Source organism: Thalassotalea ponticola, assembly GCF_041379045.1.
Classification (GTDB): domain Bacteria; phylum Pseudomonadota; class Gammaproteobacteria; order Enterobacterales; family Alteromonadaceae; genus Thalassotalea_A; species Thalassotalea_A ponticola.
In genome coordinates, this window is record NZ_CP166871.1 from 692057 (window position 1) to 807399 (window position 115343).

The 115343-nt window shown below is 45.1% G+C and carries 87 protein-coding genes and 3 rRNA genes (1 of these 90 cut by a window edge); 43 read left to right on the top strand and 47 right to left on the bottom strand.

Going from position 1 to position 115343, the window contains the following annotated elements:
- The 3 genes in view from ACAY30_RS03030 to pepA are tightly spaced (at most 23 nt apart) and all read right to left on the bottom strand, a layout consistent with a single transcriptional unit that may run on beyond the window.
- Window positions 1-1878 carry the 5' portion of a valine--tRNA ligase gene (locus ACAY30_RS03030; RefSeq protein ID WP_290252253.1) on the bottom strand. Its footprint begins 978 nt before the window's first position, so 1878 of the gene's 2856 nt are visible here — the first part of the coding sequence; its start codon is at window positions 1876-1878; the stop codon falls past the left edge of the window.
- Window positions 1879-1901: 23 nt separating this feature from the next.
- Window positions 1902-2324: a DNA polymerase III subunit chi gene (locus ACAY30_RS03035; protein ID WP_290252254.1), complete on the bottom strand. Its 423-nt coding sequence runs from the start codon at window positions 2322-2324 to the stop codon at window positions 1902-1904.
- Window position 2325: 1 nt separating this feature from the next.
- The gene (gene pepA, locus ACAY30_RS03040) at window positions 2326-3831 is read right to left on the bottom strand and encodes a leucyl aminopeptidase (RefSeq protein WP_290252255.1); all 1506 of its coding nucleotides are present in this window, start codon (window positions 3829-3831) and stop codon (window positions 2326-2328) included.
- A 264-nt stretch (window positions 3832-4095) separates the two neighbouring features.
- Between pepA and lptF the strand changes: the two genes are divergently transcribed.
- The 5 genes from lptF to rrf all read left to right on the top strand — a co-directional run bounded on the left by lptF (window position 4096) and on the right by rrf (window position 12426).
- Window positions 4096-5205: an LPS export ABC transporter permease LptF gene (gene lptF, locus ACAY30_RS03045; protein WP_290252256.1), complete on the top strand. Its 1110-nt coding sequence runs from the start codon at window positions 4096-4098 to the stop codon at window positions 5203-5205.
- Entirely contained in the window at window positions 5205-6269 is a 1065-nt protein-coding gene (gene lptG, locus ACAY30_RS03050) for an LPS export ABC transporter permease LptG (protein ID WP_290252257.1), read from the top strand. The genes lptF and lptG overlap by 1 nt, the downstream gene beginning before the upstream one ends.
- A gap of 788 nt (window positions 6270-7057) precedes the next feature.
- Window positions 7058-8597, top strand: a 16S ribosomal RNA gene (locus ACAY30_RS03055).
- Window positions 8598-9165: 568 nt separating this feature from the next.
- Window positions 9166-12050, top strand: a 23S ribosomal RNA gene (locus tag ACAY30_RS03060).
- A gap of 261 nt (window positions 12051-12311) precedes the next feature.
- Window positions 12312-12426, top strand: a 5S ribosomal RNA gene (gene rrf / locus ACAY30_RS03065).
- Together the 16S, 23S and 5S rRNA genes form the textbook arrangement of a ribosomal RNA operon.
- 452 nt (window positions 12427-12878) lie before the next feature.
- On the opposite strand, the gene ACAY30_RS03070 is transcribed toward rrf, so the two are convergent.
- From ACAY30_RS03070 to ACAY30_RS03080, 3 genes are all read right to left on the bottom strand, one after another.
- Window positions 12879-13814, bottom strand: coding sequence for a mechanosensitive ion channel family protein (locus tag ACAY30_RS03070; RefSeq protein ID WP_290250907.1), 936 nt, complete (start codon window positions 13812-13814; stop codon window positions 12879-12881).
- Between the two features lie 9 nt (window positions 13815-13823).
- A complete protein-coding gene (locus ACAY30_RS03075) occupies window positions 13824-16352 on the bottom strand; it encodes an ATP-binding protein (protein WP_290250906.1) in 2529 nt (842 codons plus the stop codon).
- Between the two features lie 381 nt (window positions 16353-16733).
- Window positions 16734-17720, bottom strand: a complete 987-nt coding sequence (locus ACAY30_RS03080) for a class 1 fructose-bisphosphatase (protein WP_290250905.1) — start codon at window positions 17718-17720, stop codon at window positions 16734-16736.
- Between the two features lie 202 nt (window positions 17721-17922).
- On the opposite strand from ACAY30_RS03080, the gene ACAY30_RS03085 reads away from it, so the two are divergent.
- From ACAY30_RS03085 to ACAY30_RS03100, 4 genes are all read left to right on the top strand, one after another.
- The gene (locus ACAY30_RS03085) at window positions 17923-20349 is read left to right on the top strand and encodes a zinc-dependent metalloprotease (protein ID WP_290250904.1); all 2427 of its coding nucleotides are present in this window, start codon (window positions 17923-17925) and stop codon (window positions 20347-20349) included.
- Window position 20350: 1 nt separating this feature from the next.
- Complete coding sequence (gene mpl, locus ACAY30_RS03090; protein ID WP_290250903.1) at window positions 20351-21724, top strand: UDP-N-acetylmuramate:L-alanyl-gamma-D-glutamyl-meso-diaminopimelate ligase; 1374 nt, start codon at window positions 20351-20353, stop codon at window positions 21722-21724.
- Window positions 21725-21727: 3 nt separating this feature from the next.
- On the top strand, window positions 21728-22339 hold the full coding sequence (locus tag ACAY30_RS03095) for a flavin prenyltransferase UbiX (protein WP_290250902.1): 612 nt from the start codon (window positions 21728-21730) through the stop codon (window positions 22337-22339).
- 191 nt (window positions 22340-22530) lie between these two features.
- Window positions 22531-25737, top strand: coding sequence for an amidohydrolase family protein (locus ACAY30_RS03100; RefSeq protein ID WP_371190069.1), 3207 nt, complete (start codon window positions 22531-22533; stop codon window positions 25735-25737).
- A gap of 165 nt (window positions 25738-25902) precedes the next feature.
- On the opposite strand, the gene ACAY30_RS03105 is transcribed toward ACAY30_RS03100, so the two are convergent.
- Window positions 25903-26121 carry an EF-hand domain-containing protein gene (locus ACAY30_RS03105; RefSeq protein WP_290250901.1) on the bottom strand — a complete coding sequence of 73 codons (219 nt, stop codon included), beginning with the start codon at window positions 26119-26121 and terminating at the stop codon, window positions 25903-25905.
- 337 nt (window positions 26122-26458) lie between these two features.
- Between ACAY30_RS03105 and ACAY30_RS03110 the strand changes: the two genes are divergently transcribed.
- Entirely contained in the window at window positions 26459-28645 is a 2187-nt protein-coding gene (locus tag ACAY30_RS03110) for a diguanylate cyclase domain-containing protein (protein ID WP_290250900.1), read from the top strand.
- A gap of 127 nt (window positions 28646-28772) precedes the next feature.
- On the opposite strand, the gene ACAY30_RS03115 is transcribed toward ACAY30_RS03110, so the two are convergent.
- From ACAY30_RS03115 to ACAY30_RS03125, 3 genes are all read right to left on the bottom strand, one after another.
- Window positions 28773-30275 carry a CoA-acylating methylmalonate-semialdehyde dehydrogenase gene (locus tag ACAY30_RS03115; protein ID WP_290250899.1) on the bottom strand — a complete coding sequence of 501 codons (1503 nt, stop codon included), beginning with the start codon at window positions 30273-30275 and terminating at the stop codon, window positions 28773-28775.
- A 373-nt stretch (window positions 30276-30648) separates the two neighbouring features.
- Window positions 30649-32274 (bottom strand): S8 family serine peptidase, encoded by a 1626-nt coding sequence (locus ACAY30_RS03120; protein WP_290250898.1) that lies wholly within the window; start codon window positions 32272-32274, stop codon window positions 30649-30651.
- A gap of 306 nt (window positions 32275-32580) precedes the next feature.
- Entirely contained in the window at window positions 32581-33417 is an 837-nt protein-coding gene (locus tag ACAY30_RS03125) for a mechanosensitive ion channel family protein (RefSeq protein WP_290250897.1), read from the bottom strand.
- 313 nt (window positions 33418-33730) lie between these two features.
- On the opposite strand from ACAY30_RS03125, the gene ACAY30_RS03130 reads away from it, so the two are divergent.
- A complete protein-coding gene (locus tag ACAY30_RS03130; protein WP_290250896.1) occupies window positions 33731-36313 on the top strand; it encodes a TonB-dependent siderophore receptor in 2583 nt (860 codons plus the stop codon).
- 165 nt (window positions 36314-36478) lie between these two features.
- Here the strand turns inward: ACAY30_RS03130 and ACAY30_RS03135 are convergent, their stop codons facing one another.
- From ACAY30_RS03135 to ACAY30_RS03150, 4 genes are all read right to left on the bottom strand, one after another.
- Window positions 36479-36805: an antibiotic biosynthesis monooxygenase gene (locus tag ACAY30_RS03135; protein ID WP_290250895.1), complete on the bottom strand. Its 327-nt coding sequence runs from the start codon at window positions 36803-36805 to the stop codon at window positions 36479-36481.
- A 55-nt stretch (window positions 36806-36860) separates the two neighbouring features.
- Complete coding sequence (locus tag ACAY30_RS03140) at window positions 36861-37367, bottom strand: GNAT family N-acetyltransferase (protein ID WP_290250894.1); 507 nt, start codon at window positions 37365-37367, stop codon at window positions 36861-36863.
- 253 nt (window positions 37368-37620) lie between these two features.
- Window positions 37621-38931, bottom strand: coding sequence for an amidohydrolase (locus tag ACAY30_RS03145; protein ID WP_290250893.1), 1311 nt, complete (start codon window positions 38929-38931; stop codon window positions 37621-37623).
- 87 nt (window positions 38932-39018) lie between these two features.
- Window positions 39019-39210, bottom strand: coding sequence for a PA3496 family putative envelope integrity protein (locus ACAY30_RS03150; protein ID WP_290250892.1), 192 nt, complete (start codon window positions 39208-39210; stop codon window positions 39019-39021).
- Between the two features lie 355 nt (window positions 39211-39565).
- On the opposite strand from ACAY30_RS03150, the gene ACAY30_RS03155 reads away from it, so the two are divergent.
- Entirely contained in the window at window positions 39566-40330 is a 765-nt protein-coding gene (locus ACAY30_RS03155) for an SDR family oxidoreductase (RefSeq protein ID WP_290250891.1), read from the top strand.
- Window positions 40331-40505: 175 nt separating this feature from the next.
- On the opposite strand, the gene ACAY30_RS03160 is transcribed toward ACAY30_RS03155, so the two are convergent.
- Window positions 40506-40838 (bottom strand): DUF3718 domain-containing protein, encoded by a 333-nt coding sequence (locus ACAY30_RS03160; RefSeq protein ID WP_290250890.1) that lies wholly within the window; start codon window positions 40836-40838, stop codon window positions 40506-40508.
- 521 nt (window positions 40839-41359) lie between these two features.
- Here ACAY30_RS03160 and ACAY30_RS03165 point away from each other — a divergent pair.
- From ACAY30_RS03165 to ung, 7 genes are all read left to right on the top strand, one after another.
- Window positions 41360-41689, top strand: coding sequence for a YebG family protein (locus ACAY30_RS03165; protein ID WP_290250889.1), 330 nt, complete (start codon window positions 41360-41362; stop codon window positions 41687-41689).
- A gap of 32 nt (window positions 41690-41721) precedes the next feature.
- On the top strand, window positions 41722-42423 hold the full coding sequence (locus ACAY30_RS03170) for a M48 family metallopeptidase (protein ID WP_290250888.1): 702 nt from the start codon (window positions 41722-41724) through the stop codon (window positions 42421-42423).
- A gap of 103 nt (window positions 42424-42526) precedes the next feature.
- Window positions 42527-42661, top strand: a complete 135-nt coding sequence (locus ACAY30_RS03175; RefSeq protein ID WP_290250887.1) for a hypothetical protein — start codon at window positions 42527-42529, stop codon at window positions 42659-42661.
- Window positions 42662-42780: 119 nt separating this feature from the next.
- The gene (gene thrA, locus ACAY30_RS03180) at window positions 42781-45252 is read left to right on the top strand and encodes a bifunctional aspartate kinase/homoserine dehydrogenase I (protein WP_290250886.1); all 2472 of its coding nucleotides are present in this window, start codon (window positions 42781-42783) and stop codon (window positions 45250-45252) included.
- A complete protein-coding gene (thrB, locus tag ACAY30_RS03185) occupies window positions 45252-46199 on the top strand; it encodes a homoserine kinase (protein ID WP_290250885.1) in 948 nt (315 codons plus the stop codon). Before thrA ends, thrB begins: the two co-directional genes overlap by 1 nt.
- 9 nt (window positions 46200-46208) lie before the next feature.
- Window positions 46209-47498, top strand: coding sequence for a threonine synthase (gene thrC, locus ACAY30_RS03190; protein WP_290250884.1), 1290 nt, complete (start codon window positions 46209-46211; stop codon window positions 47496-47498).
- 10 nt (window positions 47499-47508) lie between these two features.
- On the top strand, window positions 47509-48207 hold the full coding sequence (gene ung, locus ACAY30_RS03195; protein WP_290250883.1) for a uracil-DNA glycosylase: 699 nt from the start codon (window positions 47509-47511) through the stop codon (window positions 48205-48207).
- Between the two features lie 15 nt (window positions 48208-48222).
- Here the strand turns inward: ung and ACAY30_RS03200 are convergent, their stop codons facing one another.
- A complete protein-coding gene (locus tag ACAY30_RS03200; protein WP_290250882.1) occupies window positions 48223-48804 on the bottom strand; it encodes a GNAT family N-acetyltransferase in 582 nt (193 codons plus the stop codon).
- Window positions 48805-48906: 102 nt separating this feature from the next.
- On the opposite strand from ACAY30_RS03200, the gene ACAY30_RS03205 reads away from it, so the two are divergent.
- The 3 genes from ACAY30_RS03205 to ACAY30_RS03215 all read left to right on the top strand — a co-directional run bounded on the left by ACAY30_RS03205 (window position 48907) and on the right by ACAY30_RS03215 (window position 50943).
- A complete protein-coding gene (locus ACAY30_RS03205) occupies window positions 48907-50247 on the top strand; it encodes an FAD-binding oxidoreductase (protein ID WP_290250881.1) in 1341 nt (446 codons plus the stop codon).
- 230 nt (window positions 50248-50477) lie between these two features.
- Complete coding sequence (locus tag ACAY30_RS03210) at window positions 50478-50696, top strand: DUF2375 family protein (RefSeq protein ID WP_290250880.1); 219 nt, start codon at window positions 50478-50480, stop codon at window positions 50694-50696.
- Between the two features lie 40 nt (window positions 50697-50736).
- Window positions 50737-50943, top strand: coding sequence for a TIGR02922 family protein (locus tag ACAY30_RS03215; RefSeq protein ID WP_290250879.1), 207 nt, complete (start codon window positions 50737-50739; stop codon window positions 50941-50943).
- Between the two features lie 269 nt (window positions 50944-51212).
- On the opposite strand, the gene ACAY30_RS03220 is transcribed toward ACAY30_RS03215, so the two are convergent.
- Together ACAY30_RS03220 and ACAY30_RS03225 are read right to left on the bottom strand one after the other, a co-directional pair.
- A complete protein-coding gene (locus ACAY30_RS03220) occupies window positions 51213-52157 on the bottom strand; it encodes a D-2-hydroxyacid dehydrogenase (RefSeq protein WP_290250878.1) in 945 nt (314 codons plus the stop codon).
- 4 nt (window positions 52158-52161) lie between these two features.
- Window positions 52162-53367 (bottom strand): NnrS family protein, encoded by a 1206-nt coding sequence (locus ACAY30_RS03225; RefSeq protein ID WP_290250877.1) that lies wholly within the window; start codon window positions 53365-53367, stop codon window positions 52162-52164.
- Window positions 53368-53544: 177 nt separating this feature from the next.
- Here ACAY30_RS03225 and ACAY30_RS03230 point away from each other — a divergent pair, with 177 nt between their 5' ends.
- The gene (locus tag ACAY30_RS03230; protein WP_290250876.1) at window positions 53545-54000 is read left to right on the top strand and encodes a hypothetical protein; all 456 of its coding nucleotides are present in this window, start codon (window positions 53545-53547) and stop codon (window positions 53998-54000) included.
- A gap of 109 nt (window positions 54001-54109) precedes the next feature.
- On the opposite strand, the gene ACAY30_RS03235 is transcribed toward ACAY30_RS03230, so the two are convergent.
- Complete coding sequence (locus tag ACAY30_RS03235; protein ID WP_290250875.1) at window positions 54110-54922, bottom strand: DUF2884 family protein; 813 nt, start codon at window positions 54920-54922, stop codon at window positions 54110-54112.
- A gap of 183 nt (window positions 54923-55105) precedes the next feature.
- Entirely contained in the window at window positions 55106-56392 is a 1287-nt protein-coding gene (locus ACAY30_RS03240) for a CinA family nicotinamide mononucleotide deamidase-related protein (protein WP_290250874.1), read from the bottom strand.
- A 90-nt stretch (window positions 56393-56482) separates the two neighbouring features.
- On the opposite strand from ACAY30_RS03240, the gene ACAY30_RS03245 reads away from it, so the two are divergent.
- A complete protein-coding gene (locus ACAY30_RS03245) occupies window positions 56483-57235 on the top strand; it encodes a DUF4097 family beta strand repeat-containing protein (RefSeq protein ID WP_290250873.1) in 753 nt (250 codons plus the stop codon).
- Between the two features lie 106 nt (window positions 57236-57341).
- Here the strand turns inward: ACAY30_RS03245 and putA are convergent, their stop codons facing one another.
- The gene (gene putA / locus ACAY30_RS03250) at window positions 57342-61136 is read right to left on the bottom strand and encodes a bifunctional proline dehydrogenase/L-glutamate gamma-semialdehyde dehydrogenase PutA (protein ID WP_290250872.1); all 3795 of its coding nucleotides are present in this window, start codon (window positions 61134-61136) and stop codon (window positions 57342-57344) included.
- Between the two features lie 733 nt (window positions 61137-61869).
- Here putA and ACAY30_RS03255 point away from each other — a divergent pair.
- Window positions 61870-62154 carry an Lpp/OprI family alanine-zipper lipoprotein gene (locus tag ACAY30_RS03255; RefSeq protein ID WP_290250871.1) on the top strand — a complete coding sequence of 95 codons (285 nt, stop codon included), beginning with the start codon at window positions 61870-61872 and terminating at the stop codon, window positions 62152-62154.
- 120 nt (window positions 62155-62274) lie between these two features.
- Here ACAY30_RS03255 and ACAY30_RS03260 read toward each other — a convergent pair whose 3' ends face one another.
- The gene (locus ACAY30_RS03260) at window positions 62275-63189 is read right to left on the bottom strand and encodes a L,D-transpeptidase family protein (RefSeq protein ID WP_290250870.1); all 915 of its coding nucleotides are present in this window, start codon (window positions 63187-63189) and stop codon (window positions 62275-62277) included.
- 180 nt (window positions 63190-63369) lie between these two features.
- Here ACAY30_RS03260 and ACAY30_RS03265 point away from each other — a divergent pair, with 180 nt between their 5' ends.
- Complete coding sequence (locus tag ACAY30_RS03265; protein WP_290250868.1) at window positions 63370-64137, top strand: class II aldolase/adducin family protein; 768 nt, start codon at window positions 63370-63372, stop codon at window positions 64135-64137.
- Window positions 64138-64169: 32 nt separating this feature from the next.
- The gene (locus tag ACAY30_RS03270) at window positions 64170-65348 is read left to right on the top strand and encodes a mandelate racemase/muconate lactonizing enzyme family protein (protein WP_290250867.1); all 1179 of its coding nucleotides are present in this window, start codon (window positions 64170-64172) and stop codon (window positions 65346-65348) included.
- Between the two features lie 127 nt (window positions 65349-65475).
- On the opposite strand, the gene ACAY30_RS03275 is transcribed toward ACAY30_RS03270, so the two are convergent.
- The 5 genes from ACAY30_RS03275 to ACAY30_RS03295 all read right to left on the bottom strand — a co-directional run bounded on the left by ACAY30_RS03275 (window position 65476) and on the right by ACAY30_RS03295 (window position 71221).
- Window positions 65476-66321 carry an amidohydrolase gene (locus tag ACAY30_RS03275; RefSeq protein ID WP_290250866.1) on the bottom strand — a complete coding sequence of 282 codons (846 nt, stop codon included), beginning with the start codon at window positions 66319-66321 and terminating at the stop codon, window positions 65476-65478.
- 13 nt (window positions 66322-66334) lie between these two features.
- The gene (locus ACAY30_RS03280) at window positions 66335-67078 is read right to left on the bottom strand and encodes an SDR family NAD(P)-dependent oxidoreductase (RefSeq protein WP_290250865.1); all 744 of its coding nucleotides are present in this window, start codon (window positions 67076-67078) and stop codon (window positions 66335-66337) included.
- A 91-nt stretch (window positions 67079-67169) separates the two neighbouring features.
- Complete coding sequence (locus ACAY30_RS03285; protein WP_290250864.1) at window positions 67170-67940, bottom strand: NRDE family protein; 771 nt, start codon at window positions 67938-67940, stop codon at window positions 67170-67172.
- A gap of 5 nt (window positions 67941-67945) precedes the next feature.
- Complete coding sequence (locus tag ACAY30_RS03290; protein ID WP_290250863.1) at window positions 67946-69190, bottom strand: threonine/serine exporter ThrE family protein; 1245 nt, start codon at window positions 69188-69190, stop codon at window positions 67946-67948.
- A gap of 204 nt (window positions 69191-69394) precedes the next feature.
- Window positions 69395-71221: a DUF885 domain-containing protein gene (locus ACAY30_RS03295; RefSeq protein WP_290250862.1), complete on the bottom strand. Its 1827-nt coding sequence runs from the start codon at window positions 71219-71221 to the stop codon at window positions 69395-69397.
- 123 nt (window positions 71222-71344) lie between these two features.
- Here ACAY30_RS03295 and ACAY30_RS03300 point away from each other — a divergent pair, with 123 nt between their 5' ends.
- Window positions 71345-71767: a DUF3010 family protein gene (locus ACAY30_RS03300; protein ID WP_290250861.1), complete on the top strand. Its 423-nt coding sequence runs from the start codon at window positions 71345-71347 to the stop codon at window positions 71765-71767.
- A gap of 117 nt (window positions 71768-71884) precedes the next feature.
- On the opposite strand, the gene ACAY30_RS03305 is transcribed toward ACAY30_RS03300, so the two are convergent.
- Both ACAY30_RS03305 and ACAY30_RS03310 read right to left on the bottom strand, forming a co-directional pair.
- A complete protein-coding gene (locus ACAY30_RS03305; RefSeq protein WP_290250860.1) occupies window positions 71885-73228 on the bottom strand; it encodes a hypothetical protein in 1344 nt (447 codons plus the stop codon).
- A 293-nt stretch (window positions 73229-73521) separates the two neighbouring features.
- Window positions 73522-75375 carry a DUF885 family protein gene (locus ACAY30_RS03310; protein ID WP_290250859.1) on the bottom strand — a complete coding sequence of 618 codons (1854 nt, stop codon included), beginning with the start codon at window positions 75373-75375 and terminating at the stop codon, window positions 73522-73524.
- A gap of 252 nt (window positions 75376-75627) precedes the next feature.
- Here ACAY30_RS03310 and ACAY30_RS03315 point away from each other — a divergent pair, with 252 nt between their 5' ends.
- The 3 genes from ACAY30_RS03315 to ACAY30_RS03325 all read left to right on the top strand — a co-directional run bounded on the left by ACAY30_RS03315 (window position 75628) and on the right by ACAY30_RS03325 (window position 79466).
- A complete protein-coding gene (locus tag ACAY30_RS03315; protein WP_371190075.1) occupies window positions 75628-76659 on the top strand; it encodes a Fe(3+) ABC transporter substrate-binding protein in 1032 nt (343 codons plus the stop codon).
- Between the two features lie 67 nt (window positions 76660-76726).
- On the top strand, window positions 76727-78355 hold the full coding sequence (locus ACAY30_RS03320) for an iron ABC transporter permease (RefSeq protein ID WP_290250858.1): 1629 nt from the start codon (window positions 76727-76729) through the stop codon (window positions 78353-78355).
- A gap of 31 nt (window positions 78356-78386) precedes the next feature.
- Window positions 78387-79466, top strand: a complete 1080-nt coding sequence (locus ACAY30_RS03325; protein ID WP_290250857.1) for an ABC transporter ATP-binding protein — start codon at window positions 78387-78389, stop codon at window positions 79464-79466.
- A 20-nt stretch (window positions 79467-79486) separates the two neighbouring features.
- Here the strand turns inward: ACAY30_RS03325 and ACAY30_RS03330 are convergent, their stop codons facing one another.
- Entirely contained in the window at window positions 79487-80281 is a 795-nt protein-coding gene (locus ACAY30_RS03330; RefSeq protein WP_290250919.1) for a DUF2797 domain-containing protein, read from the bottom strand.
- Between the two features lie 70 nt (window positions 80282-80351).
- Window positions 80352-80771: an alternative ribosome rescue aminoacyl-tRNA hydrolase ArfB gene (gene arfB / locus ACAY30_RS03335; RefSeq protein WP_290250856.1), complete on the bottom strand. Its 420-nt coding sequence runs from the start codon at window positions 80769-80771 to the stop codon at window positions 80352-80354.
- Window positions 80772-80884: 113 nt separating this feature from the next.
- Here arfB and ACAY30_RS03340 point away from each other — a divergent pair, with 113 nt between their 5' ends.
- Both ACAY30_RS03340 and ACAY30_RS03345 read left to right on the top strand, forming a co-directional pair.
- Window positions 80885-81199, top strand: a complete 315-nt coding sequence (locus ACAY30_RS03340; RefSeq protein WP_290250855.1) for a GIY-YIG nuclease family protein — start codon at window positions 80885-80887, stop codon at window positions 81197-81199.
- A gap of 243 nt (window positions 81200-81442) precedes the next feature.
- A complete protein-coding gene (locus ACAY30_RS03345; protein ID WP_290250854.1) occupies window positions 81443-82159 on the top strand; it encodes a DUF3581 family protein in 717 nt (238 codons plus the stop codon).
- 194 nt (window positions 82160-82353) lie between these two features.
- On the opposite strand, the gene ACAY30_RS03350 is transcribed toward ACAY30_RS03345, so the two are convergent.
- On the bottom strand, window positions 82354-82608 hold the full coding sequence (locus ACAY30_RS03350) for a PGPGW domain-containing protein (RefSeq protein ID WP_290250853.1): 255 nt from the start codon (window positions 82606-82608) through the stop codon (window positions 82354-82356).
- A gap of 207 nt (window positions 82609-82815) precedes the next feature.
- Window positions 82816-83112: a hypothetical protein gene (locus ACAY30_RS03355; protein WP_290250852.1), complete on the bottom strand. Its 297-nt coding sequence runs from the start codon at window positions 83110-83112 to the stop codon at window positions 82816-82818.
- 352 nt (window positions 83113-83464) lie between these two features.
- On the opposite strand from ACAY30_RS03355, the gene ACAY30_RS03360 reads away from it, so the two are divergent.
- Together ACAY30_RS03360 and ACAY30_RS03365 are read left to right on the top strand one after the other, a co-directional pair.
- Complete coding sequence (locus ACAY30_RS03360) at window positions 83465-84385, top strand: DNA ligase (protein WP_290250851.1); 921 nt, start codon at window positions 83465-83467, stop codon at window positions 84383-84385.
- A 91-nt stretch (window positions 84386-84476) separates the two neighbouring features.
- Window positions 84477-85079, top strand: a complete 603-nt coding sequence (locus ACAY30_RS03365; protein WP_290250850.1) for a LysE family translocator — start codon at window positions 84477-84479, stop codon at window positions 85077-85079.
- Between the two features lie 4 nt (window positions 85080-85083).
- On the opposite strand, the gene ACAY30_RS03370 is transcribed toward ACAY30_RS03365, so the two are convergent.
- The 8 genes from ACAY30_RS03370 to ACAY30_RS03405 all read right to left on the bottom strand — a co-directional run bounded on the left by ACAY30_RS03370 (window position 85084) and on the right by ACAY30_RS03405 (window position 96133).
- Window positions 85084-85977 (bottom strand): class I SAM-dependent methyltransferase, encoded by an 894-nt coding sequence (locus ACAY30_RS03370; protein WP_290250849.1) that lies wholly within the window; start codon window positions 85975-85977, stop codon window positions 85084-85086.
- A gap of 231 nt (window positions 85978-86208) precedes the next feature.
- Window positions 86209-87633: a sodium-dependent transporter gene (locus tag ACAY30_RS03375; RefSeq protein ID WP_290250848.1), complete on the bottom strand. Its 1425-nt coding sequence runs from the start codon at window positions 87631-87633 to the stop codon at window positions 86209-86211.
- Window positions 87634-87823: 190 nt separating this feature from the next.
- Window positions 87824-92839, bottom strand: a complete 5016-nt coding sequence (locus ACAY30_RS03380; protein ID WP_290250847.1) for a S8 family serine peptidase — start codon at window positions 92837-92839, stop codon at window positions 87824-87826.
- Between the two features lie 513 nt (window positions 92840-93352).
- Window positions 93353-93889 carry a DUF3833 domain-containing protein gene (locus ACAY30_RS03385; RefSeq protein WP_290250846.1) on the bottom strand — a complete coding sequence of 179 codons (537 nt, stop codon included), beginning with the start codon at window positions 93887-93889 and terminating at the stop codon, window positions 93353-93355.
- A 28-nt stretch (window positions 93890-93917) separates the two neighbouring features.
- On the bottom strand, window positions 93918-94418 hold the full coding sequence (locus ACAY30_RS03390; RefSeq protein ID WP_290250845.1) for a hypothetical protein: 501 nt from the start codon (window positions 94416-94418) through the stop codon (window positions 93918-93920).
- Window positions 94391-94888: a DUF2878 domain-containing protein gene (locus ACAY30_RS03395; protein ID WP_290250844.1), complete on the bottom strand. Its 498-nt coding sequence runs from the start codon at window positions 94886-94888 to the stop codon at window positions 94391-94393. Before ACAY30_RS03395 ends, ACAY30_RS03390 begins: the two co-directional genes overlap by 28 nt.
- Window positions 94889-95187: 299 nt before the next feature.
- Window positions 95188-95805, bottom strand: a complete 618-nt coding sequence (locus ACAY30_RS03400; protein ID WP_290250843.1) for a lytic transglycosylase domain-containing protein — start codon at window positions 95803-95805, stop codon at window positions 95188-95190.
- Window positions 95806-95944: 139 nt separating this feature from the next.
- Window positions 95945-96133, bottom strand: a complete 189-nt coding sequence (locus ACAY30_RS03405) for a DUF2496 domain-containing protein (RefSeq protein WP_290250842.1) — start codon at window positions 96131-96133, stop codon at window positions 95945-95947.
- A gap of 420 nt (window positions 96134-96553) precedes the next feature.
- On the opposite strand from ACAY30_RS03405, the gene ACAY30_RS03410 reads away from it, so the two are divergent.
- Window positions 96554-96727: a XapX domain-containing protein gene (locus ACAY30_RS03410; protein ID WP_290250841.1), complete on the top strand. Its 174-nt coding sequence runs from the start codon at window positions 96554-96556 to the stop codon at window positions 96725-96727.
- A gap of 84 nt (window positions 96728-96811) precedes the next feature.
- Here the strand turns inward: ACAY30_RS03410 and ACAY30_RS03415 are convergent, their stop codons facing one another.
- The gene (locus ACAY30_RS03415; RefSeq protein ID WP_290250840.1) at window positions 96812-98767 is read right to left on the bottom strand and encodes a DNA topoisomerase III; all 1956 of its coding nucleotides are present in this window, start codon (window positions 98765-98767) and stop codon (window positions 96812-96814) included.
- 283 nt (window positions 98768-99050) lie between these two features.
- Complete coding sequence (locus ACAY30_RS03420) at window positions 99051-99599, bottom strand: YkvA family protein (protein ID WP_290250839.1); 549 nt, start codon at window positions 99597-99599, stop codon at window positions 99051-99053.
- A gap of 352 nt (window positions 99600-99951) precedes the next feature.
- On the opposite strand from ACAY30_RS03420, the gene ACAY30_RS03425 reads away from it, so the two are divergent.
- On the top strand, window positions 99952-100446 hold the full coding sequence (locus ACAY30_RS03425; protein WP_290250838.1) for a MarR family winged helix-turn-helix transcriptional regulator: 495 nt from the start codon (window positions 99952-99954) through the stop codon (window positions 100444-100446).
- Between the two features lie 47 nt (window positions 100447-100493).
- Here ACAY30_RS03425 and ACAY30_RS03430 read toward each other — a convergent pair whose 3' ends face one another.
- Both ACAY30_RS03430 and ACAY30_RS03435 read right to left on the bottom strand, forming a co-directional pair.
- Window positions 100494-102446 (bottom strand): BCCT family transporter, encoded by a 1953-nt coding sequence (locus ACAY30_RS03430; RefSeq protein ID WP_290250837.1) that lies wholly within the window; start codon window positions 102444-102446, stop codon window positions 100494-100496.
- Between the two features lie 539 nt (window positions 102447-102985).
- Entirely contained in the window at window positions 102986-103855 is an 870-nt protein-coding gene (locus ACAY30_RS03435; RefSeq protein ID WP_290250836.1) for a DUF2306 domain-containing protein, read from the bottom strand.
- A gap of 213 nt (window positions 103856-104068) precedes the next feature.
- Between ACAY30_RS03435 and ACAY30_RS03440 the strand changes: the two genes are divergently transcribed.
- Window positions 104069-105133 (top strand): helix-turn-helix domain-containing protein, encoded by a 1065-nt coding sequence (locus ACAY30_RS03440; RefSeq protein ID WP_371190079.1) that lies wholly within the window; start codon window positions 104069-104071, stop codon window positions 105131-105133.
- A 206-nt stretch (window positions 105134-105339) separates the two neighbouring features.
- Here ACAY30_RS03440 and ACAY30_RS03445 read toward each other — a convergent pair whose 3' ends face one another.
- Entirely contained in the window at window positions 105340-106140 is an 801-nt protein-coding gene (locus tag ACAY30_RS03445) for a DUF5694 domain-containing protein (RefSeq protein ID WP_290250834.1), read from the bottom strand.
- A gap of 463 nt (window positions 106141-106603) precedes the next feature.
- Between ACAY30_RS03445 and ACAY30_RS03450 the strand changes: the two genes are divergently transcribed.
- Window positions 106604-107572, top strand: coding sequence for a hypothetical protein (locus ACAY30_RS03450; RefSeq protein WP_290250833.1), 969 nt, complete (start codon window positions 106604-106606; stop codon window positions 107570-107572).
- Between the two features lie 119 nt (window positions 107573-107691).
- Window positions 107692-108993 (top strand): NTP/NDP exchange transporter, encoded by a 1302-nt coding sequence (locus ACAY30_RS03455; protein ID WP_290250832.1) that lies wholly within the window; start codon window positions 107692-107694, stop codon window positions 108991-108993.
- On the opposite strand, the gene ACAY30_RS03460 is transcribed toward ACAY30_RS03455, so the two are convergent.
- The gene (locus ACAY30_RS03460; RefSeq protein WP_290250831.1) at window positions 108959-110788 is read right to left on the bottom strand and encodes a metallophosphoesterase; all 1830 of its coding nucleotides are present in this window, start codon (window positions 110786-110788) and stop codon (window positions 108959-108961) included. The two genes, ACAY30_RS03455 and ACAY30_RS03460, sit on opposite strands and share 35 nt — an antisense overlap.
- A 405-nt stretch (window positions 110789-111193) precedes the next feature.
- On the opposite strand from ACAY30_RS03460, the gene ACAY30_RS03465 reads away from it, so the two are divergent.
- Genes ACAY30_RS03465 through ACAY30_RS03475 form a run of 3 tightly spaced genes read left to right on the top strand, consistent with a single transcriptional unit; the run spans window position 111194 to window position 115064 of the window.
- Window positions 111194-112237: an amidohydrolase family protein gene (locus ACAY30_RS03465; protein ID WP_290250830.1), complete on the top strand. Its 1044-nt coding sequence runs from the start codon at window positions 111194-111196 to the stop codon at window positions 112235-112237.
- 19 nt (window positions 112238-112256) lie between these two features.
- Window positions 112257-113555 carry an OprD family outer membrane porin gene (locus ACAY30_RS03470; RefSeq protein WP_290250829.1) on the top strand — a complete coding sequence of 433 codons (1299 nt, stop codon included), beginning with the start codon at window positions 112257-112259 and terminating at the stop codon, window positions 113553-113555.
- 12 nt (window positions 113556-113567) lie between these two features.
- Entirely contained in the window at window positions 113568-115064 is a 1497-nt protein-coding gene (locus ACAY30_RS03475; protein WP_290250828.1) for a hypothetical protein, read from the top strand.
- Window positions 115065-115343: the final 279 nt, after the last annotated feature.

Here is a 115343-nt window from a genome sequence, read left to right on the forward strand (position 1 = left end):
GATATCACGACCCGTAGACGCAACGGCGGCAAGGGTAAAGCGCAGCGCATCGGTACCGTGCGCTTCAATACCATCGGGGAATTCCTTCTTGGTCAGCTTAGTAATTTTCTCTTTAAGCTGAGGTTGCATCATATTGCCAGTGCGCTTTTCCAGTAGATCGTCAAGGCTGATCCCGTCGATCATATCGAGTGGGTCGATAACATTACCTTTTGATTTACTCATTTTGTCGCCGTTCTCGTCGCGTATAAGACCGGTAACATAAACCTTTTTAAATGGCACTTGCGGTTTGCCATCTTCGTCTTTTACGAAGTGCATGGTCATCATGATCATGCGCGCAACCCAGAAGAAGATAATATCAAAACCGGTAACGAGGACATCGGTCGAGTGGAATTGCTTCAATGCATCCGTATTATCTGGCCAACCTAAGGTAGAGAAGGTCCAAAGTGCTGATGAGAACCAAGTATCCAATACGTCATCGTCTTGGCTTAGGGTAACGTCATCGGCTAAGTTATATTGGCTGCGAACGTCTTCTTCGCTGCGGCCGACGTAGACTTTACCTTGCGCGTCATACCACGCAGGGATGCGGTGACCCCACCAAAGCTGGCGTGAAATACACCAATCTTGAATGTCGCGCATCCAAGCAAAGTACATATTTTCATATTGCTTAGGTACAAATTCAATGTCGCCGTTTTCAACCGCTTCAATAGCTGGTTTGGCTAAAACGTCTGTGCGCACGTACCACTGATCAGTTAAGAATGGCTCGATAACGACACCACTTCGATCGCCGTAAGGCACAGTCAAGTCATGGTCTTTTACTGCATCGAGTAAACCGAGGTTGTCAAAGTCGGCAACAATTTGCTTTCTCGCGGCAAAGCGCTCTAAACCAGCGTATTGTTCAGGTAGGGCGCAATCGTAAACATCCGACTCTTCGCCATTGACATCAAATACTTCGGCTACTGCTAGAATATTGGCATCGACATCAAAAATATTGATCATCGGTAAGTTGTGACGCTTACCAACTTCGTTATCGTTAAAGTCGTGTGCCGGCGTGATTTTGACACAGCCGGTACCCTTTTCCATATCGGCGTGTTCATCGCCAACAATTGGAATAAGACGATTAACTATAGGCAATAAGATGTGCTTACCGATAAGATCTTTATAGCGCTCATCTTCTGGGTTTACTGCCACACCAGTATCACCGAGCATGGTTTCAGGACGTGTCGTTGCTACCACAATGTAGTCTTTACCATCGGCTGTTTTCACGCCATCGGCAAGTGGGTAGCGGAAGTGCCACATGTGGCCTTTTTTGTCTTTATTCTCAACTTCTAGATCGGAAATTGCCGTGTGCAATTTCGGATCCCAGTTAACCAAGCGCTTACCACGATAGATCAAATCTTCTTGATATAGACGAACAAATACTTCTTGTACCGCATTGCTCATCCCCTCATCCATGGTGAAGCGTTCACGCGACCAGTCAATCGAGTTGCCCAGACGGCGCATTTGTTGGCCAATGGTACCACCTGAATGTGCTTTCCAGTCCCAAATCTTTTCAATGAATGCGTCTCGACCGTAATCGTGACGAGTTTTGTTTTCTTCGCCAGCAATCTTACGCTCTACAACCATTTGCGTGGCAATACCCGCGTGATCGGTACCTGATTGCCATAAGGTGTTTTTACCTTGCATGCGCTGATAACGGATCAAGCTATCCATGATCGTTTGTTGAAAGGCGTGACCCATGTGTAGGCTACCGGTGACGTTGGGGGGCGGAATGGCTATGCAGTAGCCGTCGCCTTTACCTGATGGTGCGAAATAACCTTTCTCTTCCCAAGCGTTGTATAGCGCCTGTTCTATAGCCGATGGATTAAATGTTTTTTCCATGATTTTCTACAATGATTTATTTGTTACGCTGACTCGGTTACTAATTGGCAACCGCCGTGTTGATAACTGCGATAGCGCAGGCGAGCTTGCTGCTTCAATTCTTCGTCAGCAGGGACAAAGTCTAAAATATGAGTGAACTGGGCCGCAAAAGCCGGAACTTCTTTGGCTAAGTTCACCAGTACGTGTCTTTGATTTGTTGGCGCTTGCCAGCTGATTTCAACTGGCGAACCCGTCTCATAACCCTCGCCGAGGAGGTTGTGAGGGATAAAACTTTCGCTATCAAAAGACCATAACAGCTCGTCAATTTTGTGTGCATCACTCTGCGAATCGCAAAATACGAATACTCGTTTGTTTTGTCGATACAGGTTGGCGACCTTGTCGCACGCAAGGCGCAGGTGATCTTGGGCGCCGTCTTTGATTACGCTAAAGATTACCTGGGTGCTCATATTATTCGCCTTGCTCTTGTCCGCTGCGGTTTAATAAAAACTGAGTTAACATGCTAACCGGTCGACCAGTTGAACCTTTTTTCGGGCCACTGCGCCACGCTGTACCTGCAATATCAAGGTGCGCCCAGTGATATTTTTTGGTAAATCTCGCGAGGAAACAAGCCGCTGTAATGGTACCTGCCGCTCGACCACCTAAGTTGGTGAAATCGGCAAATGGGCTGTCGAGCTGGTCCTGATACTCATCCCACAATGGTAAACGCCATGCGCGATCACCACTTTGGTCCGACGCATTGAGCAACTCGTGCGCCAGTGGGTTATGCGAGCTCAATAAACCGGTAGCGTGTGCGCCTAAGGCAATAACACAAGCACCAGTTAAGGTAGCAACATCAATAACCGTTTCAGGTTCGAAGCGCTCAACGTAAGTTAAGGCGTCACACAACACCAAGCGACCTTCAGCATCGGTATTTAACACTTCTACGGTTTGCCCTGACATCGTAGTCAAGATATCCCCTGGACGGTACGCATTGCTGCTTGGCATATTTTCACAACCAGCCAACACACCGATGACATTTAGAGGTAAGTTAAGTTCAGCAAGCGCGTGCATGGTGCCTAACACACCAGCGGCGCCACCCATATCGTATTTCATTTCATCCATTGCTTCGCCTGGCTTGATTGAAATACCACCTGAGTCAAAGGTTAACCCCTTGCCTACCAGTACAATTGGTTTACTGTCGTCACCGGCACCGCGATAGTGAATAAGCGTCATTAAGGATTCGTTGGCGCTACCGCGTCCTACTGCTAAGTAAGAGCCCATACCTAGTTCTTCCATTTGCTTTTCATCAACCACGTCAATACTGATATTGTCGTTATTGGTAGCCAATTGCTTGGCTTGCTCGGCTAGATAGGCTGGATTACAGATATTTGGTGTCATATTAGCGACGTCTTTACAGGCTTTCATACCTGAAGCGATTGCTAGACCATGCGCAACTGCACGCTCGCCAATCGGCAGTTCACGACGCGTTGGTACATTAAAGACGATTTTGCGCAATGGGCGACGAGCTTCTTCCTTTCGCGTTTTTAATTGATTGAAGCTGTAAAGACAATCTTGAGTTGCTTCTACCGCCTGGCGCACTTTCCAATAGGTATCGCGTCCCTTTACGTGTAGCTCAGATAAGAAACACACCGCTTCCATCGACCCTGTTTCGTTAAGGGTATTGATGGTTTTACTGATAATTTGACGGTACTGGCGTTCATCGAGTTCGCGCTCTTTGCCACAACCGACTAGCAATACGCGTTCAGACAGAACGTTGGGAACTTGGTGTAATAACAGCATTTGCCCTGGCTTGCCTTCGAGGTCGCCTCGGCGTAATAAGTTAGAAATATAGCCACCGCTGATTTCATCTAGCTGTTCGGCGACAGCGCTAAGGCGGCGTGGTTCGTATACGCCAACGACAATACAAGCACTGCGTTGCTTTTCTGGGCTGCCACTTTTGACACTGAACTCCATGAACACTCCTATTTTCTACGAAATTTGTTAACTTTTGAGCTGTTTTTTATTTATCAACTTGCTAAAAACAGTGCGATAACGATAGACTAATTAGCATCGTACCGCATATTTAAAGCTATCCTTTAGCTAAGTAATTATAGCTAGCTATTTCGCTATTTTACGAATTTTAGATAACAGCCAAAAGTAAATGATTTATGAAAATACGTAGTTTACTTAAAAATTGTGTGGTTGTCAGAAAAAAACAAAGTTTTTTAGGTTAATTTTGTGATTATTTTTCGCTATTTATTAAATGAAGTTGGTCGCACTCAGTTAGGGGTGTTTTTCGTCTTGATGACCATATTTATCAGTCAAAAATTTGTGCGGATATTAGGCGATGCGTCTGACGGTGATTTCCCAGCCCAAATGGTTATCACGTTTATGGGATTAACGATTCCACACTTGATGGGTGTCATGTTGCCACTGAGCTTATTCTTAGCCATTTTAATTGCTTACGGACGTATCTATGCTGAAAATGAAATGACAGTATTGCACGCGTGTGGGGTGAGTGAGTGGTACGTGGTTCGGGTTACCTTGTTACTCGCTATTGTGGTCAGTTTGATTACCGGCTTGTTTACTCTTTATTTATCACCGCTGGCGCAAGAAAAAGAATATCAAGTCAAAGAACAGCTGGCAAAGGACATTGGTTTGACCGCACTTGTTGCTGGGCGATTTCAAAAAACCAGTAATGAGGAAGCGGTGGTGTTTATTCAAAATATCGGCGACAACAAAGAGTTACAGGATATCTTTGTCGCTCAACTACCGAAAGATGAGACGGGTAAACAAGACATCGTCAACGTAATTTACGCTAAAAGCGGCAAGGTTATCGAAGCAGAAAGTGGCGAGCAAACGCTGATCATGAACGATGGGAACCGTTACCAAAAAAACAATGTAACCACCGAATTTGAAACCATGGAATTCGCAGGTTATCAAATGAAAATACAAGATAAAAAAGTTGAAGAGCGGTTGCGAAAACTAAGTGCAATACCGACCAAAGATTTACTTACCCGCAATGACAGCTCTGCTCGCACTGAACTTCAATGGCGGTTGTCATTTCCCATTAGCGTGTTAATTTTGACCTTAATTGCGGTACCGTTAAGCGTGGTCAATCCGCGCCAAGGTAAGTTTGCAAAAATGTTTCCAGCGTTGTTATTGTTCCTGGTTTACTATCTGTTGCTGACCAGTGCTCGTTCGGCCATGGATGACGGTGTTATCGCTCCTTCGGTTGGCCTGTGGCCTATTCACATTACTGCATTATTCGTTGGCTGGATGCTGTTATTGCGCAGTAGAAGCAGTGGCAAAAAATTAAAAGCGCGCTTGAAAAGAGGAAATAGCTAATGCGTATTCTCGACTTGTATATCGGTCGTGTTATCGCCATGACTACGTTTTTGACGCTGTCGGTGCTGGTGAGCATTAGTGGTATTATTAAATTTGTTGAACAAATGAGAGCCGTTGGGCGTGGTAACTATGACCTGCTGGACGCTGCTCTCTTTGCGTTTTATTCGATTCCTCGAGATATCGAAATATTTTTTCCAATGGCTGCCTTAGTTGGCGGACTTATCGGTCTTGGTATGATGGCCAGTAACTCTGAATTGGTCGTTATGCAGGCTGCGGGGTTGTCTAAGTTAGATATCATAAAATCAGTAATGAAAACCGCTGTTGTTCTTATTCTACTCAGTATGGCAATAGGTGAGTTTTTAGCCCCCAAAGGCGAAGCAACAGCGCGAGAGCTTCGCGCTCAAGAAATATCTGAAGGCAGTCTGATATCGGCTAAAAATGGCGTTTGGGCAAAAGACAGTGAGCTGATAGTGCACATCAGCGAAGTGGCGGATGTTAGCACGCTAAAGGGTATTAGCTTATATACATTTGGCGATGACCACAAAATGCAACGTTGGTTAAGCGCCGAGTCTGCGACCTGGCAAGGTGACAACTGGTTGCTGCTCGATGTTGAAATATCACAGTTATCTGAACAAGCTATTAGCACCAATCGCATTGACTCCTACGCGTGGCAGTCGAGTTTAACGCCAGATAAACTTGGCGTGGTAACCGTTAAGCCTGAAGCATTATCTCTGCAAGGGTTACTCAGTTATCTCGATTACTTAGAAGAAAACAAGCAAGACACTAGTCGCTATATGTTGGCGTTTTGGCGAAAACTGATGCAACCCTTTACCGTCGCCGTTATGCTACTGGTCGCCTTGTCATACATATTTGGTCCATTGCGTAGTGTATCCATGGGGGCTCGGATCATGATGGGCATCGGTACCGGGATTGCCTATGATTTTATTAATCGTATGTTTGGTTCAATCAGTCAAACTTTTCAGATGCCGCCATTACTTGGCGCGGTGTTGCCGAGCCTTTTATTTGTCATCATTGCCGTGTATTTCTTAAGACGTAAGGTGTAGGGGCAAAGTTTAAGGTCTAATCGTTGTTTGCTGCGATAGCTGCAAAGCTATCGCTTGTAACTAAGGGCCTTGCTTTGTAAGAGGGGGACTCTTGTCGTAAAAGCACAAGGCCATCTTTGCTCATCTTATCATCACCTGCTGTTGCACATGGTTGTTGCAATACTTAGCTTGTTTTAACTTAGTTAACTGGGAAATTGATATCCACCAATCAAGCTTTAAATATACGGTTAGTGTTAAACAGCTTCGTCAGCGAAAATTGTTAAAATAGGCGATGATTGTTTCATAAATGTGACGCTTTCGTTGTGAATTTGAATAAAACGCTTATTTATCGAATTTTTGCAAAAAAAACAGTTGACCCCATCACAAAAATCCCTAAAATGCGCATCCACTTCAACGGCACAGACCAATGAGGTGTTTTGTTAAGTTAAGTCAGAGAATATCGGGCTTAGCGGTCACCGAAAGATTTGAAAATGTTTTTCAAAAAACTTTCAAAAAGCGGTTGACATCAAAACTCAGATGCGTAAAATGCGCATCTCGCTTCGGGCAAGACCTGCAGCGAAACGAAGAAGATTAGCGAGTGCGTCTAATCTCGCATCGAAACAAAACGTTCATCCATGAACCGTTTCGATGTCGGTACATCCTTGTACTGATCTTTAACAAATAGTTATCATGCAATTTGTGTGAGCATTCATAAGATGTGTAGTTTTACCACTATTCAAAATCTTAATGAGGTTCATGCAAACGACATATGTCAAATGCAACAGAATTCATTGAGTAGATTAAATTTTTAATTGAAGAGTTTGATCATGGCTCAGATTGAACGCTGGCGGCAGGCTTAACACATGCAAGTCGAGCGGAAACGATTCTAGTTTACTAGAAGGCGTCGAGCGGCGGACGGGTGAGTAATGCTTGGGAATATGCCTTAAGGTGGGGGACAACAGTTGGAAACGACTGCTAATACCGCATAATGTCTACGGACCAAAGGAGGGGCTCTTCGGACCTTTCGCCTTTAGATTAGCCCAAGTGAGATTAGCTAGATGGTGGGGTAATGGCCTACCATGGCGACGATCTCTAGCTGGTTTGAGAGGATGATCAGCCACACTGGGACTGAGACACGGCCCAGACTCCTACGGGAGGCAGCAGTGGGGAATATTGCACAATGGGGGAAACCCTGATGCAGCCATGCCGCGTGTGTGAAGAAGGCCTTCGGGTTGTAAAGCACTTTCAGCGAGGAGGAAAGGTTAGTAGTTAATACCTGCTAGCTGTGACGTTACTCGCAGAAGAAGCACCGGCTAACTCCGTGCCAGCAGCCGCGGTAATACGGAGGGTGCGAGCGTTAATCGGAATTACTGGGCGTAAAGCGTGTGTAGGCGGATTGTTAAGCGAGATGTGAAAGCCCAGGGCTCAACCTTGGAACTGCATTTCGAACTGGCTGTCTAGAGTATTGTAGAGGGTGGTGGAATTTCCAGTGTAGCGGTGAAATGCGTAGAGATTGGAAGGAACATCAGTGGCGAAGGCGGCCACCTGGACAAATACTGACGCTGAGACACGAAAGCGTGGGGAGCAAACAGGATTAGATACCCTGGTAGTCCACGCCGTAAACGATGTCAACTAGCTGTCTGTGAATTTGATTCGTGGGTAGCGTAGCTAACGCGCTAAGTTGACCGCCTGGGGAGTACGGCCGCAAGGTTAAAACTCAAATGAATTGACGGGGGCCCGCACAAGCGGTGGAGCATGTGGTTTAATTCGATGCAACGCGAAGAACCTTACCATCCCTTGACATCCAGAGAACTTACTAGAGATAGTTTGGTGCCTTCGGGAACTCTGAGACAGGTGCTGCATGGCTGTCGTCAGCTCGTGTTGTGAAATGTTGGGTTAAGTCCCGCAACGAGCGCAACCCCTATCCTTATTTGCCAGCGCTTTGGGCGGGAACTCTAAGGAGACTGCCGGTGATAAACCGGAGGAAGGTGGGGACGACGTCAAGTCATCATGGCCCTTACGGGATGGGCTACACACGTGCTACAATGGCGGATACAAAGGGCAGCGAGACCGCGAGGTGGAGCGAATCCCATAAAGTCCGTCGTAGTCCGGATTGGAGTCTGCAACTCGACTCCATGAAGTCGGAATCGCTAGTAATCGTGGATCAGAATGCCGCGGTGAATACGTTCCCGGGCCTTGTACACACCGCCCGTCACACCATGGGAGTGGGTTGCAAAAGAAGTAGCTAGTTTAACCTTCGGGAGGACGGTTACCACTTTGTGATTCATGACTGGGGTGAAGTCGTAACAAGGTAACCCTAGGGGAACCTGGGGTTGGATCACCTCCTTACCTTAAGTAAAACACTGTCTTTTGAGTGTTCACACAAATTGCATCGATAACCAATAAAGTGATGCGTCGATGCATCCCGTTATGTTTTAAAACGGGATCTGCTGATGGTATCTGAGAGTTCAAAACTAAATAACAGTATTTAGTTTTGAGTTTTCAACTCACTGCTCTTTAACAATTTGGAAAGCTGATATTAAACCCGGTGTTTATATTGGCAACAACGTGTCGCACGGTGTTGCATAAGATATAAATACCAACGAAGAAGAAATTCTTCATGATTTTTAAAAAATCAATACTCAAGGGTCGAATTAAGTACATCCGTGTACAATTCGACATCCAAACATCCTTGTTTGGAACATTCTTAATGAATGCGTGAAAATGTCAGACATATATTTGAACCCAGTTTTGTCACTGGGTTATCCAAATACGCGATTTCGCGTAGGGATTTGAGGTTTAGACAACGCCGTCGAGTTTATTGTGCCGGGAGTTACCTTTTGGTAATGACCAAACAATTAACGAAGACAAGGCAGTATGAACACCAAAGACCAAGCGAAACTTTTTGGGGTTGTATGGTTAAGTGACTAAGCGTATGTGGTGGATGCCTTGGCAGTTAGAGGCGATGAAGGACGTGTTAATCTGCGATAAGCTGTGTTGAGCCGATAAAAGGCGTTATAGGCACAGATTTCCGAATGGGGAAACCCACCTGTCATAAGGCAGGTATCGTTAAGTGAATACATAGCTTAACGAGGCGAACCGGGAGAACTGAAACATCTAAGTACCCCGAGGAAAAGAAATCAACCGAGATTTCCTTAGTAGCGGCGAGCGAACGGGAATTAGCCCTTAAGCGGTTTGTGAATTAGTGGAATAAGCTGGAAAGCTTGACGATACAGGGTGATAGTCCCGTACACGAAAATGACCTTACCGTGAAATCGAGTAGGACGGAACACGTGAAATTCTGTCTGAATATGGGGGGACCATCCTCCAAGGCTAAATACTCCTAACTGACCGATAGTGAACCAGTACCGTGAGGGAAAGGCGAAAAGAACCCCTGTGAGGGGAGTGAAATAGAACCTGAAACCGCATACGTACAAGCAGTGGAAGCCTTCGGGTGACTGCGTACCTTTTGTATAATGGGTCAGCGACTTATGTTCTGTAGCAAGGTTAACCGATTAGGGGAGCCGTAGCGAAAGCGAGTGTTAACTGCGCGTTTAGTTGCAGGGCATAGACCCGAAACCCGGCGATCTACCCATGGGCAGGTTGAAGGTTGAGTAACATCAACTGGAGGACCGAACACACGTATGTTGAAAAATGCGGTGATGACTTGTGGGTCGGAGTGAAAGGCTAATCAAGCCGGGAGATAGCTGGTTCTCCCCGAAATCTATTTAGGTAGAGCCTCGGACGAACACCACTGGGGGTAGAGCACTGTTAAGGCTAGGGGGTCATCCCGACTTACCAACCCTTTGCAAACTCCGAATACCAGTGAGTGATATCCGGGAGACACACGGCGGGTGCTAACGTCCGTCGTGGAAAGGGAAACAACCCAGACCGCCAGCTAAGGTCCCAAAGTCTATGTTAAGTGGGAAACGATGTGGAAAGGCCCAGACAGCTAGGAGGTTGGCTTAGAAGCAGCCATCCTTTAAAGAAAGCGTAATAGCTCACTAGTCGAGTCGGTCTGCGCGGAAGATGTAACGGGGCTAAACATAGCACCGAAGCTGCGGATTTAATCTTAGGATTAAGTGGTAGGGGAGCGTTCTGTAAGCCGTTGAAGGTGTGTTGTAAAGCATGCTGGAGGTATCAGAAGTGCGAATGCTGACATGAGTAACGATAATGGGGGTGAAAAACCCCCACGCCGAAAGACCAAGGTTTCCTGTCCCATGTTAATCAGGGCAGGGTAAGTCGGCCCCTAAGGCGAGACCGAAAGGTGTAGTCGATGGGAAACAGATTAATATTTCTGTACTTCTTATAATTGCGAAGGAGGGACGGAGCAGGCTAGGCAAGCATGGCGTTGGTTGTCCATGTGAAAGTATGTAGGCTGGAGATTTAGGTAAATCCGGATTTCCTCAAGGCTGAGATACGAGACGAGACTCTACGGAGTTGAAGTTGTTGATGCCATACTTCCAGGAAAAGCTTCTAAGCATCAGATTATAAGGAACCGTACCCCAAACCGACACAGGTGGTTAGGTAGAGAATACTAAGGCGCTTGAGAGAACTCGGGTGAAGGAACTAGGCAAAATAGTACCGTAACTTCGGGAGAAGGTACGCTGGCTCTGGTGATGGGACTTGCTCCCTAAGCTGAGGCCAGTCGAAGTAACCAGGTGGCTGGAACTGTTTATTAAAAACACAGCACTGTGCTAAATCGTAAGATGACGTATACGGTGTGACGCCTGCCCGGTGCCGGAAGGTTAATTGATTGGGTTAGCGCAAGCGAAGCTCATGATCGAAGCCCCGGTAAACGGCGGCCGTAACTATAACGGTCCTAAGGTAGCGAAATTCCTTGTCGGGTAAGTTCCGACCTGCACGAATGGCGTAATCATGGCCACACTGTCTCCACCCGAGACTCAGTGAAATTGAATTTGCGGTTAAGATGCCGTATACCCGCGGCTAGACGGAAAGACCCCGTGAACCTTTACTATAGCTTGACAGTGAACATTGCTCCTACATGTGTAGGATAGGTGGGAGGCTTTGAAGCAGGTACGCCAGTATCTGTGGAGCCATCCTTGAAATACCACCCTTGTATGCGTGATGTTCTAACCTGGTCCCATAATCTGGGATGGGGACACTGTCTGGTGGGTAGTTTGACTGGGGCGGTCTCCTCCCAAAGTGTAACGGAGGAGCACGAAGGTTGGCTAAGTACGGTCGGACATCGTACGGTTAGTGCAATGGCATAAGCCAGCTTAACTGCGAGACAGACACGTCGAGCAGGTACGAAAGTAGGTCATAGTGATCCGGTGGTTCTGTATGGAAGGGCCATCGCTCAACGGATAAAAGGTACTCCGGGGATAACAGGCTGATACCGCCCAAGAGTTCATATCGACGGCGGTGTTTGGCACCTCGATGTCGGCTCATCACATCCTGGGGCTGAAGTCGGTCCCAAGGGTATGGCTGTTCGCCATTTAAAGTGGTACGCGAGCTGGGTTTAGAACGTCGTGAGACAGTTCGGTCCCTATCTGCCGTGGGCGTTTGAGAATTGAAGAGGGCTGCTCCTAGTACGAGAGGACCGGAGTGGACGAACCTCTGGTGTTCCGGTTGTCACGCCAGTGGCATTGCCGGGTAGCTATGTTCGGAACTGATAACCGCTGAAAGCATCTAAGCGGGAAGCAGGCTTTGAGATGAGTTCTCACTGGGACTTTGAGTCCCCTAAAGGGTCGTCGGAGACTACGACGTTGATAGGTCAGGTGTGTAAGCGTTGTGAGACGTTGAGCTAACTGATACTAATTGCCCGTGAGGCTTAACCATACAACACCCAAGAGGTTTTGTAGAGTAAGTCTTGTTGACACCAAAATTACCGGCCTTATAAAAACACGAGTACAAAATGTACACTTAGTTTTTATAGCGTTGTTAATTCTGCTCTCAACATCGACTGAACATGTTTGACAAAGTCGCGCATTATTAAGAATTGAGTAAATATCGCTTTCCAGATTATTAAATACGTGGAGACGTCGCTCCAAGCCATCCATGGCATCGCGACATAAATACATCCATGTATAAAAGTTTTTGTCTGGCGACAATAGCACTTTGGAACCACCTGAACCCATGCCGAACTCAGAAGTGAAACGAAGTAGCGCCGATGGTAGTGTGGGAGTTCCCATGTGAGAGTAGGTCATCGCCAGGCTTCCAATTAAAAGAAAGGCTGCACATTGTGCAGCCTTTTTTGCTTTCTATTGCTGGCTCGATCTACTACGTAGTTCCACGATGTTTTTCCTTCCCTGAAACATCGTCATACCGTCCATTCTTGGACATAACCGCCAGGCTTCCAATTAAAAGAAACCCGTCCTTGTGACGGGTTTTTTACGTTTTACATCCGTGTAAATACTCCTTAATGAAATTAGATAATTAGCACCGTCATCCTCGCGTAGGCGAGGATCTCCTGCCGTAAAAGTGTGCGTTTAACGAAGCCTCTGCGCGCTCAAGGAGGTCCCGGACATCGCTCTGCGATTCCAGGATGACGTTGAGTCGTTTCTAGAAAAGTATCGCCGTCACCGCTCCTGCGCATCCATGCACTCGCGGCATTAGTACATCCGTGTACCTCACCGCTCTAGCAGATCCGTAAACCTATCAACGACGTTAACTACTGGCATTGGCGCGTTCAATGGTATTGGCAATGACAATTTGCGGTGCTTTTATATTGGCTTGTTGAAATGCGTCATTAACGCGTAAGGTAATATCGGTTTCGAGCGCCTTTTCATATTTGGTGTCGAGTACGTAGACTTTTAAGGTCAACTTATAAGCAATGAAATTATTGGTTATCACTTGGCTAACAAGCACGGTAATAGGCTTATTCAGATAAGCGAACTTGCTTAGCGCCGCACATTCTCGAATTGTTTCCTGTGCTTTAGCGAGGTCTTGATCGATAGCAACGTGAAACTGAATTGATATCTGCATGTCAAGCTCACCGTAGTTACCTGATGAGGTCAGTTCATTGAGAAATATGTTATTGGGTATGGTGACGACATTGTCGTCTAGTGTGGTCATTTTCACGGATCGCAGACCTATCGCAGTTATATCGCCATATTCGCCACCGAAGAGCACTCGATCGCCGACTTGAAACGGGCGATCGAACATAATAATAATTCCGGCTACAACAGAGGCAGCTAAATCTTTCATTGCAAAGCCGACAGCGACGGCTAACGTACCACCTAATATAGCCAGTAGCTCTTTACTAAACTCAAAGCTCAGCATGACTGCTGTGGTTATGGCGACGAAATAAATGAGAAATTGAAAAAACACGAGTGCCTTTTGGAGCAGTAGTCGTTTCTCTGCAAAAACTTCACTTAGATCGTTAACAATCGATTTAACAACCTTTAATACCAACCACACTAAAACAAACAGAACTAATGATAACAACAACCCCGCTGGTTTAATGACCTCTGCGAGTGTGGTGATCATCTGTAATTCTTTTGCCGTGTCTTGCTCGGCATAACTGGGCATGGCGAACAACGCTATGAAAACCAGCAGTGCTTGACCAAAGAAAGTTAATAGCTGATATTTTCGACGAATCATGGCGAGCTCCTAACGAGGTAATAGATTTTGACGGGCAAGGTATTTTGATACAGTGCGAAACCACAGCCAACTTATTTGATAACGCCCTTCGACCCGCTCGAGTATCCCTTGTGCAAGAGTGGCCGTTAGAGCACTATTAACGACCAAACCATGTAGTCGTAGATTGTTAACAATGTCATTGGTTTTACAACGACCGAATTGACAAATACTGCGTAGAACCAATAAAGCGTTAATATCGAGCCCCTCGAGTACTTTACTTTCAGGGTATATGGGTAAGCGAGCGATGTATTTGTCGTTGTCGTTGCATATCGATTTTGCCAGTGTACGACACGCGATGGCGGGGTTGCCCTCTGCATAACCCCAAATGATGCGGTATATGCCAAACTTATTGCGCTTATCTATGGCTTCATCTTCAATATCAACTAATTGTCTCGGGATCACTAACGAGTTGTAATCAACGTCAATGTTGAGTTGTTGGCAGCGCAGATCGAGTAATTCAGTGATTTGCTCTTCGCTCCATGCGCGCAGGGCAATGGTTTTGGAATAGAATCCGGTGGCGATACCGAGTGCATTTAGTAATGCCCAACTGCTACTGTCAAAGGTCAGTACCCATAAGCAAAGACCTTTGAGTTCATTGATCCAACCGTACAAACGCCGTATATCTCGTTGGCCACTTATTTCTGGTGTGAGCAGCCGGTGACAATTATCCAATAAAATTAAATCGATTTGCTGTTCTTGCAAAGCGGTTATGATGTCCGCCGTTTTGATTTGCTCTCCAGTTAAACCCAGTTGGTTTTGTACCTGTAAAATTATGTCGTTAAAGTCTTCGCTGCAGTTGATCTGCAGTGAGTTAGGATATTGCTTGGCGAGGGCTTTTAAAAAGTAACTCTTACCGATACCGCGTTCACCTGTAATCGCTATATGAGAGCGCTCATGCTGCGCTAACATTGCCAACACATTATCCAGCGGTGCTTTAATCACGGATTCGACAAAGCCTTGTTCACTGTCGATAAAGGTCTCGTATTGTTGTTCCGTTAAAGGGGATAGCAAGTGACTTTGCTCTTGTAATTGAGCGTTATCGGCAACAAGTTTCTTGTGATAAATTTCTGCGGTAATTCTACGTCCAGATTCAACCTTTGACACGAGTGCTAAAAAGCCGCGTGAGATGGCGTAATAGACAACCAGTATTAAGGCAATGTTAGCCGATATAAATCCGCGAAGACCTGTGCGTTGACTAATCAGGCTAAGGACTGATTCGCTAGCATCGCTTTCTTGATCCATATAGGTAAAGCAATCGTCACGCCACTGCTTGATGAAAAATATGTATACCGGAATCAGTAAAAGTAAGAAGGCTATTTTTAACCAGCTAATAATGGTTCCATGAGGAATAAACAACGCCGTCAGAGCAATGCTGAGTTTGTAGCATCCAAACCACCAAACGGCGAGATTTAACGATAGTGATTGACCGTCGCTCATATTGCGCAGTAAATTTTGCTTGCCTCGTTCAATCAGTGTTTTCAGTAATCGAAATACAAAAACAATGATAAACAGCCAAAAAATTAGCGTAGCAAAAAAGTCGTTAACAACGGGTAACTGCAGAATATCTAAGTTCGACAAAATAAAGCTGAATAGTAAAAACCACTCCAAAGGGGCTCTGATTTGGTCGAAGTACCATATTGCCCGGGCGACTTTTATACGTTTGCTGGTTCTTGGGCGTACCTCTAAAATTTTCTTACGCCACAGCGGGAGACCTGTTTTTGCAAAAGCACGCCAGCGATAAAACAGGTAAATAGCTAACACGATGAGCAGCAAATTTATCGACAGGTCTATGGGCGCCGCTATAAACCGCTGCGGTAATTCTAGTACTCGTTGTACGCTACTTTTTACAATTACTACCAGTTGTGTCGTTAAGTATCGAGCTTCTAATTTCGCTTCTTTAATCGCGATCGGTTTGGTCGATGTCAGTAGTTGTTGATAACTTCGATCCACTAACGTAAATAACGATGAGCGCAATTGATAAAAACCGGCAAGTTCGACAGCAGACTGCAACACATCACTGGTATTGGGGGGATCGTTGCCTAACAGGGTTAAGTCAACTCCAGGAGCCGAGGCTTTGTCGTATAATTGCTGTGTTTTACTGATAATTATCGGCCGAATACGTTTATATAGCGCTTTGTACTCAGCCGTTTGAGGTGAAACCATCGACTCAGCCTGTTTAATACGTTCGAGCTGAGCTTGAAAATAGGGTAAATCGTTGTCCGTTGTTACTGTGTGGGGTGTGTTTGACTGAGCTGAGGCTGTTTGGGCCTGAGTTGGTTGTTGTTTTGCTAACTCATCCTTGAGTACAGCCTTTGCCTCAGTTGCTAAGGTAGATACGTCACCTCTGACATCGTCTAATTTTACTCCGCCATCAGCTAATACGTTGTCGGTATTGGCTTGTTGTGCAATACACGGGGAGTCGGTAGTGACGGCGTTAACCACAACACAAGCTGGCAACGCAGTATCAGCACTCTCATCGGTACTATTTGCGCTTCTCAATGATGACGCATTAACCTGTCCACCCAAACAACTGAGCAATAGGATTGAGCGACAAATTTGACTAAAAAACCTACCTGTATTGATGTCTATAGGCCTATTGTTATTGGTATTTGTCCAGTTCACTGGCGGTTAAATGGCAATGCAAAAAGGGTATCTTTGATTATGGTTGAGAATATTTTTTTTGCATAAAAATCAACGCTATCTACTGCTTGTTTAGGGCGATTTAGCAGTGGCGAAAAGCGGCTGTTTGGACTCGTTGGCAAGCTATAAAAGCGTTAATGAGCGAGGAGGGAAGGCAACAGTCAAGAAAACCGAAAGACGCAAATGAATGTAATATTATTTACGCCTTATCGGTTGTATCAGATTAACCGTTAGCGGGTGTTAGTCGTTGTTGGTTTGTGTATTGTAGTAGCTCAAGCATTTCTCTACTTCGTTTTTCGCACCGAGTATTACTTCAACGCGTTGATGAATACTGGTCGGTTGAATGTCCATGATGCGTCCACTACTGGTAACACTTAATCCACCGGCTTGTTCAACCAGAAAGCTCATTGGATTAGCTTCGTACATTAAGCGTAACTTATTCGGTTTGTTTGGATTTTTGGTATCCGCAGGATACGTAAAGATACCGCCACGCACCAATACGCGATGAACGTCACCAACCATGGCTGCAATCCAACGCATGTTAAAGTTGCGACCACGAGGACCCGAACTACCCGCCACTAAATCGTTAATGTAGTTTTGCATTGGCTGATGCCAAAACCGTTGATTTGACATGTTAATGGCAAACTCTGATGTCTCGGGCTCTATTTGAACATTGCGTTCGGTGAGCATAAAACTGCCATGAGTGCGATCAAGGGTGTAAAAGTGGGTACCGTTTCCCGTCGTCATTGCGAGCATGGTTGACGGTCCATACAGGACATAGCCTGCGCAGACTTGCGCACTGCCGGGTTGCATAAATATATCGGGATCGTTTGGATCGGCATCATCACTCACTTCCATGATTGAAAAAATAGTACCGATGAGCGAGTTGATATCGATATTCGAGCTACCGTCCAATGGATCAAAAGAGACGATGTACTTTCCTTTGGGGTTTCCTGGTACCGAACTGTCTTCTTCTTCCGAAGATATTGCTCGAACAAAGCCCGACTCTAGGGTAATGTCTTTAAATAGTTGGTTGGCGACGACATCAAGGCGTTTTTGAATTTCACCTTGAATGTTTTCATCGAGCGTAGAACCTAAAACACCACCAAGTTGTCCTTGGCCGACACGAAATGATATTTCTTTACACGCCGCAAGAATGGTTTTTATCAGTGAAATCAAGTCTAAGGGGACGCCATCTTGGCGCAGTGCAGGGGCGAGTCGTTGCATAGTTAACCTAATTAATATTCTTTTGTGTTGTAATGTTGGGTGAAAGTTATCAGCTTGGATAACAATGCCTAGATTGTACTAAAGCTGATGCAATATAGCTAAATAAAACTGTGATTTTGTGGTTAATTTAATACCCGCTATCGCCAATGAATATCTGTTTACGGTATATTGTTGCCATAAAAATTATAAACAGGGAAATCTTATGGCTTGTACAAACAATTTGCGCGTTGGTATTTTGTTGCTTACGCTGTTGTTACCGTTTCAGCTTTTTGCATCATTTGCCGATAACAAGTCGTTTGTTGATGGCTTTATGCCATTGTACATCGATCAAACCGATGGCAAAGTCTACGTACAAATTAATGACTTTAACAGTCCGTTTTTATTTCAAAGTAGTTTGCCACACGGCGTAGGCTCGAATGATATTGGCTTAGATCGAGGCCAGTTGGGAACAACTCGTTTGGTTCAGTTTGAGCGAGTCGGAAATAAAGTGTTTTTAAGACAACTAAATACCGACTATCGAGCCGACAGTGCTAACCCATTGGAACGTCAAGCGGTCGAAGAGGCATTTGCATCATCAATTATTTGGGGGTTTAGTTTAGTCGATACCGGTGAAACCGGCAGCGAGACGCGCTATGTAATCGATTACACTGATTTTTTACTCTCTGATATCCACAACCTCGGCGCAACACTGCGAGCAACAGAACAAGGAAACTTTAAAATTGATACCAGTCGTAGTGGCTTGTATCAACCGCGAACCAAAGCTTTTGTTGACAATACCGAGCTTGAAGCGACCATCACGTTTGTTGGTACGGGCACAGGTAAACACCTTAAATCAGTAACGCCCGATGCCAACGCGATCAGTGTCCACATGCATCACTCGCTTATTCGCTTGCCTGATGATCAATATCAAGTACGCGAATTTCACCCGTTTTCAGGCATGTGGTCGTTGGCTTACGCTGACTATGCCAGCGCCATTGATGAGCCATTGGTAAAGCGCATTATTCCGCGCCATCGCTTGGCAAAAAAGGATCCCGAGGCGAAAGTAAGCGAAGCGGTAGAGCCGATTGTCTATTACCTCGATCCTGGAGTTCCAGAGCCCATTCGTTCGGCACTTATTGATGGCGCGCTGTGGTGGAATCAGGCCTTTGAGCAAATAGGTTATAAAAATGCGTTTCAAGTGAAGATGCTACCTGCCGATGCGGATCCTATGGACGTGCGTTACAACGTCATTCAATGGGTTCACCGCGCCACTCGAGGATGGTCTTACGGTGCCTCTGTAGTGGACCCGAGAACCGGTGAAATTATTAAAGGGCATGTCACACTGGGCTCTCTTCGCGTTCGTCAAGATTATTTAATTGCATTGGGCTTAACATCGCCTTTCAGTGAATCAGGTGCCGACACAAGCGCCCAACAGCAAATGGCGCTAGCGCGTATTCGCCAATTATCAGCCCATGAAGTGGGGCACACGTTAGGCATTGCCCATAACTTCTCTGCCAGTGTGAACAATCGCGCATCGGTTATGGATTACCCGCACCCGCTGGTTAAAATTGATCGCTTGGGTAATATTGACCTGAGCGACGCATACGATGACCAAATAGGTATTTGGGATAAGCATGTTATTCACTATGCGTATGGCGACAACAATGATCGCGCTAGTTTACTGAGTATTGTTGCACAAGCTAAAGCGCGGGGACTTAAATACACCTCAGATCCTGACGCAAGGCCGCAAAGTGGCGCCGACGCGCACGGACATTTGTGGGACAATGGCGAAGATCCTGTCGTCGAATTACAGCGAGTTACTCAAATTCGCGACAACGCACTGGCCAAATTGGGTGTTAACAGCATTGCTATGGGGACTCCATACTCTGAGTTAGAAAACGTGTTAGTACCTATTTATAATTTTCACCGTTATCAAGTGGAAGCGACAGTCAAGTTGATCGCCGGTCTTGAGTACAGCTATGCAATAAAGGGAGAAGATCAGGTTCCGTTTCAGCGCATTGCAGGCGCAAAACAGAGCCGGGCTATTGACGCACTTTTGGCTACTCTCAGTGCTTCATTTTTAACTATGCCAGAGCACATTGTCGACTTAATACCACCTAAAGCCTATGGTTACTCGCGCGATAGAGAGAGCTTTGTCAGCAATACTGGGATCGCGTTTGATCCGGTGTCGGCGGCTGAAGCCAGCGCTAAACACACGCTTGCGTTATTGTTAAACCGAGTAAGACTGAGTCGTTTATATCAACAAAACTTAATGGACTCCTCGGTGCCTTCGTTAGGCGAGCTTTTTCAACGGCTATTTGAGGCTACTATTGAACAGTCGGTGGGCTCAGGTTTATCTATTGCCGTGCAACAACGGGTTAATCAGCAAGTTATCGATACGCTGATTGCTCTGTATCACGACAATCGCTTGGTAACCGAAGTAAGAAGTGCCACGTATCTGGCCTTACTCGATGTACAAAGCTGGTTAAAACAACAACTTAAAACAACGCAACGCAGTCATCCTTTGTATGGGCAATATGCGTTAATGCGAAAGCAAATCAACTTCAGCTTACAGTTGGGTAATGCGGTGATCACGCATCAAAGCGCGGATTTACCACCAGGCTCACCAATAGGTATGACAGGGAAATAACATGGCACAACACATTCATATTTTAGGGGTTTGTGGTACCTTTATGGGAGGCATTGCCGCCATCGCCAAACAATTGGGGTTTCGGGTATCTGGATGTGATGCCAACGTATACCCACCGATGAGCGATCAACTACAACAACTTGGCATTGAGCTAAAACAAGGTTACCACATTGAGCACTTAGCTGATGAGCCTGATATGGTGATTATCGGCAATGCAATGTCGCGCGGTAACCCTATGGTAGAATACGTGCTTGAGCGCAATATCGCCTATACATCGGGGCCGCAGTGGCTATTAGACAATGTATTAAAAGATCGCTGGGTACTCGCTGTATCTGGAACGCATGGTAAAACTACGACCAGCTCGATGCTGGCTTGGATTTTAGATTACGCAAAGCTCGCGCCAGGGTTTTTAATTGGCGGTGTACCGCAAAACTTTGGTCAGTCAGCAAGGCTTGGTGATAGCCCGTTTTTTGTTATCGAAGCCGACGAATACGATACGGCGTTTTTTGATAAACGCTCGAAGTTTGTTCACTATCGACCACGCACTTTGGTGATCAACAATGTCGAGTTTGATCACGCCGATATATTCAATAATATTGACGATATCAAGCGCCAATTTCATCACCTTATCCGCATGGTACCCAGTAATGGTTTGATCCTCACTCCTGAAGACGATTGCGCAGTACGCCAAACTCTGGAGATGGGCTGTTGGACCAACACCGAATTTAATCACTGCGCGACAGGTTGGCAAGCGAAAAAATTAGAGCAAGATGGCAGTGATTTTGAAGTCTATTTTAACGGTATCAAGCAAGGGCGGGTGCAGTGGCAACTGATCGGTGATTTCAACATCGATAATGCAACCATGGCCATTGCTGCTGCGCGTCATGCGGGAGTGCCAACTCAGGTTGCCTGTCAGGCATTGCAGTCGTTCGTCAATACCAAGCGCCGGCAAGAGTTGTTAGCCGATATTGACGGTATTCGTGTATACGATGATTTTGCTCATCACCCTACGGCGATCAGGAAAAATTTAGACGCATTTCGGCAAAAAGTGGGAACTGAACGAATTTTAGCCGTGTTAGAACCGCGTTCAAATACGATGAAGTCCGGTGTTCACCGAGATACGCTGGCGGCGAGTTTAGATGCCGCTGACTTAGTGTTTCTCTATCAAGATGAGCAGCTGCAATGGTCTGTTGCCGATCTCGTTAACGAATGTAAGGGAGAGGCGTATTGCCAACACTCGATTGATGATTTGGTCGACGTTGTTAGCCGTCAAGCTCGCGCTTTTGATCACATCGTGGTGATGAGTAATGGTGGCTTTGGTAGTTTTCATAGTAAACTGATTGATAAGCTCAAACTATTAAAGCAAGAGGTATAATACGTGTCGTTTAACAGCACTGTAACTTTAGCTATCACGGGTGCCTCAGGCAGTGCCTATGCCCTGCGGTTATTGCAATGTCTGGTTCAAGCAAACTATCAAGTGTATGTGTTGATCTCGTCGGCAGCGAGAGTGGTTTTAGATACCGAAGTCAATGTAAAGCTACCTGGTAACCCAGAAAATGCGGCAGCCGAATTATCCACTATGTTTAAGGCCAAGCAAGGGCAAATTAAGGTCTTTGGTAAAGAGCAGTGGTTTTCGCCTGTTGCCTCGGGATCGGCTGCGCCAAAGCAAATGGTGGTCTGCCCTTGTTCAACCGGCACGCTAGCGGCCATTAGCCAAGGCATGAGTGATAACTTAATTGAACGAGCTGCCGATGTGGTTATTAAGGAGCGCGGCCAACTTATTTTAGTACCAAGAGAAACGCCGTTCTCGACCATCCACCTGGCGAATATGCATAGTTTGTCGCAAATGGGGGTGACGATTATGCCTGCCGCGCCCGGGTTTTATCATCAACCGACCTGCATTGAAGATTTAATCGATTTTATGGTGGGACGTATTCTTGACCACCTGGGTATTGAGCAAACCATTATGAGCAAGTGGGGTTATCAATAACCACTGCGCGCACCAGAAAACCGGCAATAAGCCGGTTTTTTGTTTTTTATCGCAAAATTAGTTGCGTTGAGCGTAAACCAGGCTGACCTAGCAACTTTTCACCTTTACTCTCTGCCGGCAATGTGGTGTAGTTCACTACAATTTTTCACAGCCAAGCAGTAGTTGCTTGGAGTTTTTATAAGGTTTATTACATGTCATTGTTTAAACTTAATAAAACGCCTAAAGCGGTCGCTTTAGCGTTGGGTTTAATGGTTTCGGCAACACCTGTTTACGGGCAAGCAGAACAACAAGCAAAATCAGCAAGCGAATGGTCGGTGAACGACCCTCAAGGCGATTTCTACGATGTAAAGATTAACGTTGACCAAGGTACTTGGATGAACGTTGATATATCGCCTGACGGCAAAACCTTGGTGTTTGATTTACTCGGGGATATTTACACCATGCCGGTCAGCGGTGGCAAGGCAACCGCATTGACACAAGATATTGCTTGGCAGATGCAACCGACCTTCTCTCCTGATGGCAAATACATTGCTTTTACCTCTGATCAAGGCGGCGGTGACAATATTTGGGTTATGGATGTTGACGGTGCTAATGCGACTCAAATTACCAAAGAAACATTTCGCTTAGTTAATTCGCCTGCATGGAGCCCTGATGGTGATTATTTAGTCGCTCGTAAGCATTTTACTGGGACCCGCTCTCTCGGTGCCGGTGAAGTGTGGATGTACCACAAGTCGGGCGGTACGGGCATGATGTTAACCAAGCGACCAAACCAGCAAAAAGATTTGGGTGAGCCTGCGTTTTCTCCCGATGGCCGTTATGTTTACTTCTCGCAAGATGCAACACCTGGTAAAACTTTCCACTACTCAAAGGACAGTGAAAAGGGAATTTATAAAATTAAGCGCTACGACCGTGAAACCGGTGATATCAAGGTTATTCTCGAAGGTCGTGGTGGCGCGATTCGACCAACGCCTTCACCCGATGGTAAGAAATTGGCATACATTTCACGTGTAGATTTCCAATCGACCTTATTTATTTACGATTTGGAAACTGGCGAGAAAACCAAAGTGTATGGCGAGCTTGATCGCGATATGCAAGAAACGTGGGCGATTCACGGGGTTTACCCAACGATGGCGTGGACACCAGATAACGACGCCATTGTTTTCTGGGCTGGCGGTAAAATTAATAAGTTAGACTTAGCCAGTGGAACAGCCAAGGTCATCGACTTTGAAGTTGACACCACCAAAAAAATGCAAAAAGCGCTGCGCGTGGCACAAAATATTGATCAAAGCAGCATGACGGTAAAAATGCTGCGAGATGTAAAAATCTCACCCGACGGTGACAAAGTCGTATTTGAAGCGCTAGGTCATATTTACACTCGCGATTTACCAAATGGCAAACCAAAGCGCTTAACCAAGCAGAATCACAGCTTTGAACTGAACCCAAGCTTTTCTCGCGACGGTAAAAAAATCGTTTATGCGTCGTGGAATGACCAACAACAAGGTAATATTCACATTGTTTCAAGCCGTGGTGGTAAAGGTAAGAAGCTATTAACAGAAAAGGGCAAATACATAGAGCCGGTATTTTCTCCAGATGGCAAAACCGTTGTCTTTAGAAAAATTAAAGGCGGTTATATTACTTCGCCTGAGTTTGGCTTAAATCCAGGGATTTATAAAGTCAGCAGCAAAGGAGGCGAGGCGACCTTTATCACCGATAACGGAACTCATCCTCAATTTGCTGAGCGCAACGATCGCATCTATTTGATGCGCTACTCGACAATGCCTGAGTTGGCGCGCATCGACCTTGATGGTCACAATGAGCAAACCCTTTACACCGGTAAATATGCAACCGAGTTTAAAGTGGCTCCTAACGGTAAGTACTTAGCCTTTGCTGAACGCTTTAAGGTGTTTGTTACGCCGTTAACTGAACGCGGCGATGTTATTCAAATTGGCCCCGACGCGAAAAATATTCCGGTGCGTAAACTGTCAAGCCGCGCAGGCGAAAGTATTAGCTGGAATGAAAACTCTGATACCTTGTACTGGAGCTTAGGACCAGAGCTGTATCAGGCATCCCTCAAAGGTATGTTTGATATTGGCTATCAGCAAGACGAGCAACAACAGGTAAGCGTTACTGACTTGGGCTTTGAGGTACGTACCGATGCGCCTGAAGGCATGATTGCCTTTGTCGGTGGTAAAGTCGTTACTATGGAAGGCGAACAAGTCATTGACAACGGTGTTGTGCTCACTGATGGCAAACACATCAAAGCGGTAGGGAAGCAAGGCGAGGTTACTATTCCCGATGACGCGATGATTGTTGATGTCAGTGGAAAAACCATTATGCCGGGCCTAATCGACGCTCACGCTCATGGCCCGCAAGGCAGTGACGAGTTAATCCCTCAGCAAAATTGGAAGAACTACGCGACCTTAGCTTTGGGCGTTACCACCATTCACGACCCGTCAAATGACACCACTGAAGTGTTTAGTGCAGCGGAGTTGCAGAAGGCGGGCGATATTGTTGCACCGCGCATCTTTTCAACGGGAACTATTTTATACGGCGCATCAATGCCGGGTTATACTTCACACGTTGACAGTTTAGATGACGCGCGCTTTCATATTGAACGGTTAAAGAAAGTGGGTGCATTTAGCGTCAAGTCGTATAACCAGCCTCGTCGCAACCAACGTCAGCAAGTAATTCAGGCAGCACGTGAAATGGATATGATGGTGGTGCCCGAGGGCGGTTCACTGTTACAGCACAACCTGAGTATGGTTGCCGATGGTCATACGTCGTTAGAGCACTCTATTTCAACCGCTAAAATTTACGATGACATCCGTCAATTCTGGCAACAGTCTGAAACAGCGTATGTGCCAACTCTGGTCGTTGCATACGGCGGAATATCGGGTGAGCACTACTGGTATGACAAAACCCAAGTATGGCAGCATCCGTTGTTGAGTAAATACGTGCCTGATGACGTACTCGCATCGCGTTCAATGCGCCGTACCACAGCACCAGAGCATCACTACAATCACATTAGCGTGGCATCTGTGGCTAAAGAAATGCAAGATTTAGACGTTAAAGTAGCCATTGGCGCACATGGTCAACGCGAAGGCTTAGGTGCTCATTGGGAAATGTGGATGTTTGCTCAAGGGGGGATGTCACCGCTGCAAGCTATTCGCACAGCAACGATTGATTCGGCACGCCACCTAGGATTGGATCAGCACATTGGTTCATTAAAAGCAGGTAAGCTTGCTGATCTTATCGTCGTTGATGGTGATGTTGTTGAAGACATCCGACAATCAGATAAAATCAGCCACGTTATGCTCAATGGTCGTCTGTATGATGCCAACACGATGGATGAAATTGGTCATCGCAACAAAAAGCGCAAGCCGTTTTATTTTGAATAGCGCCGGTGCTTAACTGACAATAAAAAACGGGATCTTAATCGATCCCGTTTTTTCATCTAGCGAAACTGGCCGAGTCGATGCAAATAACAACCACTAGGCAAAGCATTCGGTTATTGGATTCGTTTAAAACTCATTTACTTGATGAAAACCGTTTATCGATCTTACTTAAAGCGCCAAATCGATAATCATTTCGGTTAGCTCTTCTTTGGAAATGGCATTGTCGTGATTGGTATCAAATTTGTGAAATATCGTTTCACACATTTTGATCCCTTTTTCTTGTAACAAGCACTCGATAAGTTCGACAAATTCAGAGCGAGAAATCACCCCGTCTTGGTCCTCGTCAAATACTTCAAATAATTCATCTACCCACTGAGATAACTGCATAGTTAGTCCTTAATAAAAAAAGGCGTCGCTGGATAACGTGACACTGACATGATGATTTACTTTACTATTTACCGACAGTGAATACAAATTGTTACTGGCTAAATGCGTTGCTAGCGCGCTAATTGCCTGTATATTTACCGTTATCAACAGCAGATGAATTACTAGCAGTTAGAGAAAATTATCGTTAACCGTTTGAAATATTGCCAATAAATTCAATTTAATTGCAAATTTATCAGTTGTTTAGGATTTTCAATAAAACATTTTACTGTTAACATTCGGATCACATATTTTTTTATTCTGTTCTGCTAGAAGCAGTATTTACTGAGCCGAGTTGATTTTGCCGTTTTCCAATGTGTTAGCTAACCAATTTAAACCTCTATTGTTTGTTCTGGTACTGTCTGTTTTCGGATTTGTGGTTAATCTCTACCCATTGCCATTGGTCGCCAATATTCACCTGATTATCGGTAATATGGCGTTTGTTATCGTGGCAATGCGCTTGGGTGTTTTTTACAGCTTACTCAGTGCCATTATTGTCGTCAGTGGCCTTTATCTATCGTTTAATCATCCCTTTGTTTATATCAGCTTTTGTCTCGAAGCTGTGTGTCTTGCTTTACTTCGCAAACGCGGTATGTATGTGCTCTATGCCGATATATTATATTGGCTACTCATAGGTATTCCCGTTACAGCGTTACTGCTACATCTTGCTTATGATTCCTCTTGGCAGACAATGTTGTTTACCATTATTAAACAGGGCATCAATGGTCTTTTTTACGCTGGTCTGGCAGGGCTAGTGGTATATTTTTGGCCCAACTTATTTACGCTAACGGGTCGACAACAACCGGTTGTGATTCGCACGCTACACCAAAAGTTAGTTTATGCTGCCGTCTTGTTGATCTCTTTTACAGTTATCATTACATCGATGTTAGTCACCCAAAGCTTGGTCAATCGGCAGCATTCTGAGCTCGAAGAGGATTTAGTTAATAGTAGAAATTATATTGCGCTATCGGCCAACAACCTCCTCAAGAGCCACGCGCTTGCCTTTACCCACGCCGATGCTTATATGCAGACGATTGCCGCTGATGATTGGCAGCAAGCACGAGCATATGCTCAGCGCATGCAAGATAATTACCCATTGTTTTACGATGTGATGTTGGTTAACCAGCAACAACAAACAGTATATGCAACGTCAAATAGTTTAGTGTCGTACACCAGTGACCAGCAGGCTGGAAAACACGCCTTTTCGACGCTGTTTAACAAAGCGCTCAACAGCTTTGAAGTGGTAGTCGAGGTGGTCCCTAATCAGGTCGATAATAACCAACCATTACTGTTGTTTAGCAAAGCGTTTTCGTTTGACCAATCAGCCACCCCTGACGGGGTGTTAATGGCCGCGATTAACTTGCAATCAATAAGCCAAATGTGGACCGAGCACACGAAAAAATCACACAAAGTTTTGTTACTCGATGCTGAAGACCAAGTGCTTTTCAGTAGTGATCAATCTTTGTATCCGTCGCTGACCACGTTTTTTTACCGCCAACAAAAAGATATTACCTTTGACGAGCAAAGCGACATAAAACTGGTGGAACTCTACGAGCAAGGCATCGATGTTAATACCCGTTTTTATTTGACCCACCGCCACTTACAAAACGGCTGGCAAGTGGTTGTTATCCAGCCGTCGCAACAAGTGACTAGCTCAGTGGAACAAGAGTATTTACTCATTCTCAAGCTGTTGTTTGGTACTTTGGTAATTTCCATACTATTTGCCAACATAGTGGCGCGCCAAATTACTAAGCCATTAACATTTATCGGCAAGCAATTAACCCAAACAGAGCAGCGCAAAGACTATCAATTAAACGCTACTGTCCCGTCTACTACAACGGAAATAGTCGACCTTTATCAGCAGTTTAAACACTTTTATTCGCGCAGGTCGGCAACGCTTGAACTGACTCAATCGGAACTCGACGATACCAAAGCACAGCTAACATTAGCGGACGATAAGATCGCTGAGTTAACCCTCACTGATCCGGTGACTAAGATAGCCAATAGAAAAGCCTTTGAAGGGCAATTTTCGGTTGTCCAAAAGTTGACACAGCGCAATCACAATAATTTAGCGTGCGTGTTAATTGAGCTCGACAAAGCAATGTTTGCTTCTACAGCAAGTGAGCAAAGTAGTGCTGAGCAGAGATTGCGCGATATCGCCCATTACATTAGCGATGAGTTTGCCAGAGAAGGCGATCTCACCGCTCGCTTTAGTGAGTTACAATTTGTCGTCGCAATAAGCCACATTAACGAGCACCACCTGGCGCGTAAATTAGATAAACTGGTGAGTAGAATGGTTGAATCTGGCCAGCAAGCAAGTCAATTAACCGATGCCAGTAGCGCCGTCCAAATTGGCGCCGTAATTGCGCCTGCGGCGTACAGCAGTGACGTGACAAGTTGGCTCAAGTTAGCCGATTTGGCGCTGTATAAAGCCAAACAAAGCGCAGGTGACAATGTACATATCGAGAGTATGCTAGGAATCGTTTAACACAAGCCACAGTCGATATAACACAAGAGGTTTGCTAACAAAGAGGGCGACAACCAATGGGTTATCGCCCTCTGTTTATCGTTTGCGCTAACTCGCTAGGCAGCGAGTCAACGTCATGTCGATGCTGTTATTTTAGCGAGATGGTGGTATGTACAGTCTCACCGTCTTGGTGATCTGGCTCAAACCAACGCGCAGTTACCGTTTTCGTCTGTGTCCAAAATTGGGTGACTTGCTTGCCATTTGGTCCTAAATCGCCAAGCTTTGAAGCTCTTGAACCGGTAAATGAGAAGTACGCTACCGGCACTGGGATAGGCACATTAATCCCCACCTGACCGACGTCGATGTCATTTTCAAATTTACGAGCGGCATAGCCTGATGAGGTGAAAAGTGACGTGCCATTACCATTGGGGTTTGCATTGATTAACTCAATCGCTTGTTCAAGCGTATCAACTTCTAGCACACATAACGCAGGTCCAAAAATTTCTTTGGTGTAGATATCCATATCGGTCGTGACGCCAGAAAACAGAGTCGGACCAACGAAGTTACCGCGCTCGTAACCCGGTACGCTGATATTGCGTCCATCCACTAATAAGTTAGCCCCTTGCTCAACCCCAGAGTCGAGTATGCTAATAATGCGTTGTTTCGCTTGCGGCGATACAACAGGGCCTAAATCCGCGTTGCGATTAGTGCCAACGTCAACAATAAGCTTTTTCGCTCGCTCAGCAATTTCTGGTAACCAGTTTCTCGCTTCACCGACCAAAATGGTAACAGGATTGGCCATACAACGCTGGCCAGCAGCACCGAATGCTGAACCTAAGAGGTCATTAATGGCGCGATCTTTATTGGCATCAGGCATGATCACCATATGGTTTTTAGCACCCATCATACACTGTGCGCGTTTGCCGTGTTGACTTGCGTGATTGTATACGTGAGTGCCTACATGTGTTGAACCAATAAATGATACAGCTTTTACATCGTTGTGTTCACACAGCTGGTTAACTACATCAGGGCCACCGTGAACCACGTTCAAGACACCTGCGGGAACGCCGGCTTGTAGCGCGAGCTCGACCATTAACATAGTTGCTGATGGATCTTGTTCTGACGGTTTTAAGATAAAGCTATTACCACAAGCAATCGCCGCAGGGAACATAAAGGCGGGTAGCATCACTGGAAAATTAAACGCGGTGATACCAACGCCAACGCCTAAAGGTTGATTGTGTGTGTACACATCAACCCCTGTTGCCGCATTATTGGCGATATCACCAAGCTGTAGGCGGGTAATAGCACAGGCATTTTCTACCGCTTCTAACGCACGACCGACTTCGCCTTCAGCATCAGGTAGGGTTTTACCGTGTTCTTCAGTGATCAACTCGGCGATTTTTTGCGTGTTTTGTTCTAGTAATTGCTGGAACTTAAACATAATACGCATACGCTGGGTCAAAGAGGTTTTGCGCCAGCTAGCAAATGCTTGCTTGGCGTTAGCGACAGCCAATTCAACTTCGTCTCGTGTTGCCATTGGCACTTTGGCTACGACTTCTTGCGTCGCTGGGTTTAGTACATCTAACCAGTTGGTTGATTTTGAAATAACTTTTTCACCACCGATAATCAGTGGTATTTCGCGAATACTCATAGCTCGCCCCTTGTTGTTAGTTGATTTAGCAATATTGTTATTGTTATAAACATTGCTTGTTTGCGATTAGGGTATGAATATCTGTTAGTGTTAGCAAGCTTTACAAGGTGAATTGACAAGGAATTTACAAAAGTTTAACGGCTGAAAATAGGCTTTTTGTAAACATCAATTGGCACAGAAACCTATTTCTCGCCAGTCTACTACCGGTGAACAAAGTTACAGCCCAGCATCGTGACGCCGCTCATTAGGGGGGATTTGACTGGTTAACATCATCGTCTGTTTTGGCACTATAAACAAAAAATGCGCAGGCAATACGTCGTTATTATCGACGATTGCCTGCGCTGGCGTTTTCAATGACCAAGCTTGCGCGAGGTTATCGACAACGAGGTCCGTTGCCTTTACACGGCTCTGGTTCGGGTTCTGGCTCTGGCTCTGGAGTGGTTCCACAGCCATTCGCGGTTAAGTACGCGTCTGCAGCAACCGCGTCAACAATTCCGTAACCGAAGTACTCATCGTGGCCCGCTGCACCGCCATCAACGGCACTTTGCTTTAAGGCATTGCGTATGTCTGTACCACTACACTCGCTGTGATTAGACCATACCAATGCTGCTACACCCGATACCGCCGGTGTCGCCATCGAGGTACCACTCATAAATCCATAGTCACTGCTATCGATAGATACACTGGCATTGGTGGCGTTTACCAAAGCATCGCGATCCGCTAAGTCGGTACCAACCGCTGGAATAGTCGTACTATTTGGCTCTCCTAACGTGCCGTATAACATACCGGCTTCGTTATTAATGATGATCGCGCCTAAACCGCCAGAATTTTCACAGTTTAACACTTTGTCATGAAAGCTGATATTACCGCGGTCAATGACACAAATCTTACCATTTGCCGCAGAGTCAACTACTTCAGCGGTGCCCATAAAATACGCAGCACCGCTTGCACTACCTGTGTTTTCCATGGCTGATGATGCATAGGCTTGTGAGTCTGCGGTTACATTCGCTGCCGTTGCCGTGCCTGCCGGGTAAGTTGACAAGGTGTCTACCCCGCCAGCGGTTACTTCAACACAGACGCTGTCGTTAAATGATGCGTTTTTACCGCGTCCAGTCGTACAGGAAGGGAATTGAGAGAATGCGGCAATGTTATTATTGGCATCATTGGCACCGATCATCATCACCGATTCATAACCTGCCGGGTATGAACGGACGCTATTACCGTCATTACCCGCCGCCGCCACCACTAAACCGCCATTTGCCGTAAACTCAGCAAAAGCGTTTGATTCCGTGCTGTTGGCTCCACCGCCACCGAGACTCATAGAAACGATATTGGCACCAGCTTGCGCACATAAGTTGGTTGCGTGAGCCAAGTCTGATGAGTATCCCCAACCACTGGCATTGAATACTTTGATGATATGCATATCAACCCCTGGTGCCATACCAACCACACCAATGCCATTGTCTGCTGCACCAACCGTACCGGCAACGTGGGTGCCGTGTGGGCCACCTTGCTCGTCCCAGTTACCGGTACCGATATCATTGTCACCAGTAATTGCGCCCCAGTTAAAATCAGGATTAGAGCGATCGAGACCCGAATCAATAACGCACACCTTCATACCCGCTTGTGTGTTTAGGGTTAGTTGATTGGCTTTTGATTGGTAAACGGCATATGGAGTGATCTGTTGCTGCATCGGATCGCCAAGGTCATCGTTGTACAACGCCATGGGATAACGACGTTGGTCGGCTTCGATAAGTTTGATCTTTGGACTGTTAAGCAATCCTTTTACCGTCGCTAAGTCTTTACCGTTAAACTGGGCGACAACAAAGCCGTTCGAATCGAGTTTTATTTGCCCCCCGTGCTGCGCAGCAAGCGCTTTTACGGTGCCTTTGTTGTGATTATCAACTTGGATAATATATCTGTCATCATCAGCGTGTGCGCTAAAGCTGGTGCTAATGGCAACAGCCAATGATGATATAAGAAAGGATTTTAACGTCATTGCAGAATCTCCTGATTTATTTTTATTGTTCTTGTTTATCAATGTTTTTTCGAACCGCTTTACAGGTGTTCAAAAAGCTGCTGTGCGTTAACATTTTTGTAACAAGAAATTTCAGTGTACAGCAATTGAATAAAAAACCATCAAACTTATTGTTATTATTTCCAGATTTTTTATATCTTTTCGTTCTCTTTGTGGCCGTTATGCTATCCCGTTAAGTATTGATGCTACGTTCTGGCGTGAGTTAAATTTAAAAGTGATTGGCGCCACTGCACTGTGCTGTGCAGCGGCAGAGTAAATTGATTTATTCTACCCAGTGAGTTGTTGATATCTATAATGCATAAAATCCTGAGTGATTCTTTGTTCTAATGCCACCGCTTGTTCCGTAGGGCAAAAGATAATAATAGTGAAAATAAAATTGCCTTGTTCGGTGGTGGTAATGCGGATGTACGGTTCTTCACCGGGTAAGTCAACACCTAGGCGCTTTTCAATAACGGCATTGTATCGCCTTGCAACTTCCATAAAATCTTCACTGTATTCATCCATTCGCGCAAAAATGTACTCTTTGAGTTCAAACGGATTTAATTTGGTATCCGTGTGAATGGAAAAGGTATGGTAAACATAGCGCTTCATAAAATTCATGTTGTTAACAGATTCAGTTAAAAATTGGCTATTGGGAATGGTTACCGTGCGTCCAGTGTAGTTGTAGGTATTTGACGCCATATCAACTTCGTGGATAACCGTCGACATCATATTGTGCTCGGTAACTTCACCCGAGTGATCGCCAACCTGAATCCAATCGCCAATGACAAACGCATTCGAGGTGGCGCGTAAAATTGAACCACTTAAACACAGAATCAGTTCTTTCGATGCGATAACGATAGCAACGGCAACCGCAGCTATCGACAGAGCGAAGGTTTGCAATTCGCCCCACCACAGGCTGATCAGCAACACGGCGATAATAACCGCCTTAATATTTTTGGTGCGCGAAATCCACGTTCTGTGCTTTTGATCGAGAAAGTCATTATCGCGTTTGATGGTGCGTACAATATATTGCGACAGTAACTGCAATAACAACACAATAACCACAGAGACAAAAACTTTGTTGGTGATCAGTGCTGACAGTAATTGGATAACATAGTCCATAGTAAATAACACCTAGATAGAAACTGAAAAAAATTAGAACGTTGCATTAAACAATCAATGACTTAGATGTTTTTAATGCGTGTTTTTCTCGATTGTGCAGTATCCTCAAAAGCCAATCAAAAATCATCATTTATTTTATTTAACAACGCACGTTTACCTGCCTACTAATGTAAGGTTAGTTATTCGCTGTTGCCGATAGTGAATTAATATTGTAAACGGGTTGTAAAACTATTGTTACTTCGATATAAGAGTAAATGCACTATATAAAAATAATATGCATAAATAATAATATAAGTAGTAGTAGGGAGAAACTATGTCTAGAACCTTTAAATTAGGTCACTTGACTTTAGCGGTTGGCTTAGCGCTTGGCAGTCAACACGTTGTCGCCGAAGAAAATACCGCAGCAGCCGATGAAAATATTGAACAAATTGTGGTGGTTGGCTCTCGCGCTGCTCCTCGTTCAATCGCCGATTCGCCAGTACCGGTTGACGTTATCAGCAGTGATGAATTGAGCAAGTCAGGCTCAAGCGATATGCTTGATATGTTACAAAGTACCGTTCCGTCATTCAACGTTCGCGCACAACCTATCTCGGATGCGGCAACGCTGATCCGCCCAGTTAACCTGCGAGGACTGTCCTCGGATTCAACCCTTGTGTTAGTCAATGGTAAACGTCGTCACCGTGCGTCGGTTATTGCCTTCCAAGGTGGTGGCGTTAACGACGGTGCACAAGGTGCGGATATCTCAGTAATTCCATCTGTTGCCTTAAAGCAAGTGGAAGTCTTGCGAGATGGTGCATCAGCTCAATACGGTTCCGATGCCATTGCTGGGGTAATGAACTTTATTTTACGCGATGACCGCGATGGAGGTTCTATCTCGGTTAAGTACGGTGAATACGGCGAAGGTGACGGTGGTGCGACCACGGTTGATGGCTTTATTGGTCTGCCGTTTACCGACGATGGTTTTGCCAACTTCAGTTTCCAATTGAAAAACGTTGATGCCACCAGTCGTTCAGTACAGCGTCCTGACGCTGCCAATTTGATCGCACAGGGCAATACCGCCGTTGCCGATCCGGCACAAGTTTGGGGTAACCCTGAAATTGAGGATGACATCACTGTATTTGCCAATATTGGCTTAGACGTGGCAAATGGCAAAGAAGCATACTTGTTTGGTAACTATTCAGAGCGAGATGTAACCGGTGGTTTTTATTATCGCAACCCGCATAATCGCGGTAACGTTTATTCACTAGATGGCGGTGAAACCCTGCTGGTTGGTGATGTTGGTCTAGCCAACGGCGGCGAAGCGTCATGTGCAACGGTTAACATTCCCAAAAATGCAGACGGTTCAGATGGTAACCTGTTAACATCACCAGAATATTTGGCGATGCTTGACGATCCAAACTGTTTTTCAATGAACCAAATATTCCCAGGCGGTTACACCCCACAATTTGGTGGTAATATTACCGATACCTCGCTTACCGCGGGTGTTCGCGGCGATATCTATTCTGGTTGGTTAGAAGGTTGGAGTTTTGATCTAAGCGGTTCTGTTGGCCGCAATGCGTCATCATTCTTATTGAAAAACAGCCTTAACCCTTCACTGGGTTTAGATACCCCAACTGACTTCAAAACAGGTAGCTACATTCAGCTTGAAAAAACCTTTAACTTCGATTTGGTTCGCGCATTTGATATCGGTACAGCTGAAGATCTAAACTTCGCTGTTGGCGCTGAGTGGCGTGAAGAGAGTTTTGAAATTGTCGCTGGTGAGGAAGCATCGTGGAAAGCAGGTCCTTACGCGGCACAAGGCTTTAACATCGGTTCGCACGGTTTTAAAGGCTTTGGTCCTGAATCAGCAGGTATCAACGAGCGTCGCAACGTGGCATTTTACACCGACGTTGAAACCTATTTAACCGAAGGTTGGATGGTTGGTGCAGCGCTTCGTTACGAAGACTACTCTACCTTTGGCGACACACTGGATTACAAAATCACCACCCAGTTTGAATTAACCGATAGTTTATCGCTTCGCGCATCGCACAACACCGGCTTTAGAGCGCCAACTGTTGGTCAAGCAAACGTGGTTAACACCCAAACGTCGATTGTTAACGGTGATTTGATTCAATCATTTTTAGCGCCACCTACCGATCCGTTGTCATCGTTCTACGGCGGTAAAGAGTTGACACCAGAAGAGTCAACCTCGTATGCAGCGGGCTTGGTTTATCAGTCAGGAGACTTCTTTATGACCATTGATGGTTATAGCATTGAAGTGACTGATCGCTTGGCACAGTCAAGTCAGATTGACGTACGAGCAGAAGACTACGCACAGCTGCGTTCGCTCGGTGTTCGCAACCCTGGCTTAATTTCAGCGGTTACCTTCTTCAATAATGACTTTGATACCACGACTCAAGGTGTTGATGTAGTCGCTAACTACTCAATGAATTTATTCGACGGCTTCACTAAGTTTAGCTTGGCCTATAACTTTAATGATACCACCGTAGATAAATTCGATCCGACTACCACCAATGAGGGTAAGGTTCGTCGTCTAGAAGACGGTATTCCCGACCATCAAGCGACGTTCACCGTGAACCAAAGCTGGGATTCATTTGGTGCATTTGTGCGCATGAATTACTTTGGTGAGTACTTTGCTACGCATGCGGATGACACCTCATCTGGTTGGTCAGAAATGGCAGATTCTGCGATTACCTTCGATGCAGAGTTGAACTGGTATGCAACTGATGAGCTAACCTTTACGGTTGGCGGTAACAACATCTTCGACCAAGAAGCTCAAGAGCTACAAAAAGGCCCAGAGGGCGCGTACTCAATCGTTGGTGGTAAGTACTACGAAAGTGGTCCGTTTGATTACAACGGTGCTTTCTACTACGTAAAAGCCAAATACAGCTTTTAATAGCCTACTGATTTAGCGTAAATAACGACCGACAGTGCGTCTGTCGGTGTGATAAAAGGACCTAGATGTTAGGTCCTTTTTTTTCGCTTGATGTCACTGGCACGAGATTTATTCTAGCGCGTTAGGCAAGGCGTTCAGCTAACTATCCGCAAAGGAGCGTGTCGCTTACAAGGCAATGGGTTGCTGTTGTAAGTAGTCAACGTTGACTTCCATTTCATAGACAACCTTGGTTGCTTCGAGGTGCAAACTGTTGCGCATTTGCTCGCGCTGTTGTTCGTAATCTGCGCTCATCTCAATGTTAACCGCGTTGCGGTACGTGGCTTCATCAGGCCATTGCGCGTAAGCAATAAAGACACCGCGTTTATCACGGTGCAACCGCGATCCGAGACTGTTTTTAAAAAGATATATGCCCTGAGTTGTCTTCGACCAAGCCGAGATAAACTGTTGCTCATCCCCCTGTTTCACAACAAACTCGTATATAACGACGAACATTTACTTTCCTCTATTATCTTAAGGCAGCGACCATGCGCTGCTTGTGCCGGCCGGGTCAAGCTTTGGCTGAAAATGCGTCATGGTAGCTGACTTTTGCATGCGGATAGTCACCTGAGAATGACAAAGCGAGGAAATATTCTTCCGGTACACCGGGATAAACCAAGCCGTCAATAACGCGAAAGCCAAAACGCTGATAATACATAGGATCGCCGAGAACAACACAGCCTGACGCCCCCATTGCCTTGAGTGCATCAAGAGCGCTATTCATTAATTTCGTGCCGACACCAAGTCTTTGGTAGTCGGGAACAACAGAGATAGGGCCAAGCCCAAACCAGCCTGATGTCTCAGTTGACAAGGTGATGGGAGAGATGGCGACGTGGCCAATAATCTCGCCGTCTACTTTGGCCACCTGAGACACAGTTAATGCACCTGCCCGACGCAACGCGGCAACAATAAACTGCTCGGTGTGATCTGTATGGGCAGCGTTTGTGAATGCCTTCACTGTCACATCATGTATGGCTGAGGCGTGTTCGGCAGATTCGTTACTAATTTGAATATCCAATGTCTATCTCCTGGCGAGCAACACGTAATAACAGTCTATAGCGATATCGCCGATTGTGGTAATCAACAAACGTCCAAAGGCTGCACATAGATGTAACGTTATTCTCAAGATATTAAATAAAAAGCTTTTATTTCAATATTTTAATTGGCATTGGTGAGCTTTATTTACAAAACAAACGGACCCATAGAAATGGAGCCGTTGGTTTTATGGGCGCCTGTATGTTTCAGGCGTTGGGCGTTTTTCACCGCGCGCGTTATTGATTGGCTTGCATATAATCTAAGGTCAAACCGATTAATGTTTGCACACCGGTTTTTAATCCGCCTTCATCAATGTAGAATTCAGGTGTGTGATGTGCTGGCGCATCATTGGAATCCATGCCCTTTGGCATACCACCGACACCCAAAAACAGGCCGGGTACTTGTTGTTGAAAAAATGAAAAGTCTTCGGCCCCAGTCTGAGCCTTACTCAATACGACATTGTCAGCGCCTAGGTTGCGTTGTAACAAGGGCAACATTTGCGCCATCAACTCTGGCTCGTTATACGTTACGGGGTAATCAGCACCAAATGGTAAGGTTATATCGACAGTCGCCCCCATACTTTCAGCGATATTTACCGCTTTGCGTCTCACAGCTTCGCGAATGTGTTGGCGCATCTCGGGGTTAAGTGAACGCAAGGTACCAACAAGTTCAACTTGATTAGGGATGATATTGGAACGCACACCGCCGTTGATACTGCCAACGGTAACTACGGCCGCTTCGTCGATAAGTTTTAACTCTCGTGAGACAATGGTTTGCAAGCTCATAACAATCTGCGCAGCGGTAACGATTGGATCAACACTCTTCCATGGGTAGGCACCGTGGGCTTGTTTGCCATTGACGACGATTTTGAAGGTGTCGACAGCAGCGAGGGTACCACCGGGTTTGTAACTGATCTTGCCGATTTCTAAATTTGACCAAATGTGAAGGCCAAAGATCACATCAACGTCGGGGTTGTTCATTACCCCTTGTTTAACCATGAGTTCAGCACCACCTTCTTCGCCAGCGGGAGCTCCTTCCTCAGCGGGTTGAAAAATAAATTTTACTTTACCGTTGAGGTGTTGTTTATGTTGACTTAACACCTTGGCAGCGCCTAATAGCATTGCGATATGAGTGTCATGTCCACACGCGTGCATCACCGGTACTTGTTGGTTGTTGTATTCTCCCATTGCTTGTGACGCAAACGGTAAGTCGTTCTGCTCTTTTACCGGCAATGCATCAATATCGGCGCGCAGGGCGACAACAGGTCCTGGCTTGCCAGAATCGAGTACAGCTACGACACCGGTGTGCGCAATACCCGTTGTTACCTCAAGTCCCATCGCTTTGAGCTCCTTGGCAATACGCTCACTGGTGGCAAACTCGCGATTTGACAGTTCTGGGTGTTGGTGGAAGTGTCTGCGCCACTGAATAACGTCTTGCTCGACCTCGTTTGCTAAGGCGTCAGCTGAAATCGGTTGCGCTAAGGCGATATTGGTGTGCAGGGCGATAAAGCAACTTACTGCCAGGCAGGTTTTTTTAAATACGGACATAAGTATCTCTCAATGATTGTTGTTATGTTATTGAGATTAGAGAAGATTTGTTCAAATGAAAAGGAACTTTTTTGACCGAGCGGGAAATTATAACTCCCACTCGTCTTCGTCGAGCAGTTCTTTTAGACGCTTGCGCTCAAGTAATTCATCAATGCGACGACGGGTTTTGGCTGATTCGGGATTTACTGTGTCGTTATCACTGTTTGACGATACGTCATCACCATACTCGCCATCACTATTACCAAAATCGACGTCGTCAATGATTTTATCTCGCGTCATTACTACATCCTCAACAAGTTAGTTAAACCGTTAAAATGTGAAAAATAGGAAAAAATATTTTTTAGGTCAAATAAAATTTTTCAATTTTAATGCATGTGCACAAAATCGCCTATCCCTTATCTATTGTAGTCTAGGGCGAGGTTGTTGATAAATAATCGGCAATGTTTTTCTCGATTGGGCCATCACTAGCGAGGAGCCGTGTAATGAGGCGTGTCCTTAAGCGATTACAGTTTTCTTCTGTTTTTTGTTTTAAGTATCTGAAGTTTATTGGTTTTGTCGTCAAAGGCAAACATCTCGTATTGGCAGTCAAAATTGTGGTAGGCTAAAAAACACGCCAATAACACAGCATAGTTAAATGAAACAGGTAGGACCGAAACGCAAAAATATTTTAATCACTGGCGCCAGTTCAGGCATTGGGGAAGAGTTGGCCAAACAGTTTGCCAAACTAGGCAGAAACTTGGTTTTATGCGCCCGTCGCGAGCAACGGTTAACCGAATTAGCCGAGCATTTACAACACAGTTATCCGACAATTAGGGTGTTGGTATTTGCTTTAGATGTGAATGATGAGCAACAAGTGTTTTCTGTGTTTAGTCAAGCTGCAGAGCAACTTGGTGGACTTGATCGCATTATTGTTAATGCCGGTATTGGCGGTGGCAAAATGATCGGCTCTGGCCACTATCAACACAATAAGCGGATCGCAGAGACCAACTTTATTGGCGCGTTAACACAATGCGAAGCGGCGATGGAAATCTTTCGATTACAAAACCATGGCCATTTGGTGACCATGTCCTCGATGAGCTCAGAAGCCGGCCTTGGCAATACTATGACGGTTTATGCAGCAACGAAAGCCGCATTAAAATCAATGGCACAAGGTATTGCCATTGATACCCTTTCGACACCGATAAACGTCACCTCAATTCACCCTGGTTATATCGAAACGGAAATAACCAATCACAACAAAAAATTGCCATTTATGGTCGATGTGCACAGCGGATGTAAGCAAATTGTCAAGGCTATTGAAAAAGAGGTCGGCAATGCATTTTTACCATGGTGGCCGTGGGCGATTATGCGTTATGTATTATTACTCGCTCCAAATTGGCTGCTACGGCGCTTTAGTTAAACGAAAACATAACCGACTTAAACAGAGATTGATATTCGCGTTGAACAGCACAGGTGAACGCCACTGATTAATACCTAATTTTTTTTGCAAAAAATAAGCGCCTAGGTCGTAAGGTACGTTCCTAAGCGCTTAGGGGGGAACTGTATTGCTGTGTCGCGTTAGCGATATATTTCATTTAAAAAGTAACCGCATAGACATAGGCTAAATCGGTGATTTCACTCTCGCCGAGGCGCTGCTGCAAATGATTTGCTGTTTTATATGCGCCTGCATCTTCCGCAAAGTTAATAATGTTATCACCGTTACACACGACGTTTTGGGCAACCGTTTTTTCATTTAGGCGAAAGCTTTTAATGGTGCTTCGCATATCGCTTAAATCATTTGATTGGGCTGATTTGCAGACTTGCACAAGGGCACTTTCAATGTATGGGTCCATAGTGCTATCGGCATTGGCTTGAACTGATAAAGTCATACTGGTTGTCATTAAAGCTACTAAAGTAAGTGTTTTCATTGTTGCTCTCCACATAGGTTATTCTGTTTCAATCTGTTTAGTTGCGTTCTGTTTCGTTACGTTGTTTTGCTGTTGTGTTTTACCGACGTTGATTAACAGATACTGCGTTGTTCGCTGTTGATATAATAATGACCTATTTTTGTTTAAAGTTTGTTAACGAAAGAGCCAGTGAATGTAACAAAAAAAGCAGCCGTTAATTTTGTTTGCTTTTTGTATAATGCATTGATATTTAATGCTTTTTGTTTGGTTTTTGAGGCTTTGAATTGATTGGCGTTGACACAAATAGTTACATCCAGTGGCAAAACTGACTGGCTTGAGGGAGCGGGTCAGCGACCAATTGCTGGTAAACTGCGATAAGTGAATAAGAGAAAATAAAATTAATCCTAGATGACAGGCATAAAACCTGTTAAATTACTGTATAAATATACACTTACTGAAACAATTCACACAAATTGGCAAAGCTCGAGTGGTTTTTAACTTGCTCTAGTTGCGTTGATTTGACGGTTTAGAAGGGAAATACGATGGCTGTAGAAAGTCGCTTTGTAGTAGTTCGCAATGGGGTGGAGGTTAATACGTTTATGGACAAAAAGGCTGCCGATGAGTACGACAAAATGCTCGATATGGCCGATAATTTGTCGGTGTTACTCGATCAATCAACATTGGAACTCGATGAGCAAACAGTAGAAGACATTAGTATCTTTTTAGCGAAAAATCGCGAACAGGTATTGGTATCTCTGCTGGCCAAAAAACCAAAACCTGAGACAAAAAAATCTACCAATGCATCGGTTGAAGTTAAAAAAGCTAAAGCCGCAACTAAAAAATCAGCAGTTGCTGACGATGCAAAAGCTTAATTTGTGTCCACCAATATTGCACTAGCACGGACATGAATGACATAGCTTATCAGTTGATAAAAAGCGCTCGTCGCAAGACCATCAGTTTACAGGTCAAGCAAGGGCAGGTGAGGGTGCTGGCTCCGCAAGGTGTTAGTGATGATTATATCCACCAGCTCGTCATTGCCAAGGGAGAGTGGCTGCGACAAAAAATCGCCTTACAAGGTCAATATCAAGCGCCAAGGCGCAACTATCAATCGGGACAACTATTTTACTACGGTGGCGCGCCGTTGAGGTTGTCGGTGACAACTGGCAGCGCTTTGCAGGTGACGGTTATCGGCGATCAACTGCAGCTGACGTTAACCGCTAATCACACTTGTTCGACAGAGCAGCAGGTTAAAAGTCAACTGCACCAGTGGTACAAAAAGCAGGCGCAGCAGCAGTTATTAGAACGCATCAAAATATGGCAACAAGCGACTGGTTTGGTCGCCGACAAGGTTACCGTACGCTACTTTAAAACTCGTTGGGGCAGTTGTGATGCCAGCGGGCACGTCAAGCTTAACTGGCTTCTAGTCATGGCGCCAAGTTGGGTTCAAGACTATGTCGTTATCCACGAGTTATGTCATTTAAAGCACCTAAATCACTCGCGCCAATTTTGGCAACTGGTGAACCAATTTTATCAACCGATAGAGGATGCTAAACAGTGGTTAATAACCCACCAGCAGCACTTGTATTGGCAACATAGCCACACCTAACCAACGGTCCTATAAAGCTCTGGGGACTGCAGTCGCTCGTCATGCAGTTTTATATCGCGACATTCTCTACAGCCTAACCTGATTGACTACAACGGAATTAATAATGTTAATTGTTTGTAAATTCCGTCTTGACAGACATTACCGGCTAAGGCACAGTGAAACTATGAAAGTATTTATTCGCCTCACCGACATCATGCTTATTACCACCATTGATATGACAATGGCGGTCGGTGGCTAGCGTGTAAATTATCAAATCAACAGCAAAGCCCGTAACCGACCAAGGTACGGGCTTTTTTATTTATGGCATTGGGCTTTTGCATTATGTGTTAACGACAACGTTGGGTGAGGGAAAATACTATGAGAGTGATAAAGTTTGGTGGGTCGTCTCTTGCCAACGGGCAGCGATTTAATACCGTGTGCGATATTATTGAGGCGAAAAGCCAACAAGCACCGGTGGCTATTGTGGTGTCGGCACCACAGGGGGTGACCAATCATTTGTTGGCGATGACAGAGTATTTGCACAGCGACTCGATTGAGCAACAACTCGAACAGTATCAACACCTCGTTAATGGCATATTTGATCAGTTAGATAATCTACCACGGCCGTTTAATCGCCACCATGCGGAGCAGGCATTTGCATCGCAAAGTCAAAAGCTCAAGCGTTGGTTAAACGGAGCTGCGATGCTCGATTACTGTCCCGATCACATCCGCGCACAAATCATTTGCACAGGCGAGCGATTAAGTGTCGCGATATTAGAAGCGCTGTTAAATACAGATCAGCAAACGATCGCTGTTTTTGAGCCTGAGCTGTTCTTGCGCACCAATGAATCGTCGCTTGACGCCGTAGCCGATTTGGTATTAGCCAGACAATTGTTCTCAGAACATTACAGCGAACGTCATCGCATTAGCGTAATGCCTGGGTTTATTGGCGTTTCACCATCGGGAAAAACCACCACCTTGGGGCGCAATGGCTCTGATTATTCGGCCGCCGTACTCAGTGTCTGTGTCAATGCGCAATGCTGTGAAATTTGGACAGACGTTGACGGTGTGTACAACGCCGATCCAAGATTGATCAAAGACGCCAGCTTGTTAGAACATTTATCGTATCAAGAGGCTATGGAGCTGAGTTATTTTGGCGCCAAAGTGTTACACCCTAAAACAATAGGGCCTATTGCTCAGCATCACATTCCTTGTTTGATCAAAAATACCCTAAATTTAGCCGCCAAAGGCACTCTTATTTCAGATACAAGCCAAGTTACCAAGCAAGTTAAAGCCATATCAAATCTCGATGAACTGACCATGATTAATGTTTCCGGACCGGGAATGAAAGGCATGGTCGGCATGGCCAGTCGCATATTCGCGTGTATGAGTAACGAAAACATTTCTCTGGTGCTGATCAGTCAGTCGTCATCAGAGTATTGCATTAGTTTTTGTGTCTACTCTCGCGATGCGTATCGCGCCCAGCAAAGCTTGCAAACGGAATTTGAGTTAGAGCTGCTCAATCAGTTACTCGATCCCATCGATATGCAATCTAATTTATCTATCGTGTCTTTAGTGGGTGATGGCATGCATCATCAAAGAGGGGTTGCGGGAAAGTTATTTAGTTCGCTGGCGCAAGCTCGGGTCAACGTTATCGCCATTGCCCAAGATTCATCAGAGCGCAGTATTTCTGTGGTTATTGAACAGCGAAAAAGTACGGATGCATTAAAGGTGTGTCACCAAAATTTCTTTTCTAAACGTCATACGATTGATGTGTTTATCGTCGGCTGTGGTGTGGTTGGCAGTGCGCTACTCACCCAAATAGGACGTCAGCAAGCGTCGTTAAAGAAACAAGGCATCGACCTGAAGGTCTATGGTATAGCCAACTCAAAGGGGGTGGTATTTAACCGCGATGGGATTTGCACCAGCGAGTGGCAAACAGAATTTTCGCAAGCGGTAGATTTGAAAAAGGAGTTTAGTCCATTAAGTGTCAGCGTGGTTAAAGACTTTGTGCGCGAACAACACCTGATTAATCCTGTATTGGTTGATTGTACCTCGGATAGTGCGTTGAGTCGTCAGTATGTCGATTATCTCGATGAAGGCTTTCACGTTATTACGCCAAATAAAAAAGCCAACACCGACAGTTGGCAATACTACCGCCAGCTAAGGGATGCGGCGCGTAAAACCAATCGCTTGTTTTTATATGAAACCAATGTTGGAGCTGGGCTTCCTGTCATTGATACCTTGCAAAAGCTATTTCAAGCAGGCGATAAATTAGTCCAGTTTGAAGGGGTGTTATCGGGTTCCTTGTCTTACATCTTTGGTCAACTAGACCAAGGGGTTAAGTTTTCAAAAGCAACTCAAATCGCCAAGCAAAACGGGTTTACCGAACCCGATCCAAGAGATGATTTAAGCGGCATGGACGTCGCTCGAAAGTTACTGATCATGGCACGCGAGGCGGGCATGGCGTTAGAGCTAGAACACATAAAAGTGGCCCCCATTTTACCTGATAACTTTGATACGTCAGGTTCGGTTGACGACTTTATGCAACGCTTGTCTGAAGTCGATGATTACTTTGTCGATAAAGCTTCAAGTGCACAGCAGCAGGGCAAACGCTTGCGTTATGTCGGTAAAATTGTCAATGGTGAGTGTCAGGTATCTATCGAAGCCGTTACCAGCGATCACCCGTTGTATGCGATCAAAGACGGTGAAAATGCGCTATCTATTTTAAGCCATTATTATCAACCAATACCGCTAGTGCTTCGCGGATACGGAGCTGGTGCAGACGTCACCGCTGCGGGGGTGTTTTCCGATATATTGCGAACTCAGGCGTGGAAACAGGATATCTAATGACAGTAAAAGTATTTGCACCAGCCTCCATTGGCAATGTCAGCGTTGGCTTTGACGTGTTGGGAATGGCTATTCGTCCGATATCAAATGTCTTATTGGGCGATATAGTCAGTGTCGGTCAGAGTGATTGCGAGCATAACCAAGTATTTATCAATGGTCAGTATGCTCACAAGTTACCACAGCAAGTGTCAGACAACATAGTGTTTAGTTGTTTACAGCGGTTTGAACGGGCGCTACAACAGCGAGATATTGAGACAATGGCGGTCGAACTTTGTTTAACTAAAGCTATGCCAGTTGGCAGTGGTCTTGGTTCGAGTGCTTGTTCAATTGTTGCGGCCCTAATGGCACTTAATGAATTTTATCAGAATCCGTTCAACGACGCACAATTGCTATCGATGATGGGCGAAATGGAAGAGAAAATAAGCGGTAGCTTGCATTACGACAACGTTGCTCCCTGTTTTCACGGTGGGTTGCAGTTAATGGTCGGTGATCGACAAAAAATTTGCCAAACCCTACCTGCTTTAGATGGGGTATATTGGATTATGGCGTATCCCGGTGTTGAGGTGTCAACTCGCGCTGCACGAGAGGCTCTACCCGAACATTACCCACGCCACACAGTAATAGAATTTGGAACCAATTTAGCCAGTTTTGTCGATGCTTGCCATCGACGAGATACCACCCAGGCGTTGTCGTATGTTACTGATGTCTTGGCTGAACCTTATCGCCTTGAGTTAATTCCAAAGGCCGAACTGGTCAAGAACTATGTGCTAGACAACGGCGCCCTGGCGGCTGGAATTTCCGGTTCAGGACCAACCTTATTTGTCGCCTGTGACACGTTGTTATCCGCACAGCAATTAGCCGCGTATTTAACTGCGCATTATCTTCAAAGTGATGCCGGCTTCGTGCATATTTGCCAAGCCGATGTACAAGGTGCGCGAGTGATTTAGGGGAATCTAATGCAATATTATAATTTAAAACATCCACAGCAAACGTTAGGTTTTAGCCATGCAGTAATGCAAGGTTTGGGCAAAGATAGAGGCTTGTTTTTTGCTGAGCGCATACCGACGTTCAGCGACATTGATCAGCTCTTGTCGATGCCAATGGTTGAGCGCAGTGCGAAGATTTTGTACCCCTATGTGGAACAGGACTTTAGCCAAGCAGAGTTGTTGCAACTGATCAGTCGAGCCTTTAACTTTTCGGCACAAGTACACGCGATAGACGAGAACATTGCCACATTAGAGTTGTTCCACGGTCCGACGTTGGCCTTTAAAGACTTTGGTGCCCGTTTTATGGCGCAATGTCTGCGAGAATTTAGTAAACAGCGAGCTACGCCACTAACAATTTTAACTGCGACATCAGGTGACACCGGTGCGGCGGTCGCTCATGCCTTTTACGGTATGGATAATATCAATGTCGTTATCTTATACCCCAAGGGCAAGATAAGTTTGTTGCAAGAAAAAATGTTTACTACCCTCGGTGGTAATATCAAAACGCTGGCGGTCGACGGCAGTTTTGACGACTGTCAAAGCTTAGTGAAACAGTGCTTTGACGATGAACACCTGGTGCAACAAGTTGGCCTTAATTCGGCGAATTCAATTAATATATCGAGATTGTTGGCGCAAATTTGCTACTACTTTGAAGCCGCTGCACAGGTTAAACGACAGCGTGGCCGTTATGATGATTTAGTTATCTCAGTACCCAGTGGTAATTTTGGTAACTTAACGGCAGCAATGATGGCTCAAGCGATGGGGCTGCCAATTAAACGCTTTGTCGCTGCGACTAACGTCAACGATACGGTACCTCGATATTTGCAAACCCGTCACTGGCAACCTCAGCCGACCGTTGCAACCTTATCGAATGCGATGGATGTTGCTAAACCGAATAACTGGCCTCGTGTCGAGCATATGTTAACCAACCACATAGTGGACGCTAACTGTTTAACGTCTATCGCCATCGATGAAGAGCAAACGCAAATAGGGATGCGACAACTGAACCAACTCGGTTACATCAGTGAACCTCATGCGTCGGTTGCGTATAAAGCGTTAAAGTATCAAATCGAAGCGGATGAATTTGGCATCTTTCTCGGTACCGCTCATCCAGCGAAATTTAAAGATTCAGTAGAAAGTATTCTCGGTACGCCGATTGGGTTACCAAAAGAGTTAGCCGATTGTGCCACCGAAGAGATATTATCCGTGCCTATGGCAAACGACTTTGCTAAGCTACGGCAGTTTTTAACCAGTAAATAGTGTGAGCTTTATGAACCATTGGCAAGTATTTTTGCAACAACAACAAGCACAGCCTTACTTTAAAGCGCTACAACAAAATATTGCCAAACAACGGGCTGCGGGTGAGATGATTTACCCTCAGCCCAGTTGCGTTTATCGAGCGTTTGAACTCACTCCATTTGACGCGGTAAAAGTGGTTGTATTAGGACAAGATCCTTATCATGGCCCCAATCAAGCCCACGGCCTTGCCTTTTCAGTAGAACACGGCGTACGAGTACCGCCGAGTCTCAACAATATGTACAAAGAACTCACCACCGACATCGACGGCTTTACTGCGCCATCACACGGAAATTTAACGGCTTGGGCGGAGCAAGGGGTGTTGCTACTCAACACGGTATTAACGGTGCGCCAGGGGCAAGCTCATTCGCATGCCAAGATCGGTTGGGAAACATTTACTGATCGGGTGATCGAAGAACTCAATCAACATCGCGACAATCTGGTGTTTATACTGTGGGGCAAGCACGCCCAAAACAAGGGCAAGCAGCTTGATAATAAACGTCACCTTATTTTGTCAGGAGCACATCCATCGCCTCTGTCAGCCTACCGAGGCTTTTTCGGCTGTAAACACTTTTCCAAAACCAATCACTATTTGCGCCGACACGGAATCGAGCCCATCAATTGGCAATTGACAGAGCCCCGTTGTGACGAGCAACAGGGCCGCCTATTTTAGTCATGTCGCAGGCGCTTATTGCTGATGCGCCGAATCAAAATAAATGATCATCTCTGCGGCAACACAATGGCAGTCGTTGGCGCAAATGGTACAGGTATAACCGTTTTTGCTGTCTTCGTTCCACTTGCCCGGGTGATCTTTTACCAGTTGTCCATCGCACTTAGTAAAGTATTCGACTGCACTGTTGCCAGGGCTTTGGCGCCACAAGTGGCTTACCCCCGCTTTAGCGCCTTGTGCTTGTAATGCTTGAACAGCTCGCTTTAACAAGGTCGAGCCAATACCGCAGCGCTGATAGTTTTCATCGACACTATTACATTTAAAATACGCTGTTTGCTCTATCGGTGTGCGCCAAGCTGTTGGCGTGTACCATTTATCAAGGGTAAATTGCTGCGCCGCAAAGGTTATGCGAAAGCCGACCAGTTTGTCGCCGTGATAAGCGACATAGTTGGCGTTGATACCGTCTTTGATACCTTGTTCGAACCATTGCTTCATTTGTTGCGCATTGACATAACCGTGTCCGTGAATGCGGTTGCCCAGTTCGATTACGGCGTCAAAATCAGCCGTTTGCATTGCTCTGTAAATGATGTCTTGTTTCATATTCACTGTTGTCGTCTTCACAAGGCCTGATAGTATATAGTAAATTTAACTTTGTGGTGTGCCCTATCTGCGCAAGCACATCAAAAAAAGGACGTATGTGCTATGTATGACCCTCTCATTGAACAAGCTATTGCCAGTGGTCAAGGCTATCCAGATAGTTACTGGGCAAGTGTAAGTGGCGAACCACCGGTGAGCAAAGACCGCTTAACTGAGGATTTAGATACCGATGTGGTGATTATCGGTGCTGGCTATACCGGGATGTCATGTGCGCTTCATCTTCAGCGTGATTTCAACATCACACCCGTGGTGATCGAGGCCAATCAAACCGCTTGGGGATGCAGTGGCCGTAATGCCGGCTTTATATTAAAGTCAACCGGTCGCAAGTCGTGGACGCAAATGCAAAAACACTGGGGCGATCCGGTGATGCGCATGGTTTATCAAGAGGCGGTTGAAGGTGTTGAGCGGGTTCACGGATTTATCAATGAGGGCATTGATTGCGATGTTCAGCAACCGGGCTACATCCGCATTGCTCACAAGCCCAATAAAATGCGTGAGCTTGAAGCTCAAGCATCGCTGCTAAGCTCAATGTTCGGTTACCACGTTGATATTTTGTCTCGCACTCAAGTGCACCAGCAGTACATGAACGATGAAAACGCCCACGGTGCAATACGCTTTGAAGACGGTGTGGGCATTAACCCGTTAAAGTTGGCGTTTGGCTATCACGACTTGTTGAATAAAGCTGGCGTCGATGTCTATACCAACACTCCTGCCGTGTCGATTGAGCAATATGGCAATCGCTATCGAGTCATCACCGAACACGCCAATATCAGCTGTGACAAAGTGGTGATCGCCACCAATGGTTATACACCAAAGGGGTTTGACTCGAGTGTGGCTAATAAAACCTTACCGGTATTATCACAAATTATAGTGACTGAGCCATTGACCGAGGCTCAACTTCAAGCGTGTAACTTCATTACTTCCAATGTGGTGATGGATACGCGAGCGTTGAAATACTATTACCGAAAATTGCCAGATAACCGTATTTTATTTGGTGGCAGAGGGGCTATTACCGGTAAAAGTGCTGATGATCCGTATTATGCAGAGCGATTATTGCAGGAGCTAAAACGCAGTTTTCCACCACTCGCTGACGTACGCTACCAGTATCGCTGGTCAGGTTGGATATGCATGAGCTTAGATGACATTCCCCATATCGCCCAGGCCGAGGGCAGCAAGGGCATTTTTTATGCGATGGGATATTGTGGTAACGGCGTGTCATTTGCGGTGCAAGCTGGAAAGCGCCTCGCTGATAAAGTCGCAGGTAGAGCGGTGCCAGATATTCCCTTGTACAACCGCCAGCTCGTGCCTTTTCCTATGCCGGCGTTTCGGCGCATCGGACAGTGGGCGTATTTTCACTACGGTAAGTTTGCCGATCAATTTTTATAGGAAACCTAGCAGACACCAGCTTGGAGGTGACTTCAGCGACAAAATAAAAAGGTCTTATTTTGTCTAACACTCTAATAAGATTGGTGAAAAAAGCTTGACCTCGGGGCTCGCAATTATTAGCGTAGGTAGATATTGCAAAGAGTAGTAGATCAATACGAGCGTGTTGGTAACACTTTTTGTGTCGTGCAATATAGCAACCGTACAATACTAAAAAGACTGAGTTAATCAATATGCCAGACAACAAAACCATGAATGTAACCGTTATTTACTTTGATAGTGATACACTTGAACTCAAACACCACATAGGTGAATTTCCGGTATTAGCTGAAGGTAGAGTGGTGTTATCCGACCAATTTAAAAACGGTAAATCTATTGTTGCGGTTTGCGAGGGAGAGCACCAACCTCTTGATATTGAACTCAATAATAATAACGATAGTGCTTGGTTGTAATCGCATTAACAATTGAGCCAAGGGGAAGGTGATAAAAGCCATGCAAGTAACTGTAATATACTATGAAACTGTTTCACTCGAGCTGTTACACGAGGTTGTTGATTTTGAGGTAAACGAACAGGGAGCGGTGATTGTGCCACCTGAGTACCAGCAAGAAAAGTCGATTATCGCTGTGTACGAAGGTGAGTTGAATATTATCAATAAAGTGGGTGAGCGGGTTGATTTTATCGAACCCGTAGCGGTTTGAACAACCGCCACTAACACCGAGTGAATGCTACTGTAAGTTTTCACCGGTTTTGTGAGCATTTTTGCAGGCAGTACTTATGCTGTGCGGTTATTCCACATGGGTAAGTCAGAATGCGGTGAAAATGCTCAATAAACGCAGACCTGCGGATTCGGTTATTGAATTCGCTTAAACGTCATTTCTCATTGTTGCTCGTTCGTTTGCAAGAACCATACTTTTCTCGCAATGCCTCGGTTAAATCCCGTTTAATTCGAACTACATTCATACCTCAACTAGGTAGCAACGTGTCTTTTTATAAAGGCGGCGATATTATCGGCAATGGCGTTTATTAGTCGCTGTTGTGCCTGTTGCGACCCCCAAGCAATATGAGCCGTAATGTATAAGTTCGGGTGTTGATAGGCAATTAAAGGGTGTTCATCCGTAGCGGGTTCGGTATCGAGTACGTCGAGTATGACCGCATCCAACTTGCGACTTCGCAACGCCTTTATTACCGCATCATTATCAATGAGGCCTCCTCTTGCGGTATTGATGAGAATGGCGCCTTTTTTCATTATCGCAATACTGTGTTGATCAATTAACGCTTGGGTTTTATCGGTGAGTGGTGCGTGCAAACTGACCACATCAGCAACGCTCAAGGCTTGTTCAAAGGGCATCCTACCAGGGCGAATTGAATGAGCATCGCGTCGCTCTGCGATAATAACATGCATCCCAAATGCTCGAGCAATCGTTTCTACCGAACGAGCAATACTGCCGTAGCCAATAAGGGTTAAGGTTTTACCTGACAGTTCGTGAATCGGTGTTGTAAAGTGGCAAAACACATGACTTTTTTGCCACTCACCACGCCTGACATTAGCGACATATTCTGATGTTTTTTGCATGTGTTCCAACAGCATAGCGAATACGTATTGGCTGACTGATGAGGTCGAATATCCCTCCACATTGTTGACTGAAATTCCCCGTCGCCTCGCTGCTTCTGTGTCTATATTGTTGGTGCCGGTTGCCGCCACACAAATTTGCTTTAAGTGCGGTAATTGCGCCATGATCTCATCGTCAATTACCACTTTATTGGTAATAATGATATCGGCATAGCGACTGCGAGCCACTACTTTGTTAGCCGGCGTTGAATCAAAATAGCTGATATTAGTAAGCGAGGTTTCGATAGGTGAAAAATCAATGTTCTCGTTGATGGTACTCTTGTCTAAAAATACTGCGCGCATGAATCTATCCTGGCCGGCCGTCTTTTCTGGGTTGCATTAACACAGGGGCATATTTAATTAAAAAAATAGCAAATGCAATAAGCCAACACAAACTACTTAATTGAATAAATAGTAAATGATTGTGTGGCCAAATAATCGGACCAAAGCTACGTAACAAGGCGGCTAATGGCACCAAAATAAAAGCAATACTTACAATCCGAGCTGGCGTCAATGGTCGTCCAGTGTGGCCTAAACTCACCCTAGATATCATCGCCAAAATTAACCCCGCCATACCGCCAACGGTTAATAAATGCCAAATATGATTTAACGCCGTTGATTGTAAAAACAGACATATCGACAATCCAATTAAACCGATACCAGTATATAGTACACTGCAGTGCAACGACCACAATAATGGCGTTGACAGGGTAATCCAAGGTCGCCACCGCAACAGACGAACGGTATGCGCACTGCCGCTGATCAGCATCAACACTGCTAGCATCGTTGTTGGGATACCAAGGTGAGAGGTCATTAAATAACTCGCAATAAGTAGCAATAACGGGATATTGCAGGCGCGGTCTATATAGGTATTGGGCAATGGCTTGCTCGTGCCGGTGGCATTTGCAGTAAACATCGGCACCACGCGTGCGGTCATAATAGACATAAGTAAGGTAATCAATAAAATAGCCGCATAAAACAGATATTGAATATTGGCGTCATACCAGCCAAGAACGACCGAATGCATAAGCGCGTTAAGGATCAATAAAGCCGCCAAAATAACGACGAAAAACGCATTGCGAGTTTGCTTTACTCGCAGTAACGGCTTGGCTAAAAAGTAAGCCGCCACAGGCAAAAAACTCAAATCAATAAGCGCAATTAGTTCCTTGGCAAGCCAACCATCGAGTAATAAGCTGATCCGACCGGCAATCCATAGCAGAACGAGATACATTAACGGTGCGCCATTTATCGAGCGCACGCCAGTCCAGTTTTGTACAGCCGTTAATAAAAAGCCGACAATTATCGCGCAGACAAAACCAAAGATCATTTCGTGAACGTGATAAAAATAGCCGCCACCGTAAACCGATATGGCAACATTGGCCGATAACACCACAAGCCAAACAACTAATGCGAAGCAACTAAAAAACACCCCTAAGGTAAAAAACGGTCTGAAACTCAGACGAAATAATGGGGTTATATTGGATTCTTTAGCGAGATCGTCAATTGACAGCATTTAGTACTCTTGGCCGTTCGGTAACTATGGATGATTTGCTGTTTCCCAGTTTGATACACATACCACAAGTAAAAAAATGCAGGGAGATTACATAATACCGTGAGTATAGCCTTAAAAGGCAAATATAGGATAATGACGTAGACTATATGCTATACCTAATAAAGAATAGGGGGATCTATGCCTACATCATTGCGATATCCACTTGCGGTTATCATTGGTTGGTGTGTGGCCTTGGCCGTGGTGTACGGCGTTGAAAAGCTTGGTCATGTTTTTTATCCACCACCATCTTCTCTGCACATTAACGATCAACAGCAATTGTCAGAGTATATTAATTCGTTGCCGTTTGGGGCTTTGTTGTTTGTCATTTTAGCTTGGTTTGTGGCCATCTTTTGTGGTGGTTTGGCGGCTTGCTACATTGCCAAAGGGGCAAGTATGGTAATGGCATTTTTGGTTGGCTTATTAATTTTTGTCAGCGCACTAAGTAGCTTGATGGTGCTTGATCGCCCGTTGTGGTTTTCGGTGATAACCCTTGTGGGCTTACCCATTGTCATTGCCATTACGGGGCGTATCGGTCGGCGCTTTCAGCGCATTCAGCCCGATCAAGACAATTCAATGCGAGCGGTGAGTGAGTGATCTGAGTATTTGGGAGGGGGAGCTGATAACTATAGGGCATGAGCACAACAGATGGCTATTCGATGTACACGAATCAACCACCCGTTGTGGTGACGCAGTCTAATTCAGATCACGATTCAACGTCGATTAAGTTGATGTCTTTGAAATCATCAATGTGCTGTTGTAATCGCAATTCTGTATCGTCGAGCTGTTTGAGTCCTTGGCAAAGCTCTTCTGCGTGTTGCTCTAAAGCCAAGGCTTCAGTTTCTACAGTGCGCTCGATTTCTTCGCCCATCGCTTCCATACGAGCGCCAAAAGCATCCATTTTTTCGGCAAAACTTCCTTCTTCTTCATTCATCGCCTTACCCGCCGCAATCAGTAAATTACCCACGATACTTGCGGTTAACTCGTCAATCTCACTCTCTAATTCATTTTCAATAACACTGTCTAAGTCGTCAAGATTTTGCTGTGCTATGTAGTAGTCACCCTGGTCGTTTGAAAAGCGTTGGCCAATTTTTTGTTCAAGCCTGCTTGAAAGGCTATTAATTTTTTGTTCGGCGTCTTCCGAATCTGAGAAGGCTGCTAATACGTGGCCCAAGGCAGAACTGGCAATGGCAACCGCATCATGAGCGAGATTAACCACCACAGGTGTTTGGCGATGAATACCTTGAGCGTAATCTTTTAAAAGCGCTTGTTGTTGGTTATCAAGAGCAATCAGCTTGCCATTGATGAACAAGTCTGTTTGTTCGTTGATTTGTACTATGGTTTGGTCGTTATCGATAAAGCGAATTTGCTCGTCCTTAATCACTAATCCATAGTTCAATTTGATGGAGCATTGCTCTGAGGTAAAGTTGTAATTATTGCCATCATTGTCATCATGTGCGACAGCAGAATAAGATATCGCTGAGATTAAGGTAAGTCCAGCCAGTAAAGTCTGTTTCATTGTGGTTATCTCTCCAATAGTATCATTATCTTTGTTATTTATTGTACAGCAAAGTAGATGCCATAAATTTATAAGTTTATTAAAAACAATAACTTAACCTTATTTATTGGCGGGTTGGATATTATTGGTTTTGTGAATTTAACCAATAGTTGGTTAAATTCATCACTCTGTAGCGAAGCCGACTTAGCTCTTCTTAGGCAGTACGCGTTCTCGCAAGTAGCGAGGCTGTGTGTCAATGTCTAACGCAAGGCGGCGTATGAGGTCAAGCGCCGCACAACTGACGTAGGTTTGAAAGTATTGACGGCCTGCGGGAAAATAAAGTTGCGCCGTGTATATCTGTTGTTTATTGCCCCAGGCTATCCACACAGTGCCTACTGGTTTGGTAGCGGTGCCGCCATCGGGGCCGGCGATACCCGATACGGCAATCCCCATATCGGCACCACTTTTGTTTAGAGCGCCTTTTACCATCGCGATAACGACTGCTTCACTTACGGCGCCACAGTCGATGAGTAGCTGCTCATCCACATCAAGCATCCGCTGCTTTTGTCTATTTGAATAAGTCACGTACCCCGCTTCAAAAACTGAAGATGCTCCGGCGATAGCGGTAATATTGGCTGCAATTAAGCCCCCTGTACAGGATTCTGCTGTGGTTAGGGTTAATTGTTTGTGTTGTAGTACCGATACCAAAGTTTGTGCAAGACTGGCGCCATTGTCATTGATCACGTGGGCGCCGATTAACTGTTTTAATCTGTTAACCCATTGCTTGCGCAAGGGCTCGTGCTCTGGTTTCTGACTGGTCACTTTGACTTCTAAAAGAGGCATACTGGCGCGAAAGCCGAGTTCCAACTCACTAGGCCAATCGGCAAGCTCATTGTCGATCATATGTTGTAAACCTGATTCGCCGATCCCAAACACCTGCAGTTTCTCGGTAACAACACGCAGATCATTGGGTAACCTTTGCTTGAGAAAAGGTTCGATACTTTGGGTAAACATGGCTTTGAGTTCGCTGGGAACACCCGGCGTACAAATAATCTCACATTGGTTGTGGTTAACGCGAAATCCAGGCGCACTGCCAATGGGGTTGGCGACAATGCTACAGCCTTCAGGTAACGTTGCTTGCTTGAGGTTTGGCTCCGTCAACGGATAGTTGCGCTTTGCACACCAGCTTTTTAGGTGATCCAGCGCCTCGGGGTGAACGGTTAACTTTCGCTCTGTCACGTGACTCAGAGCTTGTGCTGTCATGTCGTCAATGGTTGGCCCTAAGCCACCGTTGACAATAAGCACGTCGGCACTAGCGGAGAGTTGTTGTATTTGTTCTACCAGTAATGCGAGATTGTCACCAACCGTTGTTTTGCGTTTAATTTCAACGCCAATAGCCTTGAGTTGACGGGCTAAAAATACCGAGTTGGTATCGACAATGTCACCACTCATTAGCTCGTTACCGGTGAGTAATAACTGTACATTTAACATAGACACTTCCCCAAAAATAAATTTTTTTTAAACCTTTTTTTATAAGTGTGCATCATAACAGACAAACAAACAGATAAAATGGAAAACACGATGAACACAATAATCAAATTAGTAACACCGATATTTATGCTAGCTGCTTTTCATGCTGGTGCGAGTGAATCTAAAACGCAAGAGAAGCGCTTTGAGCTCACTGGAAAAGGCCAATTGTTGGTAGAAAATATCAATGGCGATGTCGAGATAAGTGCGTGGTCTGAAAACTCAGTACTGGTTAGCGCTCGTCTACAAGCGAAAGATAGCGATGACTTGCAAAATATTTCGGTGGTGATGAAGCAAAATGGCAATCGGATTACCGTTGAAACCGAGTTTAAAGACAAAGGGTGGGGCAGTCGCAATCAAAGTGGCTCGGTCGACTATACCATTAACGTGCCAGCGACGATGGATTTGCGCGAGATTGAGCTGGTCAATGGCTCGTTGAAAGTTGACAATGTCAGTGGCCTAATAGACGCAGATGTGGTCAATGGCTCTGTCGTTGCCACTGGTTTAGCCAACGATGTTGAGATTGAGTCTGTCAATGGCAAGGTCGAAATAAGTATGGCCGATACGACCAAAGATGCACGGATTAACATTGAGTCGGTAAATGGGCCGATAACCTTGTCTTTAGCGGAGAGTTTTGATGCAAAAATCGATGCCAGTAGTGGTAATGGCGGGATTAACAATGATTTTGGTCTTGAGGTGATTAAAGGCGAATACTGGGGCAGCGAGCTCGATGCACAAATCGGCGACGGCAATAACCGCATAACCTTAGAGACCGTCAATGGTGCGATTTCTATCGTAAAAAAGTAGCTCAATAGAGCAGCGGTTATCAGCAGTGAATAGCCAATAAAAAACGCCGCGACGGTTGTTGTACCATCGCGACGTTTTTATCAACTCGCCCTAGCTAACCCAAAGCCTACTCGTCAATTTCCATCGTCATTAGCGACGCATTACCACCTGCTGCCGTTGTATCGATAGTGATGGTTTTCTCAGTCACTAAACGCTCAAACAGAGTGCGATTGTTGTCAGCCGTAATAAGAGGCAATATCGCCCCAGTGCGAGCTGCCAAACGCTCATTGATCAATTGCTTCAAACGCGAGTTACTGGCAATCACGGCTCCGCTTAGGTGACTATTGTCAAGTACCGTCGGTAAATGGTTTAGCGACACTGCTTGGAATATACCGGTTACTAAACCCAGCTCGGTTAATACCGTCTCGCACGCTTGTGCTTCATCCAAGTACTGCTCATCGACCATGGCGATGACATTGTTACCTGATGCCAGTGCCGAGACCACCGCTAACAACCAGTAAGAAAAGCTGGTATCTTGGTCGCGGATTACGCTAACCACTCCTCGTGGCTCAAGATACAGCTTGTTAGACTCACCAGTTGGCCCTGGTAGCGTTGTCGGCTTGGCCAACGCTTTCTCTATCATGGTCAGTTGAGCGCGCGCTTCGTCAAGTACGTGTTCAAGTTCCGCTTCGTGGGATTTAAACAACTTACTTTCAGCTAATTGAGCAAGCAACTGACGAACAATAGATACTCGCACCGTTAAGTCGGTGTAACGCCATTTCAGTTCATCGTTTTTGGCGTTTTGTAATTTAGCGCCAATTTTCCACGCCGACGTTGAAAAGTCATTAAACTGACTTTCTAGCTTAGCTTTTTGTTCATCCGTTAAGTGGTTTTCACTTACCGGGTTAATACTTTTAACCAAACGGGTTAAGTACATTGGACCGCCCGCTTTTGGACCAGTACCTGATAAGCCTCGGCCACCAAACGGTTGTACGCCAACCACTGCACCAATCATGTTGCGGTTTACATAGACATTACCGGCGCGAGATTGCTGAGCCAAATATCGACTCTTTTCTTCAATGCGGGTGTGAATACCCATTGTTAGACCAAAACCGGTGCCATTGATTTGTTCGATAACGTTATCCAACTCTTCAGCTTTGTAGCGAATAACGTGCACACATGGGCCAAAGACTTCTTCTTTTAGTACCGATAGATCGCTAATCTCGTATAAACGCGGGGCAAAGAAGTAGTGACCGTGGTCAACTTTTGGCAACTCACACTCAAAGTGCAATGTAGCTTTGTCTTGCAAATACGCTACGTGGTTGTGAAGCGTATTAAACGCCTTCTCATCAATCACAGGACCTAGGTCTGTACTTAACATGGCCGGATCAGCAACGTGTAACTCGCGCATTGCGCCTTTGATCATGGTGATGACTTTGTCGGCAATGTCATCTTGCAAAAATAACACGCGAAGTGCTGAACAGCGTTGTCCTGCAGACTGGAAGCCCGAGGTGATTACATCGTCAACAACCTGTTCAGGTAGTGCGGTTGAGTCAACAATCATACAGTTTTGACCACCTGTTTCCGCAATTAGCGGTACAGGCTCACCCTGACGCTCGGCAAGCTTTTGTGAAATCCAGGTACCGGTGTTGGTTGAGCCGGTAAACATAATCGCTTGGATACGCTCATCCGGAACAATGTGTTCGCCCACAAGACTACCGCGAGCAATCACCGGTACGACTACATCACTTGGCAAACCAACTTGTTGCATTAGCTCTATGGTACGCAGCGCAATTAAACTAGTTTGTTCAGCCGGCTTAGCCACTACGGTGTTACCGGTGACAATGGCAGCAGCAACTTGGCCAAGGAAGATAGCTAATGGGAAGTTCCACGGACTGATACACAGAACGACGCCTCGAGCCTGCAGATCGCCATTATTCAATAATTCTTTAGCTCGAGCTGCGTAGTAGCGACAAAAATCGACCGCTTCGCGAACTTCAGCTACACCATCCGCAGGGATTTTTCCGGCTTCCTTGATACACATGGCGATTAGCTCGTCAAAGTGCTCTTCCAGCTTATCTGCGGTTTTTAGCAAAATTTCTGCGCGGTGTTCAACCGATGTTTGCGACCAATCTGCAAACGCATCATGTGCACTGGCAAGAATATCCTGCATTTGCTCTGGCGAGTGGTGATTTAAGTAACCGATGATCTCATCGTGGTTAGCAGGGTTAATGACAGCCTTGCCACCAGGAATCGCTTCACAGTTTTGTGCTTGTTCAAACCACTGGTTTAAATTGTCGCGCATTACGGTGATTTGATCCACATTGGTCAAATCGATACCTTTTGAGTTGTTGCGCTCAGCACCGTAGATTTCGATCGATTGCGGGATCATTGGGTTGTATTTGTCGGCCCAGCTGCGCACTTCTTCTACCGGGTCGTACAGTAACGACTCTACTGGAATGTTATCGTCAACGATGTTGTTAACAAATGAGCTGTTAGCACCGTTTTCCAATAGGCGTCGTACTAAGTACGCTAATAGATCTGAGTGCTCACCAACGGGTGCGTATACACGACAAGGAATGCGTTCACCGGTTACCACTTGGTCATACAAAGACTCACCCATACCGTGTAAGCGTTGGAATTCAAAACCTTGACCATTACCGGCCATCTCAATGATGGTGGCTACGGTGTAGGCGTTGTGAGTGGCAAACTGCGGATAGATCGTATCGCGATAGCTTAATAAGCGTTTAGCACAGGCGTGATAAGACACGTCTGTTGATGGCTTACGGCTGAACACAGGGAAGTCTTCTAAGCCTTCAACTTGGGCGATTTTTATTTCGCTGTCCCAATAAGCCCCTTTAACCAAACGCACCATCATTTGGCGCTTTGCTTGAAGAGTTTGTTGGCGTACCCATTCAACAACGTATAAAGCACGCTTTTGATACGCTTGTAAAGCGATACCAAAACCATCCCAGCCGTCGAGGTCGCTATCTAGGAAAACGCTACTGATGACATCAAGCGAAATATCGAGGCGATCCGCTTCTTCGGCGTCAACGGTGAAGCCGATATTGTATGACTTGGCTAATAGCGCAAGCTCTTTCAGGCGTGGCACTAACTCATTAAATACGCGTTCACTGTGAGTGAATTCATAACGAGGGTGAATAGCCGACAGCTTTATTGAAATGCCTGGGCTTTTTTGTGGGCCACGACCTTTGGCTGCTTTGCCAATGGCGTGAATCGCATTGACATAACTATTGTAATAGCGATCAGCATCGTCCATGGTGCGCGCGCCTTCACCTAGCATGTCATAAGAGTACGTATACCCCTTTGCTTCGGTTTTTTCAGCGCGTTCAATGGCACCTTGAATGTGATGACCCATAACGAATTGGGTGCCCATGATTTGCATTGCGTAGCGCACTGCTTTACGGATAACCGGTTCACCTAAGCGACCGACCATTTTTTTCAGAAGGCCAAACTGGTCTTTTTTATTCTGATCAGTATAGGTAACTAGCTTGCCGGTAAACAACAGGCCCCATGCCGAGGCATTAACGAAAATAGAGTCTGAGTTACCAATGTGTGAACTCCAATCGCCATCGGCAAGTTTGTCGCGAATTAATCGATCAGCGGTTTCTTTATCAGGCACACGTAGTAAAGCTTCAGCAAGGCACATTAACACAACGCCTTCTTCTGTTGATAAAGAAAACTCGTTTAACAAGGCGTCTACACCGCCTTTGCCCACTTGGTCCTTGCGAATTTGGACGACGAATTGACGTGCTTTTTCCCACACGCGAGAGCGCGCTTTTGCACCAACTTCGGCCAAAGGTAAAAGGGTTTCAAGAACGTCATTCTCGTTTGCTCGATAATGATCACGAATTTGCTGACGGATTGCATCGTCAGTAGTCAAGTTTCCGTTAAATAGCATATTGCAAACCTGCGTTATAGTAATGTCATTGACGTAAAAAATTCGGCGCATAATGCCAGATTTGACACCGAATGTGCCTACGTTGTTCAGATGTTTTTTAGATATATATATCGTTTTTAACCGCTATTGCGATATATTATTCTAAAATCTTCGGTGTCGGCTATTTACTCGAGCCAGTTTGACGTGAACCGTAAAAATTTACCCGAGCGATTACACAATCAGCTGGTTGAACTGAGCGCTAAATGTTTTGCTCTAGCGCAACCAAAAGCGGACTTATCGAACAGCTACAGACGCTGATGCCTGCGCCTATCAGTGAATAATAATCAATCCTTTTGACTGCGTTTATTGAGCACGTTTACCGCGTTATTGCGCATTCCGCTGGAGGTTAACAGCGCCGTCTTGCAAAAATTCGCACTAAATCGCTGCATAAAAATTCAGAAAAGGTCAATAGCCCCTCGATAGAGCTAGATGCGGGGAAATAGGCGGCGGGCAATAGCCGTTGGTATGTCGATAATAACGTCAATATAAGCAGTGCCTAGCAGAGTGCAAAACGCAGCCTAAAACCTCTTTATAGCCGCGCCGGATGAATTAAAGTTATTGTTTTACATAAAATAAATTTTATTTTTTTTGCGCTTAAATAATAAACAGTAAGTGCATTTTTTTTATTTTATGCCATACTCATTTCTGAGTAGATAACTCATTTAAACAACAGTATCAAATTGGAGTCGACAGGATGAAAAAGTTAATTACGCTTTCAGGTGCGGTGTTAACCCTAGCTTTAACTGGGTGCGCTTCATCTGATGATATGGAAGATGTAGGCCCTACAGTGAATGACAAACTTGATAGCTTAATGGCTCAAGTTGATTCACTGTCAGCAGAACACGCAAGCTTGCGAGCTGATCAAGCTAAAACTATGGCTGTCGCAGAAGACGCGAAAGACATGGCAGAAGTTGCGGCAGAAGAAGCCGCAAAAGCCAATGATCGTATTGACAACGTCGTAAGTTCATACAAAAAGTAAACACGTACAAGCATTTAAAAAGCCGGCTCAAAGCCGGCTTTTTTGTTTTTAAAGATAAACGCGTTACTTACCAGGACGTTTTAACAGGGCGAGCTGTTGGTATCAAATTGCCCTGTTGAGTTACATCGGCGCCGGCGAGCGTATCTGCACTGGCACGCCGGTTGGGTTCATGATCAATTGTTCGATTTGCTGTAAGTGATTCGGGCTGTCGCCGATAAATTTTTTGACGCCATCGGATAACGGTAACAGGCTTGGTACCTCACCGTTGTCATCGGTTAGAGGGGAGTGTACCTCAACGATGCGGGTTTGTTGGTCGTGATAGGTCATTTTAATTGGCGAGTCGATAATTTTTACCGGTGTCCCCGGTGGTGAATTTTTAAATAGCCACTCTATATCTTGCGGATACATGCGAATACACCCGGCACTTGCGCGCATTCCAATACCAAATCGCTGATTGGTTCCGTGAATGAGATAGGCGCTGGTGCCAATGCGCATGGCGTAATCGCCCAATGGATTGTTTGGTCCTGCTGGGATCATACGCGGCATTTCCACACCGTGCTTGGCGAGGTATTCTTTGCGGTGATCTGCCGTAGGAAACCAATTGGGATTGGTGCGCTTTTCGGTAATCTTATCAATAAGAGTCGGTGTCATATGGCCTATTTTGCCAATGCCGACGGGAAATACATGCACTTTTTGCTTCTGTTGATCAAAGAAATACAGACGCAACTCCGACAGATTAATAACAATGCCCTCGTTGTTGCCATACGGCAAAATCATTTGTGTGGGAATAACAAGCTCACTGCCCGGTTCCGGGCGCATGGGGTCAACACCGGGGTTGGCTTCCATCAGTGCTAGGAAACCAACGTGAAATTGTTCGGCAATTTTTTGAAAGTAGTCACCTTGTTGCACGGTGTAATGGGTGATCTCACCGACCAAGCGACTTTTGCCTTCAGGTAGGTCAAATTCAAGAGCCTCACTTGTTAAGTTAATGAATAACAAGCAAAAACCGATTAAAGAATACGATATTTTATTCATTTGTATGCTAACTTAAAGCTAAATGCGATAGACGAAAATAATTGGTTAGAGGTATGGTTAGTTTACTCTGGTCATTGCGTTATTACCAGTTATCGCAGCGATATTATGCTCAGCACCCCTTTGGTTTGTGCGATTGCAGACATAAGAGGGGAAGGCGAAATAACAATAAAAGGATGACACGTGGACAAATTAGTCGAGCGCAATTTGCAAAATTTGGTGAGTGAGCAGGAATGGCAAACTCGCGTTGATTTAGCCGCCTGCTATCGCTTGGTGGCACATATGGGATGGGACGATTTAATTTATACCCACATTTCGGCGCGCATTGGTGACAGTAAACAATTTCTCATCAATCCATTTGGCGTCGCTTTCGATGAGGTGACCGCCTCTAATTTGGTGAAAATTGATATACAAGGCAACATACTTGACGGCTCTGAATTAGCGATTAACCCTGCTGGCTTCACCATTCACAGTGCGATTCACGAAGTGCGTCACGACGCGACATGCGTTATTCACTTGCATACTCCTGCGACAATTTGCGTCGCCTCACAGCAACAGGGCTTGTTGCCACTTAGCCAATACGCGATGTTTTCTCTTGCTAGCCTCAGTTACCATGACTACGAGGGCTTGGCGGTAAATCTCGACGAGCGAAAGCGCTTGCAAGATGACTTGGCCAATACAAACCATATGTTATTGCCAAATCACGGTGCACTGACCCTTGGACCAACGATTGGCGATGCGTTTATGCGCTTTTACGATTTACAACGCGCATGTGAAATTCAATTGGCCATGCAGGCCAGCGGACAGCCTATTGTACCGGTAAAGCAACACATAATAGACAGTGTTTACAAACAAGCCAATATTGTTCACAGTGGTCAAACAGGTGGGCAAAAAGCTTGGCCAGCAATGCTGCGCAAAGCCAAACGGTTGTTCCCAGATTTTGCACGGTAATTTATCTCTCTATCAACATTGGACCGCATGCTATGAAAGTAAATCGCGTTGAAATATTTGATATACACTGCCCGAAACGAGACGTATGGAACCCAGTTTTCGTCCGTATTCACACCGATGAAGGGATTAGCGGTGTCGGTGAAGCAGGACTGGCTTATGACCTTGGCCACAGCGCTGCGGCAAACATGATAAAAGAAATCGCAGAGGCAATGTTAATCGGCCATGATCCGTTTAATACCGAGTTACTGTGGCAGCGAATGTTGCGCGAGAGTTTTTGGGGGCTTGGTGGCGGACCGGTGATCTATGCGGCGATGAGTGCGATTGATACCGCGTTGTGGGATATTAAAGCCAAAGCCTTAAACGTGCCTGTCTACCAATTGCTCGGGGGCAAAGTAAACTCGCAATTGCGCACTTATGCCTCTCAGTTACAGTTTGACTGGGACCAGCAAGTTAATCGCTTGTTTGACCCTGAAGATTACGGTAAAGCTGCAGAAAAAGCGATACAGCAAGGCTATGATGCGGTAAAAGTTGATCCGATCATGTACGACGCCAAGGGCAATTGTTTTTTTGAGCGCACTAAACTGTTTAGTCAACCTGATATGCGCTTGTTTCGCGCCCGCTTACAAGCGATACGCGATGCGGTAGGTGACGATGTTGATATCATTTTTGAGTGCCATTCACTGCCGTCGGTGTCAACCGCCATTCAGCTTGGCGAATTAGTCGAGGAGTTTCGCTGCTTGTACTTTGAGGAGCCAGTGCATTATCTCAGCGCCGACTTACACCAAAAGGTCGCGGATAAAGTCAATGTTCCCATTGCTGGTGGCGAACGACTTTACAATCGCTGGGGTATAAAACCTTACATGCAAGACTTATCCATTGATGTACTGCAACCCGATGTTGGTCTTTGTGGTGGCTTTACTGAAACCAAAAAAGTGTGTGACTATGCGGATGCATTCGATGTTAAGATTCAATTGCACGTCTGTGGTGGCCCCGTCGCAACAGCAGCCTCTTTGCAGTTAGAAACCGCACTGTCTAATTTTTTAATTCACGAGCACCACACGTATGCGATCAAAGAGTGGAATCGCGAGTTGTGCGTACAGGACTTACAACCAGTGAATGGTTTTTTTCAGGTGAGCGACGCTCCCGGCCTCGGCATTGAACTGAATGATGAGATCGTTTACCGATCACCGCATTTGGTGGTCGGTAAATAGCGATTAGTAAACCGCGTTTAACCTAGGGTGACCCGTTGCTGTTTGCGCCGTTAAGGTAAAGCGCCTATTTCTTGCGTAGCGATTATCGCGCAATGAACTATCGAGCGAGTGGCCTGGTGTTATTGAGCTACAAGCCGTAGATGCGTTTGGAGTTATCGTGACAAATTTTTTGCAAGGTTGTACTGTTAACTGGCAGTTGCAAGTAGCGTTGCCACAGCGTCTGGTAATCCACCGACAACAACGACAGCGGAAAATTACTGGCCATCATCAGCTGTTGCTCAGTAAAAATACCCAACAAGGCGGTCACCATATCAGCCATCTCGGTCTCGCACCAATGCCGGTCGGTCATTTCCCAGCCAGAGCATTTGATTGCTACTTGGCCCGTATGGGCAAGTCGACAGAGGTGGCGATGCAATGGCTGCGATAAGGGCAAACCCGCAAAACCACAGTGGTTGATAACCACGAACAGCGCGGGATTATCAGCCAGGATAGTTAATAAATGGTCTAGAGTTGTTGGCTCAGTTAAATCTGCTTGGCACTCAAATAGCAATGCGTGCTCGGCTAATATGCGAAGGTTTTGCTGCGTTTGTGCTAGCGCTAAAATAGATGAGGCTTGGTGGTCGAGGATATGGCGGATACCAACAACGCTTTGGTACTGGGTTAAGCGGTGTAACCGCTGGCCAAAATCGAAGGCGGTTATATCGGCAAAGGCGATGGTTTTGAGCGGTGTTTGGACGCTTTGTTCAAGCCATGCTATTTCGCGCTCTGGACGACTATTGTCAAAGCCTGCTTCAATGTGCACTATCGCGCCTAATTGCACACCGTTTGGCAGTTTTAAATCTGTATCGCTGTAATTGTGACAAATGCGCTGTTTATCCGGCCAATAAGGCGGTTTAGTGCTGTCGAGCCAGTGATAATCTCCTTGCTCGAGATTAAATAAGTGCACATGTGGGTCAATAATCTTACTGAGCACGTCAATACCTCGGCTATTTGGCTGTGTAGCCACCATCAATAACCTGCAGTGAGCCAGTAATAAAACAGGCCTTGTCGGATGCTAAAAACAACGCATACTGCGCGACTTCCTCAGGTTGTCCGAGTCGATTTAGCGGTTGCAGTGACGCTTCTTCAAGGTGCACTCGCTGCTTGTTTTCACCGCTTTTTTGGCAGTAGTTATCGATGGCTTGGTGATACAGCGGCGTTTCAATCGTGCCTGGGCAAATGGCGTTGGCTCGAATGTTGAACGAAGCGTAATCTAAAGCGGTGGTTTTGGCCATTGAAGCGAGCGCATGTTTTGACAAATTGTAAGCAAACGAGCCGGTTTTACCGATCAGTGCCTGATCGGAAGCGATGTACAAAACAACGCCGTTGCGTTGTTGTTTCATCATCGGTAATACCGCTTGTGTCGCGCTAATGGCTCCTTTGACGTTTAACGAAAAAACTCGCTCGAAAGCATCCATAGAGGTATTTTCAATGGTTGCCGAATAATGCATGCCGGCATTGGAAATAAGCACATCAATGCGTTTACACTGAGTGATAATATCTGTGATGGCTTGCTTGACCTTTACTTGGTCGCGCATATCGCACTCGATGTAATGACCAACGGCAGATGGTTGAATATCTAAATTGTACACCTGGTAATTTGCATCGACAAACGCTTGGCAAATCGCCAAACCGATACCAGAAGAGCCTCCGGTGACAATACATACATTTTGTTGGGGGGATTGATTCATAACATGCTCTATGGGTAATAGTTGTTTTTAATTCGACGTATGACGTCGCGATTGTGACTCGTTGTCATTGCGTCGACGTCACCGCCATTGATTAATGTTGGCCATGAGTGACAAATTGTTGCTCTCCAACAACGGCACCTTGTCGATTATAGGTACGCTCGTAAAAGCGCACCTTTGAGTATTTATCGCGCAGCAAAACACAGCTGGATCGCGTTCCATAGTCGTCAGAGGTGATAAAAATACTCGACAACATTTTTTCTAATTGCAAGCCAACTCCTGTATTGGGGAGTAAATGCTCAGGCGCTTGTTGTTTATTGGTTAAAAGCGTGAATAGCTGCTCACTATCCGGGACCATAGCGCGTTGTTTTGCCGCATTAATTAACGCTTCTAACGCCTGCTCACCATGTGCCATTTTGGGCCAAACGTCATCCATCTTACCATTGCAAATGGCGTGAAACCCGGGTTCTAAGCGACTAAACTGTGCGCTCTGGCTGTGAAAATACCACAGTGTATCTTGTTCGCTGAAAACTAAATTAAACGGATTGTAGTTCATATAGTTTGCATTAAGCGATGCGCGATTAAGGCGATTGGTTAAGGCGTTTACCACTAAATTACCGCGGCTTAGCGCCTCATCGCGGTGAGCGCTAGTGTCACGGATGTTGGTTAATGCGGCAAATTGACCGCGTTGATTAACCCCAAGCCAAGTGCCGCCTTGCTGCAAATCCTTGCCGGCAATGATTGACTCATCGCTCAGCCACACATGGGCTTGTTGGCTCGGCCGACGATGAAATTCATCGCGATTAGCCGCGACAATTAACGGGTAATCTGGGTGTTGTTGTATCGCAATAAATAAAATGCACATCACTGTTACAACGCGTCTTTTGGCCGCAGAGCCACATTGGCAAATATCAGTCCCGCCACTAATGACATAAAGATTAAAAACGTTTGTGAGCCAATGTGGTCGGCGCGAATAATTTCACTACCGGTGATCATCGTGTTTAAACCGATGTAGACTTTTGAACCCGGTACCAACACAACTAGGCCGTGCAACAGTACAACCGCCGCAGGCTCTTTGCCGATACGAGCAAACATACTCGAATATATACCAATGGCGAAGGCTCCAACAAAGGCACTTAATGAAGCGCCTAAGTATAAGTCTGCCCAAGCGCTTGAACCGAAGGCGATAAAACCACACAAAATGCCCCAAAATGCGTGTCGAGGTCTGGTTTTAAAGGTAATCACCAAGGATGACGACAAAATAAGTACCGCAAGCCACGCCGTCCAAGCAGGGACGTGGTCGACTTCAACCATTTCAACCGCTCCCCACATTAAATTACCTATGGTTAACCCTAAGATTGCACCAAAGTACAGCTTAAACAGTACCATGATAGCATCCATAATTTTTGCAGTTCCCGAAATTAGATGTCGTTCGGCAAGCTCGCTCAGTCCCGTGGTCAACGATAAGCCAGGAATAAAAGGGATGATACTCGAGAGAATGACCAATGGAGCATTAACCGTTGGATCAATTAAGGTTATGGCACTGGCTAACAGCGCGGTGACAATACTAGATAATGGCTCAAGGGCATTGGCTATCCCCTTTGAACGCTCAGACCAGAGTACCAGCAAGAATACGACAAAACCCAGTAGAGTCGACCAAAAGATATCATTCCACGATGTGCCGAGCAGCATGGCAAAAGCACCACTGGATGCACCAAAGCCCAGAAAAGTGAGAAAGGCCGGGTAGGGCGGTGGCATCTTTTCAATTTCTTGTAGGCGTTGAATTGCTTCATTAAGGGTGCGCTGTCCCGATGATAATTCTTCAACCAACTGGTTGGTGTGAGACAGCGAAGCCAAATCGATACCGCCAGGATCGACTCTGACAATGAAGTTGTATTCTTGTTGATCTTCAATATTGTACAGTACAAAAGTTAACGATGTCGGAGTGAGTACAAAAGACGCAGGCACATCAAGCAGTTTGGACACACTTTTTAAGTGGTTCTCTAAGCGATAGGTAGTGGCACCGTAACGATGCAACATTTTACCTAAGGCAATAATAAAGTGACGCTTTTGTGTAAACGAGTCCGGTTTCAATGCAACTGTCCTATCTTCCATAATCAATACTTGTTGACCGTTAATTTTACATCTAATTGCTTTATATGGTTAGTTTTTATTGCGTGATGACGCATTATTCCTCGCTTGTTTTTACTGTGTATTATGACACCGGATAACTGAGTTTGGCAGCGTTATCGCGATAACACAAAACCTACCCCAGATAAAAAATAAAGGCCCATATAATGAGCCTTTAATCGATTATTGCTACGGTTGGTCAGCCAACATCATTTGACGAATAATCGGTACTGGCGCACTGCCGTAACTCAAAAATGTATTGTGGAAGTCGGCAAGGTCAAAGTCGTTGCCCATTTTTTGCTTCAGCTCCTCACGCAGATCGTAAATTTCTGAGTAACCGGTAAAATAACTGGTCAGCTGTACTTGTGATAAGGTGGCACGGCGCCATTTACCTTGAGCTTCGGCTTGTTGTTGGAACGCTTCGTTGATCATCATGTCCAGCGCCTCCTGTTCGCCAATGCCTTTGACTTGAATGGCGTAATCAATGATTGAGTTCATGATCACGCGCAAGTTCCATTTGTAATACATTAACCACAGTTCAGATTCGTAATCGCCATAGCCCTGTTCTAACATCATCCGTTCGGTATAAACAGCCCAGCCTTCGACCATAGCACCATTGCCGAAAATAGATTTTACTAATGATTTCGATTTATTGCTGTGCACTAATTGAGTGTAATGTCCAGGTACGGCTTCGTGAATATTTAAGATTTGTAAAATCCAATGGTTGTACTCGCGCAAATAACTTTCGGCTTGTTCGTCGTTGAAGTCATCTAACGGGGTAACGTTGTAATAGGTATTTGCACCGCTGTCGTATGGTCCTGGAGCACTAATTGAGGCACCGGCAAAACCGCGCATATATTCCGGAGTTTCACGCACAACCAAGGGTTTGTCAGGGTCCATCTCGATCAGGTTTTTCTCCATGACAAACTTTTCGAGCTCGGGAATTTGTGCTTTTATCGCCGCTACAAAGTTATCGCGCTCTACGTGTTTAACTGATAGGTGATCAATCAGTTGTTTTACCGCAATGAGTTTGTCTTCGGGCATGGCCTGTTCGGCAAAGTACTTAGGCCACAGCTGCTCGGTTAGCTTGATCATCTCGGTGTGAACGCGCGCTTTTTCTGCGACAGCTTTTTGATATAACTGCTTGGCCGTCAATCCTGAATATATGTCGAGCTTAAACTTTTTCTCGTACAGAGACTCACCAATGCGAAAATCTTTGGCTGTGCCGTCTTGTTTTATGTCGCTCAGCGTATTTTGTAAAAAGCTGATGTAGTCGTTTATCGCAGTGACTGACTGGTCTATGGCGACGGCAAAATCTGCCTTTTCTTGTTCTGATAAGTTCGATTGTTCAACCGCTTGTTTCAGTGCGCCGTCAAACAGGTTGATGGTGCCTTGGTTTTGGCTGATCGCCAACTCGGTATGAGGAATGGTTGGCGTTGTGATATTTTGCTGAGCCGCTTGATAGTAGTCCTTAATAGACTGCATGCGACGATAGATAGTGCGCAAGCGCTCTTCCATCGGCTTGTATTCGGTATTTAAAATCACCCCAAATACGCCAGCGACGTTATAGGACGAAGGGTCCCATTGATGGCTTTTTAATTCTTCAACACTAAATACTTGTGATTCTAAGTGGTTTTTTAAAATGTAATAGTCACTGGCATTGTTGGTGTTTAATGCGTTGACGTCAAACTCGTTGAGCTTGGCAAGTTGCTGTTTGGCAATCGCCACATCTCGATTGAGTTTGTCAGCACTTGGTACCGATAACTGATCGTCGTATTTGTAGTACCCGACGTATACCGCATAACCCGGGTTGCGTTGCCAGAGTTGATCGATAAGATCAGATGCAAATTGACTAAATTGTTGGTTGATTTGTGCAGAGTCAACAGCACTGGCTTGGTTGTCGTTTTGCACTGCTGGTGCGATTTCTGATTGTGGTGGATTGTTTTTTTGGCTGCTCGGCTCTGAGCACGCTGTCAGCGCTAATACAACGGCGCTTGCTAATAAGTGTTTTTTCATAACATGGACTCACTGAAATACAGATTGTGCCCCATACCTTGCCAATAAAAGACAAGCAAATCAATATTACAAGTCATTCAGTTTGCATTATAATGAGGCCATTATTTATTTTGAGGAAGTAAAATGCGAGTTTGTGGCGTTGAAATAAAAGGCGATGATGCCATTGTATGTTTGGTTGTGTTGGAAAACGGCTTATACGACATACCCTATTTAAGGGTGCCAAAAATCAGCTTGCAAAAAGGTACTGACGCGGAGCATATCCGCAAGTTCCAGTTCACTTTTGCCAAGTTAGTCGAAGACTATAAAATAGACACCGTGGTGATTAAGGAGCGAGCGACCAAAGGTAAATTTGCGGGTGGTTCACAAGGCTTCAAAATGGAAGCTGCTATCCAACTCATCGACGATTTAGATGTTCAGTTAGTACGCGCAAATGTCATTAATGAAAAGCTAAAAAAAGCGCAAGTATCCATTGATTTTCGCGATACCGGATTAAAGCAGTATCAACAATCGGCATTTGAAACTGCGTTTACGTTTTTTAACCCATAAGCGGTGAGCTAAGAGCCTCTAGCTGCAACAGGGGCTCCTCGTCGCAGCTTAAAATCGGCTAAGGCGGTTAACCGCGATACGGCGACGACCACCTTAGCCATAGACTCGAACATTGGCTTATTTCAATTTCACCCTAATGTGATAGCTTTCGATATCCCCGGCAAAGGCGTCTTCACTGTTGATACTGATATTTTGCAACGGATATTGGTATTGTCCACTGGCAAAATAGTCAATGTACTGCTGATAGTCATCGCGGCTTCGACTGCGGATCAAATCGACATGGGTTTCTTTAATTGGCGTATCTGCTGAAATAACGTCTTGATAATGTGCCAATCCTAACACAATGGGTAATTGACCTTCGATAGGGCCAAAGATGCGCCATTGTACTGGCATATCTAATTGTGTTTGCGGGTTTTTCGCACGATAAACAAAGGTGAAATTGGCCATTTGATAATCGTTTAACGCGCTGTAGTCGTAAAAGCCATCCTGCTTTATTTCTGTAAGACGCGCTAAATCAATATTAGCTTGGCGAGTTTCTGGCTTGACGTCTAGCGCCACGTTATAGTCGCGCGAGTAAACCGTGTGCTGACTGAAAACACTCACCGTACCAAAGATAGAGGTACTATCTTCAAATTGATACACACTATTGCCCTGATAAACGGCGTGCTCACTGTAATCGTGCAGGTCGAAAACCAATATCTCACCCTGTAGCGCTGGCGCAGAGGTGAGTAAATGCGCGCGACCATCAAAAATTTGTTGGCTAGTTAGCGGATAATTGTCATTGGCAATTTGAATGCTAGAAGCAATTTCAAAGCCATCGACATCAGTTAAACCGTTTCCAAAACCGGAAAAACCCGCAGGCTTGCCATTGTTGTCTTTGCCTTGCACTGAAAACGAGTGAACGGGCCAGTCCTGATCGTGTGGTTTGCAGGTTTGCACCTGATTAAAGCGCGTACGCGTTTGCGACAGAACGTCGATGTTAGTGAAATCGGCACTGCTGTGGGCGCGAATATCACTGTCAATTCGGGGGTGATTTAATTCAATATCAGAGGTTTGGCACAGACAACTGCTATTGTCTACTAAGCCTTGATGAGTCGCATAGTAAGTGGCGCTTTGCGCAGTAGCAACTTGGTAAAAGCTCAACACCTCTAAGCTTTCGATATCGCTGCTTTGATGCTTGGCTACTAAGGTATAGTTAATGTGTGAACTGTCTACATCAACACTAAATTGACCGTCCTGATCAGGCTGATGACGACTTAGTACCTGCCAATTTTTGTCCTGCAATAATAGTTCAATATCGTTAAATCCTGACTCAATACCGCAGTCATTAACTAACTTAGCTTGCAGAGTAAACGTTGAGGGGAAAGGCGATTCAGGTGATGATGTGGCATCGTCACCACCACCACATGCGCTTAGTAAAAGCGTACTAGCAAGCCAAGTAAAAGGAAGTCGTTTTGACATAAGATATCCATATAAGCGATTGTTATTTAGGTTACACAGCGCAAGACCGCTTTTGCCAAAGAGCTTGCACTGGTGTTTAGGGGGCAGATACTACCTCGATCGTTAACTGGAAGGAATTACAAACCCAATAATTTCACTAAATTGTAGTGTAGGTGCTTGTTTTATGAGCTTTTTGACAGGTCTGGCAGGATTGTGTGGTGTTTTTTAGTCAGCGCTGGTGGTCAACTGCACTAACGAAAACACAGTTGGAGAAGGTGAGCAAACGCGGCGGAAATCGCGTTTGCTCAGTCAGTTTAAGGTTGCTTTTGCGCAGCTATCCAGGCATCAATTTTACTGGCGAGTACCGGCATCGGTAGGGCGCCGTCAATTAAAATTTGGGTGTGAAATTTGCGAACATCAAAATCTTCACCGAGTTCGTCTTGCGCCTTATTGCGCAAATCGCGAATCGCTCGCTGACCTATTTTATAAGCCAGAGCTTGTCCCGGAATAGCAATATAACGCTCGACTTCAGAGGTTATATCCGACAGTGCCATTGACGAGTTTTGCGCCATAAAGTCGATGGCCTGCTGACGGCTCCAGCCAAATGCGTGTAGACCGGTGTCGACCACCAAGCGCATGGCTCGCAATTGCTCGTCAACTAAGCGACCGTACCATTGGTAGGGGTCGGTAAACATGCCCATCTCTTTACCCAAACTTTCGGCGTAGAGTGCCCAGCCTTCAACATAAGCGGTGTAGCCGCCGTATTTTCGAAACTTTGGCAAGTCATCGACTTCTTGTTGAATGGTCACCTGAAAGTGATGGCCGGGTGACGCCTCGTGAATACTCAATGTTTCCAATAAAAACTTAGGTTGCGCTTTTAGGTTGTAGGTATTGATGTAAAAGATACCTGGTCTTGAGCCATCAGGTGCGGGTGCTTGGTAGCTGGCGCCTGCGCTTGACGCTGCTCTAAAGGCTTCGACGGGTTTTACGATGTAATCGGCTTTCGGATAGATCTCAAATAACTGCGGTAAACGGGCATCGATTTTAGCCTTGACGCTTTCATATGCATCGATCACCTGTTGCTCAGTTTGCCAATAAAACTGTGGATCATTTTGCAGGAAATCAAAAAATGCCGTTAAGTCACCTTCAAAGCCGACGCTCTGCTTGACCTTTTTCATTTCTGCTAAAATACGAGTGACTTCTCTTTGGCCGTATTGATGAATCTCTTCGGCGCTGAGCGGTAACGTGGTGTTGATCTCTATTTGGTGCTGGTACCAGGCTTCGCCGTTTGGCAGTGCTGATAAGCCAACACTATCCCGCGCAGCAGGGAGGTATGAATTTTCTAAAAAATCGGCAAAGCGGGTAAATACTGGCACCAGTGTTTGTTCGATCATCTGTTGATACGCTTGGCGTAAGTTTTGTTTTTCGGCGTCGCTAAACGGCTTGTCAGCCAACTGCTTTACCGGACCCCAAAACACGCTTTCGCTGACATCAGAGACGATGTGCGCTTTCATTTGCGGGATGATTTTTAGCACCAGTGCTTTGGGTAACACAACTGACTTATCCATGCCCTGTTGCATGGCAACAATAGCACTGTCCATGTATGCGGCAAAGCCATCGGCGCGTTTGATAAAGTCCTGATAGTCTTTTACCGTGGCAAATGGTTGGGCGCTTTCGCCGGAACCAAGGGCGGCAAACGTGTTGTGAATACCGTGCATTTGATTTAGCGGCATCATGTAACCATCAAACTGAAAGTCTTTTAATGCCAGTTGACGATCCCGTTCAAAAATTTGATAACTCAATAGATCCTGACCGCTCAGTTGCGACTTATCAATATTGCTAATTTTATCGAGGTAGCGTCGTTCTAGATCTCGTTGCTCGGCAATGCTCTGCTCAGAAATGGGCTGGTTAAACTTATCATTGTAGCGATAATCACCCACGTAAACCGCATATAGAGGGTTTAGAGCCAGGCTATCGTTAAAATAGTCCTCAAATAGTTGCTTTAATAATTGTGATTGCGAATCTGCCGCTTGCACTGGCGACGTTGTTGGTTCGGCTTCACTGACACTGGCTGTACTGGCCAGCGATTGTGATGGCGCTTGAGGGCCACAGGCACTTAAAGAGAACACCAGTGATGTGGCGAAACAGGTCGTTAAAAAAGGTTTCATCGTTGCTAATAACCTATGCTGGTTGTAATTTGTTCGACTAATGCGCTTAGCATAAACCATCTTGTTAAAATTGTGCAGTTAATATGTCGTCTAGACTGCCTGTTTCGATATGAGGTCGACAATAAGATGTTTAAAAATATTCTATTGTTAATTTTGATGGGTATAATGCAAATGAGAATTATTGCTATTTGTAGTGATATATTCTATTATCTCAGCAGTTCATGACATGCAGAATAAATATAAGGTCAGCGTATGTTTACAAACCCAAAGTCGATTAAGTTAATGGCAGTCGCCTTGCTAAGCGTATTATCAGTTTCAGTGTCTACGCAAGTAAGCGCTAAAGAAGTCAATATTTACTCGTATCGTCAACCGTTTTTAATTGAGCCTATCTTGGCGCAATTTAGCGAGCAAACAGGTATTAAAACCAATGTTGTGTTCGCCAAAAAAGGTTTGCTTGAAAAGCTAAAAAAAGAAGGTCGATACAGTCCGGCCGATGTTTTGTTAACATCGGATTTTGCGCGTTTAATTGAAATGACCGAGGCGGGATTAAGCCAAGCGGTGCGCAGCGATGTACTCAATGCCAATATTCCCCAGCATTTTCGCGATAGTGACCAGCACTGGTATGCATTAACCAAGCGCGTTCGCAATATCTATGCGTCAAAAGAGCGCATGGGTGACTTGACCAACATCAGTTACGAAGACTTAGCGAAGCCTGAGTACCGCGGTAAAATTTGTATGCGCAGTTCAAAGCACCCGTACAATATAGCGTTAATCGCATCGATGATCGCCCACCACGGTGAGCAACAGACTCGCGTTTGGTTAGAAGGGGTCAAAGCCAACTTAGCTCGCAAACCGCAGGGTAATGATCGAGCACAAGTTCGTGCAATAAAAGAAGGTGAATGTGACCTAGGTCTGGGCAACAGTTATTACTTTGGTGTTATGCAGCAAAATCCCGAGCAAAAAGCGTGGGCCGATGCGGTAAATATTTTATTCCCCAATCAACAATCACGCGGTGCACATGTCAATGTCAGTGGCATCGCCTTAACCAAGTACGCACCGAATAAAGACGAAGCGATCAAGCTGATGGAATTTTTATCGTCACAAGCTGCTCAACAAGCCTATGCATCGGTGAATATGGAGTACCCTGTTAATCCGAATGTGGCCGCGTCTGATATTGTTGCCAGTTGGGGAACCTTCAAAGAAGATACTATTGCCTTATCGGAAATAACCAAGCACCGCAAAACGGCAATAAAGTTACTAGATCAATTAAAGTTTGATCTGTAACACGATTAAAGTGTTAAAAATCAGGGTATAATCACACCCATGATACTAGATAACAACAGAGATAATTTTGCTTGCCCCTAAATGGTATTCACCTTGGTCAATAGCAAGTTACGCAACGGCGGCAATCTTAGTATTGCCGCTCTTTGCGTTAATTGCCCAGTCGATGTTACCCGACACCGAGGTTTTCAGTCACCTACTCGATACCGTATTAGCCGATTACGTGGTCAATACTCTGGCGCTGATCGCCTTGGTGATTTGCTTTAGTTTGTTGATTGGGGTGCCGTTGGCCTATTTACTGGCTAACTATCACTTTACCGGTTCGCGGTTTTTTCAGTGGGGGTTATTGCTTCCGCTGGCGATGCCATCCTATGTGATGGCCTATATTTACACTGACTGGCTTGAGTACGCAGGTCCCGTGCAACGATTTTTACGGGCAACCTTTGACTGGCAAAGCAAGCAAGATTACTGGTTTTTTGAAATTCGCTCGTTATTTGGTGCGGCGCTCGTGTTGTCACTGGTGCTATTTCCGTATGTCTATTTAATCGTTAAAACGGCATTTAAAGAGCAATCACACACATTGTCACAAGCGGCAACCATGCTCGGTAAATCAGCAAGTCAGGTGTTTTGGCAAGTATCACTGCCACTTGCTAGACCTGCTATAGCTATTGCCGCATCACTTGTGGCGATGGAAACCTTGGCCGACTTTGCCGCGGTAAGTTATTTTGCGGTGAATACATTAACAACCGCTGTATACGATACTTGGTTGAGCTATGGCAGTTTAACAGCGGCCAGCAAAATTTCAGTACTGATGCTGATTATGGTGTTTGCGTTGATGTCATTAGAGCGCTTTAGTCGCAATAAACAGCGCAGTTATCAATCTCGACAGCAGCAAACCGCAAAGAGATTAACGGGCTATCACAATGTACTGGCAACGAGCTTTTGCCTGCTAGTATTGGCTTTGGCGTTTATGTTACCGGTCGTTTATTTAGCCGATATGGCATGGACCTACCATCAACAAGCGTTTAATCGGGATTTTATCGCCTTTGGTTTAAACAGTTTAACCTTGGCAGCTATCGTTGCCAGCTTGTGCGTGTTGCTGGCATTGATTGTGGTAATTGCCAAGCGATTTAATACCCGTATCGGCGGGGTGTTACCGATGCGTTTTGCCAGTAGTGGTTACGCCATGCCGGGAACCGTTTTGGCAATTGCGGTATTAATTCCGCTGACCTTATTAGATCACGGCATCAACGATTACTTGTTATCTCTTGAACTATCACCTATTGGATTGGTGTTCACCGGTACGATTACCGCGATGATTTTTGCGTATACAATTCGCTTTATTGCGGTTGCCATCGGTGCATTGGAATCGAGTTACGAGCGCATGCCACCGAATCTAGATCAGGCGTCATTTATGCTTGGGAGCAATCGTTTGTCAACCGTGCTCAGAGTGCACTTACCGCTGTTAAAGCGAGGAGCATTAACCGCCTCACTGTTGGTTTTTATCGAGTCGATGAAAGAGTTACCGGCAGCGCTTTTGTTAAGGCCCTTTAACTACGATACGTTAGCAACGTATGTGTTTCAGTACGTATCTGATGAGCAGCTCGAACTGGCCTCGCTGGCGGCGATATCGATCGTTATTGCCGGATTATTACCGATTATTTTGCTCAATCGCAGCATGGAACAATATCAACACTAACCCCCAATAAAGAGAGCTTTGCTAATTTGTTATGAGTTTACTATCAGTCAACCAATTAAGTTGTCACTACCACAAAACATCGGTGTTAGAAAACTTATCTATTGAGTTAAACCCATCCGAAATCCTGTGCTTATTGGGGCCAAGTGGGTGCGGTAAAACCACGTTGTTAAAAGCCATTGCAGGGCTAATTGATACAGAACGCGGCAGTATTTCCCTCGACAATACCACCTTACTCGACCACCAAACAGGCGTTTACATAAGTGCAGAAAAGCGTGATTTAGGCATGATTTTTCAAGATTATGCCTTGTTTCCCCATTTGTCTGTGGCTGACAACATTGCTTTTGGCATCACCCATCTAGACAACACCAGTCGCCAGCAGGTGATCGATGAAATGTTGAATTTAGTGGATTTACAAGGTTTAGATGATCGCTTTCCTCATCAGTTATCGGGTGGTCAACAACAACGCGTGGCGATTGCTAGGGCGCTAGCGCGCAAACCTAAAGTGTTATTATTGGATGAGCCTTTTTCCAATATCGACTCACAGTTGCGGATGCCACTGATCCGCGATATTCGCGATATTTTAAAGCGCAGTGGTATTGCCGCCATATTCGTCACTCATGCAAAAGATGAGGCGTTTGCTCTGGCGGATACCATGGCCTTATTGAACGAAGGTCAAATCGTACAAAAAGGTCAACCACAACACTTGTATGGCAACCCGAAAAATCGCTTCGTCGCCGACTTTCTCGGTCGTGGTAGCACCATCCCTGGTCATTACCTCGGTGACTCAAAGGTGCGCTGTGTGCTGGGCGATGCTCTTATTGAACAGCAACAGTGGCGAGATATCGGCCACCAATTATCAGCCGACAGTCCGGTAGAGTTGTTTGTTCGGCCGCACCAGTTTGCGGTGACACTAGCTGAGGATGATGCCAGTGGCCCCTGTATTGCCCGCGTCTTACAATTACAATTTCACGACGATGGCTATCGAGCCAAACTCGAAATGGCGGATTTACGCCTTGACGTATGGATAGCAGGGCACTTACCGGTGCGGGAAGGTGTCAAGGTTAAAGTCGGCTTGACACCTCAGCCAGTGGTTATTTTTCAGCGCAACTGAGTTTAAGATATGAAGGCCAGTTAAAAGCTGGCCGTTACTTGATACGAAGTAAATTTGCGGATATTAATCACCCCTGTATCAAAATATAAATACTGCCCTTTTATCCCCATCAGCGTGCCACTGACCAGCGGGTTTTTGTCAAAATTAAATGAGCTAATTTTAGTCGGGTACTCGTTAACAGGATAGTCAATATCAACGACGTCCTGGTCAAGCTGAACAATGGCATCTTCGCCATAGGTCAACTTTAAATGGGCCAGTTTTTGCTCGATTAAAGGTATGAGTTCTAAGGCTTTTTGCTTTAAATCTATGGGGGCAGCTTTGCCCTTGAGCATATTGCGCCAATTGGTCTTATCAGCAATAAACTCAGCTAGTGCGGTTTCTACCAAACCAGATTGTAATCGCGTATTGACCTTAAAGATAGGTAGAGCTTGGTTAGCACCTTGGTCGATCCAACGAGTGGGGATTTGGCTGTGGCGAGTGATCCCCACTTTTATTGCCGTTGTGTTGGCTAAATAGACATAGTGATCGACCATACAGTGCTGTTCTGCCCACTCGGGTTCGCGACACGTTCCCTGGTCAAAATGACATGTTTCCGGTTTCATTATGCACATGTCACACTTGGCGAGTTTTGTCATACAGGGGTAACAAAAGCCTTGTGAGTAACTTTTTTTGGTCTTTTTACCACACTCTTGGCAATTAATATTACCGCTAAATTGTAAACTAAGTGGCTTGCCAATAAGTGAATTGAGGTCTATTCGGTGCTCGCCAACAACGAGCTGGTATTGGGCCATGCCATCGTCGAGACGGGTTATCATTTTTTGGAGATGGCCGGTGTAAGAATTGGTTGTCATAAGCTTGATCAATACAAAATGTTAGGTTAATTGTTTAAATGCGAATTTTGGCGCGATTGGATTTTAGCTGCCCGTGCGCCTTTTTTTTGTCAACTCGCTTGCGTTGCGATGACTTGGTCGGTTTGGTGGCACGTCGAGTTTTTTGCACGACAGTAACAGGTGCAAGTAAGGCTTTCAAACGTTCGATGGCATCGGCGCGATTTTTTTCTTGGGTGCGAAAAGTTTGTGCCTTAATGGTGATGATGCCATCTTTGCTGATCCGCTGGTCGTTTAGCGATAAGATTTTGTCGATGTAGTACTGGCTTATCTCTGCCTGGTAAATATCACATCGCAAGTGAATAGCCGAGGCAACTTTATTGACATTTTGACCGCCACTGCCTTGCGCGCGAATCATCTGCAACTCAATTGCTTGGTAATTCAGTTTTAATTTGTCGTTGATAACTAGATAACTCATATGCCGTGCATCTTACATTGTCAGTCGCAGATCGGTAAATTTAATTTTAGCCGATGATATCTCGCTTTAATTTGTTGGCAAAGCCTAACTGACCAACCTGCAGCTGTGATAACATGACGCGGTGGTATTTTCTGGCGGTGATTCAACAAGTGTCCGATAAGATAACAACAACTCACACTACATGGTATGTTTATTTGCTTAAATGTGCTGATAATAGCCTCTACGCGGGCATAACCACTGACTTAACCCGCCGCTTGCAAGAGCACAACGGCAAAGGTAAACGCGCAGCCAAATACACCCGAGTACGCGGGCCCGTCGAGTTAGTTTACCACGAACAGTGGCCGTGTCGATCGAGTGCGAGTAAGCGCGAGTCGGCGATCAAAAAGATGACCCGACAACAAAAATTAACGCTGATTAGCGCGTTTTAGCCTCAGTCACGGGTGATGGCTATTTTTTGTTCTGTCGAGATTGCAATGCTTCATTTGGAATAACCAAATGTGGTTAATTGTGCGTTGCTATGACCAAAAGAAAGCTCATTGTCGAAAATACAAACCGAGATTAACACGCCCAGTGAACTGGTCTTATAAGTATTTTATTTCATGAATTGTCCAGATAACATTGTTACACTACGCCGGGTAAAAGTTATACACCCAAGGAAAGTACAGTAAATCATGTTTATCAAGCAGTTTTATAATGAAGAAAACGGTAAAATTAATATCAGCCGTCAACAGGCAAGCGACTTTGCCAAGCAGATCGCCGATGATTTTAACCCGATTCACAATGTTGATGCTAAGCGCTTTTGCGTACCGGGTGACCTATTGTTTTCAATTGTGTTAAACAAAGTTGGCGTAAACCAACAGATGCACTTTGATTTCTGTGGCATGGTAACTGAAGGAGTAGAGCTCAAATTTCCCGAGCAGTATGTCGAGTCAGCTAGTGTTGCTGACGACAACGACAAAGCGTACTTAACTTACACAGCCAGTGGTCAGCACAGCAATTGTCAAACGTTAATAGAATCGTTAATTCGCTCTTATGTTGGTTTCTCAGGGCATACCTTCCCAGGGATTTTAGGCCAGTTAATGAAACGCAATAACGTGATGATTAACCCCGCAAGGCCAATGGTGATGTACGAGAGCATGGATATTTGTTTACAGCGTCTCGATGTAAGTGAGGTTAGCTTGCGCTTCGATATGGAGCAAATGACGTTAGCGGTTGATGGCAAACGCGGACAAGCTAAACTCAGGTTTGACTTTATCAGTGGCAAAGAGGTGATCGGCCACGGTGTGAAGAACATGGTGTTAAGTGGCTTACGCGAGTACGATCAACAGCAAATGGAGCAAATTTGTGTTGATTATCAGCAGATGAAAGACGCCAATCAGGCAGCCTAACCAACAAACCACACTTCATTGTTGGTGTGCGCACAACAAGGCAAAACGGCTAAGCGCTGTTTGCTTTGTTGTTAACTAACATAACTCCCCGTGAATTGGCGCAAATTGAGTGCTTGGCCAACCATGTAGTTATCCAGTAGAACAGAGAGCGCAGTCGATTGATACAGAGTACTGCGCTCGCTGCTATGACCAACTTACGCTTTAATCTTTAAAGCGCGCAACCGCTGTTTTGATGTACTTACCCATTTATCCGCGTGGGCTGCCGCTTTACGGCTGTGTCGCTGATAATGTCTTAAATAGCGCTTGGCTGCAGGAAACTGTTCGCTGAGTAGCACGAGACCGAGTGGAATAAACAGTATCGCTGGACCTGGCAAGATGATAAAGGCAATACCTAGCAACAAACAAAATGCGCCGGCGATTGTTTTTATCACTCTATTAAAACGCTGCATGACTTACTCCTTACTTCGTCCTATTAGCGGTGTTAGATCGAAACTGATAGCAAATTTGTAAACCTCAAGGTTAGGGATACAAGTCGCCTGTCTCGAACGATATCTCTAGTAAAATGATGCAAGTTATTTGCCAAGATAAAATAACTGTTAAATCAGTGGTTTAATGGAATGCCCTGAATGCATGCGCTAATGAGATAGTCATATAGACTAAGATTTAGTCATATTACTTATCTTGTAACGCCATTTTTTTTGCTCCGCTTTAGTCATCTTGTTATTGACACACAGCCACCAAATGCGTCGGATTTGCTTCTCTTGATACTTTAGCTTTTCGCCTTGTTTTGCGCTGTAGCCATGGCGCATTTTACTGCGTATTTTTTTTAGCTTATCGTCAAAAAATTGACATCCGTTTACGTTATTTGCCGATGCTTCAGCCGTGGAGGGGAACGCGGTGATAAGCGTTAAGCAAATAACACCTATGGTAATAATCGAGGTGGGGTTTTTCATATAACACTCCTTGTTTGTTGATGTAATCGGTGACCTAAAGCACAGGCTATCCGCATGCTGGCACATGCGTTGTTTGGTGTTTGCCAATGCAATTCAGTCACGTTAAATCTGGCTCGTTCCTGAGCAAGTATGACAAGTGTAGCTAAAGCTTGGCTATTTGCCAGAGTCGGCTACACTTTGTTCTTAGCAGGCACAACGGCGATAAAGCGAGTTAGGTAATTCGTTTTTTGTGCGCTATTACGACCCATGTGCAATAACCATATTTGCAAAGCGCAGTCTTTAAAAAATGCTGATAAAGCTGCGAAACAATATACCGCAAAGATCAACAGACCTAGGAAAAGGAGTTTCCGTGATGACCTTACACTTTCAGGCTTTATTACCCTGGTACTTTATTCACTGCGATCGCGTTGACCACAAGTCACAAGTTAATAGCACTGGCCTTATCCGTGCTGTTACGCTCGCTTCAATCACTTGCTTGTTTTTGTTTAACGCCAAAGTATGGGCGCAAAAACCATTGTTACAATTGGCCAATACTTATCGAGGAGGCATTGCGGTAGACGCGTTTTTAGTTAGTGAAAAGCTCGATGGTGTGCGAGCTCGATATACTCAGGGGCAGTTGGTTTCACGTTCGGGTAACGTTTTTGCCGCACCATCCTGGTTTACTCAAAACTGGCCACAGCGAGAGCTTGATGGCGAATTATGGCTCGGTCGTGGTCAATTCGCAGAAACACTGAGCATAGTCTCCCGCGATGAGCCTCATATCGGTTGGCAAGCAGTTTATTTTATGGTGTTTGACCTCGCCGATAGTAAGTTGCCATTCGAGCAACGAGTCACTGAACTCAGGCGGTTAATTAAAGCAACACCAAGCCCTTACCTTCGATTAATAGAGCAGCACAGCCTGAACTCTGAACAGCAACTGTACGCACGCCTAAATCAAGTTATCGATAATGGTGGGGAGGGGTTGATGCTACACAAAAAAAGTGCATTGTATCAGTTGGGTAGAACCGACAATATCGTAAAGCTCAAACCCGTCGACAATGCCCAAGCCGTCGTCATCGCTCACAACCCAGGAAAGGGCAAATTTACCCATCTCATGGGCTCAATTCGGGTGCGCAACCAACAGGGCATAGAATTTAATTTAGGCAGCGGTTTTAGCCTTGAGTTGCGTCGTCATCCTCCAGCAATAGGCAGTACGATAAGTTACCGTTTCTATGGTTTAACCAAGCGTGGAAAACCGAGATTTGCTAGCTTTTTAAGTGTTATCAGCGACTGATAGTAGTAGGTCTCGTATTTACTTTATGCGTTTATGTCACTGTTAAAAGTGTGTTAATCTGTGATTTTTATCTGGATAGGATGTCAACTTCGTGGCAGTAGATGCGTGGTTATCACTCGTTGTTATTTGTTTGCTTGGCGCCATTTCGCCAGGGCCATCGTTGGCGCTGGTGATGCGCAATACCATGTCTAGTGGACGAAGCGCCGGGGTGAAAACGGCGATAGCACACGGCTTGGGTGTGGGCTTGTACGCGGCTATAGCGCTTACCGGCATTGGTTTGATACTGGTAAATTCGTCTGTTTTATTTCAAGTGATTCAATATCTCGGAGCGATGTTTTTAATTTGGTTAGCGTATCAAACACTAACCAACTCAGACGCTACTATTGACGTTGAGCACTCTGCTAAGCCATCGTTGAGTGCGTGGCGAGATGGTTTTTTACTAGCCTTTTTAAATCCGAAATTAGCGATATTCTTTATCGCCTTATTCAGTCAGTTTATTGATGCTAACGCCTCGCTCAATAAAAATCTGATTATGGTAATGACGGTCAGTGGTATCGATATGGCTTGGTACAGTATTGTTGCCTGGGGGCTTTCACAGCAATCGATATTGCCACGCTTACAGCAACACAGTAAGTGGCTAGAACGATTGATGGCGACTGTCTTGGTGTTGTTGGCCATTCGCGTTGTTTGGTAGACGGTTAAGGGTGATACTCAAAAATCAGCACTTTTAAGCCGCGCTGAGGGTGAGCCTCTTTAAATACTTCTGGCGTTAAAACTGTCTCAATAAATACGCAGTTAGGCGCGTGCTCATCGATTAAATCAAATAAAAATTTTTGCTCTAAGTCGGGGCTGTTAAGACACAGCATTAACTGGCCACCCGGCTTGATAAACTGATTAACACGCTTGATGATTTTCGGATAATCGCGCTTAACGTCAATGCTACCTTTTTGAAAGGATGGCGGATCGGCGATTAATAAATCATAGGGACCGTGCTTAATTAAACGCTTCCACGACTTAAAAATATCAACGCCTTCAAACTTGACCTTGGCAAGCGGGTGGTTGTTAAGGCGATGATTATCTCGGCCTTTGGCCAATGCTGATTTGGCAATGTCGATATTGACCACTTGTTCGGCATGGCCAGCAATGGCTGCGACCGAAAAAGCACAGGTGTAAGCAAATAAATTTAACACATTGCCTTGCTCCGCGTGTTCGAGAACCCAGCGTCGACCATTGCGCATATCTAAGAACAATCCAACGTTTTGATTGTGTTGAAAGCTCAATTGATATTTTAGCCCGTGCTCGATGGCGACAAGCTCGTTAATCGCTTCGCCGGCCAGGTGTTCAAATGGCGCTTTATCCCGACATCGGTATTGCACTTTTACCGAGCGGCAGCTGCTAATATTGGCCATGAGTTGCTGCGCTAATTCGGTTAACCAGTCGACTGACTCTTCTTTGTATAAGGTGATCAGCACCAAAGGTGGAAAGTAATCAATGGTCACATGCTCAAAGCCCAGATAGGCATGGCCTCGACCGTGAAAGAGTCGTTGGCACTCAACCGTATCGACGTTAGCAAAATTAATATAACTGAGCATGAATAAAGACCTTAGCGAACAATGTACAACACCTCGCTATTTTAACCAAAAAGCTCAGCAAGTGCTGAGCTTTTTTTATCCGTCAATGCGATTTATTCGCAGGGGTCGTTGAGCTTTGTTGTGTGTTTTTCCTACAGCTCGTTGCTATGGAATAACCATACTTGTCTCACCGCGCCTCGACTAAACACTCGTTCAAACGAAGCAAAGTTATACCGCAAAGCGCTATAGACGCTAACCAAAAAAGTTATAACCAAAGTATATTTTGGCGACGGTATTGATAAATATTAACGCCAATATCACCGGTATAAAGGTACCTAATGAAAAATCGACGTACTTGGCTAAAAAGCTTTTACCGAAGTTTTTATTGCCTTCGCTAAGTTCGAGGTTCAAATTGTGCTTTTTCCAACGATAGGTGACAAACAAACAAATCAGCAAGCCATTTAGGGGCAAAATAGTGTCGTAAAACATGTCGATGATCAGATCAAACAACGATTTGTTTTTTCCGCCGTATTCAACGAGATTGGTTAGTGTATCACTTAAACCAAAACTTAAACTGGATAACACAGCTAATACAGCACCGCTGATAAATACGGTTTTTAACGCGCCTTTTCGCGATTGTTTACGCTCGTCAATAAAGTACGAAACCGGCACTTCTATAATGGAAACTAATGAAGTTAACGCGGCAAAAAATACCAATAAAAAGAACACGCCAGCAATGGCACTCGCGGCAAAGTAACCGACCGATGTTTGTAATGCCAAAAAGATTTTTGGTAAGAAAACAAAGATCATTGAAACCGAACTGTCACTGAGTTCATCGGGATTAACGTTAGGGTTAAAGCTAAAAATAGCCGGTAACACCATTAAGCCAGCAATAAAGGCGACACTGGTATCGCACATCGCTACCAATTTTGCTGAGCCTTCAATATCGGTTTGCTTAGAAATATACGAGCCGTAGGTAATGAGAATCCCCATACCAAGAGAAAGCGAAAAAAACGCTTGTGACAGAGCGCCACTGATTACCGCAGGGGTGATTTTTTCTACGTCAGGGATAAGATAAAATTGTAATCCGCTCATTGCGTTATCAAGGGTCAGTACAAAGATGACCAGCAGAACCAGCATAACAAACAACGCCGGCATCATAATACGAGCGGCACGCTCAATACCGTCTTTGACGCCGAAGTTTAAAATAACCGCTATTAAACCACCTACGACAATCATGGCTGAAAACAGATAGTAAGGATTGTTTATGATTTCGCCAAAACCTTGGCTCGATGCTAAATAGTCAAGCTGACCAGTAACGGTCATCACTAAATAGATAAAAATCCATACCGTTAACACGGTGTAAAACACAGCAATCATAAATGGGGTAATAATACCCAATAGGCCAGCTAGACCCCATTTTGAGTTTTCACCAGCGAGGGCTTTGTATGCACCAACTGGATTTTTCGCGGCCTTTCGCCCAACCGCCATCTCGGCCATCATGATGGGTAAACAAATAGCAAATACAAAAATTGCGTACATAAGTAAAAATGCGCCACCGCCGTTTTTGGCAGCATTTACGGGAAAGCCAACAATATTGCCGATACCAACGGCTGAGCCGGCTGCAGCTAGGATAAAGCCAAGCTTGGAACTAAAATGTTCGCGAGGAGCACTCATAAAAACTTCCGATTATAATTATTCTAATTTTACATGGTACCTGATGCTAACAAGGATTGGCATTGATGTCATCGGGATATTAACGCTTTGTTGACGTTTTTTTACCGCTGACAGCAATTTACTAACAGATATAAAAAAGCCAACGCTAAGCGTTGGCTTTTTAACACGCAGGTTTGCGCTTAATTAGTGATTACTTGATGCGACGACCAGCGATTAAGCCCGCCATAGCAATGAGTAACCAGAACATGCTACCACCAGAGCTCTTTGACTCAGGCTCTTCTTTATCAGCCAACTGAGGATATTCACAGCTGCCGTCATCTTGGTTAGCATTGGCGTCAAAGTTGTTTGCAGTACTGTCGGTACAACCTTTTTCGATACCATCCGAAATTACGGTTAGCATGAAGCTAGTTGATGCAGAGTCACCTGCGTGCTCAATGTCACGTACCGTTACAGTTACCTCAGTTTCACCGTGGAAATCAGCATTCGGAATAAGGTTGAACATGTCGCCGTCAACTTCAGCAGAGATACCTTCACCAGTAACTTCAATGGTGTTTGGCACTTTGTTGCCATCAACGTAGAACACTTCAATACCGTCAATGCGACCATTTTCTTCAACACTCATGTCTTCGATATCGGCAATTTTTAAGTTGCCGTTTACGGTGATTTCATGAGTTAGCGCAACGCTATCTTGACCTTCAAGGTCATAGTCGAAGCTGATCGCTTTGGTTAGGCCTGTCGCTTGTGGTTGCACTGCAACTTTAAACGATAGTTCGATTTCACTTTGCTCAGGACCCACGTAGTCAAAACATACCACTAAGTCGTCTTCAAGTACTTCATCTAGGTTATCAAAACCTAGTACTTTTGATAAGTAGCCGTCTTTTGGACCTGCGCCACGAGCAAATGGTGAATCAAAACCTTCAATCATTACAACACCTTGGGCAACATCAGCACCTAGGTTGTCGTATGCATAGATGATTTCAGGCATACCTTGATGGTAGTCAATACCACTGCGCAAGATCATTTGGAAATCAAACTCATCGCCAGTGTACTTATCTTTGACGTTATCAAACTCTAGGAACACTAGGTCACCTAAGTCTGGACGTTCTGCTGCGTATTGGCTAGCAATGGTTAAACCACGAGGATCTTCCCAGTGACGCATGTAATCCATGGTGAAACTACCACGCCAGAACGGTGCTAATGACTCGTATAAGAAACCTGGACCGCGATGCGCGCCCATTAACCACCACGCTTCATTAAACTGCATGGCACCAACCGCATGCATGCGCATGTAGCCAGCATTTTCTTGGTTGTACACTTTAAAGCTTGCGTCTTGGTTCCAGAACAACCAGTTAATTGGCACGTCATAAGCGCTTTGATGATCACCAACCATCCACTCAGCATTTGGTTGAATTCTAAATTCACCAAATAAGTCAATGTAGCCACCTGTTGAGTACTCATCAATGAGTGGTGTATGACATTGTGCGTCGGTTAAGTTCGTAGTCATCACATAATCACGCTCAACATGGCGCGTTGATAACTGAGTACCAGTTAAGGTTAAGCCATTTTCAGTCGCCACAATCGCATCTTGAATTGCTTCATGGTTACTGCGAATGGTGCTTGGTGCTAAACGCAAACCCTCAGGCAAGTTGATGGCAAGGTTGTAGTTGCGATCATCTGACTCTAAGTTTGCCGCCAGTTTCATGGTCACATCTAACACGTCTAATGCTTTGGCATTGGTTTGGCTAACTTCCCATTTAACAGCATCGCCCATACGAGTTAGGTTTAGAGCGGTAAAACCAAGTGTACCTTCGGCACCTTCTGTGTTACCTAGGTCAAAACCACCGTAGTATTTCTCACCTTCTTTTGAATCTGGAATATTCCAACTAATGGTTAGCGGATAATCGCCGTTACCATCGTGAGATTCAGAGGCTGTTACCGTAATATGACCATTGTCTGTTTGTCCGTCGACAACAGCAATGCCGGTTTCAACATACAGGTCTTCATCGTAGTTTAACCCTGTTGCAATGGTCGCAACCCAATAGTTACCTGCTTCTGGATTAAGCAAATTACAATGGTTTGTTTCGGTCATTGAACTTGATAAACAAACGATTTCGTCTCTGTATTCTGATAGCATGGTCGCACCATTGGCGCGATCTTCTTCAGAAGGGGCGAAACCACCGTTGCCATTTTTGTCTAAACCAATAGCAATCATTGGAGAAGGGCTAACTAAGCGAGGGTTTTTATCAGTAAACGCATCGCTGTAGACAACTTTTTGTACTTCAGCAACTAGGCGCTTTGCACCCTCTGGAACGACAACTGAATTAATATCCCAGCCTTTTGCAACGTCTTCTTCCCACACAAATGGACCGACTACAACAAGGTCTGCAGCGTGAACTTCTGGTTTAACTAAACCAAAGTAACGCGGCGTTAATTGAGAGTAGTTATCGGTGTTCACATAAATGGTGTCAGAACCTTGATCGCGAGTAATGTCAATATCGTGCGATAGTGGCAATTGACGGGTTACGTTAGCGGCCACAATTGGCATGTGTACATCAGGTGCATTGGCATTGTCTTCAGTTAGAATAACTTGACCGTTAAAGATCATTTCATTATTTAACTCAACATCCCATGTGTCGCCAGGTTCATTTGGTTCTACTTTTGCTTGAATGATATCAGGCAGTGACGCACGAACAACAATGGCTTGAGTCTCACCGGCTTTTAACGTAAACGAGCTTGGCGAAACGCTGATTTCAACGCCTTCTTCTTTACCTACACCCGTTACCGTCCAGCTGCCGTCTTTGGTAGCTTTTACGGTACGCATCCAAGTACAAGTGCGCTCACATTCCATTTCAACCATAGATGGTAGGTTTAACCAATTGTCGTAGCCACCGTTGCGCGGATTTGCATTTAGGTAGTTTTCAATGGTTTCATCCATGACCAAACCGGTGTTGTTTGCACGCGTCACATCAATAGAACCAGCACCCGCCATAAAGTTGAAGTATGGCTCTACACGGTCGAAACCATTGCTTAACCAGACATCGCCAGCTGTTAACATCAGTGCAGACTGAATTTCAGCCGGAGTCCAATCAGGGTGAGTTTGGCTAAGTAGCGTCATTGCACCGGCAACGTGTGGTGATGCCATTGATGTACCACTTAAGAAGGTCCAATCAGATGCTGATGGATATTGTGTAAATGGCTGATCATCAGCGTTGGCAGCGTAAATTTGTACCCCTGGTGCAACCAAATCTGGTACCAAGGTATTATTGGTTCGGCTTGGCCCCATAGAACTAAATGGCGCTAAGTTGTTGGCCATGTTTTCATCGAGGTAGTACTCGTTTGTCGCTGCGTTGATGGTTGCTTTAGCAGCCCCAGCAGTGGCGTTGTTGATCCAGTTTTCAAGGTTCCAACGCGCGTTAGATGCAACGTTGATTCCTGGTATAACAAACTTGTCAGCGACCGTTTGCTGGTTCCACATGGTGTTCAACAAGACGATACCACCAGCGCCACCAGCAGCAACGTTTTTCGCTTTGTCTACACGGGCAATATCACCGCGCTCACACACAACGATTTGCTCTGCGGTAAACGTTCCCTCTGGGAATGGTACGTTACATGAGTAAGCACTATAACCGTCGTTTAGATCAGGGTCGGCAACGCTTGAGGCGAGGATAAACTCACCGCTAATTTGCTCGGTAAAGCCTTTACCTTCAATGTCTGACCATGGCAGAGTCCAACTCGCACCGTCACTTTCAAAGTTTGATATAGCAGTTTTACCTACTTCTAAAACGCGGTCATGGCTGGTTGCACCAACCGTAGTTACCCAAGGTGAACTGTGGTCAGCAGACCAAAAATTTGGACCTGAGTTACCCGCTGCTGTGGCCACCGAAATACCAGCTTCACGCGCTGACAAAAAGGCAAGCTCCATAGGGTCGTCCCACGGGAACGCTTCACTGCCACCAATTGAGAAGTTAATGGTATCAACACCGTCAGCGATGGCGTCTTCAAATGCCGATAAAATCGCTGATTCTGGACAGCCGGCGTAGTAGTCTCCACCACCACCTGGCCAACATACTTGATAAGAGATCACGTGAGCGCGCGGAGCGACACCCGATGTTTTTTCAAAGTTAAACGGTAAGTCAACACCGTCACTGGTGGCTTGACCGTCGAAGGTTTGTAGTGGCGTGTTTTCAACCACATTACCTGCGGCGGTACTGGCTACGTGTGATCCGTGACCGTTGTAATCTTCACCATTGGCTGGACGGATCATCTCCTGTTGCCAAGGCCATTCTTGGAACTCAGGCGCCGAATACACATCTGTGATTTCAGAGTATGAACGAACACCGATCAGTTTATCGTTACACAAGGTTGGGTCTTCAACACAGTCACCGACGAATACGCCAGCACCGAATGGGTTGGTTTTACTGTATTCTTCATCACCAGCAAAGGCTACGTGGTCAGTATTGATGCCGGTATCGATGATACCCACTACCATACCTTCACCTTTTGCGCCGATGCCGTCGTCGGTTTGGCTACCGTCCCAAATGCGATCCGCACCGATAAACTCAGGGCCTCGGTCGGTGCGCAGTTCGAAAATACGGTTTGGGGTAATGCGTTTTACACCCGGTTGCTGTGCCATAAGCATGGCATCTTGTTGGTTCATTTCAACAAGCATCGCGTTGTTGGCAAGGGTGTAGCGTTTTTGTACGTTAATTGCAGCACCTGCGTTTTGTACGCGACTAATGAAGCTGTCTTGTTGGCGTGTTAAGTAATTCTTGTAATCAACCGCGGCGGCTGATTTTACATTAACGCGGCCTTTGGCAAGCAGTGAACGGTTTTGTGGGGCAACGGTTGGCGTTAAGCCATCGATACCACCGGTATAACTTGCTAGAGGCTCATCATTGAGTTGCACGATGTAATGACGTTTACCACTGACACCTTGCTCTGGTTGAAAGATCTCTTCAGGCGTGCGTTTGTTAATCGCTTGGTTTAGCGTACCCACTTTTCCTACGAACACATTGCCTTGCAGAAAGTCTTGGCGCTGTTTGGTGACCGCTTCAATATCTTCGGCGGTAAACGTTGGTTCGTAGAAGCTTGTTCCTTCGATTTTTTTTACTCCTGGCTCCGCAATAACGACACCGCTGGTGCCGACATACATCGCCGTCAGAGTAGCTATTATACTCTTCTGAAATAGCTTATTCTTGTGATTCATATAATTTAACTTCTTAATATATTTTGGAGTTGAATATTCAGCATGGGCAAGGAGCTAGGCATAAATCCTATTGTGTAGCGAAAAACCAACCTAGTGAGAATTGAGAGGTTGATTAGTAGATAAACAATCCTTGTCCAACATTCCATCACAGATAACCACAGTACATATAAGGGTTCAATAAAGGTGTTAAAAAAATATTTTGCTATTGTTGCTTTTTTGTAACCGGTAATTTACTGGTTTGTTGGTTTTTTGTGCGCCTGGGCGGGTTTGAGTAGGTCTGGTTATCGGTAAGGCTGGTTATTAAAAAGCACTCTTGATAGGACGGCTTGATGCAAAAGACAGCTTAATAAGAGGCTAGCGCCTCGCTCCCATGATAAGGCAAATGAGGCGAAGCCTAAACCAACAGACGCGACAATAAACACGTTTTAAAAGCCGCGCCGACTTTTTCTCGGAATGATATCGATTGATGGCAACAATCGATAGTTCGGCTGACAACGTGCTCAATCTATTGACTTAATCTGTCACTTTATCAAAAAATATGGTGACTTTGGCGACCGTGATACCAAATTTTTTAATATGCGCAATGTTCATCATATGATTGTCATCGATAAGGAACATTTGATCGTCAAAGGTTACTTCGTATTGCGTGTCATCAACGGGTAAAATCATCCGGTACTGCCAGCGAAGATACGAGCCTTGTCCCTCGCCTACCGCCTCACCGATAATATCATCGGCTCGCCCTTGGTAGGTTTGTTCGCCAGTGCGTTGTACCACCCAACGACGAAATTGTTTTTCACCATCATCGTAAACAAAATCTTCGTCTAACGTGCCGACGTCTCCCTCCCAGCTGGCATCAATGTCGACGGTAAAGCGACGCACCATGTCGTCACTAAAGTTTGTAACGAGGCCGTATCCAATGATTTTACCGTTAAAAAATTGCTCCAATTTAAACTCGGGGGTGGTGGTGCGATAATGATTAGTGTCGTTTGAGCAACTGAGTAACGCCATAGCAGTTGCGATCATAAAGAGTGTTCGAAGAATTTGTGTCATTGGGGTTCCCTTGGTAAATTTTTACCGGCTAGCTTTTGCCGGTTAGTTTGGCCATTAATTCAGGCCGCGTACTTTGCTCCGACAGCCAAATAGCGAGAAATTGATTCAGTTGTATACTCGGCTCAAATTGATGTATTCGCTCGCCATTAAACAACAAGCTACCTTGGTTTTGTTGGCTGAGAATCAGGGTCAGCGAGTCTCCCTTTTGCAAATTGGGAAAAATGCGATACAAATCAGCTATCCACGCTTTGTTGTCAGGGTGTCGAAACCCCATTTTGCGCCATTGCTTCGCCGTTTCTTTGGCTAAATCTTCGCCTTTGATATCCAAATAGTAGGTCAAATCTAGCTTGAGTGGACCTTTGATGCCATTAAAGGTGCCTGATTCTGTGTATAATCGCGCTTTGTACACATCCCAAAACAAAACTTCGAGTTTGGCCTTGCCGACCTCTTGCCAGGCGATCTCGTTAGCATGACCTGCCGAGGCAAGAACCAACAGTACAGTTAATATGATGTGACGTGCGATTTGCATTTTTCTCTCCGAATCAGTTGATGAAACATTGGTAAGGCAACAAACCAAAATGAGAAGAAAATCAGCAGCTGTGGCATTGCTGACCAATCGATAGTCACCGCGTCAAGCTTGTGCGCTGCCCAATAACTACTCGGCCCCGAAACCAATCCAAGTAGCGCATATTGCCAAATTTTGAGTGGTTTGAAATAAAAGAATATGCCACAAAAGTAGGCGAACGCTGCCCACAAGGTGACCAAAACATAAGCTGGGACGTTTGTTGGATCAAACACCATAAAGCCAGAGGCGACTAACATCGCGTCAACGGCTAAGCCAATGGCGAAAATCAACAGAACCGGACGCGGGCTAGGTCGACACGTTTGCGGAATACACGCCCACAGAGCAGCAAGTGTAAATGCGAGTATCGGCATTTTAGCTAACACAGCGGTCAACCAAATGATGTTAAATAAAAGCGAGTTAATCAATAAGCCCATGGTCGAATAGGATAAGTCATGGCAACGTTAATTGTTATACGCACTGCTAACTGATTTAGATGACTATAGCGGTTAAATTTACAGTTTCTGTCAGAACGAGCTTTGACTATGTAAGTGGTGGCGCTTGCTGCAGAGCCATCGAGGGAAATAAAGAGAACAGTTGGCGCTTGTATCAGTACTGCGTCGCTAACAAAAACTCGCTAATAAAAACGTCGTAATGGAAACGAGTTAGCTAAAACTCATCAGCTCATGTACTGTTATCGGTTAATTTGTTTGTGGGTAAATCGCACAATACGCGTTTAGATGGTGTTTAAGTAACGCTGATATAAGGTGGTCACTCGCTCGACATAAACTCGAGTTTCGGGGTAGGGTGGAATGCCCTTGTACTTGGCTACTGCGCCTTCACCGGCATTATATGCGGCGGCAATAAGTGTTATTTTACCTTTGAACTTTTTCATGAGGTGAGCAAGGTGCTTGGTACCACCGGCGATATTTTGATCGGCATTAAAGCTGTCAACAACGCCAAGCTGTGCTGCCGTTTTGGGCATCAGTTGCATTAAACCGACCGCTCCTGCTTTTGATACGGCGTCTGCTTTAAAGTGTGATTCGGCATGAATAATTGCTCGAACTAGCGCTTCGTTAACGTGATATTTTTGCGCTTCTCGTTTGACTTGTTGAGCATATGGCTTGCGGTAAAGCGGTGTGGTTTGCCAATCAACTGTAGATCGGGTTTTACAGGCGTAGCAATCGTTGCGAACAATTTCAAACGGCCCTTGAGCGGGCTGAACGTCAGAAAAGCTAGGGATACCGTTGCGCTGGTATTTATAAATTTTAGTCGAGGTTTGCTCAGCATGGCTGTTAGTCACTGCCATGACCAGAAAAGCAGCGATTGTTAAACGCTTTTTACCTATTATCATAACGACGTATTGTTATTGTTATTAGTTGACGATCTCAAGCCAGTATACTGGATTGTCGGTAATAATTACAGTTGGTAACAACTTGCGCAATCGCGAGAAACCATGTTTTTTTTTCGCTGGCGGTGTAAGTTAGCTCGGCTTATTGACCTTGGTTCACGCCTTTTTTGTCGCTTTGTTTGGCGAGCTTGCTTTGGTAGTCGCGAAGCACAATGTGTAATGCGTTAATCGCAAGCTGCTCGTCAATGTTATTTTGTTCGAGTAGCTGGATTATATCAATGGCGAGTTTTACGTCATCAGGCGCGTTGTCAATCATACTCTGATCATCCATAGTGCGGTTACTGTTATCTGAAAGTGCGTTATTTAGCGCCAAATAGCTAAATTGATAAAAAGAGCAATGCAGTTACTAGGGCGTGTTGAACTTTGCTGCCCCAAGGGTTCTGCCTAAATTCTCCCTGCTCTGTAATATCTGACATTTACATAGATGGCTATGCTGCTTGACAGCTATTTTGATCAGAAATCATTTAGCTTGAACAAAATTTGTACCTCAAATGTCAACACGTCCTCGTGTAACGTCAGTGTATCACAGTTAACAACACTTGGTGACAATCCCAGCGACGAAGTTCACGTTAACGAGAACGCGGCAACTCGCGTTAACAAATCTCCCGTGTCATGCGCTAAGCAATAGCATTGACTACGATTTAGACTAAACTAAGAATCACTGCATATTTTCAAGCTAAAAGGAGCGTTTATGCAAGAGGTTATCTTAGCGACAGTCGCCGGGTTTGTAGTCGGGATCTTGTTTTCATTTCTAAAATTGCCGATTCCAGCTCCGCCCGTGTTACCGGGGGTCATGGGGATTGTCGGTGTGTATTTAGGCGGACTGGTGTACCTGTGGATTGCTGAGAAGTTTTTCACCGGCTAGCTAACCAAGGTGCAGTGTGAATATCGTTGATTAGGTCGCAACTTTCGACTTGCTCATTGTGGTGAAATGCCGATAACCTTTTTTCTAAGAAAACGAGCCCTTGGTGCGTCGGCTCGCTGTACTCGATGAACGGGTAGTCGATGAACGTTGCTTCTTGTAGTTGCGACGGGCTTTCATTTTTCCTTTGCCTTTTAAACTACTGAAGTTTGCGTTACCAGTGTCATATAAAAGCCTGTTTAGGTTCTCGGTGACATCATTCATAAAATCACCGTACTTTCTTTGCTTTTGATAAATAGCTTCTAATTGAGCTTCCCATATAGCGGTCATGTCTGGCTCGCCGACACTTTCTGGTAATGCCAGAATCACGCTTCTCCCAATTTCGGTAGCAATAATTTCTTTGCCCTTTCTACTCAAATATTGCCTTTTAAACAGCAATTCGATAATACTCGCTCGAGTCGCCTCTGTACCGATACCATCAGTATCTTTTAGTATTTTTTTTATGTCAGCCGACGTTACGTATCTTGCGATACCGGTCATGGCAGCTAATAGGGTGGCGTCGGTAAATCTCTTAGGGGGCGTTGTATTTTTGTCTTCTATTGTGCCCGCCACACACTGTATTGGATCATTGATAGCAACGTCAGGTAAGGTATCTTCAGCCTGTCTTGTTTGACTTTCTTGTTTGTTAAAAAGTGCTTGCCAGCCGACGTATGTTAAGTCTCTTTGTTTGGAAATAAACAAGCCACCTTCAATAATCGTTTTAATTTGTTTATCGGCATACTCACTTGGCGGGTAAAACTGTATCAGGTAGTGTCTAGCGACCAAGTAATAAATATTTAATTCGTCGTTAGACAACTTTGCTGAATCAATTTTTTTGGTTGTTGGAATAATCGCGTGGTGAGCACCCACTTTGCTATCATTCCATGCTGAGCTTTTTCGTGATACGTCAGCATCATCAGTGAAGTTTGCTAATTTTTTATCAATAGAGGCTATTGCTTGAAGTACTTTTCCTGCCTCTGATAAATGCTCTTTAGGTAGGTACCTACAATCCGATCTCGGATACGTGATCAGTTTATGCCTCTCATACAGAGCTTGGCAAGTATCAAGAACTTTTTGAGCGCTATAGCCAAAAACTTTGGCTGCTTCTATTTGAAGTGATGATAGTGAGTGGGGCAGCGGTGCAGATTTTTTTGATGTTTTCTTTATGAAATCAGCAATATTGCCTCGCTTATTGGCGATTCGATTCACTACATTTTCGGCAAGCGGCCTAGAAATAACCCTGTCTTCATCGTCCATATAAGGTTTACATGATTCACTTGGCTTCCACTTTCCCTTGTAGATTTCGCCCTTTGCTGTTTTTAAGGTTGCAATAACCTCATAAAATGGCGTTGATACAAAGTTCTCTATAGCAAGATCTCGGTGAACAACTAATCCTAGAACTGGGGTTTGCACTCGTCCAATTGACAATACCCCTTGGTAACCACTTTTTTGTCCTTGTAAGGTACACATGCGCGTCATGTTCATACCATAAAGCCAATCGGCTCTTGCCCTTGCCAGTGCTGAAACAGACAACGATAAAAAGTCGCTATTTGGCTTTAAGTTATTTAATGCCCGAGTGACTGCACTTGGGTTTAAATCACTAACCAGACAGCGAAGAGCTGATTTTTTCTGTTGCTCAGAGGCTCCGCAATAGTTGAACATCTGATCAATTAAAATTTGACCTTCGCGATCAGGGTCACCTAAATTTACTAGGATATCCGCTTGTTTTATCAGTTTTTTTACAACGTTGAATTGCTTTCTTGTTTTGCTTTTAACAACGAGCTTCCAGTCTGAGGGGATAATGGGTAAGTGTTCAGTGGACCATTTTTTAAAAGCCGGATCATAAGCATCAGGTTCGGCCTGCTCTAATAAATGTCCTATGCACCAGGTAACAATGTCTCCATTGGCGACTTTGATAAAGCCATCACCTTTTTGTTGTGGTTTGCTCATTACCGCAGCAACAGCACGAGCCAAACTCGGTTTTTCGGCAATATACAATTTCATCACAGCCACTTTACCCTGAACAATAAACTTTTTAGACTGTTTAAATATACAGTTGTTCAGGCTGGCTGTAAATACACGAGCGCAGCAACACAGTAACAAAGCAGGAGCAGACTCATTTGCGTCTAGCACAGACGCAAGTACTGTTGCTTGTGTTTATGTGGGGCATGGCATCGAATAACCTACCCTGCGAATAAGCGAAGGCGATAGTTAGTCTGGGAAGATAAGCAACTCACCCTAACTCACTAATAATGAGCTAGGGCAAATTGTGCAGCTTAGATAGATTTTAAAAAATGGAGCGGAACGAGGAACCAGAGCCTCGTCTAGATAGGCGACGGTGGCGCATTCTTGAGTGTAGTTCGCGGCGTTTTGCATCAAGCCAATCGTCTTTAGTGATGGTCTCTTCAGAGCGATCTTGTTCACGTGCTCGGTACTCGCAAAACTCATCGAACGCTTCTATATCGTCTTTTAAGTCCTCACTCACTAGTTCAATCATGATTGCATCGTCGAGAAAGCCTAACGCTGGAATGTGATCCGGAACTAAGTCTTCTGGATCGCTAAAATACGCAAGTGCGCTAAGAACATTACTTTTTTCATCATCGGGGATTTGCCACTCACTGTCTTCGAGCATGGCAATCAGGGTTTTCAGCTTATCGATGCGCTCACTCACAAAAGTAGGCACGTTGGAGTGCACGCTTGTTATTAATTTTTGCGCGTTTGTAATAATGGTATGTTCGCTAAAATGCTTGGTTTTAGCTTGCGCTTTGTGCATCACTTCACGAAAATGCTCAAAGTCAGATTCGGTTAATTCAAACGTCACTTCAAACGCCATCATTGTTCTCCTTATGTGGCTGAAATTTCAGGCAGACTTTTTCGTTATTCCCTTATAAATTTATCAGATATTTTTATTTTCACCATGTCAAATCAACAATATTGAGGTGATAGATCGACGACGCGATTGATTTCGTCGGTTTGTTACTGGGCTTAAAGCAAGCGCTCAGCGGGTAAATCAGCGGGTAAGTATAGTGAGTTTAAACCTCCAAGGGAGTTATCAGCTAAACAGCCAAAGCCATGCGCTTAGGCAGGTTTTCGACTGACTCTTAGGCAATCAGGTAAGTAGTTAAAATTATTAAAAAGTATGCTGTTTATGTGTTATTCTTTGCACAAATTTGCATAAGAGCGATGTTATGGAAAAGTACGAAGAATTATTAGTATCAATTCGCAAAGTCATTCGCGCCATTGATTTACATTCAAAGCAGTTAAATAAGTCATCGGGATTAACAGGCCCGCAATTACTTATTATGCAAGAAATAGGTCGTGTAAAGGGAGTAACAGCCAGTCAGGTGGCCAAACAAATTAATTTAAGTGCCGCAACGGTTACCAACATACTCGATCGTCTAGAAAGTCGAGGACTTATTGAGCGTATTCGTAGCTCAACCGATAAACGCCGCGTCAGCTTGTACTTATCTGAAAGCGGACGCAACGCTCTTATCGACGCACCACAACTTCTACAACAACATTTTATTCAAAAATTCTGCAATTTACAGGAATGGGAACAGTCTCTGTTGTTATCATCAATGCAACGTATCGCTAGTATGATGGATGCCACTGAAATTGATGCCGCACCGGTGTTAGAAATCGATCCCATGCATAAAAGCATTGAAACAGAGAATAACGGTTAGCGCTATTCTCTGTTATTGTGTCAATGCCTGCTGGTGTTTTAGGGGAATTACTCTCTAAGTAAGTGTAAAAAGTGCATGTGCTTTTGGTATTGATCAACAATATCGTTGATCACTGCTTGCTCAGACCAGCCCATAATATCGTAATCTTGCCCACCTTCAATTAAGTGCACTTCTGCGCGAAAATAGCTCTGCGGCCCGCTGTTGGGTGCATCACTTGATTCAGACGTGGTGTATTGTTTTTTATAAACGCCGTAAATAAAGTCGTATTCATCGCCATGGCACACGCGCATGACAATTGCGCCTTTTTCAGGCTCTATCGTTACGTCAATATCATTGAGTTGAAATTGCGCTTTGACTTTTTCCAAAGCGGGTTTCACCGTATTATTAATAAATACGTCGACGTTATTCCTGCTAGGGGTAGATAAAATATTGTTGAGGTTTTGTTGCCAATCATCGCCACCGCTGTAAATATTATTAGCGCTTAAATTGTACTTTAGGCTGTACCGCTTCGCTGATTCAATACGCAGTGCTTTAGCCAGACCATAACAAGCTAGCAATAACACAAATGCAAACGGCAAAGCGCTGGCGATGGTAACGGTTTGCAATGCCTCTAAGCCGCCAACTAAGCTTAATACACCGGCAACTGAGCCCATTAGAATAGCCCAAAAAAGTCGTTGCCACATCGGCGTATCATTGCGACCATTTGAACACAACATATCAACCACCATGGCACCCGAATCACATGAGGTGACAAAGAAAATAACGATCATAGCGATAGTTACCACCATAAGCACATTAGACCAAGGTAGCTGATCGAGAAACACAAATAAGGCGACTGACGAGTTCTCGCTGACCATGTCGCCAATTTTACTGATGCCATCGTTAACAACCATCGATATTGCTGAGTTACCAAAAATACTCATCCACAAGAGAGTAAACAACGTGGGCACAAATAGTGCGCCAAAAATAAACTCGCGAATTGTTCTACCTTTTGATATACGAGCGATAAACAGCCCGACAAACGGTGCCCACGCAAGCCACCAGCCCCAATAGAAGATTGTCCAACCGCCAATCCAATCTTGTTTATCATAGGCAAACAAGTTAAACGTCTTAGACACTATGGTCGATAAATACTCACCGATGTTTTGTAAATACGCCTGTAGTAAGAACACCGTTGGGCCGATAGAGAATACCAAAAGCAGCAACAATACCGCTAACTTCATGTTGATTTCCGATAATATTTTTATCCCTTTATCTAAGCCAGTGGCTACCGAAATTGAGGCAAAAAATGTTATTGTAATTATGATAATCAACTGATTATTGGCATTAATATCAAATTGATAGAGATAGTTTAAGCCGGCATTGACCTGCGACGCACCAATACCCAATGATGTTGCCGTACCAAATACCGTACTGACCACAGCAAACATATCAACCAAGTGTCCAGGCCAACCGTATATGCGATCGCCTATTATCGGGTGAAGAGCGGAACGCAAGGTGAGAGGGAGACCTTGTCGATAGGAAAAGTAACCAAGGATCAGGGCTACTAAGGCATAGATGGCCCAAGCGTGAAATCCCCAATGAAAAAAGGTAATGCGCATTGCTTCTTTAATTGCTTCTCTTGAGCCTGGCTCGGCAGTTGGTGGTGACAAGTAATGCATTAATGGTTCGGCAACGCCAAAGAACATTAAGCCGATCCCCATACCGGCGGCAAATAACATTGAAATCCATGAGGTCATTGAATAGTCTGGGGTCGAGTGATCGGGCCCAAGCTTGATATCGCCAAACCGTGAAATCGCCAAAAACAGAATCACGCCCAGGAGAATCGCCACGGTAAGTACATAAAACCAGCCACCGTTTATGGTAATGCTCTGTTGCATTGCTTGAAACGTTTGGGTGGCTGTGTCTGGCCAGACTAGGGTAAAGCACAACAATATTGCAATCATCGCGGTTGCGGGTGCAAAGACTTTTCGGTTTAGGACCGCAGGCGAATTAGACATAGAAGCGTATACCTTATTAATTTGAGGTCGTTACTTAATGTCTTTAAGTAAAGTTGAATTTTGTCACATAGCAACGCAATTTACAGTAATTGTGTTGCTATGTGACAAAATTCAAAAGATTTGAGTTGAAATTATTTCTAAGGCACGAAGTCTGTCTACTAAGCGTCAATCGATAACAAAGTATCAACAGCCGCATATTACCACCAACTTAGGTAGGAGGACGCTAACCCGAGTAGTATGTTAATTTTCGATGCGCGGTGTAGCCGTGTTAAATGCAAATGAATACCTTACGGTGTAATCGAGTCAACTCAGTTAAACATCCGTCCTTTGCTGCGCTTTAACCTCGAGTACTCTCGTGTTAAGCCATTTACTCGATTGCAATAAAACGCGGGTTTAACTTGTTGGCTTGCTGATGACAAGAGGACCCGAGCAAGTGGCGACAGGTCCCCTCCTTCACACATTGACGAAAAAGTTAACCCCAACTTTTCCGATGTTGGTCAACCATCAAAATTAGCGAGGTCACTTGAGTGAATATTAGATTAAAATGTGGCGGTTATTCTGGGCAGCCACATCATTGTACTGGCGGCATAAACGCCTAAAAGAGTGATCAATACCGCCAGCGATACAGCGACGGCAGCGATGATTAGGGCTCTGGTTGTTGTTCTTCGTTCAGACCAAAATACAAGCTCAGCTACCGCCATTGGAATGATAAATGAAGCAAACGAAATAGCGATATCCGCTGGTCCGTCAATCTTTGCCGAATTACCAAGCGGACCTTGATTGACCATAAACCAAGCCATAAGATATAGACGAACACTCCAAACGCCATTGATTAAGATGAAAGCATGAACAGCTAATCTGCGATGCAGAGAAACGTTTTTTTGTACTGCTGTACGCCACGCGAAGTAAACGAAAATAGGGATAAGAATACCGTTAAGGGTGACACCTAATGCTCCTAAGTCACTCAACCTGCTGCCAATTATCCAGGTCATATAAAGACCACTTATGGCACCGACAAATCCGAAGAATAAGAATATTCGTCCATTCCAACGGTGAAACTTTGGATAGCTGCTTCGGATACTGGGAAACAACTGAAACGTCGCGCTCAAACTAATCAACATCACCGGTATTACATGAAGCAAGAGCACCGCGTTATTAAAAACGTCACCATTTCTATATCCGCGGATCATATGGCTAAACTGAGACTCGTCGAGCTGACCGCTTATCCACGGTAATGAAAATTGCGCCAAAATGTAAAGTGCAAACATCCACTGACCGACAAGAATAACGCCCACCCAAGATTTAACTGCGCCTGTAAGCCAAGTTTTATAAGAAATAGTTTTATTGATTGTATTTTGTTTTGATATTACTGATTCGTTCATAAGTTTTTTATGCAGGTTGTTAAACATGAGGTAATTTTTCACTTTTATCAGTTAAAAACTCACCAAATTCCGAATTTGGTTATAAGAAATGATGCTAAAAGTTAATTTTTGCATGAATATTGAACAGGGATGGTGGTAACGCCGATATTGATAACGCATTGGATAATCCTGTTCGCGTCATGTTACTTATGGCATTTTGGTGTGATAAAATGCATTCAATTTTGCGCGATAACTCAAACCATGCTCATGAATACTCCCTACGTTTTTCTTCTCGTGACAGCTTTGATAAGCATTATTGGAACGGTCGTTTTTCAGCCGAAAAGGGTAGAGCACTTTTTATTTGTCATCTTGGCAGTTTCGTTACTTTTACTTGCCATTAGTGAAATTTTGCCCACATCTTTTGTTATCGAACAACAACTCGTTGCACTTGGTACGTTCGCGACCTGCAATGTGTACTGGTTGTTGGCTCGTACCGTGTTTAGAAAAGGAAAGGCACTATCCACTCAGCACTACGCCCTGGCAGGTGTCATTGCCGTACTTATTCTGATAACCCGGAGTTTGGAATTTTTTGTTTCTTTGCAATGGTTACAGCAAGAAGCGTTTATTTGGTTTGAACGGTCGCTAAGTGAGTTATTGAGGTTACTGTCATCAGCAGTCCTGTTGTTGGCATTTTGGGAAGCGATTAGAAATTACTCCTCAGCTAATAAAGTCGTTCGTCAACAAAAGGCGTTATTTGCTAGCAGCATGCTCGTAGCAGTGATGAGTACACGAGTGATCGTGCCTAGCGTTCCCCTAGCACCTGAGGATATAAACCAAATCTACCTGTGGACAAGAGGCGCAGCTGCATGCTTGATACTCGCTTCGACCTTTATTGTATTGTGGCTACAGCAAAAACAGCGACAACAGCTAAGTTCAGCCCATAAGGGCGCTAAAAGAGAAGATGAGGGTGATCAACTTCTAACCATGATTATAAATTTAATGGAGGGGGATAGATTTTATCTAAAACCTGAGCTGAAGATGATGGATGTCGCTAATATTCTCAATATTCCTGAATACAAGATAAGTCGGGTAATTCGGGATAAAACTGGCTGTGAACATTTCAACCAATTCGTCAACGACTTTCGCATTAAACACGCGAAACAATTACTTGTCGGTGAAGAAAGTGCATCTTGGACGATTTTAGTTATCAGTATGGAGTCTGGTTTTTCTTCGCTTACGACATTTAATCGCGTATTTAAATCCTTTGAAGGGTGCACCCCTAATCAGTTCCGTAAAAGTGCCCAAAATACGGAAATCATGTGTTGATGTGATATTAGTGCAGGTATACCCGTGAAAGCTGCAGCAATATGGTGTTTCCCTTTCATACAATAATAAAAGTCCGCTAAGTAGCATTGGTTTGATATGTCTTTTTTAAACTACTTAGCATTCTTGTATTGTTGATAAAATTTGAGATCGCAACCGAGTTTATGCGGCCGCGATCTTTACATAGTCACACCGTTTTGGGTACGAGATTAATCTGCCAGTAGCGGGATAACTTCGGCAGCGATTCTGTCTGGGTCAAGTGCTAGCAAATCCTTGAGAATAGCCGTGTGACCTTGGCCACCTAAAACAAACACTCGTGTTCCCGGTTGCGCGTAGTGCTGAATATTGGCGTACATTCTAAAATTTCTGTGCCACCAGCTAGCTGCTGCATCAGCCCCTTCAAAGTTACCGCCACTGCCTATGTGATTTAATCGGATGTACAATGCTTTGTTTAGTGTATCGCTACTTTGTTGATTATGAGCAAGTAAAATATCCCGTAAATCTTTGGTTTGATGCATTAGGTTATGTTGCTCGGTAATCTCTTTGATGGCATTGTCAAAGGCATTTTTCTGTTTGCCATTTTCGTTTTCAAGCCATTGCATTAATCCCGTGGCATTCCACGTGATATCTCGCTCATCGTAACAAACAACGCTGGCATTGCTATTTGACGCAATGCGAAAACCGAGTTGAAAATTTTCATTTACGGGAAGCGCAAACTCACCTGATTTAAAGTCGTTAAATTGCTTGTTGTATTTGTCTTGTTGGCTGGGAGGACACTCAATTAATACGTGTGTTGGTCTGTATTGTTCACTCACCCGACTGGTGAAGCGTTCAAGATATTGCTGGTTTTGATCTGTGAGGACATTGATGATGTTTGTCTTCACCACATCCTTACCGGGATTTGCAAAATGGAAAGTCCCCATGATCATCACCGACGATTTTTCTTCGGCCTGTATGGTTGTCGGTAGCCAAAGGGCTGTGAGTAGCAGTAGCCATTGCGGTTTCATCATTCATTCTCCTCAAAGGGGTAGTCAATAGTATCCAAAGTTAATAAGCAAAAAACAGACCATGAATAATGCTTGATTTGTTTGGCCTTACAGCAATGGGAGGTATATCGATGTGGTTTGAAACGCCACTTTTTTATTAAATTTACTAATGTATTAGTTAAGTGAAATTGGCCAAGGTTTTATCGTTTGTACTCAATACAGTAACCACCTTAAGTATTGATGAACGTCGCTGCCTATCCAAATTATTCTCACACTGTCACTGCATAGTTCATTGAAAAGATCATTCGTGCTGACGTTGTAATGCGTCATTTAACCGTATCACTTTTAGCCCATTCGGGAGTAAATGTAGTGAGTATAGGTGCAAAAAACGGCGTATAAATACTTGTTGATGTCGTTAGTTTAATTAGTAAAGCGTCTATACTTTCAGTTAGTTACAATTGGCGAACCTGGCGGGTAACCAACAACTGTGGGCAATGGCATCGACTATATCAGACAGAATAAGTGGCTTCTGGCCTGTGCGCTTATTGGCCTGTTGTCGTTTGCCGTACACGCACAGCAAGTGGTTCGCGACGAGGAGATTATTTTTGATTTGCTCAGAAGCGGTGAATTGGATCTGAGTAAAGGAGTTGCTAAAGCCTTCAAAAAAGAAGAAAGCATTACCAAAATTCGACGCGTTGGCTTGGTCAAAGGTCAATATCGCATTCGCGCGGCGCTGCGCGATAAAAGCTTTGTCTGGCAAAAAGAAGCCAATGTCCGTTACAAAGACGCCTATTATCACGAGTTAGCCGCGTATGTCATTGCTAAGTACCTCGGATTAAATATTATTCCACCAACGGTTATTCGGCGGGTTTTCGTCAGTAAGAAAGGACTTAAGCGAAGTGATAAAGCCCTTGTTGGTTCGTTGCAGTTTTGGATTGAAAATGCCGAGGTACTTTACGACATAGAGCAATCTGGCAAGTCATATCCCGGGCCTATGGCCAACCGAAATAGTCAAATTAAGGAAATAAAGGTGTTTGATTGCATTATTGGTAATGTCGATCGCCACGCTGGTAACCTACTGGTCGATTTTAACCCGCGTTATGACGCGGGCGACGACAAGAGAACACCATATATTGGAAAAATTTGGGCAATTGACCATTCTCGCTCGTTTTATTACGGTCCGTTGCGAGCGGGTAAGCATTGTCGATTGAGTCGCTTAACAGCGGGTGCGATAAGTCGCTCGTTTATTAACGGTATACGCGCTTGGGATATCGAAGAATTAGCCCGGCGATTACGCGCTAGTGGACTAACCGACAAACAATTGGCGACGATTAATCTCAACAGCCTTGAACAGCGTTTTCAGGCGGTGAAAAAACACTTTTTGTCAGAGCAGAAAAAAAGTGCATTAACTGACGCTGATTTTTACACCGATGGCATTTGGCATAGGGTTCATTAAAGCCGCGAGCGCGATTGGCGCGCCACGGTTGCGAAAACGCGCTGAAAAAACAGCACCAACTAGAGGTTAGTGTGCAAGAAAATATTAATAGCGGCAATTACAGCTTGATAGAGCGGGTAATGAGATTGTTCACGCACTTGCGTCCGGGCGAGGGCAAGGCCACCTTGTGGCTCGCTGGTTACGCATTTTTGTTATTGCTTATCTACTACATGCTCAAGCCGATTCGAGAGGCGCTTATTCTCGCCGAGCACAGCGCCGAAATGCGCAGTTACACCATTGCCTTACAAGCTTTAGTTCTGCTGTTTTTAGTTCCTATTTACGGCAATCTCATTCGAGGTAAAGGCGCTGAGAAAACACTATCACGGGTGTCGTTATTAGTGGCAATTAGCTTGCTAGTGTTTGGCTCTCTGTATGTTCTCGAGTTACCCGTTGCCGTACCTTTTTATGTGTGGCTTGGCGTGATTAACGTACTGCTGATTGCTCAATTCTGGGCGTATGCCGCCGATGTGCATACCCCTGATGAAGGCAAAAGACTGTTTGCGTTTATTGCGGCTGGGGCATCATTTGGCGCGTTAGTTGGCGCACAGGTGAGTAGCAAACTGTTTCAGCTGATAGGGGCTCAAGGGTTAATGCTCACCGCGGCATTGCTGTTGCTGTCGACGATGTGGCTACCCAAGTGGCTGGCCATGGTGTCTAAAAGTCAAGAGCAACAAGAGCCCGTATCGGTGTCCTTAAAAGCCGGTTTTGACACCGTCCTTAGCAGTCGTTATTTACTGATCATTGCCGCCTTTGTCGTTTTACTCAATTGCATTAATACCACCGGTGAATACATATTGGCCAAATGGGTTAGCCATTACGCGCAAGAGCAAGCGGATGCAACTTTGTATATCGGCCAGTTTTACGGAAACTTTTATACTTGGGTCAATCTGTTAAGCATGTTGATTCAGCTGTTATTGGTGTCGCGTATCTTACAGTGGATTAATGTGCACGGGGCGATTTTGATTTTGCCGTTTGTGGCACTTGTCGGCTATGGCCTCGCCACATTTATCCCGATTTTTAGTTTGTTTCACCTCATTAAAGTCGCAGAGAACAGCGTTGATTATTCACTGCAAAACACTGCGAGGCACGCGTTGTTTTTACCACTTAAACAACGACAAATTTACGAAGGTAAAACCGTTATCGACGCCCTTTGTTGGCGCATTGGCGATTTGGCGCACGTCGCCATTGTGTTTATCGGTCATAAGCTTATGGACTTTGAACATCGCGAGTTTGCCGCAATTAACCTAGCGATATCTGTGCTGTGGATAGTATTGGCCTTGCGCCTTGCAAAAATGAACAAGTCTTTGGTTCTGGAGCAACAGCACGAGATAAACGGTCAACTTCCTGCTACCAACGCGAGAGCAACCAATCGCGACGCTTGAGCACGGCCTTGATTTGCGCATCAGATAACAATCCAGCGGTTTCAACTTTGAGTTGTTGAAAATTTAAATCACTAAGGCGTTGCTGTAACTGTGGTGAATATGCAATGGTTTGCTCGCGCAGGGCTTTGGGGGCGTTGCTTTTGGGGCGAAAACTCTCGCTATGATCGACTAGCCACATCAGCCAGTCGCCAGTGTAGGTGATATTGTCCTGATTTCGGCCGAGGTTATAAAACAAGTAATCAAGAATGGTCATAAGATTGGCTTGATAAGCAATAACACAGTCTTCGCTGGGCATATAACCTTTTTTTAAGCGCCGAGCCTCAGAAAAGCTCTTATCGATGCGTAACTGCAGTGCACCTTTTCTGCCGTCTACCTCGCGAATCACGGTAGGGGGAATTATCCCCAGCGCCATCGCTCTGGCAACGCGGTAGGCTGCTACGTCATAGCGATAGCTTTTGTTGTTACTGTGCTTTTGATTAAACAAGCCATAAAAAGTTTCGCCCTGATGCTCGAGTTGCAACTGCTGATACTCACTGTTGCCAATGGTTACCGAGCGGCTGTTAATTACGTTTGCTTGTTTTAGTGCGCTCTCCCAAGCGGTGTAATTACGCTGTTTGTACTGGTGACGATGTGGGTGGTTATCAATTGTAAACGGTTGCCATGTTTTGCCGTCGAATTGCTCTATTCGTTCCCCGTCAAGAGCTAACAACATGGCATTGCCTTGGTAATAATCGCGAAAAAGGCCGGTGTCGATACTCAATACTTTACCGTGCATACGGCTTTCAATGGTTCTGCTGAGCGTTGGTGTGTGACCGATTACTAACCTCGTTGCGCCAAAGTGGTTTAGTACTCGCTCGGTAATTTGTTGCTCGTAAATGGGGTGACACAGCGCTGAACCTCGATACCAATAATGGCTTTGACCACTAAAATAGTACGACTTATCAATATCGACAAACGTATTATATTGTCGTTGGATGTGTGCATCTTGATCTTGAATAACAGCCGCTAGGCGCTCGTTATTTTCAAACGCGGTGTGGCGAAGGTAAAATGGCATGGCTGTTAGCAGATCTTTTCGGACTCTGACATAACGGCGAATCGCATCGCTGGCTTGTTGGTTTAACTGGCGCAGTGAAATAAGTGGCAGCTCGCTTGATACACCGCCGTGGACAAATAAGGTGTTGTTGATCACCAAGGCACTCGGTTTGCTCAGTAACCACTTACCGTATTTTCCATCAAGGCCAAACAACTTTTGATGACCAAAGTAACCGGGCGGGTAGAGTTTTGTAAATTGCGCTTGCAAGTCGGTAGTGCTGACGGTGTTATTGGCAGTTTGAGCAGTGTTTATAAACTGTTGTAAATAGGTATCTCGCAGCGTTGGGTCTTCATCTTCTAGGTAGTCTTGATAGTCTTTGTTGTTGAGGTAGCGCAAATCTGAGATTAAGTTCATGTGCTCGTGATTGCCTATCACTAAGTGGATGGCACCGCCTGCAGTGTTCGCCTGCGCTTCAAGGCGCATAAATAGGTCGATGATTTTGCGCGATTCTGGACCGCGATCAATTAAGTCGCCAACGCTGACAAAGTGGCTTTTGCCGGCGGTCCAATTCAACTCGCTATCGACAAGGCCGGCGCGTTTGATTAAGTCGGTGAAGGTGGCAAAGTCGCCGTGGATATCGCCGACGACGATCACTTTTTCATCAACGGTTAATTGGTAGTCTTGTGCCCAAACTTGACTCAGTGGCGCACATAGCCACAGTACAAGGGCGAAAAGGCGGGAATGAATAGCAAAGTTGGCCATGATGACAATTAACTCAACACAGAGAATAACTAAGGTTTAGCATAGCATATATACGCAAAAACAATCGCTTAGCTAGTTGCTAGGCGGTAACTGTGCTGCTTGTCTCAGTTGGAAACGCAGCGGAATTAGGGCGTTAGTTGTCACCTAAAAGCGCTAGAGTTTGTTGATTTTTGTCTGTTTTCTGATTGATGTGCCATACTCAAAGTCATTTCCTACATTTTTAGAGTGACATACAGGGCGCAAGAAATGACTAACGTAAAAAACTCCACTTCAATCAAGAACATCATTAAATCACATGCTTCCTTTCCCAGCGATAGGTCGACCACAGTAAAGCACCTAGCAACTGCGACTATGGTAATGCTAGTAACAGCATGTTCATCCGTGCCAGATGAACAATCAATAACTATGGAATCTATCAGTAATGATGCTCGACCGTTAAGTTCTTTTGCCCAGCCACCGTCTGCGCAAGCCTGTTACGACCGAGAGAAGGAACCTTACACTGCCGTGGTGGATGCGCATTTCCATCCGCGTCCGTTTGGGGGCTCGGCAATTCCGCCGGCCGAACTGTTTGAATATTTTGACAAAACCACCGTTCGATTTGTGAATTATTTTGGTATAGGCCAAGTGCTCGAACTTGATTCTGGTTGTACCTATTACCTCGACTGCCCAGGGGTAGCGGCTAAACCCAGTATTAAAAACGACTTTGTTAACGGTATGGAAGTGAAGGCTTACCCGCATGAAAACTTACATGTGACGTTATCTATGACCTTCATGGATCTGGCGAATCCCGAAAATATTACTGACCTGATTGCACTTTACGACAAAGAGTATCCTGGCATGTTTTCTTGGTCAGGTGAGCTTAATGTTATGAAGCAGGCCTTACTCGGTAATAAGCATGAGCCTTCAACTGAAGCGAGCATCGACGATTGGGCACCGTTTATGGCGATTTTAAAAGAACGGGGCATACCCGTGACATTACATTCTGATTTGGGTAACGACAGAAATACCACAGAGTTCTTACCCTTAATGGAATATATACTCTCCTCGTATCCAGACAACAAAATTGTTTGGGCACATATGGGGTTGTCTAAAGAATTATCAAATATGAATCCGTATACCCATGTTTCTACCATGAAACGTTTGTTGGATAAGTATCCTAATTTGATGTTGGATATATCTTGGGACGTGCTTTACAACTCTTACCATGAGTGGGGGCCTGTCTTTATCGAATTCTTCAACAGTTATCCAACCCGCATTCTGCCGGGCACAGATTTTGTTGCTGCCGGTACTAAAGACTTTGCTATGTACGCAAAAGAGCTGGATGTGACAAGCCGTGCGTTGAAAGCGCTAGATGATAATGCGTTCAGACTCATTGCGTTAGGGGAAAATTACTTTCGCTTGATGGATCTCGATTACAACGCCCCTAATATTTGCTCGGCAACAGACTAACTCTAGCAGGAAACTTATCATGTCAATTCATCAGGTACCCTTTGGGATAAGCCTGCTGGGGCTGCAGTTGTCGTTTATCGCTAGTGCGATGGCGGCAGACACACAGGTCTATGAATATGAGCCTAACCAGCAGAGCGATATTGTGCCGCTCGATGTACAAGATACCGAACGTCGCGCATTTTTAGATGATACCTCGCTGATCTTCAAGCCGCGTTCGTACTATCTAGATCGAGATAGAGACACCAATCCTGACTCTGAGGGCTGGGCACTGGGTGGGGCATTGGAATACAAATCTGGATGGTGGGTAGATCGCTTGCGTCTTGGCGCTACCCTGTACACCTCGCAAAAACTCTATGCACCGTCAGATAAAGACGGCACCTTATTATTTAAGCCAGGGCCGGAAAGTTTTACTACCCTAGGTGAGCTCAACGTCACTTATCGCTTTTCTGAGAATCACGGTATTCGTGCAGGTCGTCAGCGTTTTGGGTTGCCTTATCTGGGGAGTCATGACATTCGCATGGTGCCTAACACATTCCAGGGCGTGGCCATTGGCAGTGTTGCTAGCGAGGGTTTTGCCTACATGGCCGGCTATGTAGACAAAATAAAGCGCAAAAACGATGATGACTTTATTTCAATGTCAGAAGCAGCCGGAGCCGAGGGAAGCAATAAAGGCGTCTACTTTGCTGGTGCTCGCTACCAGTTGACCGAGCGAATTTTATTGGAAGGGATATATCAGCGCACCGAAGACGTTTTTGATACGTTTTTTATGAAGGCGGAAGGACCACTTTATCGAGTCAACGATTATAAGATAAAGGGATTTTTACAGTACACCGACCAAAGTTCTACTGGTGACAACCTAATTGGTGACTTTGACACGTCACTGTTATCGGCCAAATTAGAAATGTCTAAAGGCCCTGTCAGTTGGCGAGTTGCCTATAGCACGACAGACGACAGCTTTGGCATTCAAAAGCCCTACGGAAACCCATCGAATTACCTTTCTGTGATCGTCGACGATTTCGACCGCGCCGGTGAAGATGCGTGGTTGATAGGCGGATCTTATGGCTTTGGCAAGGTAGGCCCTGGGGAGTTAAGTACTTTTGCCAATATTGTCAGAGGTGATACGCCTGATACTGGCATTAATGCCAGTGCGGATGAAACTGAATACGACATTACGTTTGATTACCGAATTCAGGAAGGCTGGGCTGAGCGGCTTTGGATAAGAACCCGTCTAGCCTATGTTAACCAGGACGAGGCGTTAGGAGGTAACGATTTTGTTGATTTTCGTATCATCATTAATTATGACTTTGGTTTACTCTAAAGGATGAATGTTATGAACACATGTAAAGCAAGCCTCGCAATCTGTGTGGCTACGGCACTCAGTTTTACCGCGTCTGCAGAGTCTTCGTCTGAACAAGTCAGCCGTCAGGCGACCCTTGAAGAAATGCAAGAGCTTAAACGCATGCGGGATGAATTAGCTGAACAAACCCGTGAATTTGAGCGGCGTATAGCCGAGCTTGAGAAGAAGGTGGATGATGGCGAGAAAGCGGTTGTTGTTGAAGACAAGCGAGTAGCTTCAGACGCATCGATTAGTCGTCAAGCACCGACCGCTCCTGCAGATCCTGAAACCCATGATTGGGAACCTTTTGAACCTGGTAAAGGCTTTGTTCTGTCTCGTTCAAAATGGGGCGAACTCAACTTTTCGGTGTTTTCTTATGCGCGTTATCTCAATCAGGATAACTTTGAAGATACTTATACCGATACGTTTGATCGAGTACGGGAGTTAGATAAACGCAATGACATTCAGATGCAAAAAGTCACCCTGAACTTTAAAGGTTGGCTTTTTGATCCTAAGTTTCGCTATCTGTTTTACACATGGACGTCCAATACCAGTCAGGGCGACCTTGCGCAGGTAGTTGTAGCCGGTAATTTAGGTTATCAGTTTAACGAACACTTTAACCTGTACGCGGGTATTGGTGGGCTTCCATCAACTCGTTCGACAAATTATACCTTCCCAAACTGGCTCAAAAACGACCATAGAACCATTGCCGATGAGTTTTTTAGAGGCTCATACACCACTGGTATATGGGCTAATGGTAAAATCATCGATGGCCTTGAGTATCGCATAATGCTCGGTAATAACTTGAGTCAGCTCGGGGTTAATGCGGTGCAGCTTGACGATGGATTAAACACCGTTTCCGCCGCCCTATGGTGGATGCCGACAACAGGGGAGTACGGTCCGGGTCAGGGGCTAGGGGATTATGAACATCACGATGACCTAGCCACATTGTTTGGTATTAACTTTACCCGCAGCCGCGAAGATGCGCAGGGCCAATCTGATACCGAAGGCTTTGAGAACTCACAATTGAGATTATCGGATGGCACCCTGATCTTCAGTAACGACCCGTTCATGACGGGAGCGAATATTCGCAAGGCAACCTACCAGATGGCGGCGATAAATGGTGGCTTCAAATATCGTGGCTGGTCACTTGACGCCGAGGCGTATTACCGCCGGATGGATGACTTTTCAACGATTGGCACGATTCCTGTTTCGTCGATTACCGATCACGGCTTTCAGATCCAAGGATCGATGATGATCATGCCGCAGAAGCTACAAGGTTATGTTGGCTATTCAAAAATATACGGTGATTACGGCAATCCTTACGACGTATCAGTTGGAGTCAATTACTTTCCATTGTCGCGCAAAGAAATACGCATCAATGTGCAGGGGCTTTACTTAGACGACTCACCGGTGGGGTATTCGTCAGTACCGTTTTCTGTAGGTGCTAACGGTTGGGCGTTAACTACCGACTTGATTGTTGCGTTTTAAAACGTGTTTATACCTCTGAAAAGCCTTTTTTAGATGTGCAATGGCAATATACCTGTTTTGGCGCCTATCTAATGGCTAACCGTTTAAGGGGGAAGTGGTCAACTAGTTTTGACCACAGTGTTAGCTATTCATAACTTTAGTTACAGAAGCCGTAACGATAAATTTCAGACACAAAAGAAGACGCTCCAGGGCGTCTTCTTTATTCTTAATATGGTGGCACAACTTAGGATTGATGTTAGTTTGCATCCATAATTGATCCGAAAAGGCAGTACTTTTGCA

Coding starts and splice junctions, on each gene's coding strand:
- ACAY30_RS03240 (WP_290250874.1), bottom strand. CDS start 56,392: ATGTTAAATGTACAGTTATTACTCACCGGTAACGAGCTAATGAGTGGT.
- ACAY30_RS03420 (WP_290250839.1), bottom strand. CDS start 99,599: ATGATGGCGTTTGAAGTGACGTTTGAATTAACCGAATCTGACTTTGAG.
- ACAY30_RS03125 (WP_290250897.1), bottom strand. CDS start 33,417: ATGGACTATGTTATCCAATTACTGTCAGCACTGATCACCAACAAAGTT.
- ACAY30_RS03325 (WP_290250857.1), top strand. CDS start 78,387: ATGAGTTTACTATCAGTCAACCAATTAAGTTGTCACTACCACAAAACA.
- ACAY30_RS03230 (WP_290250876.1), top strand. CDS start 53,545: ATGCCTACATCATTGCGATATCCACTTGCGGTTATCATTGGTTGGTGT.
- ACAY30_RS03200 (WP_290250882.1), bottom strand. CDS start 48,804: ATGAAACAAGACATCATTTACAGAGCAATGCAAACGGCTGATTTTGAC.
- ACAY30_RS03395 (WP_290250844.1), bottom strand. CDS start 94,888: ATGGGCTTATTGATTAACTCGCTTTTATTTAACATCATTTGGTTGACC.
- ACAY30_RS03290 (WP_290250863.1), bottom strand. CDS start 69,190: ATGGAAGATAGGACAGTTGCATTGAAACCGGACTCGTTTACACAAAAG.
- lptG (WP_290252257.1), top strand. CDS start 5,205: ATGCGTATTCTCGACTTGTATATCGGTCGTGTTATCGCCATGACTACG.
- ACAY30_RS03340 (WP_290250855.1), top strand. CDS start 80,885: ATGACGCGGTGGTATTTTCTGGCGGTGATTCAACAAGTGTCCGATAAG.
- ACAY30_RS03245 (WP_290250873.1), top strand. CDS start 56,483: ATGAACACAATAATCAAATTAGTAACACCGATATTTATGCTAGCTGCT.
- ACAY30_RS03305 (WP_290250860.1), bottom strand. CDS start 73,228: ATGTCAAAACGACTTCCTTTTACTTGGCTTGCTAGTACGCTTTTACTA.
- ACAY30_RS03080 (WP_290250905.1), bottom strand. CDS start 17,720: ATGCAACGACTCGCCCCTGCACTGCGCCAAGATGGCGTCCCCTTAGAC.
- mpl (WP_290250903.1), top strand. CDS start 20,351: ATGGCACAACACATTCATATTTTAGGGGTTTGTGGTACCTTTATGGGA.
- ACAY30_RS03415 (WP_290250840.1), bottom strand. CDS start 98,767: ATGAAATTGTATATTGCCGAAAAACCGAGTTTGGCTCGTGCTGTTGCT.
- ACAY30_RS03210 (WP_290250880.1), top strand. CDS start 50,478: ATGCCAGACAACAAAACCATGAATGTAACCGTTATTTACTTTGATAGT.
- ACAY30_RS03225 (WP_290250877.1), bottom strand. CDS start 53,367: ATGCTGTCAATTGACGATCTCGCTAAAGAATCCAATATAACCCCATTA.
- ACAY30_RS03135 (WP_290250895.1), bottom strand. CDS start 36,805: ATGTTCGTCGTTATATACGAGTTTGTTGTGAAACAGGGGGATGAGCAA.
- ACAY30_RS03445 (WP_290250834.1), bottom strand. CDS start 106,140: ATGATGAAACCGCAATGGCTACTGCTACTCACAGCCCTTTGGCTACCG.
- ACAY30_RS03330 (WP_290250919.1), bottom strand. CDS start 80,281: ATGATAACCCGTCTCGACGATGGCATGGCCCAATACCAGCTCGTTGTT.
- ACAY30_RS03085 (WP_290250904.1), top strand. CDS start 17,923: ATGGCTTGTACAAACAATTTGCGCGTTGGTATTTTGTTGCTTACGCTG.
- ACAY30_RS03435 (WP_290250836.1), bottom strand. CDS start 103,855: ATGTTTAACAACCTGCATAAAAAACTTATGAACGAATCAGTAATATCA.
- ACAY30_RS03300 (WP_290250861.1), top strand. CDS start 71,345: ATGCGAGTTTGTGGCGTTGAAATAAAAGGCGATGATGCCATTGTATGT.
- ACAY30_RS03280 (WP_290250865.1), bottom strand. CDS start 67,078: ATGAATCAATCCCCCCAACAAAATGTATGTATTGTCACCGGAGGCTCT.
- ACAY30_RS03440 (WP_371190079.1), top strand. CDS start 104,069: ATGCTCATGAATACTCCCTACGTTTTTCTTCTCGTGACAGCTTTGATA.
- ACAY30_RS03360 (WP_290250851.1), top strand. CDS start 83,465: ATGACCTTACACTTTCAGGCTTTATTACCCTGGTACTTTATTCACTGC.
- ACAY30_RS03220 (WP_290250878.1), bottom strand. CDS start 52,157: ATGCGCGCAGTATTTTTAGACAAGAGTACCATCAACGAGAACATTGAT.
- ACAY30_RS03260 (WP_290250870.1), bottom strand. CDS start 63,189: ATGAATAAAATATCGTATTCTTTAATCGGTTTTTGCTTGTTATTCATT.
- ACAY30_RS03315 (WP_371190075.1), top strand. CDS start 75,628: ATGTTTACAAACCCAAAGTCGATTAAGTTAATGGCAGTCGCCTTGCTA.
- ACAY30_RS03345 (WP_290250854.1), top strand. CDS start 81,443: ATGTTTATCAAGCAGTTTTATAATGAAGAAAACGGTAAAATTAATATC.
- ACAY30_RS03470 (WP_290250829.1), top strand. CDS start 112,257: ATGTCAATTCATCAGGTACCCTTTGGGATAAGCCTGCTGGGGCTGCAG.
- ACAY30_RS03475 (WP_290250828.1), top strand. CDS start 113,568: ATGAACACATGTAAAGCAAGCCTCGCAATCTGTGTGGCTACGGCACTC.
- ACAY30_RS03175 (WP_290250887.1), top strand. CDS start 42,527: ATGTTAATTGTTTGTAAATTCCGTCTTGACAGACATTACCGGCTAAGG.
- ACAY30_RS03035 (WP_290252254.1), bottom strand. CDS start 2,324: ATGAGCACCCAGGTAATCTTTAGCGTAATCAAAGACGGCGCCCAAGAT.
- ACAY30_RS03270 (WP_290250867.1), top strand. CDS start 64,170: ATGAAAGTAAATCGCGTTGAAATATTTGATATACACTGCCCGAAACGA.
- ACAY30_RS03430 (WP_290250837.1), bottom strand. CDS start 102,446: ATGTCTAATTCGCCTGCGGTCCTAAACCGAAAAGTCTTTGCACCCGCA.
- ACAY30_RS03255 (WP_290250871.1), top strand. CDS start 61,870: ATGAAAAAGTTAATTACGCTTTCAGGTGCGGTGTTAACCCTAGCTTTA.
- ACAY30_RS03410 (WP_290250841.1), top strand. CDS start 96,554: ATGCAAGAGGTTATCTTAGCGACAGTCGCCGGGTTTGTAGTCGGGATC.
- ACAY30_RS03405 (WP_290250842.1), bottom strand. CDS start 96,133: ATGGATGATCAGAGTATGATTGACAACGCGCCTGATGACGTAAAACTC.
- ACAY30_RS03120 (WP_290250898.1), bottom strand. CDS start 32,274: ATGACGTTAAAATCCTTTCTTATATCATCATTGGCTGTTGCCATTAGC.
- ACAY30_RS03165 (WP_290250889.1), top strand. CDS start 41,360: ATGGCTGTAGAAAGTCGCTTTGTAGTAGTTCGCAATGGGGTGGAGGTT.
- ACAY30_RS03355 (WP_290250852.1), bottom strand. CDS start 83,112: ATGAAAAACCCCACCTCGATTATTACCATAGGTGTTATTTGCTTAACG.
- ACAY30_RS03115 (WP_290250899.1), bottom strand. CDS start 30,275: ATGAGTATTCGCGAAATACCACTGATTATCGGTGGTGAAAAAGTTATT.
- ACAY30_RS03145 (WP_290250893.1), bottom strand. CDS start 38,931: ATGTCCGTATTTAAAAAAACCTGCCTGGCAGTAAGTTGCTTTATCGCC.
- ACAY30_RS03205 (WP_290250881.1), top strand. CDS start 48,907: ATGTATGACCCTCTCATTGAACAAGCTATTGCCAGTGGTCAAGGCTAT.
- ACAY30_RS03105 (WP_290250901.1), bottom strand. CDS start 26,121: ATGCAGTTATCTCAGTGGGTAGATGAATTATTTGAAGTATTTGACGAG.
- ACAY30_RS03070 (WP_290250907.1), bottom strand. CDS start 13,814: ATGATTCGTCGAAAATATCAGCTATTAACTTTCTTTGGTCAAGCACTG.
- ACAY30_RS03285 (WP_290250864.1), bottom strand. CDS start 67,940: ATGTGCATTTTATTTATTGCGATACAACAACACCCAGATTACCCGTTA.
- ACAY30_RS03375 (WP_290250848.1), bottom strand. CDS start 87,633: ATGAGTGCTCCTCGCGAACATTTTAGTTCCAAGCTTGGCTTTATCCTA.
- pepA (WP_290252255.1), bottom strand. CDS start 3,831: ATGGAGTTCAGTGTCAAAAGTGGCAGCCCAGAAAAGCAACGCAGTGCT.
- ACAY30_RS03370 (WP_290250849.1), bottom strand. CDS start 85,977: ATGCTCAGTTATATTAATTTTGCTAACGTCGATACGGTTGAGTGCCAA.
- ACAY30_RS03150 (WP_290250892.1), bottom strand. CDS start 39,210: ATGACGCGAGATAAAATCATTGACGACGTCGATTTTGGTAATAGTGAT.
- thrA (WP_290250886.1), top strand. CDS start 42,781: ATGAGAGTGATAAAGTTTGGTGGGTCGTCTCTTGCCAACGGGCAGCGA.
- ACAY30_RS03380 (WP_290250847.1), bottom strand. CDS start 92,839: ATGAATCACAAGAATAAGCTATTTCAGAAGAGTATAATAGCTACTCTG.
- thrC (WP_290250884.1), top strand. CDS start 46,209: ATGCAATATTATAATTTAAAACATCCACAGCAAACGTTAGGTTTTAGC.
- ACAY30_RS03425 (WP_290250838.1), top strand. CDS start 99,952: ATGGAAAAGTACGAAGAATTATTAGTATCAATTCGCAAAGTCATTCGC.
- ACAY30_RS03295 (WP_290250862.1), bottom strand. CDS start 71,221: ATGAAAAAACACTTATTAGCAAGCGCCGTTGTATTAGCGCTGACAGCG.
- thrB (WP_290250885.1), top strand. CDS start 45,252: ATGACAGTAAAAGTATTTGCACCAGCCTCCATTGGCAATGTCAGCGTT.
- ung (WP_290250883.1), top strand. CDS start 47,509: ATGAACCATTGGCAAGTATTTTTGCAACAACAACAAGCACAGCCTTAC.
- putA (WP_290250872.1), bottom strand. CDS start 61,136: ATGCTATTTAACGGAAACTTGACTACTGACGATGCAATCCGTCAGCAA.
- ACAY30_RS03100 (WP_371190069.1), top strand. CDS start 22,531: ATGTCATTGTTTAAACTTAATAAAACGCCTAAAGCGGTCGCTTTAGCG.
- arfB (WP_290250856.1), bottom strand. CDS start 80,771: ATGAGTTATCTAGTTATCAACGACAAATTAAAACTGAATTACCAAGCA.
- ACAY30_RS03350 (WP_290250853.1), bottom strand. CDS start 82,608: ATGCAGCGTTTTAATAGAGTGATAAAAACAATCGCCGGCGCATTTTGT.
- ACAY30_RS03130 (WP_290250896.1), top strand. CDS start 33,731: ATGTCTAGAACCTTTAAATTAGGTCACTTGACTTTAGCGGTTGGCTTA.
- ACAY30_RS03465 (WP_290250830.1), top strand. CDS start 111,194: ATGGAATCTATCAGTAATGATGCTCGACCGTTAAGTTCTTTTGCCCAG.
- ACAY30_RS03455 (WP_290250832.1), top strand. CDS start 107,692: ATGAGATTGTTCACGCACTTGCGTCCGGGCGAGGGCAAGGCCACCTTG.
- ACAY30_RS03170 (WP_290250888.1), top strand. CDS start 41,722: ATGAATGACATAGCTTATCAGTTGATAAAAAGCGCTCGTCGCAAGACC.
- ACAY30_RS03460 (WP_290250831.1), bottom strand. CDS start 110,788: ATGGCCAACTTTGCTATTCATTCCCGCCTTTTCGCCCTTGTACTGTGG.
- ACAY30_RS03385 (WP_290250846.1), bottom strand. CDS start 93,889: ATGACACAAATTCTTCGAACACTCTTTATGATCGCAACTGCTATGGCG.
- ACAY30_RS03235 (WP_290250875.1), bottom strand. CDS start 54,922: ATGAAACAGACTTTACTGGCTGGACTTACCTTAATCTCAGCGATATCT.
- ACAY30_RS03160 (WP_290250890.1), bottom strand. CDS start 40,838: ATGAAAACACTTACTTTAGTAGCTTTAATGACAACCAGTATGACTTTA.
- ACAY30_RS03155 (WP_290250891.1), top strand. CDS start 39,566: ATGAAACAGGTAGGACCGAAACGCAAAAATATTTTAATCACTGGCGCC.
- ACAY30_RS03400 (WP_290250843.1), bottom strand. CDS start 95,805: ATGATAATAGGTAAAAAGCGTTTAACAATCGCTGCTTTTCTGGTCATG.
- ACAY30_RS03310 (WP_290250859.1), bottom strand. CDS start 75,375: ATGAAACCTTTTTTAACGACCTGTTTCGCCACATCACTGGTGTTCTCT.
- ACAY30_RS03390 (WP_290250845.1), bottom strand. CDS start 94,418: ATGCAAATCGCACGTCACATCATATTAACTGTACTGTTGGTTCTTGCC.
- ACAY30_RS03215 (WP_290250879.1), top strand. CDS start 50,737: ATGCAAGTAACTGTAATATACTATGAAACTGTTTCACTCGAGCTGTTA.